Annotated in this window: 85 protein-coding genes and 1 riboswitch (1 of these 86 only partly in view); of the genes, 24 read left to right on the top strand and 61 right to left on the bottom strand. The window is 42.6% G+C overall.

The features are described 5' to 3' along the window. From AKG37_RS17150 to AKG37_RS17120, 7 genes are all read right to left on the bottom strand, one after another. A partial coding sequence (locus AKG37_RS17150; RefSeq protein WP_060699919.1) for an amino acid adenylation domain-containing protein occupies positions 1-7,998 on the bottom strand: 7,998 nt, incomplete at its 3' end. 140 nt (positions 7,999-8,138) lie between these two features. Next, positions 8,139-8,232: riboswitch (cyclic di-GMP riboswitch) on the bottom strand. Between the two features lie 367 nt (positions 8,233-8,599). Continuing rightward, positions 8,600-9,403 (bottom strand): ABC transporter permease, encoded by an 804-nt coding sequence (locus tag AKG37_RS17145; RefSeq protein WP_060699918.1) that lies wholly within the window; start codon positions 9,401-9,403, stop codon positions 8,600-8,602. Further along, positions 9,396-10,265, bottom strand: a complete 870-nt coding sequence (locus AKG37_RS17140; protein WP_060699917.1) for an ABC transporter permease — start codon at positions 10,263-10,265, stop codon at positions 9,396-9,398. Before AKG37_RS17140 ends, AKG37_RS17145 begins: the two co-directional genes overlap by 8 nt. Continuing rightward, the gene (locus AKG37_RS17135; protein WP_060699916.1) at positions 10,265-11,359 is read right to left on the bottom strand and encodes an ABC transporter ATP-binding protein; all 1,095 of its coding nucleotides are present in this window, start codon (positions 11,357-11,359) and stop codon (positions 10,265-10,267) included. Before AKG37_RS17135 ends, AKG37_RS17140 begins: the two co-directional genes overlap by 1 nt. Positions 11,360-11,367: 8 nt before the next feature. Then, positions 11,368-12,453 carry an ABC transporter substrate-binding protein gene (locus AKG37_RS17130; RefSeq protein ID WP_060699915.1) on the bottom strand — a complete coding sequence of 362 codons (1,086 nt, stop codon included), beginning with the start codon at positions 12,451-12,453 and terminating at the stop codon, positions 11,368-11,370. Further along, positions 12,450-14,438: a hydantoinase B/oxoprolinase family protein gene (locus AKG37_RS17125; protein WP_060699914.1), complete on the bottom strand. Its 1,989-nt coding sequence runs from the start codon at positions 14,436-14,438 to the stop codon at positions 12,450-12,452. The genes AKG37_RS17130 and AKG37_RS17125 overlap by 4 nt, the downstream gene beginning before the upstream one ends. Beyond that, positions 14,428-16,497: a hydantoinase/oxoprolinase family protein gene (locus AKG37_RS17120; RefSeq protein ID WP_060699913.1), complete on the bottom strand. Its 2,070-nt coding sequence runs from the start codon at positions 16,495-16,497 to the stop codon at positions 14,428-14,430. Before AKG37_RS17120 ends, AKG37_RS17125 begins: the two co-directional genes overlap by 11 nt. A 367-nt stretch (positions 16,498-16,864) precedes the next feature. Between AKG37_RS17120 and AKG37_RS17110 the strand changes: the two genes are divergently transcribed. The 3 genes from AKG37_RS17110 to comJ all read left to right on the top strand — a co-directional run bounded on the left by AKG37_RS17110 (position 16,865) and on the right by comJ (position 19,625). Continuing rightward, a complete protein-coding gene (locus AKG37_RS17110) occupies positions 16,865-17,293 on the top strand; it encodes a NucA/NucB deoxyribonuclease domain-containing protein (protein ID WP_060699911.1) in 429 nt (142 codons plus the stop codon). 127 nt (positions 17,294-17,420) lie between these two features. Next, complete coding sequence (locus tag AKG37_RS17105) at positions 17,421-19,118, top strand: methyl-accepting chemotaxis protein (RefSeq protein ID WP_060699910.1); 1,698 nt, start codon at positions 17,421-17,423, stop codon at positions 19,116-19,118. Positions 19,119-19,238: 120 nt separating this feature from the next. Next, positions 19,239-19,625 (top strand): competence protein ComJ, encoded by a 387-nt coding sequence (gene comJ, locus AKG37_RS17100; RefSeq protein ID WP_060699909.1) that lies wholly within the window; start codon positions 19,239-19,241, stop codon positions 19,623-19,625. On the opposite strand, the gene AKG37_RS17095 is transcribed toward comJ, so the two are convergent. After that, entirely contained in the window at positions 19,612-20,433 is an 822-nt protein-coding gene (locus tag AKG37_RS17095) for an AAC(3) family N-acetyltransferase (RefSeq protein ID WP_060699908.1), read from the bottom strand. The genes comJ and AKG37_RS17095 overlap by 14 nt on opposite strands. Before the next feature lie 28 nt (positions 20,434-20,461). After that, a complete protein-coding gene (locus AKG37_RS17090) occupies positions 20,462-20,878 on the bottom strand; it encodes an Lrp/AsnC family transcriptional regulator (protein ID WP_060699907.1) in 417 nt (138 codons plus the stop codon). A gap of 120 nt (positions 20,879-20,998) precedes the next feature. Here AKG37_RS17090 and AKG37_RS17085 point away from each other — a divergent pair, with 120 nt between their 5' ends. Then, the gene (locus tag AKG37_RS17085) at positions 20,999-21,763 is read left to right on the top strand and encodes an MBL fold metallo-hydrolase (protein ID WP_060699906.1); all 765 of its coding nucleotides are present in this window, start codon (positions 20,999-21,001) and stop codon (positions 21,761-21,763) included. A gap of 44 nt (positions 21,764-21,807) precedes the next feature. Here AKG37_RS17085 and AKG37_RS17080 read toward each other — a convergent pair whose 3' ends face one another. After that, the gene (locus AKG37_RS17080; RefSeq protein WP_060699905.1) at positions 21,808-22,140 is read right to left on the bottom strand and encodes a YckD family protein; all 333 of its coding nucleotides are present in this window, start codon (positions 22,138-22,140) and stop codon (positions 21,808-21,810) included. Between the two features lie 178 nt (positions 22,141-22,318). On the opposite strand from AKG37_RS17080, the gene AKG37_RS17075 reads away from it, so the two are divergent. Next, positions 22,319-23,191 carry a transporter substrate-binding domain-containing protein gene (locus tag AKG37_RS17075; RefSeq protein ID WP_060699904.1) on the top strand — a complete coding sequence of 291 codons (873 nt, stop codon included), beginning with the start codon at positions 22,319-22,321 and terminating at the stop codon, positions 23,189-23,191. Positions 23,192-23,203: 12 nt separating this feature from the next. After that, the gene (locus AKG37_RS17070) at positions 23,204-23,881 is read left to right on the top strand and encodes an amino acid ABC transporter permease (RefSeq protein ID WP_060699903.1); all 678 of its coding nucleotides are present in this window, start codon (positions 23,204-23,206) and stop codon (positions 23,879-23,881) included. 33 nt (positions 23,882-23,914) lie between these two features. Here AKG37_RS17070 and AKG37_RS17065 read toward each other — a convergent pair whose 3' ends face one another. The 5 genes from AKG37_RS17065 to AKG37_RS17045 form a co-directional block, all read right to left on the bottom strand. Further along, entirely contained in the window at positions 23,915-25,213 is a 1,299-nt protein-coding gene (locus AKG37_RS17065; protein ID WP_060699902.1) for an arsenic transporter, read from the bottom strand. Positions 25,214-25,340: 127 nt separating this feature from the next. Then, positions 25,341-26,579, bottom strand: a complete 1,239-nt coding sequence (locus AKG37_RS17060) for a PucR family transcriptional regulator (RefSeq protein ID WP_060699901.1) — start codon at positions 26,577-26,579, stop codon at positions 25,341-25,343. Between the two features lie 125 nt (positions 26,580-26,704). Continuing rightward, on the bottom strand, positions 26,705-28,252 hold the full coding sequence (pruA, locus tag AKG37_RS17055; protein ID WP_060699900.1) for an L-glutamate gamma-semialdehyde dehydrogenase: 1,548 nt from the start codon (positions 28,250-28,252) through the stop codon (positions 26,705-26,707). A gap of 23 nt (positions 28,253-28,275) precedes the next feature. After that, the gene (locus AKG37_RS17050) at positions 28,276-29,193 is read right to left on the bottom strand and encodes a proline dehydrogenase family protein (RefSeq protein WP_060699899.1); all 918 of its coding nucleotides are present in this window, start codon (positions 29,191-29,193) and stop codon (positions 28,276-28,278) included. Between the two features lie 160 nt (positions 29,194-29,353). Then, a complete protein-coding gene (locus AKG37_RS17045; protein WP_060699931.1) occupies positions 29,354-30,124 on the bottom strand; it encodes a nucleotidyltransferase domain-containing protein in 771 nt (256 codons plus the stop codon). A gap of 92 nt (positions 30,125-30,216) precedes the next feature. On the opposite strand from AKG37_RS17045, the gene AKG37_RS17040 reads away from it, so the two are divergent. Further along, the gene (locus tag AKG37_RS17040) at positions 30,217-30,531 is read left to right on the top strand and encodes a hypothetical protein (protein WP_060699898.1); all 315 of its coding nucleotides are present in this window, start codon (positions 30,217-30,219) and stop codon (positions 30,529-30,531) included. A gap of 35 nt (positions 30,532-30,566) precedes the next feature. On the opposite strand, the gene AKG37_RS17035 is transcribed toward AKG37_RS17040, so the two are convergent. Further along, complete coding sequence (locus AKG37_RS17035; protein ID WP_060699897.1) at positions 30,567-31,523, bottom strand: acetylxylan esterase; 957 nt, start codon at positions 31,521-31,523, stop codon at positions 30,567-30,569. A 248-nt stretch (positions 31,524-31,771) separates the two neighbouring features. Between AKG37_RS17035 and AKG37_RS17030 the strand changes: the two genes are divergently transcribed. Then, positions 31,772-32,557 carry a carbon-nitrogen family hydrolase gene (locus AKG37_RS17030; RefSeq protein WP_060699896.1) on the top strand — a complete coding sequence of 262 codons (786 nt, stop codon included), beginning with the start codon at positions 31,772-31,774 and terminating at the stop codon, positions 32,555-32,557. Between the two features lie 167 nt (positions 32,558-32,724). On the opposite strand, the gene AKG37_RS17025 is transcribed toward AKG37_RS17030, so the two are convergent. Further along, on the bottom strand, positions 32,725-33,642 hold the full coding sequence (locus tag AKG37_RS17025; RefSeq protein WP_060699895.1) for a LysR family transcriptional regulator: 918 nt from the start codon (positions 33,640-33,642) through the stop codon (positions 32,725-32,727). Positions 33,643-33,760: 118 nt separating this feature from the next. Between AKG37_RS17025 and AKG37_RS17020 the strand changes: the two genes are divergently transcribed. Beyond that, complete coding sequence (locus AKG37_RS17020; protein ID WP_060699894.1) at positions 33,761-34,534, top strand: class I SAM-dependent methyltransferase; 774 nt, start codon at positions 33,761-33,763, stop codon at positions 34,532-34,534. Positions 34,535-34,813: 279 nt separating this feature from the next. Here AKG37_RS17020 and AKG37_RS17015 read toward each other — a convergent pair whose 3' ends face one another. Together AKG37_RS17015 and AKG37_RS17010 are read right to left on the bottom strand one after the other, a co-directional pair. Beyond that, entirely contained in the window at positions 34,814-35,371 is a 558-nt protein-coding gene (locus tag AKG37_RS17015; protein WP_060699893.1) for a shikimate kinase, read from the bottom strand. Between the two features lie 85 nt (positions 35,372-35,456). Further along, a complete protein-coding gene (locus AKG37_RS17010) occupies positions 35,457-36,230 on the bottom strand; it encodes an IclR family transcriptional regulator (protein WP_060699892.1) in 774 nt (257 codons plus the stop codon). Positions 36,231-36,378: 148 nt separating this feature from the next. Between AKG37_RS17010 and AKG37_RS17005 the strand changes: the two genes are divergently transcribed. Next, on the top strand, positions 36,379-37,737 hold the full coding sequence (locus AKG37_RS17005; protein ID WP_060699891.1) for a hypothetical protein: 1,359 nt from the start codon (positions 36,379-36,381) through the stop codon (positions 37,735-37,737). Between the two features lie 44 nt (positions 37,738-37,781). Here the strand turns inward: AKG37_RS17005 and AKG37_RS17000 are convergent, their stop codons facing one another. The 9 genes from AKG37_RS17000 to AKG37_RS16960 form a co-directional block, all read right to left on the bottom strand. Next, positions 37,782-39,095 (bottom strand): MFS transporter, encoded by a 1,314-nt coding sequence (locus tag AKG37_RS17000; RefSeq protein ID WP_060699890.1) that lies wholly within the window; start codon positions 39,093-39,095, stop codon positions 37,782-37,784. A gap of 45 nt (positions 39,096-39,140) precedes the next feature. Continuing rightward, positions 39,141-40,343, bottom strand: a complete 1,203-nt coding sequence (locus AKG37_RS16995; protein ID WP_078061040.1) for a CaiB/BaiF CoA transferase family protein — start codon at positions 40,341-40,343, stop codon at positions 39,141-39,143. 118 nt (positions 40,344-40,461) lie between these two features. Continuing rightward, positions 40,462-40,842, bottom strand: coding sequence for a cupin domain-containing protein (locus AKG37_RS16990; RefSeq protein WP_060699889.1), 381 nt, complete (start codon positions 40,840-40,842; stop codon positions 40,462-40,464). 23 nt (positions 40,843-40,865) lie between these two features. Further along, positions 40,866-42,626 carry a thiamine pyrophosphate-binding protein gene (locus AKG37_RS16985; protein WP_060699888.1) on the bottom strand — a complete coding sequence of 587 codons (1,761 nt, stop codon included), beginning with the start codon at positions 42,624-42,626 and terminating at the stop codon, positions 40,866-40,868. 34 nt (positions 42,627-42,660) lie between these two features. Beyond that, complete coding sequence (aroD, locus tag AKG37_RS16980) at positions 42,661-43,437, bottom strand: type I 3-dehydroquinate dehydratase (protein ID WP_060699887.1); 777 nt, start codon at positions 43,435-43,437, stop codon at positions 42,661-42,663. A 9-nt stretch (positions 43,438-43,446) separates the two neighbouring features. Beyond that, on the bottom strand, positions 43,447-44,880 hold the full coding sequence (locus tag AKG37_RS16975; RefSeq protein WP_060699886.1) for an aldehyde dehydrogenase family protein: 1,434 nt from the start codon (positions 44,878-44,880) through the stop codon (positions 43,447-43,449). After that, positions 44,877-45,734: a citryl-CoA lyase gene (locus tag AKG37_RS16970; protein ID WP_078061039.1), complete on the bottom strand. Its 858-nt coding sequence runs from the start codon at positions 45,732-45,734 to the stop codon at positions 44,877-44,879. Before AKG37_RS16970 ends, AKG37_RS16975 begins: the two co-directional genes overlap by 4 nt. 324 nt (positions 45,735-46,058) lie before the next feature. Next, a complete protein-coding gene (gene nadE, locus AKG37_RS16965) occupies positions 46,059-46,880 on the bottom strand; it encodes an ammonia-dependent NAD(+) synthetase (RefSeq protein ID WP_060699885.1) in 822 nt (273 codons plus the stop codon). A gap of 197 nt (positions 46,881-47,077) precedes the next feature. Beyond that, the gene (locus AKG37_RS16960; RefSeq protein WP_060699928.1) at positions 47,078-47,674 is read right to left on the bottom strand and encodes a DUF1989 domain-containing protein; all 597 of its coding nucleotides are present in this window, start codon (positions 47,672-47,674) and stop codon (positions 47,078-47,080) included. 79 nt (positions 47,675-47,753) lie between these two features. Here AKG37_RS16960 and AKG37_RS16955 point away from each other — a divergent pair, with 79 nt between their 5' ends. Then, on the top strand, positions 47,754-49,103 hold the full coding sequence (locus AKG37_RS16955) for an amino acid permease (RefSeq protein WP_060699884.1): 1,350 nt from the start codon (positions 47,754-47,756) through the stop codon (positions 49,101-49,103). Here the strand turns inward: AKG37_RS16955 and AKG37_RS16950 are convergent. The 7 genes from AKG37_RS16950 to AKG37_RS16920 all read right to left on the bottom strand — a co-directional run bounded on the left by AKG37_RS16950 (position 49,098) and on the right by AKG37_RS16920 (position 55,819). Beyond that, complete coding sequence (locus tag AKG37_RS16950; protein ID WP_060699883.1) at positions 49,098-49,856, bottom strand: YqcI/YcgG family protein; 759 nt, start codon at positions 49,854-49,856, stop codon at positions 49,098-49,100. The genes AKG37_RS16955 and AKG37_RS16950 overlap by 6 nt on opposite strands. Positions 49,857-50,042: 186 nt before the next feature. Continuing rightward, on the bottom strand, positions 50,043-50,426 hold the full coding sequence (locus AKG37_RS16945; RefSeq protein ID WP_060699882.1) for a UPF0715 family protein: 384 nt from the start codon (positions 50,424-50,426) through the stop codon (positions 50,043-50,045). A gap of 194 nt (positions 50,427-50,620) precedes the next feature. Then, positions 50,621-51,250 (bottom strand): LysE family translocator, encoded by a 630-nt coding sequence (locus tag AKG37_RS16940; protein WP_060699881.1) that lies wholly within the window; start codon positions 51,248-51,250, stop codon positions 50,621-50,623. Positions 51,251-51,364: 114 nt separating this feature from the next. Further along, positions 51,365-52,555, bottom strand: coding sequence for an MFS transporter (locus AKG37_RS16935; RefSeq protein WP_060699880.1), 1,191 nt, complete (start codon positions 52,553-52,555; stop codon positions 51,365-51,367). A 54-nt stretch (positions 52,556-52,609) separates the two neighbouring features. Next, positions 52,610-53,656 (bottom strand): Gfo/Idh/MocA family protein, encoded by a 1,047-nt coding sequence (locus AKG37_RS16930; protein WP_060699879.1) that lies wholly within the window; start codon positions 53,654-53,656, stop codon positions 52,610-52,612. Then, entirely contained in the window at positions 53,653-54,519 is an 867-nt protein-coding gene (locus AKG37_RS16925; RefSeq protein ID WP_060699878.1) for an HAD-IIB family hydrolase, read from the bottom strand. The genes AKG37_RS16930 and AKG37_RS16925 overlap by 4 nt, the downstream gene beginning before the upstream one ends. Further along, positions 54,494-55,819 carry a DegT/DnrJ/EryC1/StrS family aminotransferase gene (locus tag AKG37_RS16920; protein ID WP_060699877.1) on the bottom strand — a complete coding sequence of 442 codons (1,326 nt, stop codon included), beginning with the start codon at positions 55,817-55,819 and terminating at the stop codon, positions 54,494-54,496. Before AKG37_RS16920 ends, AKG37_RS16925 begins: the two co-directional genes overlap by 26 nt. A 109-nt stretch (positions 55,820-55,928) precedes the next feature. On the opposite strand from AKG37_RS16920, the gene AKG37_RS16915 reads away from it, so the two are divergent. Next, positions 55,929-56,918, top strand: coding sequence for a LacI family DNA-binding transcriptional regulator (locus tag AKG37_RS16915; RefSeq protein ID WP_060699876.1), 990 nt, complete (start codon positions 55,929-55,931; stop codon positions 56,916-56,918). A 50-nt stretch (positions 56,919-56,968) separates the two neighbouring features. On the opposite strand, the gene AKG37_RS16910 is transcribed toward AKG37_RS16915, so the two are convergent. The 3 genes from AKG37_RS16910 to AKG37_RS16900 all read right to left on the bottom strand — a co-directional run bounded on the left by AKG37_RS16910 (position 56,969) and on the right by AKG37_RS16900 (position 61,229). Next, complete coding sequence (locus AKG37_RS16910; protein WP_060699875.1) at positions 56,969-58,591, bottom strand: L-lactate permease; 1,623 nt, start codon at positions 58,589-58,591, stop codon at positions 56,969-56,971. Positions 58,592-58,634: 43 nt separating this feature from the next. After that, on the bottom strand, positions 58,635-59,582 hold the full coding sequence (locus AKG37_RS16905) for an L-lactate dehydrogenase (RefSeq protein ID WP_025092786.1): 948 nt from the start codon (positions 59,580-59,582) through the stop codon (positions 58,635-58,637). Positions 59,583-59,798: 216 nt separating this feature from the next. Beyond that, on the bottom strand, positions 59,799-61,229 hold the full coding sequence (locus tag AKG37_RS16900) for a YfcC family protein (protein WP_060699874.1): 1,431 nt from the start codon (positions 61,227-61,229) through the stop codon (positions 59,799-59,801). 153 nt (positions 61,230-61,382) lie between these two features. Here AKG37_RS16900 and AKG37_RS16895 point away from each other — a divergent pair, with 153 nt between their 5' ends. Beyond that, complete coding sequence (locus tag AKG37_RS16895) at positions 61,383-62,510, top strand: M20 peptidase aminoacylase family protein (protein ID WP_060699873.1); 1,128 nt, start codon at positions 61,383-61,385, stop codon at positions 62,508-62,510. Positions 62,511-62,557: 47 nt separating this feature from the next. On the opposite strand, the gene AKG37_RS16890 is transcribed toward AKG37_RS16895, so the two are convergent. The 15 genes from AKG37_RS16890 to AKG37_RS16820 form a co-directional block, all read right to left on the bottom strand. Next, positions 62,558-63,280, bottom strand: a complete 723-nt coding sequence (locus AKG37_RS16890; RefSeq protein WP_060699872.1) for an SDR family NAD(P)-dependent oxidoreductase — start codon at positions 63,278-63,280, stop codon at positions 62,558-62,560. Between the two features lie 120 nt (positions 63,281-63,400). Next, positions 63,401-64,225, bottom strand: a complete 825-nt coding sequence (locus AKG37_RS16885) for an alpha/beta fold hydrolase (RefSeq protein ID WP_060699871.1) — start codon at positions 64,223-64,225, stop codon at positions 63,401-63,403. Positions 64,226-64,265: 40 nt separating this feature from the next. After that, positions 64,266-65,147 carry a glycine betaine ABC transporter substrate-binding protein gene (locus tag AKG37_RS16880; protein WP_048238162.1) on the bottom strand — a complete coding sequence of 294 codons (882 nt, stop codon included), beginning with the start codon at positions 65,145-65,147 and terminating at the stop codon, positions 64,266-64,268. Then, the gene (gene opuAB / locus AKG37_RS16875) at positions 65,147-65,992 is read right to left on the bottom strand and encodes a glycine/proline betaine ABC transporter permease subunit OpuAB (RefSeq protein WP_060699927.1); all 846 of its coding nucleotides are present in this window, start codon (positions 65,990-65,992) and stop codon (positions 65,147-65,149) included. Before opuAB ends, AKG37_RS16880 begins: the two co-directional genes overlap by 1 nt. A gap of 10 nt (positions 65,993-66,002) precedes the next feature. Continuing rightward, the gene (gene opuAA / locus AKG37_RS16870) at positions 66,003-67,271 is read right to left on the bottom strand and encodes a glycine/proline betaine ABC transporter ATP-binding protein OpuAA (RefSeq protein ID WP_060699870.1); all 1,269 of its coding nucleotides are present in this window, start codon (positions 67,269-67,271) and stop codon (positions 66,003-66,005) included. A 399-nt stretch (positions 67,272-67,670) separates the two neighbouring features. Further along, positions 67,671-68,765: a toxic anion resistance protein gene (locus tag AKG37_RS16865; protein WP_034283225.1), complete on the bottom strand. Its 1,095-nt coding sequence runs from the start codon at positions 68,763-68,765 to the stop codon at positions 67,671-67,673. 14 nt (positions 68,766-68,779) lie between these two features. Continuing rightward, on the bottom strand, positions 68,780-70,396 hold the full coding sequence (locus AKG37_RS16860; protein WP_060699869.1) for a YceG family protein: 1,617 nt from the start codon (positions 70,394-70,396) through the stop codon (positions 68,780-68,782). Between the two features lie 70 nt (positions 70,397-70,466). Next, entirely contained in the window at positions 70,467-71,282 is an 816-nt protein-coding gene (locus AKG37_RS16855) for an HAD family hydrolase (protein WP_060699868.1), read from the bottom strand. After that, the gene (locus AKG37_RS16850; protein ID WP_060699867.1) at positions 71,279-72,388 is read right to left on the bottom strand and encodes a cysteine protease StiP family protein; all 1,110 of its coding nucleotides are present in this window, start codon (positions 72,386-72,388) and stop codon (positions 71,279-71,281) included. The genes AKG37_RS16855 and AKG37_RS16850 overlap by 4 nt, the downstream gene beginning before the upstream one ends. Then, positions 72,381-73,712, bottom strand: coding sequence for a phosphoribosyltransferase family protein (locus tag AKG37_RS16845; RefSeq protein WP_060699866.1), 1,332 nt, complete (start codon positions 73,710-73,712; stop codon positions 72,381-72,383). Before AKG37_RS16845 ends, AKG37_RS16850 begins: the two co-directional genes overlap by 8 nt. Next, positions 73,702-74,889: an HpcH/HpaI aldolase/citrate lyase family protein gene (locus tag AKG37_RS16840; protein WP_060699865.1), complete on the bottom strand. Its 1,188-nt coding sequence runs from the start codon at positions 74,887-74,889 to the stop codon at positions 73,702-73,704. The genes AKG37_RS16845 and AKG37_RS16840 overlap by 11 nt, the downstream gene beginning before the upstream one ends. A 99-nt stretch (positions 74,890-74,988) precedes the next feature. Then, entirely contained in the window at positions 74,989-75,768 is a 780-nt protein-coding gene (locus AKG37_RS16835; protein WP_060699864.1) for a TerC family protein, read from the bottom strand. A gap of 109 nt (positions 75,769-75,877) precedes the next feature. Then, positions 75,878-76,456, bottom strand: a complete 579-nt coding sequence (locus AKG37_RS16830; protein ID WP_034664245.1) for a TerD family protein — start codon at positions 76,454-76,456, stop codon at positions 75,878-75,880. Between the two features lie 39 nt (positions 76,457-76,495). Further along, positions 76,496-77,077, bottom strand: a complete 582-nt coding sequence (locus AKG37_RS16825; RefSeq protein ID WP_039176267.1) for a TerD family protein — start codon at positions 77,075-77,077, stop codon at positions 76,496-76,498. 20 nt (positions 77,078-77,097) lie between these two features. After that, entirely contained in the window at positions 77,098-77,700 is a 603-nt protein-coding gene (locus AKG37_RS16820) for a TerD family protein (RefSeq protein ID WP_048238169.1), read from the bottom strand. 422 nt (positions 77,701-78,122) lie between these two features. Here AKG37_RS16820 and AKG37_RS16815 point away from each other — a divergent pair, with 422 nt between their 5' ends. Then, entirely contained in the window at positions 78,123-79,115 is a 993-nt protein-coding gene (locus AKG37_RS16815) for an LLM class flavin-dependent oxidoreductase (protein ID WP_060699863.1), read from the top strand. A gap of 211 nt (positions 79,116-79,326) precedes the next feature. Further along, positions 79,327-80,367 carry an acyltransferase family protein gene (locus AKG37_RS16810; protein WP_060699862.1) on the top strand — a complete coding sequence of 347 codons (1,041 nt, stop codon included), beginning with the start codon at positions 79,327-79,329 and terminating at the stop codon, positions 80,365-80,367. A 20-nt stretch (positions 80,368-80,387) separates the two neighbouring features. Here AKG37_RS16810 and AKG37_RS16805 read toward each other — a convergent pair whose 3' ends face one another. Then, the gene (locus tag AKG37_RS16805) at positions 80,388-81,167 is read right to left on the bottom strand and encodes a glucose 1-dehydrogenase (RefSeq protein ID WP_060699861.1); all 780 of its coding nucleotides are present in this window, start codon (positions 81,165-81,167) and stop codon (positions 80,388-80,390) included. A 117-nt stretch (positions 81,168-81,284) separates the two neighbouring features. Continuing rightward, positions 81,285-81,713, bottom strand: coding sequence for a cell wall hydrolase (locus tag AKG37_RS16800; RefSeq protein WP_060699860.1), 429 nt, complete (start codon positions 81,711-81,713; stop codon positions 81,285-81,287). A 538-nt stretch (positions 81,714-82,251) separates the two neighbouring features. Here AKG37_RS16800 and AKG37_RS16795 point away from each other — a divergent pair. Continuing rightward, positions 82,252-83,313 (top strand): DUF4352 domain-containing protein, encoded by a 1,062-nt coding sequence (locus AKG37_RS16795; RefSeq protein ID WP_060699859.1) that lies wholly within the window; start codon positions 82,252-82,254, stop codon positions 83,311-83,313. 93 nt (positions 83,314-83,406) lie between these two features. Beyond that, positions 83,407-83,742 carry a hypothetical protein gene (locus AKG37_RS16790; RefSeq protein WP_060699858.1) on the top strand — a complete coding sequence of 112 codons (336 nt, stop codon included), beginning with the start codon at positions 83,407-83,409 and terminating at the stop codon, positions 83,740-83,742. Positions 83,743-83,984: 242 nt separating this feature from the next. Here AKG37_RS16790 and AKG37_RS16785 read toward each other — a convergent pair whose 3' ends face one another. Further along, complete coding sequence (locus tag AKG37_RS16785; protein WP_060699857.1) at positions 83,985-85,160, bottom strand: ABC transporter permease; 1,176 nt, start codon at positions 85,158-85,160, stop codon at positions 83,985-83,987. Next, positions 85,160-85,900 carry an ATP-binding cassette domain-containing protein gene (locus AKG37_RS16780; RefSeq protein ID WP_060699856.1) on the bottom strand — a complete coding sequence of 247 codons (741 nt, stop codon included), beginning with the start codon at positions 85,898-85,900 and terminating at the stop codon, positions 85,160-85,162. The genes AKG37_RS16785 and AKG37_RS16780 overlap by 1 nt, the downstream gene beginning before the upstream one ends. Before the next feature lie 166 nt (positions 85,901-86,066). Here AKG37_RS16780 and AKG37_RS16775 point away from each other — a divergent pair, with 166 nt between their 5' ends. Continuing rightward, complete coding sequence (locus AKG37_RS16775) at positions 86,067-86,768, top strand: LytR/AlgR family response regulator transcription factor (protein ID WP_060699855.1); 702 nt, start codon at positions 86,067-86,069, stop codon at positions 86,766-86,768. A gap of 11 nt (positions 86,769-86,779) precedes the next feature. Next, the gene (locus tag AKG37_RS16770; protein WP_060699854.1) at positions 86,780-87,745 is read left to right on the top strand and encodes a sensor histidine kinase; all 966 of its coding nucleotides are present in this window, start codon (positions 86,780-86,782) and stop codon (positions 87,743-87,745) included. 31 nt (positions 87,746-87,776) lie between these two features. Here the strand turns inward: AKG37_RS16770 and AKG37_RS16765 are convergent, their stop codons facing one another. Continuing rightward, positions 87,777-88,706, bottom strand: coding sequence for an aldo/keto reductase (locus AKG37_RS16765; protein WP_060699853.1), 930 nt, complete (start codon positions 88,704-88,706; stop codon positions 87,777-87,779). A gap of 159 nt (positions 88,707-88,865) precedes the next feature. Here AKG37_RS16765 and AKG37_RS16760 point away from each other — a divergent pair, with 159 nt between their 5' ends. The 4 genes from AKG37_RS16760 (at position 88,866) to AKG37_RS16745 (ending at position 92,572) form a co-directional block, all read left to right on the top strand. Beyond that, a complete protein-coding gene (locus tag AKG37_RS16760; RefSeq protein ID WP_237697827.1) occupies positions 88,866-89,327 on the top strand; it encodes a DUF1453 domain-containing protein in 462 nt (153 codons plus the stop codon). A 22-nt stretch (positions 89,328-89,349) separates the two neighbouring features. After that, positions 89,350-90,564 carry a sensor histidine kinase gene (locus AKG37_RS16755; RefSeq protein ID WP_060699852.1) on the top strand — a complete coding sequence of 405 codons (1,215 nt, stop codon included), beginning with the start codon at positions 89,350-89,352 and terminating at the stop codon, positions 90,562-90,564. After that, positions 90,561-91,217: a response regulator gene (locus AKG37_RS16750; RefSeq protein ID WP_060699851.1), complete on the top strand. Its 657-nt coding sequence runs from the start codon at positions 90,561-90,563 to the stop codon at positions 91,215-91,217. The genes AKG37_RS16755 and AKG37_RS16750 overlap by 4 nt, the downstream gene beginning before the upstream one ends. A 362-nt stretch (positions 91,218-91,579) precedes the next feature. Next, entirely contained in the window at positions 91,580-92,572 is a 993-nt protein-coding gene (locus tag AKG37_RS16745; protein ID WP_338021073.1) for a DUF4352 domain-containing protein, read from the top strand. Between the two features lie 49 nt (positions 92,573-92,621). Here AKG37_RS16745 and AKG37_RS16740 read toward each other — a convergent pair whose 3' ends face one another. The 3 genes from AKG37_RS16740 to AKG37_RS16730 form a co-directional block, all read right to left on the bottom strand. After that, on the bottom strand, positions 92,622-93,707 hold the full coding sequence (locus tag AKG37_RS16740; protein WP_060699850.1) for an SEC-C metal-binding domain-containing protein: 1,086 nt from the start codon (positions 93,705-93,707) through the stop codon (positions 92,622-92,624). Between the two features lie 191 nt (positions 93,708-93,898). Then, positions 93,899-94,837, bottom strand: coding sequence for a response regulator (locus AKG37_RS16735; RefSeq protein ID WP_060699849.1), 939 nt, complete (start codon positions 94,835-94,837; stop codon positions 93,899-93,901). 4 nt (positions 94,838-94,841) lie between these two features. Next, complete coding sequence (locus AKG37_RS16730; RefSeq protein ID WP_060699925.1) at positions 94,842-96,128, bottom strand: ATP-binding protein; 1,287 nt, start codon at positions 96,126-96,128, stop codon at positions 94,842-94,844. 516 nt (positions 96,129-96,644) lie between these two features. On the opposite strand from AKG37_RS16730, the gene AKG37_RS16725 reads away from it, so the two are divergent. Further along, positions 96,645-96,872, top strand: the 5' end (the start) of a protein-coding gene (locus tag AKG37_RS16725; RefSeq protein ID WP_060699848.1) for a glutaminase. It continues 753 nt past the right edge of the window; only the first 228 of its 981 coding nucleotides appear in the window; it begins with the start codon at positions 96,645-96,647; the stop codon falls past the right edge of the window.

Here is a 96,872-nt window from a genome sequence, read left to right as displayed (position 1 = left end):
GTGAGCTTCTCCTTCAAGTGCCTCTTCAATCAACAGGACATGACCTGTGAATGATGATGGTGCAGTCAGCCCTTTCTGCATTAGAAGTACCTCTGCCCCGCAGTCTTCCAGCATGTACGCAATTCGCTGCGCTGGATAGTCCGCATCAATTGGAACGAATGCCGCACCTGCCTTAAGAACACCAAGGACAGCGGCTGTCATGTCAAGGGATGGACGGGCGAGAATGCCAACACGGTCTCCTTGTTTTGTGCCGCTCGCGATGAGTCTTGAAGCGACCGTATTCGCCCGGCAGTTCAGTTCTTCATATGTCCAGCTCGTTCCGCAGAAGGTCGCGGCTTTTTGGTGTGGTGCTTCATGTGCCTTAGCCTCAATTAGTGCATGAACTGTTTGGTCTGATGGCACGTCTAGGACAGCTCCTGACCATTCGCTGATCAGTTTTTGCTGCTGTTGCGGTGACAATAATTGCATTTGATCTAACGATTGATCTGGCGCTGATACCATTTGTTCCAGCAGATGAAGGAAATAACCCTTCCACTTTTCAACCGACGATTTTTGAAAGATAGAACAATTAAAATCAAACACCAGCTCAATGTGATCAGCCAACTCGTTACCGGTTAAGGTCAAATCAAATTTGGCGATGTTCTCTTCGAATGGCTGTGAAACAATGTGAAGCCCTTCCATTGATAAATCACGAATATCCGCATTTTCCATTGAGAACACCACATCAAAAATGGGATGACGGCTTGTGTCTCGAACCGTTTGCACCTGATCGACCAATTCTTCAAACGGGTACAGCTGATGCTCGTTTGCTTCTAACACAAGTTGATGAACATTTGACGCAAATTCAGCAGCTGTCTGATGTCCTGCTGGCTTTGTTCTAAGTGCCAGCGTATTAACAAACATGCCAATCACAGATTGAATATCAGGATGGGTTCTGCCTACAACCGGAGAACCGATGATAATATCCTCTTGTCTTGCTAACTTGCTTAAAAGGATACTGTAGCCAGCAAGCAAGACTGTATACGTCGTACTGTTGAGCGCTCTCACCAGTTCGTCCAATTTGGATTTAAGAGAACCTTCGATCGTAAATGAGACACGGTCTCCTGTGAATGTTTGCACCTTTGGTCTTGGCAGGTCTTCCGGCAGTGCCAGTACAGGCAGTTCCCCTTGTAATTTCTCCAGCCAAAATGCCTCTTCGGCTTCTTTTTGCGCAGCAGATGCCTCACTTTTTGACCAAACTGCATAATCCTTGTATTGAACAGGTAATTCCTCTAGTTTGTCTCCTCGATACAAGGCGGAAAGTTCCTCAATTAAAATGCCAACAGACGCACCATCCGAAATGATATGATGCATATCAATCAATAAATAATGGACATTTACAGAAACAGAAACGAGACCTATTCTAAGTAGAGGCGCTTTTTCTACATCAAATGGACGGATAAAGTCATTCATCAATTCCTGTATGTCTCGGCCGTTCCCTTCGATTTGTTCAATGTCTATAGAAATGTTCGTTTCAATCCGCTGTACAGGTTCACCCTGAACGAAATCAAAGCTCGTTCGAAAAGCCTCATGACGATCGACAAGCTGTTCAATTGCCTGTTCAAATCGTTTTTTATCAAAGGCCCCTTCTAGCTTTAAGGCAGCCGGCATATGATAGCTCCGCTCCGCATCAGTCATTTTCTCTAAAACAAACAATCTTTTCTGAGCAGATGTCACTGGATAATAGGCCGCCTCTTCGGCGATCTCCACTCGCTTGATCTCCGTTTGATCCGTTTGATCAACCGCAAAAGCAAACGCATCTAATGTTGGAAATTCAAATAAAGTTTTCAAGGTAAGCTCTACCTGCATCTCTTCATACAGCCTGTTCAGCATTTTCATGCCGCGCAGTGAATGCCCCCCGCATTCAAAGAAATGATCATGCCTGCCGATTTGCGGCACTTCAAGAACTTCCTCCCAAATTTGCGCCAACAGACGCTCTGATTCTGTTTGAGGCGGAACGTATTCAGTGGACGTCTGCTCACTCAAGTCCGGAGCAGGTAAAGCCCTTCTATCGACCTTCCCGTTATTCGTCAGCGGAAGCTCGTCTAATTGCATGAAGAACACCGGCATCATATACACAGGCAGTTCACGTCCTGCTTGCTCACGTAAATCAGATAATGAGACGGACCCTTCCGCTGTGAAATACGCACACAATGTATCATTCGAAGCCGCAATGACGACAGCTTCCTTAACCTGAGGGTGCTGCAGCAGCTGATGCTCAATTTCTCCAAGCTCGATACGCTGTCCTCGAATTTTCACTTGATGATCAATCCGCCCAATGAATTCAATCTCTCCATTTGACAGCCAGCGTGCGAGATCACCCGTTTTATACATGGTCTCTCCAGGGCGGAAAGGATTTTTGACAAACTTTTCGCTTGTTAGTTCTGGCTGCTTATAATATCCTTTCACAAGTCCATCACCAGCGACACATAGCTCTCCTGCAACACCCGGCGGCTGTACATGGCCAAATTCATCTACAATATAAACAGCCGTTTGACTGACTGGCTTGCCGATTGGAATGGTTAATGCCTGCTTTTCAATGTGATTCACAGGGTAATAAGTGGTGAAAATTGTGCTCTCAGAAGGTCCGTACATATGAACAAGCTTGTCTTTCCCAACCGTTTCAAGTGCGGTTACGACATGAGGCACGGAAGCACGTTCCCCGCCAAACAGCACTTTTCTTACGTTCTTCAGGCTGTCTTTTTTCATATCGATGAGTAAGTGAAAAAGAGCGGTTGTGATCATTAAAATACTGACTTTTTCCGTCTCAATTGCTCCAGAGAGCTCATTCATGTTTAAGATACGGTCCTTAGGCAGGACAATGAGTTTCGCACCGTTCAACAAAGCACCGAACACATCAAACATAAAAGCATCAAATACATAGTTGGAAAGGCTCATTACCGTGTCTTCATGATGAATGGTGAGATAATTCGATTGCTTCACCGTTCTCAAAATGTTCCGGTGTGTCACCATATTTCCTTTAGGTTTACCTGTTGTACCAGATGTATAGGTCAAATTCGCCAAGTCCTCTGGTAAAACACGCACATCTATAGGGCTGTTTGATTGCTGAGCAATTGCTTGATCTTCTGTTTCTATGATGGTTCCCTCAAAAGCAGTGAGCACAGAGCGATGGCGCAGCAATTGATGTGTCAGTAAAAATTGTGCACCGCTGTCTGACAAAAAGTGCTTCACGCGCTCATCAGGGAAATCGGGATCAATTGGTACATAGACACCGCCCGCTTTAAGTACAGACAGAACAGAGAGCACCATCTCATGAGACCGTTCAAAGAACAGGGCCGCTTTCATCCCTTTTTCAAAACCATTTTCCCGTAAATAATGAGCCAGCTGATTCACCCGGTCATCCAGTTCTTGATAAGAAAGAACCACATCCTCACATTGCAATGCAGGCTGATGACCATGCTGCTGCACCTGTGCTTCAAACTGCGTCACAATCGTTTCTTCTGACGGATAAGGCGTAGGTAAAGGATTCCACATATCTAGCTGCGCTTCCGCTTCTTGTTCAGACAGTAATCGATAGGTTTGAATAGCTTCCTGCGGCATTTGGACCATCTGTTCCAGCAGATAAACATAATGCTTGAGCATCTGATCTGCTGTATTTCGCTTAAATAGCGCCGTGCTGTAATCAAGTACGAAGGATAACCCTTGATCTGACTCCATCGCTTGCAGTGTTAAATCAAACTTTGCAATATGGAAATTGGTTTCTTCGACTTCGACCAGCATGTCTCCAATATGTTGAGCTGTTGAATGATCCGGCGCGAGTGTAAAGACGGTATCAAACAATGGATGACGGCTAAAATCTCTTGGCACATTCAGCTTTTCAAGCAGCCGCTCGAATGGATATTGCTGATGCTCAAATGCCTGCATCGTCTTTTCCTTTACTTGCTCGATCAACTGCGACATGGTTCCATTCGAATCTACCTCTGACCGCAAAGCAAGTGTCTGGACAAACATACCGATCATGTCATTCAGATCTGCATGCACACGCCCTGCCGTCGGTGTTCCAACCACGAACTCCCTTTGACCCGTGTATTTCGCAAGCAGCGTATAGTAAGCAGAAAGTAAAACTGTATATAGTGTCGTGTGGTGAGTCGCTGCAAGCTCCTGTAATTGAGCCTTTAACGTTTCATCTATTTCTCTTATGACACGATCACCTGCGAAAGACTGGACAGCTGGACGCTGATGATCGGTCAGCAGCTGTAAAGCAGGAATATCGCCCGAAAATTCTTGCAGCCAGAATGCCTCTTCCTTTTGAAAGTCTTGGTGTTCCTGCCAAACAGCATAATCTTGATACTGAAGCTTCAATGGTGCTTTCACTGATCCCTCGTAAGCATCTGACAGCTCACGCAGCATCAAATCGATCGAAAGACCATCTGAGATGAGATGATGCATATCGAAAAAGAGCAGATGCTCCTGATCATGTAATGACTGCAAACCAATTCGAAGGAGTGGTGCACATTCAAGATCAAAAGGTCTGACAAATTGCTGCATATTTTCTTCCATCGTGCGACCTGTCAGCTGATCAATTTGAAAGGACACTGATGGAGCGATCCGCTGACGAGGAACACCTTTTATCGTATGAAATGAAGCACGCAGCATATCATGACGTGTGATCAGTTTTTCAAAGGCTTCAGTCAGTTTCTCAAGCTGTAGTGTTCCTTTTAACCTCACAACAGCAGGCATATGATAGGCAGTGCTTTGCTCCAATTGACTCACCATATAGACGCGCTGCTGTGGAGGTGACAATGGATAATGATCTGCTGCTGGCGCTTTTGGTATCACCGTTTCAGAAGACTTTTCTGCGTGTGCAATGTAGTCAGCCAAAGCAGCAATTGTCTGCTGTTCAAATAAAACGGACAACGGCACTTCCACTTGAAAGTCTCGCTGAACCTGTGTAAGTACGGTCATCGCTTTAATCGAATGCCCGCCTCGTTCGAAGAAAGAATCATATACCCCGATCTTCTCTTCACCAAGAATGTCTTCCCATAAACGAACGAGCTTCATTTCTACATCGTTTCTAGGCGCAGTATAAACCGCATGAACCACTTTCTCGCCTTTTAATGCAGCAAGTGCAAGGCGGTCAACTTTCCCGCTGACTGTGAGTGGAAATGCATCGAGTTCTTTGAAATACATCGGCATCATGTAATCTGGAAGCTGATGCTTAATGACCGATTGCAGCATGTCAACTGACACATTTTCTTGACGAGCCTGATAGTAAGCACTTAACGCCTTTTCTCCATCCGCTTCATCAACCACTAGCACGACAGCCTTATCAACTCCTTCTACCTGCTCCATCACCGCTTCAATTTCGCCTGTTTCTATGCGGTAACCCCTTATTTTCACTTGATCATCCATTCTGCCCAGATAATCAATCGTCCCATCCGGAAGCCATCTGACTAGATCTCCCGTTCGATACATCCGCTCATGTGGAGAAAACGGGTCTGCCGTGAATACCTTCTCCGTCAACTCAGGCTGATTCACATAGCCTCGTCCAACACCTATCCCGGCAATGCACAATTCTCCTGCAGCCCCGTGCATCTGCAGTTGGTCTTGTTCATTTAAAATATAAATACGGTGATGACCAAGCGGCTTTCCGATCGACACATACCGCTGTTCAGATGATTCTTCCAGCTCACTGAGATTCAGACGATGAACTGCCGCATCTACACATGTCTCAGTTGGACCATATACATTCCACAAAGTAAAATCAGGCTGACTCATATGAACCGCTTCGATGAGAGAGCGTGCTGCTTTCGCAGGCAATGCTTCTCCCCCAATCAACATGTGGGTCAATGACAGCCCGTCCAAATCTGCTGCAAGTAAAAGCTGCACATGAGCAGGTGTTCCATCAGCCGCTTCAATTTGATGTTTTCTGTAATAAGCTGCTAGCTGAACACCATTTCTCGTCGTTTCTCGCGGGATGATATGAAGCGTATGTCCAAATAAAAGGGCAGCAAAGATTTGTTTCACAGATGCATCGAAATGGAATGGTGCAAGAAGCGCCATTTGAAGTTCATCCGTCCCTTGATACATCTCATGATGCAAAGCATGGACCAAATGATGCAGCTGAAGATGCTCAATCATGACACCCTTCGGCTTTCCAGTCGTACCCGATGTATAAATCATGTAAGCCAAATCCTCTGGCACCGTCTGATCTACGAGCTCAGTCATAGAACCTTCATCTAATAAAATTTGCTGCTGCACGATTAATTTTTCTGAGAGGCCTGGGTACATTTGAATGATCGATTCCTCTGTTAACACAATGGAAGCACCTGAATCCTCTACAATAAATTGAATGCGCTCCTCAGGTAATGCCGGATCAATTGGTACATACGCTCCGCCAGCCTTTAATATGCCGAAGACCGCAACCATGGCATCTGCCTTTCGATCCATCAAAACTGCAACAGGCACATCACGCGAAATACCTTTCATTTGTAAAAAACGCGCCAGCTTTTCTGCCTGTTGATGCAGCTCTCCATAAGTAATGGATCCATTTTCTGCTACAACGGCTGTCCGATCTGCATATTTGTTCGCTGTCTCATCAAACAGGTGATGAACTGGTCTTGCTGCTGGCTTTTCAAACGATTCTCCTTCACCTAATTGCAGCAGCTCCTTTTGCTCACCTGCTGAAAGTAAAGGCAGTGTCCCGATCAGCTGATCAGGCTGAGAGACTGCCGCTTCTAGCATGATCAAGAATCGATCAAACATCTTACTCATTTCTTCTTCAGTGAATACATCTGTACGGTAATCCAAATCAATGGTCAATGTATCTGTATCCCAGCGGTCTTTCACATGTATTGAAATATCATTCATTCCGCTCCCGCTAAAAATTGGTTCAGTAATGAAAGACAGATTCTCTTTTTTCTGCCACTGCATGACCTGATATTCTAAAGAAATATCAAAAAGGCGCCCTGTAAATCCTTCTCTTTCTCGCAAATCATTCATGAGCAGATTGTAAGGATACTTTTGGTGACGCAAGATCTTCATTTGATCCGCCATGACCTGTTTCACGAAATCAAGAAACGATTGCGATCCTTGAACAGATGCGCGCATTGGGATCGTGGAAACAAACATCCCAATCATCTTTTTTTCTTTGGCATTCGTCCGGTTTCCCATAAAGGTTCCAAGAACAACATCCTCCATGCCGCTAAAACGATGTAAGTAAATGTAGACAGTGGACATAAACATCGAAAGCATACTGACTTTCTGTTCTTCACAAAAGACACGAAGCTTCTCTTTTAAAGAATGTGGAACATCTCCCGAAAATCGCTCCGCATGTAAACTCATCTCGTAGCCCTTATGGGGTTTTAAAGATGCGAAGTCTGGAATACGAGCAAATTGCTCATTCCAAAAAGCTTGATCTTTTTGAAAACGTTTAGAAGATTCATAGGTTTGCTCACTCATGATGTGCTCAACGAAGGAAATCTCCTCAACTGGCGAAATGTCCACACCTTGCAGCATCTCATGATATAAATCAATAATGCGATTTCCCATTAAAATAATGGAAATACCATCCGCCACAATATGATGTGCTTTACAGAACAGCCAGCACTCTTGATCACTGATTTGAAAGACCGTAAATTCAATCAAAGGGCTATCAATTAACGGCATCGGCTCACGAATTTGCTCGTTCGCCCAAGCTCTTACTTCTTCTTCACTCCAGCCCTTCTCCATGCGAATCGGCTGTTTTTCATATGGTTTGATATATTGAACAGGCTCCTCCTGTTCATGTCGATACACGAGCCTCAAACGAAGAGTGTCAGTTTGGCGAATGTACGCTTGCAGTACATCAACGACCAAAGAAGGGTCCAGACCTGATACTGATCTTAATCTGGCGAATCCACCCAAATTAGAAATACTTGTACCCGGATAAAATCTTTCCGTGTAGAATACTCGCTTTTGCGCATGTGTTAAGGGGTAATATACTGTATTCATTCTCATCCTCCGCCTCTTCTATGTTTTCTCCACCAATTCCACCCTGCACCCTCTATATCAAAAGAACCAAGTCTATTTCATTAAAAATAGACGGAATAACAGAAAAGGAGCCCACCCCGAATAAAACGGAGGGACTCCCATTTTGATTCGGTAGCCTGCCGACCATAGCAAAAAAAGAATCATTTACCTTAGGACATGGCTTTGCGTCTCTATGTTTCCATAGATTTGCCTTTTTCTTCTTTTCTTTTAGATATTTTCTATTTACGTACACTTTATATGAAATAATTGTTTTTTTCACCGAAAAATGGGTGTAAAGATTCATGCGTCTTGCCGAAGGAATCACATGATAATTGACGATATTTACCGAAAATAACTAATAATAGTTGCGTTCAACCGAAAATAATCGACTAAATACCGCAAAAATTTCATGATTTTCCTTAAAATTTGAAAATATGACCGAAAAAGTAGGATAGAGGTCTCCTTTCGTCCCTCACAAACTCTTAAATCTTAAGAACTACATTTCCTGAAAAATTGATTTTTTTACTGTAAAAACAACAAAAAAAGAGCTGCCATTTCAAAATGACAGCTCCTTGTTTCTTCATTATATTTACATCACCTTAGACAGGCCAATCGTTTTCTCAATAATGAGCAGCGCAATGATAGAAATGATAATAAATATGACAGATATCGCATTGACACTCGGATCAAAGGTTTGCTCAATGTAATTAAAGGTCCTGACGGGAATCGTAATGGTTTGAGGAGAGGAAACGAACAAACTGATCGATATTTCTCCAAAGGACGTCACAGCTGAAAACACCCCGCCTGCAATGATTCCTGGCTTAATCAAAGGCAGTGTCACTCGAAAAAATGTGCGAATAGGTCCTGCACCAAGGTTCATTGAAGCTAACTCAAGCCGCGGATCTAAATTCGAAACACTCACGCCTACCGTTCGAACCACATAAGGGAAACCAATGATGACGTGACCAATGACAAGCGCCCACAAAGACCCTGTAAAACCCATAGCCGTAAACAAGTAAAGCATAGCAATTCCTAACACCACCTGAGGAATCATGAGAGGCGACAAAATAAAGGCTTGAACAGCCTCCTTTCCCTTAAAGGAAAGCCTCGCTAAAGCATACGAAGCCATTGTCCCTAAAAGAACCGTGAGAGGCGTCACAATGAATAGCAGAATCACACTGATACGCAGAGATTCCATCCATTCTGGATTGGACACGACCTCATGAAACCAACGAACAGAGAACGAAGTCGGTGGAAATTCAGGAAAGGCATTTGGACTAAAAGCAGAGAGGACGATCACAAGAACTGGTATGGTTAAAAAGAGATACACCAATGATCCAGCAGTCCAAATCAGGAACGAAAGCAAGCGGTCACCTCTTGACTTTTTACGCATGCATCCTCGCCTCCCAACGCTTCAATAAATAGCTTAATAAACTGACCACCACAAGTACACAAACCAACAATGTAAAGGACATTGCTGCGGCAAGAGGCAGATTATACACCTGCATGACCTGCTGATAAATAGACAGTGGCAGCAGCGGCTGCATCCGTCCACCGACTAACAGCGGGGTGATATAGCTTCCTGCTGCCAGTGAAAAGACAATAATCGCGCCAGTCACCATGCCTGGAATGGTCAGTGGTAAGGTGACATGAAAAAAGGTTCGAATACGGCCAGCTCCAAGACTCATAGAAGCCGGTCTTAAATGACGATCCATATCGGTTAAACTTGTTGCGATAGGCAGTACCGCAAATGGCAGCATCACTTGGACATACGCAATAATGACCGCATTCATATTCCACAGCATAGAGAGCGGCTTCTCAATCACATGTAAATCTAGCAGCATGCCATTGATTAGACCATTTTGGGAAAGAAGAACAATCCATGCAAACGTCCGAATCACCACACTCGTCAAAAGCGGCGATACAAGCAGGATATAGAAAAATGCCCGCAGACGCGGATTAGGTGCCTTGACGAGCACATATGCTGCGGGGTATGCCATTAATAAACAAATCACCGTTGTCTGCAAAGCCACCCACACAGTACTTCCAACCGCTTTCACATATGCATCTGTCGTGAACACATGAATATATTGAGAGAAGCTATACGTTTGTAATGTATTCATCATCGAATCGACATCACGAAAACTAAGGACGAACATCATCACAAGCGGAACTAGAAGAAATACAACAAGAAACAAACAAGCTGGCAGCAGCATAAACCAATGAAATCGTTGATTCTTCTTCTTGATTCGCATCACGTATGCACCTTCGAATCTAGGAAAACGATATCTTCAGGCTGCCAATTGATATGAACGGTTTCTCCAACTTCCGGCAGCTCGGGAAATGCTGCATCAGAAGCATGAACAATGATTTCACCTTGATCAAATTCCACAACCAAACGTAATGAATGCCCGATATAACTCACATCTGACAGTACACCTGATACATGGTTTGGCTGAGCTTCCTCCCGCTGAGAAGAGATGCTGATTCTTTCAGGACGCAGCATAAGTAACTGCTTTTCCTTCTTCTCTGGACGTGTCGCAGGAGCCTTCAGCTGAAGATGCTGACCGTTTGAATGAGTTACATGGGGAACCGTAAATGTGGCATCAGCTTCATTGTACACGGCCTCAAATATGTTCACCTGTCCAATAAATTCAGCTACAAATCGATTGCTCGGCTGACGGTATACCTCTAAAGGCGTTCCAATCTGCTGGATTTCCCCCTCTCCTAATATCCCAACCCGATCAGAAAGGCTTAAGGCTTCCTCTTGATCATGTGTGACGAGAATGGTTGTAATCCCGACATTCCTTTGAATATTCCGAAGCTCTGTCTGCATGTTTTTTCTTAGTTTGGCATCTAGGTTGCTGAGCGGTTCATCAAGAAGGAGAACAGCCGGCTGAATGGCCAGCGCTCTTGCAATCGCTACCCGCTGCTGCTGACCACCACTTAATTGGTGGGGCATCCGTTTCGCAAATGCTTCTAATTGAACAAGAGACAAGCTTTCCATCACCTTCTCTTTGATTTCCGCCTTCTTTTTCTTTTGAACCTTTAACCCGTAAGCCACATTATCAAATACAGTCAGATGCGGAAAGAGTGCATAGCTTTGAAAGACCATACCTGTCTTTCTTTGGTATGGCGGTAAAGCAGTCACATCCTGTTCACCAATATAGACAACACCTTTTGTTGGTTCTAAAAAACCGCCAATGATGTTTAATAACGTTGATTTTCCGCAGCCACTAGGGCCAAGAAGGGAGAAAAACTCTCCCTCATTCACCGTAAGACTGACATCGTTAAGCGCAATCTGCTCACCGAAGTGCTGACTGATGTGTTCTAAATGGATTTCACTCATGCGATCACCTATTTTCCTCCGCCTAATACTTCATTCCATCGATTGGTCCAATTGCCGAGCTCTGAGGTGGCTGTTTCATAATCTACCCAAGTCAGCTTGCTGTAATAATTCTCGCCAACTTTCACTTTTCCCTTAATCTTGTCATCGTATTTCACATCGGAATTCGACATGCCATAATAAGATTTTTCCGAGAAAGCCTCCTGAGCTTCTTTTCCACTTAAGTAGTTTAATAGTTTGTACGCCGCTTCTTCATGCTGATTTCCCTTCGTTAATGCCCAGCTCGCAACAGCTGCAACAGCGCCTTCTTTCGGATATGAGAAACCAATATCCATTCCTTCTTCTTCAAGTGCAAATGCTCGCCCATCCCAATATGGAACTGCCGCGACATCGCCGCGTTCTAACAACGTTTGAATCGATCCTGGGTTATCTGGAAAAGCAGCTACATGACCTTTTAATTGCGCGAGACTTTTAAATGCTTTATCAATATCCTTAGGATTTGATTCTGTCCCCCCTTGAGCATGGACAAGTGCAGAGAAAAATTGCAAACCGGCTGAATAAGTTGGAGATGAAATAGCTACTTTCCCTTTCAGCTGACTGCTCCATAGGTCAGTCCAACTGTTTGGTTCTTGCTTCACAAGGTCTTTTCTATAAGCAATTCCTAGCTGCCCCATACTAAAGCCTGCTGCATATTGTTTTCCATCAACAGTGAGCTTCTTTTGGACAGAACGGTAAAGTTTTTTGACATTCGGTGCTTGTTTTTCATCAATAGGCGCAAGAACGTTTGCTGCAATGCCTCTTTGAATCGTATCAGGCTGTAAAATAAGCAAGTCATACGGTGGATTTTTACCATTTGACGCTTTTAATTTCGTAAACCATTCAGAATCTGCACCAGAGACCGTTTGCACTTTAATGCCTGTATCTTTTTCAAACTTTTCGAGGATTGGTTTGATATTCTTTTCCCAATCACCTCCATATACGCCAACGATCACAGTTTGCTGCTCTTTGCCTTGATCCTTTCCATTTCCACCGCAAGCGTTCAAAAGTAGAACCATTGTTAGGATACCTGCAAAAATAGCGATTAATCTTCTTTTCATGATTCATTTCCCCCTTTTTGTCCATTCATTTGATGAAGTGCTTGAATAATATCTTCCTTTGTTAACGGATCATTTCTATGACTGAAATGTTGATGAACTGCATGTTTATAGTGCGTACGTTCATTCGCTGGATAGGAACGCAGCTGCACAGCTAGCTCACTGCTGGCTTCGTCCGTCCACACTTTCTCATAAGCCGCTCTTTGTTCTCCGAAATCCCACACGTCAGTAGATACAGAATGACTAGCCTTTTCACGCACCCTGCTCGTTTGCTCCTCATCCACCTTCCATTCATTTTCGTCTAAATACACTTTCACACCATATTGCTGCAGTGCTCTTTCTTCACTTAATAGACCTGCTTCCACTTCCTGAAGGACTTTTTCTTTCTTTCTAGCAAATGGATTCCCCCATCCTCCTCCACTTGGTGAAACCAATTGGACGATATCGCCTTTTTCAAGGCGCAGAACATCTATTTTTGGCTGGTCTTGTTTTTCACCATTTGCTGTGATCAGCTTGACCTCACCAACTGCACCCGCTCGGCCGCCCATTAATCCCCAAGGCTGAAATTTCATCCGTTCCATTCCTCGTGCTGTCACCATGGATTCAGGCTTCATCATTTCAAATTCCAAACCAATCGCATGTCCGCCTCGATTTTCACCTGCTCCACCTGTGTTCGGCAGAAGCTCATATCGGTGAACATGAATATCAATGTGCTGCTCCAAACTCTCAATTGGGGTATTCTTCAAGAAGCCAGACGAATGATCAATCCCATCCACTCCATCAGTACCATTTTGAGCACCGCCGCCTCCGCCTAACGGTTCGACAACAGACATTTTCCTGCCACCCGTTTGATCATCAGGAACAGAAAGAACAACAATGGCCGATTGACCTGCACCTGCTGCCGGCACTGCTTCAGGCAACAGCTTGCCAATGGCACCTAACACAACATTGTACAGCCTCATCGTAATCGAATGCCGAATCCCGACAGAGGCTGGGTATTCTGGATGCACCAGCGTTCCTTTTGGAGAAATCACTTCAATCGGATACGTAATTCCACCATTAATCGGTATAAAAGGATCTTTACTAATGATGTAATTAATTAACCCTTGATACAAGAAGGAATGCTTCTGACCATTGGTGACAAGGTTAAAGGCTGTTTTTACTTGCGGATCACACTCAGAAAAATCAAGTGTCAGCTGTTTCCCTTTGATCGTTAACTTGATTTTCAGCCGGATAGGCACGTTCGAAATCATATCATCATCTAAATAATCAGCAAATTCACTCGTTCCATCCGGAATGGCTTCAATGACCTTTCCAGCACGATCCTCGGCTTGCTTCAGCAGGTCTATCATTCCTTGTTTCACTTCGTTTTCCCCAAATTTCTCGATCATTTCTTTTAATCGAATATCTGCGGTATTGACTGCGGCAATCATCGCATTGATATCACCATCATTTAAATGACTAGCACGGCTGTTAGCTCTTAATAAAGTACGTACGACCTGATTCTCTTTCCCGCCTTCATAAATTTTCACTGGCGGAATTCTTAATCCTTCTTGATGAACATCTGTTGCTGTCGGTGAAATACTCGAAGGCACAAGTCCACCCACATCACTAACATGAACAAAAGACCAAGCATAGCTTACAATTTCATCATCTACGAAAATCGGTTTAATGATATGGACATCTGGCAAGTGAGTCGCTAAACCGTCTGTTGTATAAGGGTCATTTGTGATGATAATGTCTCCCGGCTGCATCGGTCCGCTTTCTTCAATTGCTTTTTTTAGACTAAGCCCTAAAAAGATCGTCACACCCACTGTCTTCGGATAAACAAAGAAATCTCCAGAAGGCGTGGCTAATGCTGTCGCAAAGTCAGCAGATTCTTTGACGAAGGTCGTAAATGACGTCCGTTCAATGACATGCCCCATACCTGATGCAATCGCATTAAAATAACTGCGCATCATCTCAAGCTTTGCTGGATCAGTTCTCATGTAAAGCCACCCCCTTCGAAATTACTAAGTTACCTGATCTGTCAATGCTGCCTGCCCAGTTTGGTAAAATCAATGTCGTCGTATCATCCTGCTCAATAATGGCAGGCCCATTTACGATAGAACCTACAGACAGAGTATCCCGGTTATAGACTGAAGCTTCGTATTCTTTTTCTTCTATAAAGATTCGTCTATATTCATGTGGTTTCAACGACTGTCCTTTGCTTTCATGAACAGGTGAGAAAGGCAGCGGCGGCGTCTCGCCTATGACTCGAACTCGTAAATGAGTGAACTCAATTTTTGCTTGATCATCCCTATGACCATATTGACGCTGATGCAGTTGATGAAAAGCTTCAATGAGTTGGTGGATATCTTGTTCTTGTTTCAGCCAATCAGCCGATAACGGCAATTCAATCTCAAATGCCTGCCCTTGATAACGTGCGTCTGCTAATAATAGAATGGACGTCTGATTGATATGCTGAATGTTCTGCTGACTGAACCAATCAGTCGCTTTTCGCGATAACTTCTCATAATCTTGTTTTAGTTGGTTAATTGTATAGTCTTGTAAACATATTTTCTTAGACAGCACCGCATCATGAATAAAATCGGCTGTCAAAGCACCTAAAGCACATAATGTGCCTGGACTTGGAGGAACAACCACATTTTTCGCGTGAATTTCTCTCGCAAGGAAATTCGCCACAACCGGTCCTGCTCCGCCAAACGCCAGCAAACTAAAATCTCTAGGATCAAACCCTTGCTGCTCCATGACATTGCTTAATTCTGTGTACATATTGGCTACGGCTACTTGAATCAGCTGGTCAGCTGCCTCTTCAACCGTTTTGTTGAGCTGATCCGCAATTGGCTGAAAAGCCTTTTTCGCCGCAGACAGCTGTAATTGTAAATGTCCTCCGGCAAAACGTTCTTGATTGAGATAGCCGCATATGAGAAACGCATCGGTTAAAGCTGCTTTTTCTCCCTTGCCGTATGAAGCCGGCCCCGGATTTGAACCAACTGATTCCGGCCCTGCTTTTAGTAGACCGCCCTGATCAATCCATGCTACTGAACCTCCCCCTGCTCCTATTGAATACATCGCAACAGATGGAAGAATAATAGGGAATCCTGAAAGCTGATTCGATTGAGCCATTGTAGGCTGTCCATTTTGAATAATTGAGATATCTGCACTCGTCCCCCCGACATCAAAAGTGATCAAATTGGGTTCGCTCGCTGACGCTGCAATTCTTGCCGCACCGATGACACCAGCGGCCGGACCAGAAAAAAGAGTTTTAACAGGCGAGGTTGCCGCACTTTCTGCATCCATTAAACCACCATTTGATTGTGTAATGTATGGAGAAATTGGTACACCTTCTTCTTTCAAACGGCTTTTCAATGTTTGTAAATACTGTTTCACCTTTGGCTGAATGTACAAATTAACCACAGACATCACTGTACGCTCGTATTCTCTCATTTGAGGCCATAATTCAGATGAGGTGAGAACTTCTAACTGCGGATAATGATAATTGATATAGGCTTTTGCCTGTAACTCATGAACTGGATTTTGATAACTATGTAAAAAAGAAATGACAATACCTGCTAGCTTTTTAGATATGACATGCTGAACTGCATCATCTAATTGCTGCAAATGGAGAGGTTTTTTAATCGTACCATCGTGTACCAACCTTTCAGAGATTGGATATACATGCTTACGTGGTATCAATGGTTCTGGCAAACGTGAATTGAAGTCATAAGGAATGGGTAGTCGTAAACGTTGAAGTGACAAAATATCTTGAAAGCCTTCCGTCACAAAAAGGGCTAAATCCGCTCCTTTCCGCTGTAATAAGGTATTAAGACCTATTGTCATTCCATGAACGAGGTATTGGATTTTGGATAAATCAACACCCCTTTTTTTTAGAAGATTTAGCCCATTGATAATTCCTTGAGCTGGGTCATCTGTCACTGTGGGCGTTTTGAGTTCGGTCAGCACCCCTGTTGCTTCATTTATCAGCGATAAATCAGTAAATGTTCCGCCTATATCTATGCCGAGCCGATATGAGACATCCGCCATTTGTACTTCCCTCCAACAATGTATTTAGAATCATATTTTGATAAATTACGACAAATTTTGATATTTGACTCCATATTATTAAAGCACATCGGTTTAGTCAATTTTATTTTTTTAAAATTTCTGTATGTTAAATTCTTGAAATCAGCTCAAAAAGCAGTGATAATACCATTTTGAATGAGAATAATCATTTTATGAACCACAAAATTAAAATTTTTATGAATTTCTATAAAAATGAAAAGCAAGAAATCGTGTAAAATCTGTTTTTCGAATTTTAAAAGACGTTTTTTCAAAACCAGGGGAAATTGGTAAGTAATTCTGCTATACTTCTGTTTACAAAATACGCAAACAAGAAAGAGAGTTAGCATCTATGAAACTTCTTAAAATCATTCTCTTGCTTTTATTGATTGTCATTGGTGTAGCAACAGGCTATGTCAAACTCGAACAAGGGAAACAAGAGACGGCGAATTCAACTTATGACAAAACCATTCACTTTCCATCAGATCGATACCCTGAAACAGCCAAGCATATAGAGGAAGCGATTGATGAAGGTCATTCATCTATTTGTACAATTGACCGTAAACATAGCGACGAGCAGAGAGACCGATCACTGCATGGCGTTCCAACAAAACGCGGATATGATCGGGATGAATGGCCAATGGCGATGTGTAAAGAGGGAGGCACAGGAGCTTCTGTTAAATATGTACGTCCTTCAGATAATAGAGGAGCAGGCTCTTGGGTCAGTCATCAACTATCCGATGATCCTGACGGCACAAGAATTCAATTTATCATCGATTAGCAGCCTTTCCCTTTTCTATCTAAAAAAAGTATCGCGCAACTGTCTGCAGGTATTTCAAACATTTTTTTCATGCCGATAATCCTTAAGGAGGGATATCCTACCTTATACCTAAAGGAGTCAAAAAAGCATGAAGAAAAAGGGGAAACTGAGGCTTGGTGCCAAAATTTTGCTGATTTTTTTAAGTGTTCTCATCATCTTTTCCGCAGTTGTTGGATATGTGGTGAATCGCGAAATGACAGAAAACATCAAGCAAATGGCCACTGAAAAAGCAAAAGGTGATTTAAAACTAGGCTACGCCTATCTAAATGAAAAAGTGGCTGGTTCGTGGCAGATAAAAAAAAACAAGCTATACAAAGGAAATACTCAAATCAATGACCAAGACACATTGGTTGACCAATTAGCCGAATATACCGGTGATACAATCACGATTTTTCAAGGAAATACACGTGTTGCCACGAATGTCATGTTAGATGGGAAACGAGCTGTAGGTACAGAGGTTTCTCCTGAAGTGAAAGCCACTGTTTTAGATAAAGGTGAGAACTATTACGGCACAGCAAATGTTGCTGGGAAAGATTATCAAACGGCTTATATGCCGATTAAAAATGAAGCAGGCGAAACGATTGGTATTTTTTATACCGGCGCCAACCAAAGCATGATTTCACAAATGCTTCAGTCATTCTATATACAATTTGTCATCGTCCTTTTGTTCAGTTTGATTGTTTCAGTTATCATCATTTCTATTTTCACAAAACGGATTCAAACACGCCTCAAGCATTTGGCTTCCGCCATTAAGAGTGCAGGCGAAGGTGATTTAACCAGCAATGTGATGGATACTACCGGCGATGAATTGTCTGATCTGGCTGGCCATTTCAATAAGATGCGGGACAAACTAAATCAAACTATTTTAAATGTCATGAACACGTCTGAATTAGTGGCCACATCCTCTGAGCAGCTGTCTGCGAGCGCAGAAGAAACGAGTGCAGCATCAGAAAAAATCACCCACACAATCCAAGACGTTGCACAATCATCAGAAGAACAGTCGGCTCAAATGACAGCCAATGAGGACACGATCATTCAAGTATCTAACGAGCTGGCAAACATCACTGAAAATGCGGGACAAATGACTTCAAGAAGTCAATTTGCACAAGAAATGGCCCAAAAAGGTGTACAGAATATTGGTGAAATTCAGTTACAAATGACATCTATTTCAAAATCTATTGAAGAAAATGGGACAGCGATTCAAGCATTGGAAACACGTTCAGCTGAAATTGATCACATTTCCAGCGTCATTACAGATATCGCCAGCCAGACAAACCTGCTTGCTCTGAATGCAGCAATTGAAGCAGCCCGGGCAGGTGAGCATGGAAAAGGGTTTGCTGTTGTCGCAGACGAAGTGAGAAAGCTCGCTGAGGAATCTCAAGCATCATCAAACATGATTTCCCATCTTATTTCTGAAATACAAAAAGAGATGACTCATTCAACGAATGCCATCAAACGAGTAAGAGAGGAAGCGGCGCAAGGGGTTATCCTTATTTCTCATACAGAGGAATCATTTCATGATATCCAGCAGTCAATGAGAGAAATGGCAGATGGCATTAAGCATTTATCAAGTGCATCACAAAAAATCGCAGCTTATACAAACGATGCGAAACAGTCTTTTGCCTCTATCACAGAAGGCGTTAAACGAACGAGTGAACATTCACAGCAAGTAGCCGGTTTAACAGAAGAACAATTTGCCGCAATGGAAGAAGTAACAGCTTCATCAGAAGCACTTGCCCATTTGGCAGGAGATTTAAAAGCAATGGTCTCACAATTTCACATCTAGATCCCTCAACAAGTAGCGCAAGACGGCGACAATCGTCTTGCTGCCTAACATTTTCCTCAAGAATCACTCTTTCAACCATTCACGTTCTAATGAAAATCCATGAATAAAGGAGTTTTTTGTATGAACAATTTAAACCAAACCTATTTCCTATCTATCTCCTATCACCAAATCACCGTATACACAGGGAGCGAAACACCACCTGTCATTGATTGGACAGATGATGACATTCTTCAAGGATTCACAACTGGAGATCAAGGTGTTTCCTTTGAAGGGATCAATAATGGAAAGGCGTCCATTATTGTGACATTAAATGGCGATGAGCCCCAAGTCTCAATTGATAGAGCCATAACCGTGCCATTTACACATGCAAGTGATCAAGTTTATATCACAAGTGTCATGGACCAGGTGCTGTCTTTCTCCATTCCAAAGGGAGACTATCAGCTCACCTGCTCTACCTCACAGCAGTCTGATCAAGATGTTTATTATATCAATTTCAAAGCTGTGTAGATGACGACTGATCGTATAGATCAAGCCACTCTTCCGCATAGTCTACCGATTCCTTCACCGGCAATAAATATGAACTGGCAAGGCCGATTTGACCGTGATGATGGGTGCCTCCTGATTTCAGGAAATCAAGACCAATCTGATCAAATAGTTCTTCTCTTGTGATGATATCTTGGTACTCCTTCCATACCCTCCACCCATTTTCTAAAATAGGAGCTCCTCTTGTCATGAGGTCCTGCTGAGGAATCCGGTATTCCGCTAGATGAAAAGCTGTCACGCTTTCAAATGACGTACCAATTAGCAGTACTTGAGCCTGAAGATCATACATGCGGCCAAGAGGCGAATGCTCTCCTAATCCAAAAGAAAGTTCATGGTGTTTCAATATTTCATGTTTCCTTTTCCCCCAAGCTGTAAATGAAAAATGAGGATGATTGCTTCTCGCCACGCCTGGGTATTTCCAAAAGGTTTCCGCTACCTTTCCCATTGCTGTTGGCACCGTGTAAGCTGGATCAAATGCAGGCATTGTATCTTTGATCGACTTCCACCATGAATAAGGAACAGGCGGATCGATCCAATCGGCGGGATCAGAAAGCTCTAACGTTTGTGCCGGCATAATCAGTGTTCCCTCTTCTGTTAAGGTTTCCATCAATGCTTGTATGACGGCTACAGCGCCTCCGTTTACCCAACCGATAGATGATAATGATGAGTGAACACATAAAATCATGCCTTTTTTCACACCAAGTTGAACCAAATCGGCTTGGATTCTTTCCTTTGTCATCGGTTCAGCTTGATTTTCAATTAATTTTTGCATCGTTTCTTTTCCTCCTGCGTCTCTTCCATTACTGATGAATGAGACGTTTAACCGCAATCGACAGTTTGTAATTTGCGTAATTTGTCAGCTCCGTTAAAAACTGATCAAGTTCATCATGACTGGAGAAATGCCCTTCAGCCATATAACAGCCATCACCACTTATTTTGAACAGATTTTTGATTTCTTCCTTTTGATCAAGAAACGTCAGAAGTGGTTCATGATGATAACTGCGGGTATAGAGCTGCAAAAATGTTTGAATGGTTTGCTGTGTCCTCCAATCAATCGATATGGTATAGGCTTCAATTACACCTTCTTCTTCCAGCTTTAACACACGATTTGCCACCGCTTGACCGGTTAAATGAACTTTTTCACCTAGAGCTTTCATGGTCAATCGGCTATTCTTTGATAGTTCTTTTAAAATATTCATATCTGTTTGATCTAGCATTGCATTGGCTCACCTCTTTCAAAAATCAAGCCCTTCTGCCAAAAGACTTTCATGATCCTCTGTCACATAGAACTCTTTTAATATACTGTAAACTTAATCAGAAAAAAAGGATGCCTTTTTATGAAAATCACGCTCATTCGCAATGCTACTTTATACCTTCACTATGGTCAGTCAACTTTCTTAATCGATCCCTTTTTAGCAGCCAAAGGAACATATCCACCGTTCCCCCATACAGCCAATCAACATTTGAACAATCCTATTGTGGATCTTCCTGTAAACATTGATTTAGAGAATATCTTACACCCAGATGCTGTCTTACTCACTCATTTACATGTGGATCACTTTGACGATGAGGCAAAGAAGAAATTAGCTCAGGATCAGCCAATTTATACTCAATCAGAAAAGGATCGAAAAGAAGTTGAAGAAGCTGGCTTTCAGCATGTCACATGCATTGAAGAGGAAATAGACATATGCGGCGTTCATATTAAACGTACAGGCGGACAGCATGGAACAGGAGAAACTGCAAAGCGGATGGGACAGGTCAGCGGTTTTGTTTTCTCTCATCCTGATGAACCGACCCTTTATATTGCAGGTGATACCATTTGGTGTGATGAACCGAAAGAAGTTGTGAATACATGCAAGCCAGATGTCATTGTGGTCAATAGCGGAGCGGCTCAATTTTTAGAAGGCGATCCGATTACAATGACCAAGGAAGAGATTTTAGACATTCACCGTTCTCAGCCAAAAGCTCAAATTGTCGCTTGTCACCTTGAAGCTGTGAATCATTGCTTGTTAACAAGAGCTGATTTAGATGCTTTCATTCAAGAACATCATGCTGATCAAGCCATTTTTGTCCCACAAGATGGGGAAAGTCTCACCTTCTAAAAAATTAACAATAAAAAACCGGCACCTCGTTGCCGGTTTCATCATTATGGGCGATGGTGCTGTGGTTTTTTCAGTAACGGAACAAATCCGTTATTTTTCAGATGATTGTAATGCTCATCCATTCGTTTTGTGATGTGTGTACCTTGTTCCTTTGTTAGCACGCCATACTGTACATATTTCTCAATGACTTCTTTTCGCTTAGAAAGAATTTGCTGTTCTAGGTTTTCAATTTGTTTTTGTTGTTCCGTTGTTAATTTCACTTGATGTGTCACCGGGCGCTTTTCCATTTGCGGTGTTTCTCCATAAGCCGTTCCTATATGGAATCCAAATAACAGCATCATCGACAATATGAGCAGGCCACTTATTTTTTTCTTCATTGGTGTTCCCTCCTTTATTCGCCTTTATTTTGTGTACACTTTCCTTTTTTATACATTATTTCAAAACGCAAATTGCCTATAATATTCTTACTTTTTCACTTTTCTTCTGAAAACGTTGTCCTAACATAAAAAGCGTGCTATGTTTTGTTTTGTATAAAAAATAGAGGAGGATTCTTAAATGAGTCGTTTTTATCATAAAAAACCGATATGGATCATGCTTGTTGTGTCTGCCTTCATCCTTCTGATGTCTGCTTGCAGTCAATCAGGCTCATCCCAATCTGGAGAATCAAAATGGGATCAGATTAAAAAGAAGGGAAAAATCGTGGTGGCTACTTCAGGCACGCTTTATCCAACGTCTTATCATGACACTTCTAACGGCAAGGATCGATTGACGGGCTACGAAGTAGAAGTCGTCAAAGAAGCGTTTAAACGCCTTGATGTGAAAGTAGAATTTAAAGAAATGGGCTATGATGGGATGCTGAGTGCCATTAATTCTGGTCAAGTGGATGCCGCTGCAAACGATATCGACATCACCGATGACAGAAAAGATAAATTTGCCTTTTCAACCCCTTATAAATATTCCTATGGAACGGCGATCGTACGGAAAGATGATTTATCTGGCATTAAGACGTTAAAGGATTTAAAAGGAAAGAAAGCGGCAGGTGCTGCGACAACGATTTATATGGATGTTGCACGCAAGTATGGTGCAAAGGAAGTCATTTATGATAATGCAACAAATGAACAATACTTAAAGGATGTTGCAAATGGCCGTACAGATGTCATTCTAAATGATTATTACTTACAGACACTGGCTCTTGCTGCATTTCCTAAATTAAATATTACGATTCACCCTGACTTGAAATACATGCCGAATGAACAAGGCTTTGTGATGAAGAAAGACAACAAAGAGCTTCAAAAAGAATTGAATGGTGTATTAGCAGGCATGAAAAAAGACGGCACAATGAAAAAGATTTCTGAGAAATTCTTTAATCATGCAGACGTCTCAAAGAAAATTGATGCTGATGTCGAAGATGTCGACATTTCCAAATAAGGAGCCGCAATCGTGGGAGATATTCATTTAGAATATATATTTAATCCTGCACTGGCAAAGGCGTCATTTCCGTTTGTCATGAAAGGCATCTGGCTGACGCTGCTCATTTCCTTTGTGAGCATGTTTTTTGGTACGATTCTTGGCTTTTTTATCGCTCTTGCCAGGATGGCGAATACATGGATACTTTGGCTGCCTGCACGGCTGTATATCTCATTCATGCGAGGCGTGCCCATTCTGGTGATTTTGTTTATTCTTTATTTTGGATTTCCTTATATCGGCATTGAGTTCACAGCGGTCACTGCTGCCATTATTGGATTCAGCTTCAATAGTGCCGCCTATATTGCAGAAATCAACCGAGCAGCCCTTTCCTCTGTTCCAAGTGGACAGGTGGAAGCCGCTAAGTCATTAGGTCTCAGCTATTGGCAGACGATGCGTGGTGTCATTTTGCCTCAATCAGTCCGCATCGCACTGCCACCATTGACCAATGTCATGCTCGATTTAATCAAAGCCTCCTCCCTGGCAGCGATGATTACTGTACCAGAGCTCTTCCAGCAAGCAAAAATAGTGGGCGGACGAGAATTCGATTATATGACCATGTATATTTTGGTCGCACTCATTTACTGGGGCATTTGCAGTGTGGTCTCATTGCTTCAAGACTTTTTAGAAAAACGCTATGCGAAATATTTGTAGCAAAAAAGAGCAGATCTCATTGATCTGCTCTTTTTAATGAATAAGCCATAACCACACATATAACCCGAGTAAAGTGAGGATCAAGGTTGGGATGGTCAGGATGATTCCGGCTTTCATGTAAGCCCCCCAAGAAATATGGACGCCTTTTTTCTTTAGGACATGGAGCCACAGCAATGTCGCCAATGACCCGATCGGCGTCATTTTCGGACCAAGATTGGAGCCGATGACATTGGCATAAATCAGTCCGTCTCTCATGACACCTGCTGTATCGGTATGTCCGATGGCAATCGCATCAATTAAAACGGTAGGCAGATTGTTCATCACAGAGGACAGCACCGCCGCAAGTACACCCATGAACATTGTTCCTGCAAGCAAGCCATGCGATGCCCCTTGTTCGATCCACGCCGCCAATATTTCTGTGAGCCCGACATTCTTTAGACCATATACAACGACGTACATGCCGATCGAGAAAAACACAATGGACCACGGTGCTTCTTTGATCACTCGCTTTGTCGCCACTTGCGGACTTCTTCTCGCCAGCCACAAGAAAGCAAGGGCAATACCTCCTACGATGATGGACACCGGAACACCGATCAGTTCCCCAGCGAAATAACCAACAAGCAGACAGCCGAGCACATACCAAGATAAGCGGAACATGCGGATATCCCGAATAGCTGACGACGGTTCCTTCGCCTGTGACAGATCATAGGTTTTTGGGATGAGTTTTCGGTAAAACACATAAAGAACCAGCATGCTCGCTCCAAGTGACACAAGGTTTGGCACGAACATGTTCGCTGTATATTCTAGAAAACCAATATGAAAATAGTCAGCTGATACGATATTGACTAGGTTACTAATGACAAATGGCAAGGAGGTTGTATCTGCAATAAAGCCGCTTGCCATCACAAAAGGCAGCACCATGCGCTCATCCAGTTTCAACGCTCTCACCACAGATAAGACGATTGGGGTCAAAATCAGTGCCGCTCCATCGTTGGCAAAAAAAGCAGCCACAACAGCGCCGAGCAATGTTAAATAAATAAACATGCGGACACCGTTGCCTCTTGCGGCTTTTGCCATATGCAGTGCAGCCCATTCGAAAAAACCGATCTCATCTAAAATTAATGAAATGATAATAATGCCTATAAAGGCAAAGGTCGCATTCCATACAATTTGCGTCACTTCCCACACATCGCCTAGATGAACGACACCAAAGGCAAGCGCAAGAATGGCGCCTCCACATGCTGACCATCCAATGGTGACACGTCCTGGCTGCCAAATGACAAGGACGAGGGTCATGATGAAAATCAAAATAGCTAAGGTGACTGATCCCAAAGGTGGCCCCCCTTTCACTTTTCTCATAAAATCTTTATCTATCATACAACGAAACACAGCAGTTGTATGCCATTTTCGCATTTCACATGAAAATCCGCAGGTGATTTAAGTGCACCTGCGGATTCCATCATGAAGATTGATCTTTTTTCATCAGCATCAATTCAATAAATAACTCACATCGCTGACTAAAATGACTTAAGTCGATCGAGGTCATATCAAAAATTTGTTTCATTCGGTAGTTTAATGTATTTTGATGAATGAACAACTGCTCTGATGCTGGTTTTAGCTTGCAGTTATTCAATAAGTAGACTTCCAGCGTCCTTAAAAACGAGGTTTGGCTCTCGCGGTCTTTTTCCTTCAAGCGTAACAAATCTGGATTAAAGTCGTTTTTCTTTTTTTGATGGCTGTAAATGGAGTCTAAAAAACGGAAGACGCCTAAATTCTCGTAATCATATGGAATCAATTCTTGTCCTCCGACAATTTTCACTGCCTTCACGACCTCTATCGCTTCAAATCGACTTGTACTCATTTTCATGACATCTCGATACTCTCTTCCCATCCCGATATACAAAGGGGAAGGATGGGCGTGCGTTTTCGATTGCAGATGTGCGATGACATCAGCAGCCGTAGCTTTCGGTGAGTGACGGTCTGAGAGACTCCCTAATATGACGACAATGTCTGCTTGAACCGAATAGACGTGATTCACCTTATCCTCTAGCTGCAAATATGTTCTAATTACATCCTTCACATCTTCTGCCGTCTCACTTTTGTTATCGGCAGCGTGTACGACCATAACGGTAAAGACGGCTGGCAGTGGAATGCTTAAGTTCTCAGCCTCCCATTTCAGCTCTTCTTCTGTATAAAAATGATCATCCATGACCTTTTTGAAAAATTCCTCAATCTTGCCTTCCTTTTTCTCAAGCTGTTTCTTGTTTTTATAAATCACTTTTCCAACTTGAAAGGAAGCTTCATGTAAGAACTGCAGCTCCTCATGAGAGAGGGAGTCCTCGATATCCTGCACCCAAATAAAGCCCACAACCTCTTGTTTATGCTTGGCGCTCACAGCCACCCGCCGATTAAAACCGAGCTCGTCATGACCGCTCACATAAAAAGGCTTTGAATCAGTGTGAAGCCGCTCAATGACCCCTGTTTTCTTTAACCAATCGACCACAGACCCCGGACATTCCTTTGAGAAAATCGTTTGCTGATTCACTGGGTCAAACTGCTGAATGCTGTAAGAATTATAAGCAAGGAGCTGACACTCTGTGCTTTCTAAAATGACTGGTTTCTTTAAATAACCGCTAATAAATGCAATTAATTTATCGACATCAAAAAATGTGTGAAGCTTTTCTAATATCTCTTCCATCCCGATTGCTCCCTGATTAAGTGATACATTTATCATACTTCTTTCCAGTCAGATTTGTATAGAAACAAGTCGTAGACAGGCAAAAAAAGCATGAACCAAACTGCACAGGTCCATGCTTTTCCATATTAAAACATTTCACTAATCGTTTTTGCCTGCATATGCAGTGCTAGGTAATCTGGCCCGCCTGCTTTTGAATCCGTTCCTGACATTTTGAATCCGCCAAATGGATGGTATCCAACGATAGCTCCTGTACAGTTACGGTTAAAGTAAAGGTTCCCCACATGGAACTCCTGCTTCGCACGGTTGATGTGATCACGATTATTGGTAATAACCGCACCCGTTAAACCGTATTCTGTGTTATTGGCTACTTCAAGTGCCTCATCAAAGCTAGAGACTTTCGAGAAGGCCAAGACTGGTCCAAAGATTTCTTCTTGCATCAAGCGGGAAGTTGGCTCAAGATCTGCAAAAATGGTCGGGTGGATGAAGTATCCTTCCGAATCATCACTCGTTCCGCCAGTGACTAAGCGACCTTCCTGTTTGCCAACCTCGATATAATCGGTGATCTTGTCAAAGGACGCTTGATCAATGACAGGTCCCATATAGACATCCGCAGAAAGTGGATTGGCTGTTGTTTTCGTTTCTGTGATTTCCTTCACTCGCTCAACCACTTGGTCATAAAGCTTCTCGTGGACGACAGCCCGAGATCCAGCCGAACATTTCTGACCTGAAAAACCGAAGGCTGATGTGAAAATGGCGTTAGCCGCTAATTCAACATCTGCATCTTCATCCACAACCACTGTATCTTTACCGCCCATTTCAGCAATGACACGCTTTAAATGCTGCTGACCTGGCTGCACTTTTGCTGCGCGTTCAAAGATACGTGTCCCTACTTCTCTTGAACCAGTGAATGTAATCAGGCTTGTTTTCGGATGATCAACTAAATAATCTCCAACCTCTGCCCCGCTTCCTGGTACAAAGTTGACAACACCTTTTGGCAGACCAGCTTGCTCAAGCTCTTCCACAAAACGGGCTGCAATGACAGGCGTCGCACTTGCTGGTTTTAAGACAACCGTATTTCCTGTGACGATCGGAGCTACTGTTGTACCTGCCATGATCGCAAACAAGAAGTTCCACGGTGGAATAACGAGCGTCACGCCAGTTGGTGTGTACACGTATTGATTGCGTTCCCCTTCGCGGCTGTTTACTGGTTTGCCTTTTGCCAGCTCCAGCATTTGACGGGCGTAATACTCTAGGAAGTCGATCGCTTCTGCTGTATCTGCATCTGCTTCATTCCAAGGCTTACCTGCTTCTTTTACAAGAAGAGCTGAATACTCATGCTTTTTACGGCGAATGCTTGCAGCAGCACGGAATATGACACCCGCTCTTTCTTCTGGAGATGTGTAGCGCCATGTTTCGAATGCTTTCGCCGCAGCTTGAACCGCTTGTTCTGCCTCTTCCTTCCCAGCCTTTGATACAGTTCCAACGACTTCATCCTTTTTCGCTGGATTGATTGAAACAATCTGGTCTTTCGTTTCAATTCTTTCTCCATTAATCACGAGTGGATAGGTTTGACCAAGAGATTCTGTTACTTTAGCTAATGCTTGTTCAAACGCTTTTCGGTTTTCTTCCTGGCTAAAATCCGTGAATGGTTCATGCTTGTAAGGTGTTGTCATCTTTGTCACGCTCCCGTTTCAAATTATTTTCTCGTCATCCCTTTTAAAGCAAAGGCAATGTTTGCCGGCCGTTCTGCAAGACGTCTCATGTAATAGCCATACCACTCTCGTCCATACGGGGTATAGACCCTCATTTGATAGCCTTCCTTCACAAGTGCCTGCTGCGTTTCTGATCTCATGCCATACAGCATTTGAAATTCGAACTGACTTGTCTGTATATTGTGTTTTTTCACAATATTTTTCGTGAACTCGATCATTTGATCGTCATGTGTCGCAATGGCTGTATAGTTCCCTGTGAGTAATTGCTTTTCGATCAGCTTTTGATAATTGTGATCGACGTCTTTTTTGTTTGGATACGCCACATCGGCGGATTCCTTATAGGCACCCTTTACAAGTCTTAAAAATGGATGCAGCTCATTTAGGTCATCAAGATCCTTTTCTGTTCTGTACAAATACGCCTGCAAGACCGTACTGACATACTCATATTGAGATTTCATCTCTTTAAAAATGTCCAGCGTTTTTTGACAGCGCTGTTCATCCTCCATATCGATTGTTACCATGATCCGGTGTTTCTCGGCCGTATCTAAAATGCTTTTCATATTGCGATACACAAGGTCATCGTCAATATCCAAGCCAAGTGATGTCATTTTGAGTGACACGTGAGAATTGAGCTTGGCCTCTGCAATCCGCTGAATGGTTTGAATACACTCAATCGTCCGCTCATTTGCAATCTCTGCCTTTGTGACAAACTCACCAAGGTGATCGACTGTCACGGCCATTCCTTGTTCATTTAATCGTTTGATGACAGGGATGGCACTTTCAAAATCCTTCCCTCCGATGATTTTCTTAGATGCAACAGCACTTCCCCAATTACGAGCAATATGGTTCAAGAGACTGCTCTTTGACAAAAACAAGAAGAAATTTCTTGTGACCGACTCCATAAAGGGCACCTCCCACTCTTTGTAAGCTATGTCTTTATTGTAAGGCTCATGAGCTGTCCGCTACAATATTTGAAGATGACAAAAATTCTGACTTTTTTTGTGGTTTTATCACAATAAGAGATAAAAAAGAGCCTGCCTCCTCCGGCTGGCTCTTCCCTGCTTACGCCCACACCTCATCAAGGGTAGACTGCATCAGCTCATTTAATTCTTGCATCAGATGATCTTTCGGCTGATTGTAGCTTTTCACCAATTCTTGAAAACGCGCCAGCTCTTTGTCGATAAATGGATGGACATATGCAAGCCGGTTCTCTAAATCCATCTCTACACCGTCCATTTTGCGTTTGAGCAGCTCATGAATTTCAGCTAAAAGCGGTCCATCCTCCACAAGCTCTTGTAACAATTCATGAAAATCCATCGGTGGAACCGTCCGGTAGCGTTCAATCCACTGACAAGCAAGCAGGGGACGAAGTACATAAAAATACTTCTTGATTCGGACTTGCTCTTCTCGTAAATATTGACTCTCATTCCGCTTCGCCATGTTGAGGTAGTGATACATCAAAGCCGCAGGATAAAAGGCTCGATCCTTTAAGTCTCTTAGCTGTTTTGCCAACGAGAAGGATTCAGCATAGATGATGTCAGAGGACAGCCATTCCATGATGGACGGATTCGATTTATTGAATAAGCGAAGTGCCTTTCTAAGCTCCCAGCCGCTTATATCAAGCATGTCATCAATCGGCCGTTCAATGACATCACGTTGCTCTTCCATCGCCCAATACCATTCTTTCCGAGGAACATATAGAAAACGAACATCATAATCACTATCAGTCGAAGGAAATCCCCATGCCCGGCTGCCTGATTCAACTGCGAGGCAAATCTTGACGTCATACGTTTCTTCGATGATTTTCAGCTCTTCCTTGATTCTCTCTCTCATCATCCATCAACTCTTTCTATAGAATTCTGCATGACTTCTTCATGTTTAGGGAAAATACGAATATGACATATAAGAAAAAGGAGTTGGATCTCATGTCTATATCTCGCATCATGAAATGGATCACCGGGATTTTTGAAGCCTGTCTCGCCATCCCTGTGATTGGAGGTTTATTTATCATCAGTAATGGCTATTCACCGCTCATGGTCATGCTTATTCTGCATATTATCACACTCGTCTTATCGAAGCGAGACCAAGGACCAATGATTGGAAGTATCATCGGAATTGTCACATCATGCCTCGCCTGGATTCCGATACTCGGATTCATCCTTCATATCATCACAGCTCTTGCCCTCATTATCACGGCGTTAGTGCCTGATGAAAAAACAAGACAGAATACGAGTTATTAAAAAAGAGGCCCTCCTAGAGTGGCCTCTTTGTTCTTTTATTTGAGCAAATGCTTTTGTAAGAAGGCGAGCTTCTCTGTTTGAAAAGCCGGGATATATTCGTGTCCAAAATAGCGATACACCTTTAAGTCTTTATCTGTTTCTAAATGATTATATGCCGCAAACACAGTAGATGGCGGGGTTATTTTATCAATCAGACCAATCGCCATCAATGTTGGCTGTTTCACCCATCCAGCTAAATTGATTAAATCAAAATAGCTTAATGTCTCAAATGCCTTTTCCTCCGCTTCAGGATCACTATTTCTCCGAAAGTACGAATTGATTTCTAAATAAGGCTGCTCCAATGCGACATCCACTGCACGCTCGAAGTTTGATAAATAAGGATAATCTGCTGCTACGACCTTCGGAATGTCTGAAAGGGCTGCGGCGGCGATCGCTAATGCACCTCCCTGACTTCCTCCAATCACGCCGATTCGGTGTTCATCTACTTCGGGGAAGGATTGAACCACTTCAAGTGCACGGACGGCATCTAAATAAACACCGCGATAATAATAAGTCTCCTTGGATAAAATACCTTTTGTCATCCATCCCAAAGCGTGACCGCCTGGTGTCACTGACGTATCTTCACTGCCGCCTTGACCGCGGACGAGCATACCAAATGTCGCATAGCCATGCAGCGCCCAGTTGACGATGTCGTGAATGCCGCCATCATAGCTGGCATTATAGCCATGAAAACGAACGAGCGCTGGATGCGGACCTGATTGATCTGGTACCGCGTACCAGCCTTCAATTCGAGAGTGCCCAAAGCTTTGATACGTCAGGCGGTACACCTTGACCCCTTTCACTGGATAGTCATAAGGTTCAAGCGCTGGATCTGCCTCCACTTGACGCAGTTCTTCAAGCGATGCCTTCCAAAAGTCTGAGAAATCAGGACGTGCTGTTTTCTTTGGTTTATATTTTTTTAGATCTTCTAGTGATAAATCGTACAATTGCATATCCCACTATTCCCCTTTGTTTTATTAGTTATATATATCATACCACTCATTTCTTGATTGAGAAAGTCATTTAACAAAACCTTCTGACATTTCTATTGGCAAAGATGATGGAAACCTTTATGATAAAGAAACTGACCATAAAGACTAGATGTTCTCAGACAGAATCATCCTTTACAATATATTCATGAAGATGATCGATCGTTCATGAATTTTCACATGACATATAGCGAAAAAAGGAGGAACCCCCTATGAAAATCGCCCTTATCCAAATGGATGTACAAATTGGAGAACCTGAAGTGAACTTTAAAAAAGCAGAAGCTTTCTTAGAAGAAGCAATTCACGAGCAGCCTGACCTGATCATTTTACCCGAAATGTGGAATACCGGCTACGCCCTTGAACAAGCCGATCAGCTTGCGGATGTAAACGGTGAACGCACAAAACAGCTTTTCTCTTCCTTTGCCCGCAAGCACCAAGTATATCTCATCGCAGGCAGTGTCTTAAATAAGCGGACAGAAGATGAAAACATCACCAACACGATGTATGTCTTTAACCGCCAAGGTGAGCTTCTGTTAGATTATGATAAAATTCACTTGTTCCGTCTAATGGATGAGCACAACTATTTGACCGCTGGTGATCAGCTTGGTTTATTTGACTATAGTGAAGATGTGAAAATTGGTGCGATGATCTGCTATGACCTCCGCTTCCCGCAGCTTTCTAGAACACTTGTGAACAAAGGGGCAAAGATCCTCGTCAATACAGCGCAATGGCCGTCAGCCAGAGTGGATCATTGGCGCAGCCTGCTCATTGCAAGAGCGATTGAGAATCAGTCATTTATGATTGCTGTCAACCGGACTGGCACAAGCAGGGACACAGAATTTCCTGGACACTCCATGGTAATTGATCCACTCGGCCGCATTCTGCTTGAAACAAACGATGACGAAGACATTTATTATGCAGAAATTGATCTTCAGCTAGTAGATGAAGTAAGACAGCAAATTCCAGTGATGACGGATCAGCGTCTGGACTTATATTAAAAATGGAGTGCTGACAAAGGGCTAAATGATCTTGATTTTAGCCCTTTGTCTTCTTTTCAATGTGGAAGGACGAGCACCGAAGCGCAGACCTGACAACAAATGTGAGGGTTTGTCCGCGCACTGAGCAGGGAATTCCCCTGCTTTTTTCTATTTCATCAAACGTTTGTTTAAGTCTTTTCTTGTTTCTGATAAAGGTTCATGAAGGCTTGGGCAGCTTTTGTTAAATACCTTTCTTCCACATATGCAAACACAAGTGTGCGGGTTGGGCATGAATCAATTTGCAAATAAGTGACTTGGTTCCTTTCCTCTTGTGCTACCATTTTCGGCACGACCGTCACCCCTAGTTCGTTTTTGACCAATGCCTGTGCTGTTTGAATATGACTTGTTTCAAAAGCCACTTTTGGCTGAAAACCGTGATGACGGCACAGTTCCGTGACCACTTGCCGAAAACCGTATCCCTCTTTCAGCATAATAAATGGAACCCCTTCGAGAAGGTGAAATGGAACCACTTGATCATGGCGCTCTTTTTGCGCTGCTTGCTCGATGATATCGTTCAATTCCGCAGTTAACCAGGGCATAGCAGATTGCGGGGCTGCCAGAAGGAGTGGCTCTGTCAGCATTTGTTTCGTTTTTAATGATTCATGCTCGACAGGCATAGACAAAACAGCCAAATCCAGTTTTCCAGCCAATAGCAGACTCTCTAGCTTACGGGGTGATTCTTCTATTAATTGAACGTGAACATGAGGATACGTTTGACAGAAAGTTTTTAATAAACCTGGCAAGACATACCCGCCTGTGACGGCTGGCGCTCCGATTTTCAGTTCCTTGCCCACCTCGTACGCAGCTTCTTCCATCTCACGCAGCAAATCGTCTCGTTCCTTCAAAATGTTCTCAGCCCTTTTGATCAAGCGACTTCCTTGAGGTGTGGGCGTGACTTGTCCATACTTTCGAATAAAGAGGGGTGTGTTTAATTCCCCCTCCAACTTCTTAATTTGCTGACTTAAAGAAGGCTGTGCAATGTGAAGTTTTTCTGCTGCTTTTGTAAAACTTTGCTGCCGGTACACTTCAATGACATATTCCATCATACGTATATCCACTTTTATCACCTCATAGCTTTTAACTATTGACGCCATATGTTTTAAGTCTTAGACAAAGAACAAGCCGCATTCTACGATAGAAAGACAACAAAAAGGGGGAAAAGAAATGAATCCATATGCTAAAGCAGAGAACCAATTCTCACAGAATGCCGAGAACTATCGAGATTCACCCATATTTGCTGCCGGAGAAGAGCTAGAATGGATGAAAACCGCAGCAAATGCGAAGGGACAAGAGCATTTACTTGATATTGGCTGCGCTGCAGGACATACCGTTTTTTCCTTTTCAGACGTCATCTCTAAAGGAATCGGTATTGATGTCACACAAAAAATGATCGAGGTTGCTGAAGCACTAGCGGAAGAACGCCAGCTGACCCACATTACTTTTGAGCAGGCAGCAGCAGAAGCATTGCCCTTCCCTGATGAATCATTTGAATTAGTGACGTGCCGATTTGCTGCTCATCACTTTCCAAACCTCCCGGCAGCCATGTCTGAAATCAGCCGTGTCTTAAAGAAAGGCGGCAAATTTCTGCTCGTCGACCATTATGCACCTGAAAACCCTGTACAGGATTCATTTATTAATCATTTAAATAGACTGAGAGACCCTTCCCATGTGCGTGAAAGCTCGTTATCAGAATGGAAAGAGCTCTTCGCTGAAAACCATCTGACTAAAGAAGATATTCGTTACTGGAATCTGCATATTGATTATCAGGACTGGATGATACGCGGACGCACACCAGAAAATGTTCAAAAGGAGATCATTTCCCACCTTCATGCCGCAGACCCTGACACAAAGCAGCTCTTTCAGGTTCAATTCGATACACAGCATCAACCCATTTCCTTCTGTTTAAAAGCTGCACTGATTCAAGGAATCAAGCATTAACGTGATAGAAAAAGTCTACCTTAGTTGGTAGACTTTTTTATTTCGAAATATCAATCTTCACAGTTATTGCTTTTCATGTTCGTGATACGTCCTCCTCACGACAAGGAGTGCTGTATAATGTTTCTATTATATGATAAATCAACTGAGGCATTTTAAGCAATGTACGCAAGATAGAAGCATCGCTGAAGCCAGCCTGAGCAGCATCTTTTCTCTTCTTTTTCATCCGTCATCAAACATGGACGAATAAATAAAAAAAGTCTACCCTAAACGGTAGACTTTTTATTTCGAATATAAATCCCAGCCAAGCTTAAGTGTGTCCACAATATAATTAGCGACTTCCTCAGCCTCTAAATGATCTGTTTCCACTCTTGAGTTATGGAGAGAATAAATTTCCCGGCGTTCTTCAAACAGCTCTTTCATCTCATCGAGCGTCCGGTTGTGAAGAACAGGACGGTTTTCAATTAAGATATCAAGCCGCTGCTTCCAATTCTCCCAAGATAGATCAAGGAAAAGAACTGTACAATGCTTCAAGCAGGAGCGTTTGATTTCTTCCTGTTTAAATGCACCGCCTCCAAGGGAAACGATCTTGAGCTGCGTATGTTCACATAAATCGACGATATAATCCTTTTCAGCCTGCCGGAAGAATGCTTCTCCTTTTTGCTGAAACATCTCTGGAATCGTCATGTTGTATTTTTTTTCAATCTCCTGATCCACATCAATAAAATCTCTATATAGCTTTTTGGCAACCAGCTGCCCAATGGTTGTTTTTCCAACCCCCATAAAGCCAATGAGGACAATATTTCGCTGTCTTACAGGAATTTCTCTATTGATTTTCATGGTCGTGACACGTCCTCCTTACGACAAGGAATGCTACATAATGTTTCTATTATATGATAAATGGGGCAAGAAAAGATAGGTTATCTTAAAAATTGTGTTTAACGACGTAGCCGAGCTGCTCAGAGAGCCTCTGTGCCTGTTCTTTCACTTTTTGCTTCAGCTGAGGAATAACTTCTTCAGTAAAGCGATGGGTTGGACCAGATATGGATAGACAAGCGTTCACTTCCCCATGGATGTTAAAGATGGGTGCCGCCACTGCCGCAGATCCTACCTCCCGTTCATCGATGCTGCAAGAAGTATACGTGTCAAGAATATGTTTACGTTCCTTTTTCCAGTCATCTCCCATCACATGATCAGCCTCAGATGCAAATACTTTTTGTTGAAATTCTTCACTTTGAAATGCCAATAATACCTTTCCACCTGCACCTGCGTATAATGGCAGCTTCTCACCAATCTTGACAAGATGCCGAATCGATTGCAGCCCCTCCGCTTGTTCAATACAAACCCTGCTTGTTGAATCCATTACATACAGGTTGACGGTTTCCTTTGTTTCATCACGAAGTGCGTACATGAGCGGTTTAGCCAGTTCCCTCAACTGAATGGATTTCCCTGCTATGTATCCGAGGAGGTATAGTCTTTGCCCCAATCTGTATTTCATTGTTTCTTGATTCTTTTCCACAAAATGATTCATTTCAAGTGCCTTGAGCAGTCTCGTTGTCGTAGACATTGCTAAATTCATCTCTTTTGAAATATCCGTTAGCGTAAGCTCTTGACGTTCTTCACTAAAACAAGAAAGAATATCTAAAGCGCGCTGAACCGTACGCAGTCCTGATTCTTCTTTTGACTTCTTATCAGCCATGTTCACTTTCTCCTTTTCCCCTGTGATTTCTTATCGACATAAACGATCGATTTTGCTATAATCCATTTTAAATGTTCCACTAAAAGAAAACAAATTCTACTAGACGGAATAAAATCAATTGAAGATGTTTGATGGAGGAGATATTTGAATGTACCTGGTCGTTTTTACACTTCTGATTAGTTTATTTATTGTTCATCAACTATTTCCTGCTCCCGTACTCTCCTACTTTGTTGGTCTGCTGGCCGCTTTCTCGCTCACCATTTCTTTTAAGAAAGCAAGTGGGCTTTATTTGAAAACAGGTGCTGTGTTTCTCATCATTGGTTTGTTCTTATTCTTCTTATCCGGCCAGCCATTGCATACGTTTGTTCTTCACTTTCATTCCATGCTAGGCTTGCTTTCTCTATTTTTCATGCTGCCTTTTATTCATTCTCTCATACATGTTGGACATTTCGATACACAATTAAATAAACTGCTCACACTGCATACAACGAGCACAAATCAGCTTTATCGCAAGAGTTCATTTGTCACTCATATTCTTGGCATGTTTTTAAATATCGCGACGATCCCCTTACTATATACATCGCTCCAACCGTCGCTGGAATCCCTAAAAAAACAGGTGCAGCAACATCTTTATTCACGCAACCTCTTAAGGTCATATGCATTATGTTTAAGCTGGAGTCCTGTTGAAGTGCTGGTTAGCGTCACCATTGATGCAACTAAACTAAAATATTATCAAATTGCACCCATTACTTTTGGTTTAATGGTCGTGGTGCTGGCGGCAGACTGGATGCTTTTTTCTCGTCAAAGCAAACGATTACCAAACATCATTCAGTCAGCAGAAACAAACTCCAACCCTCATCGAATTAAGCGAAAAACGCTCCAGCTCGCTTTCATGCTGTTAAGCTTTATGACAGCCGTCTCACTTGTCGATGCATGGATTGGAAAAGGCTATCTATTTGCTGTTGTGCTGACAATTATTCCATTTGCTCTAGTTTTCTCATCTGTTATCAAAAAAAGAAAACAATATATAGCGGTCTCTGTGCCTCATTGGAAAGAAAGAACCAATCAACTCTCCAACTATATGTGTCTATTTTTAAGTGCCGGCTTCTTTGTCGATATGCTGCTTGCCACAAATAGTATGCAGCCAATTCAAGCATTTATTGTCAGTATATCAGACCATGCCATTTGGGTTTATTGTGTCATTGGGTTATATTTTCTGATCACCGCCCTTTGCGGTTTTCATCCACTCGTCTCGCTTGCTTTATTAGTCAGCATGATGACACCTGTCATTCATGAACTGCCTGCTCTTCCCATTGCTATCATGCTTATCGTTGCTGGCACATCAACTGTCATGTTTAGTCCTTTTAATGTTTCTGTCTCCCTATTAGCAGATTTGATGAAGGTCAACCCTTACCGTATCACGCGTTGGAATATTTGGTTTGCTGGCTTTTATATCAGCATGGGTATCGCATGTGCAACAGTTATCACCGTTATTTTTTATTCATAAAAAAAGAGAACTCGTCTTGATATGAGTTCTCTTTTGCTTTCCCGCTACGGTTTTAATTGAATACGTTCAATTTTACCTACGATGAAAATGTACGACAATGCCCCGCCTAATGCGACTAAACTGACGAATAAAATTCCCCCGTTGTAAGAGCCCGTCGCCGACACGATGAATCCGATAATCAGCGGAGTGATGATCCCAGCTAAATTAGCAAAAAAGTTAAATACGCCGCCAGCCAGCCCAACCATTTCCTTCGGTGCTACCTCAGACAGCATCGTCCAAGAGATATTAGACAGTCCTTGGGCAAATGATGCGATGGATAAAATGGTCAGCACAAGCGGGATATTCGTTGTAAAGTTCGCTAAAACAATGGTACTTGTCAAAAGCAAACCAACCACTACCGGCAGCTTTCTCGCTACATTCACGGATACACCCTTTTTGAGCAGCCAATCAGACACATATCCTCCAAACAATACCCCAAAGAATGCAGCAATATAAGGAAGAGATGCAGCAAAACCTACCTTGAGAAACGCCATATTTTTCGCCTCTGCTAAATAGGTCGGAAACCATGTTAAAAAGAAAAATAGTGTAGACGCAACAGAGAATTGGCCAATATAGAGCCCGATCAATTTACGATATTTTAGAAGGGCGGCAAAGTCTGCCCATTTCAGCTTCTCCTGTGAGGCTACTGACAGCCCTTCGCCTTGCCGGATTAATTCTAACTCATTTTTATTTACCTTCGGATGCTCTTTCGGTTCGTGATAAAACTTGTACCAAAAGAAAGCAAATATGATACCGAGCGCACCTGCCGTAATAAAGACGGTTCTCCAATCGAAAGTCGTCATGATCCAGAAAAGAAGAGGTGTCGCAAATGCAAGACCCACATATTCTCCAGCAGTATACACACCTGTTGCAAAAGCCCGTTCCCGCCTCGGAAACCATGTGGTCACAATGCGGTTATTCGCAGGAAATGCGGGAGATTCTGTAATCCCAATAAACAAACGACAGCCGAATAAAAAGGCAAAGCTATTCGCAAACGCCTGTAGGCCTGTAAAAATAGACCAGGTAATGAGTGATATCCCATACGTTACCTTTGAGCCAAATTTATCGAGAATAAAACCGCCTGGTATTTGCATCGCTGTATATGTCCAGCTAAATGCTGAAAAAATAAGACCTAATAAGGCAGGATTTAATTGCAATGAAGATTGAATAGCAGGTGCAACAATGGATACACTGGCTCGATCAATATAATTAATAGCGGTAATAAAAAACAACAGAATCAATATGCCAAAACGAGCTTTCGTTGGTTTCACATAAGCGGGCCGCAGTTCATTCCCCTTCAGTTCTGAATGCACTTTCATAACCATCCTCCTTTGTTTCCGCAGCGCGCGGTTCGGTTGAGCGCCTTAAATGACCCCTTTTTCTTCTAACTGCTTGCACTCTTCTTCTGTGAAGCCAAGCATATTTGTTAAAATCTCATAATTATGTTCGCCTAAATCAGGTGCAATGTGACGGATACTTCCGGGTGTTTTTTCAAACTTCGGAATGATCCCAGGCACCTTTACTTTTCCAAGACGAGGGTGATGCACTTCGACGATATTCTCTCGTGCTTGAAATTGCGGATGCTCAAAAATATCTTGAATACTTAAGATTGGGCTGACAGGAACGCCATGAGTATCTAGAATTTCTAATACATCATCCCTTGTTTTCGACGCAATCCATTGAGAGACGATCGCATCCATCTCTTTGTTATGCTTCAGCCTAGATGCATTGACCGCAAATTTTTCATCCTCAAGTAAATCTAATCGATTCATCGCCTCTGCCAATCGGTTGAAGGTCGAATCTGTACTCGTCACAAGAACCAAATAATGTCCATCCTTCGTCTCATAAGTGCCAGCAGGGCTTGAATGACCACTTAGCCCCGGTGAGCGCTCGCGCACCTTCCCAAGCTTGTCATATTCTGCAACCAAAAATTCTAACATACGAAACACAGATTCATAGAGGCCCAAATCCACCATTTGTCCAGTTCCTTCAGGATGTGTATCCCTGTAATACATCGCAGTCACAGTAGCAAACGCCACATAGATGCCAGCAATATAATCTGTCAAAGAAAAAGAAGGGCTGACTGGATGCCGGTCTGGAAACCCTTGAAGATATGTAAAGCCGCTAAACGCCGTTGCAGGTGTTCCAAATCCAGCCTTGTCCTTAAACGGGCCCGTTTGTCCATAACCCGATACACGAATCATAATTAAACGAGGGTTGATTTCCTTTAATACATCGTACCCCACGCCCCATTTTTCGAGCGTTCCAGGGCGGAAATTCTCAATTAACACATCGACCTGACCTGCAAGCTTTTTAAAAATGTCTTTTGCTTCTTCTTTGTGCAGATCCAGTGTAAGGGATTTCTTATTCCGTGAGAGACCTGACCATCTAAGTGGTTCACCATCTGCAAAAGGGCCAACATGCCGCAGCGTATCGCCTTTACCAGGTATCTCGACTTTGATGACCTCTGCACCAAAATCCCCTAGAAGCACCGCGCCATAGGGTGCAGCGATCATTGTAGAGACGTCTAATATTTTCATTCCTTCGAGCGGTGTATTCATATTCATTACTTGACTCCCTTTCATTCAAGTGATGAAGGGCTAAAACACTTTCGATCTTAGCCCTTTTCATCTTTCTAATTGACCCATAAAGCCCTGATGATTGAGGGCTTACCGGTGCAGGTTTTTAATCCTTTGGAAGCTGCCCTTGCGGTGTGTAGAGCCAAATGAGCCATAAAGGTTCATCTCCTGTATTGACATGCTGATGCGGAACACCGTCTGGAATGAACATGAAATCATTTTGCTTAAAGGACTGCCTTTCTCCTTCACAAATGACTTCGCCAGACCCTTTAATCACAAAATCAAACTCCTCTGAGCCCGGGTGATTGTGCACTGAACTTGCTTCTCCCGGTTCAAAAATGGTGAGACCCGCCATCATATGCTCTGATCCAACCGTATCTGGTGTAATGGTTTGAAATACTTTTCGAATCATTTGCTCCTCTGGACGATCTAAGCCTAACCATAATGGGTTCCCATCTTGAAACGGATTCAATACTTTAATTTTCATTGTTAATTCCTCCCTCGTTTTGTTTAATTCACGCTGACATGTGAGCGCTTTGTATTTGGTGAATAAATATCATTAATATTCCAATGTCCATCCGTAGGAACAGGATCATTTTTCATTGCTACATCAATCACGCAAGGCTCCTGAGAGGCAATGGCTTCAGCTAAAGCTTCTTTGAATTCAGAAGCAGAGGTGATTTTAATTCCCTTCATTCCATAACCTCTCGCAATGGCAGCAAAATCAGGAGAATAGCTTTCTCCACCTTTTCTAAAAACAGTACCGTATGTCGTCTCATAGTGCGCCATTTGCAAGCCAGCTATTGTTCCAAACGCACTGTTATTCATGACAATCCACACAACAGGAATGTTTTCTTCAACGGCTGTTGCAAGAACGGAAGGGTTTTGACCAAATCCACCGTCCCCAACAAGTGACACAACAACACGGTCAGGCTGAGCAATCTTTGCCCCAAGTGCGGCAGGGGCTCCAAATCCCATCGTCGCAAAACCACCTGGCGTTAAAATGGTCCCTGGAGTCAACACAGGAAATTGCTGCCCTACCCCATTTTTGTTCCAGCCAACATCAGTCGTAATAAAAGCATCTGGCGGCAATACTTCCCGCACTTCCTGCAAAATACGCTGCGGCTTCATTGGGAAGGATTCATCTTGAATATTCGTCAAATTGCTCGCCTGGAATTCTTTACGATAGGCTGCAATTTCCTTTTTCAATTCAGGTCGATCCAGCCCTTCTGACAGTCTTTCTCTCGCCACTCGATTAAGTACAGTCAAGGCTTGCTTAAGATCGGCTACTGCTCCAATTTCAACAGGATAGTTACGGCCAATTTCATTCGGATCAATGTCAATATGAATGAGCTTGGTTGATGGGAAGCGGAACGTATATTCTGATTCCCACGAACTCGCATCAGCTTCAGCAAAACGGGTGCCTAAAGCCAATATATAGTCCGCATCTTTACATTGATCATTGATAAATTTCGTCCCCCAAAACCCTGTCATTCCAAGGGTCATTGGGTGATCATCTGGCATGGCTCCTTTTCCCATCAAAGAATGGGCAACAGGGATACTGAGATGATCAGTGAATGCCTTTAATTCTTCAGCTGCATCAGCTAGTAAAATGCCTCCCCCTACATATAAGAGCGGTCTTTCTGCCTGCAGCAATCGATCTAATATCCGATTGGCCGTTTGATCATCAATTGAAGGTTTTTCAATGGTCTGTGTATGATGGTTGATTTGTTCAAATAGTGACACATCAAGGTCTTTTGAGAACACATCCATTGGAACAGAAATAAGCACCGGGCCAGGACGGCCGCTTTCAGCTAACTGAAATGCTTTTGATAAAATCTCTGGAAACAATTCTGGTATATCGACTCGCCATGCTCTTTTCACAAAAGGCCGATAAATTTCGTATTGAGAGGCATCGGAATGAAGATTGATCTCTTGATGTGGGTGCTTTCCGTAGTAATGACTTGGGACATCTCCTGCAATGACAACCATTGGAATGGAATCAAGTGCTGCATTCGCTACCCCTGTTGCCGCATTGGTGAGTCCAGGACCTAGATGACTGAGAACAACAGCCGTCTGTTTCTTAGCTCTCGCATAACCATCTGCTGCATGTGCCGCTATCTGTTCATGTCTGACATTTACAAATTGAATCGAGCTTTTTTCAAGCGCTGATAAAAAAGCAATATTTGTATGACCGCAGAGACCGAAAATATGCTCGACTCCCCGATTTTCTAAATACTGAATAACCTGTGTAGAAATATTCTTCTTCATGTTTCTCTCCTCTCACGGTGCAGCTATAAACCTGCTACTCACTTATTCTTTGAAACACAATAGATAGAACGCTGTTCAAATCCTGTATTGCCACTTGCCCGGGAGCTGAGCTTTCTTTCCCTACAGCAAAGGTCATGACAGATCCAAAAAGTCCACCAACCATTCTTGTAAAAGCCCCATATTCCCCCATTGCCATCGAAATAACGGGAATCGACAGATGCTTTTTCGCATGACTGGTCGCCGAAAGCAGTGTTAATGCATCATCATAGGAATGCGGCATCACTGCGATCTTTGCAATGTCGGCACCGACTGATTTTGCATTGACAAATAGCTGCACGAGTCGATCCACCCCAGGAGTACGATGGAAATCGTGATATGACACTATCAAGGTGACCGCATTTCTTTTAGCCGCTTGACTGACTTGCTGTATATGTGTCACATCCTGCATCAATTCATAATCAACCGCGTCCACAAGCTGAGTGGAGCAAAGCTCGACAAGCAAAGAAACCTTCTCAGCTTCTGAGAGTGATATACTTTCGCCGCCCTCCTTTTCAGAGCGAATGGTGAATAAAAATGGTATGCCCTTTGCCTTTTCTACCATTCTCTTAAGGGTGTCTATGACTTGTTCCTTGTCATGAAGGTGTTGAAAAAAATCCGCCCGCCACTCGATCACATCAGGCTTCTTCTCAGTTAACACCTCGATCTCATGTAACAATTCTTCCTTTGTTTGTCCGATGAGCGGGGTACAAATCATTGGTTGACTGCCTGTCTGCACGCTTTTTACCTTTTGCTGAAATGCCTTCACATCCATACGCCCCTTTCATAGGCCATTTGGAAGCACAACCATTTTGGTTTCGGTCATCTCCTCGATGGCGAAACGCGGACCTTCTCTTCCAAGACCACTTCGCTTAATCCCACCATAAGGCCAATGATCCAGTCTAAAATTCGACGTCCCATTGATGACGACACCGCCAGTTTCAAGTTCTTTTGCTGCGTGCAACGCAACATCCAGCTGATTTGTAAAGATTCCTGCCTGCAAACCATATCGACTATCATTTGCTTCTTTGATTGCCTCCTCCAGCTCCTCATAAGGGAGGACGCTGACAACTGGGCCGAACACTTCCTCACAGACAACCTTTGCCTGTTTCGGGGGATTTAGCAAAATAGCTGGTGTGATGCTCGCTCCATTTCTTTTCCCCCCGTATAAAAGCTGTGCACCCATACTCTCTGCCTCTTGTATCCATGCTTCAACACGCTGCGCGGCCTGGACATCGACCATGCAACCGATATCACTCTCACTGGACAGCGGATCTCCAACGACAAGCTGCTCTACTTTTTGTTTTAACACCTCAGTAAACGACGCCATGATTTGCTGGTGGACATAAATTCTTTGAACAGAAATACAGCTTTGACCGGAATTACTAAAACCTGTCTTAGCACATAGAGATGCGGCTTGTTCAATATCTGCATCGTGATGAACTATCGTCGCTCCATTCCCTCCGAGTTCGAGCAGGACTTTTTTTAATCCCGCAGAGGTTGTAATATGTTCTCCTCCGGCAGCCCCTCCGGTAAAAGAGATAAGATTCGTTCTTTCATCAGTGACTAACTGTTTCCCAGCGTCGACTCCACCAATCACAAGCTGCAGACTTGCCTCAGGAAACCCTGCTTCGAGCAGGAGTTTGACAAACGCTGTGGCAACAGCTGATGTTTGCGGTGCGGGTTTCAAAATAATGACATTCCCTCCAGCAAAAGCTGGACCGACTTTATGACAAATTAAGTTGAGCGGTGCATTAAAAGGAGTAATCGCCAGCACAACACCGACTGGTACTTTAAATGTCATCGCCATTGCTCCTTGTCCACGCGATGATACATTGCCAGGAATGGTCTCACCTATTAATCGATTCGCTTCTTCCGCTGACTGCGCCAGCGTCTCGATTGATCGCTCGACTTCATCTCTTGTATTTTTAAGCGGTTTGCCTAATTCTAACGAAATCAGTTTTGCAAAATGGTCTTTTTGTTCTTCAAGCAAGTTGGCTGCTTTTTTTAGAAGCTTTGAGCGTTCGATTGCCGATATTCCCGCTATTTGTTTTTTAGCTTGCTGTGCAATAGAAAGTGCCTGTTCTATGTCTTCTGATGATGCGAGATAAGATGTACCGATTTTCTTTCCTGAATAAGGATTGATAATATCTGTTGTAACATGATCGGTATCCAGCCACTCGCCATTTATATATGACAACGCTTTCAAACTACTCAAATTTTCTCTCCCTCCTTCAAGTGCCGCGTTCCATGTCCTGCATAACGCACCAATCTTTCTTCATTCGGACAAGGTCCCTTCACGAGGGCTCCCTTTGTGAGCTCCTCGTATGCATGCGCCACGATACCCATTCCTCTAGATAAGGAAAAAATACCTTTTGCTGCTTCTGCTGGAATGTTTAATTCACATTGGATTGCAGCAGATACACCATCTATATTCATCGTGATTTTTTTCCCTTTCAGGTGTTCAAGCTCATGTCTAATCGCTTCAGCTAACCGTAAATATGTCCCGCTGATTAGACCTTGCTGGACATATGTGTGACTCAGCTCATATAAACGTCTCACCCTCGGATCATCATCATGAAGCTGATGGCCGATTCCCGGAATTTTTTCCTTGCGAGATAACCATGTTTGACACACTTGCTTTGCCGCAAATTGTACATCCTTTTGATCATCGTAGATCGCTTTGGCTTCGTATAACATACGCATGGCCTTCTCTCCGGCTCCGCCATGAATATCACCTAATAGATTCACCCCTGTTGCAACAGAGGAATTAAACGAAATGCCACAAGTCACCGCCATTCTGGCTGCTGCAATTGATGGCGCTCTTGGTCCATGGTCTGCTCCTGCAACAAGAACACTTTCAAAAAGAGCTGCTTTTGAATCATCCAATAATTCACCAACAAGCAGTAAATAAAGCATTTGTGGATACGACAATTCACCAATTAGTTCTTCAATCGGATACCCTCGAAGTTCAATTGAATTTTTTTCAATATGACTAATCTCAGTTTCCCACCAAGCGCCTCCCTCTTTGTAAATTTCCAGTGCACTTCGATTTTTCATTGTGTGAATCATTCCTTTAGCTTCTTATTTGGAGGTGAATGACCTCCTTATTCCATCCAGTGGAATCTAATTTCACTTTTCGGAATGTGACTTTATTGTAAGCGCATTCTTTTTCTTCGTCAATCATTTTTTCTGAAAATACTGTTAATAGCATCGAATTTAAGTGAATCGAACTAATTATTATTGCTTTTTTCAATCAAATAAAGCTGTATTTAGTCAAATCGACTTGAGTAGATCGTTCTACTAGTTTAATGAACCATGTTTGGTTCATTCTGTCAAATTCAACTGAAATTCGACATAAAAAAAACCTCTCCAGAAAATGGAGAGGTCTCTTTTTTATTTCCACCAGTCATCAAACATGGAAGCTGGCACTTGGCGTTTATGCTCTGATTGAACAAAGCGTTTCTCAATCGCTTCTGCGGCTTCATCTGAAACTGGTTTGCCTTCTAAGTAATCATCAATTTCATTGTACGTAATGCCCAGTTCTGTTTCATCTGTTTGCTGAGGTTTGTCGTCCAGCAGATCGGCTGTTGGTTTCTTTAAATACAGGCGCTCCGGGGCTTCTAGCGCTTCTAACAGCGCTCGACCTTGGCGTTTTGTCAGACCTGTGAGTGGAAGAACATCTGCGCCGCCATCACCATACTTCGTGAAGAAGCCAGTTACTGCTTCAGCTGCATGATCTGTACCGATCACAAGCAATCCTTCCTCGCCGCCAACAGCATATTGCGCGATCATTCTCATGCGTGCTTTGACATTCCCTTTATTAAAGTCAGACAATGGGCCGCCTGTTTCCTTTTGATATTGATCACTGAAAGCCGTCACGGCAGGTGCAATATCATATTTCCACGACTTGTCTGGCTGAATAAATGATAAAGCGAGCTGTGCATCATCTTCATCCTGCTGCACACCGTGCGGGAGGCGCACTGCAATAAAAACAGCATCCTCTTTTCCTTCTTGACGAAGCTCACTTACAGCAAGCTGAGCAAGACGGCCAGCAAGCGTTGAATCCTGTCCGCCGCTAATACCGAGGACGAAACCTTTTGCACCCGTCTTTTTTAAATAATCCTTTAGAAATTTAACCCGTTTTTCAATCTCCTGCTTTGGGTCAATTGAGGGCTGCACATGCAACTCTTGGCTGATCTTTTTCTGCAAACTCATATCCTTTTCCTCCTAAGCATCCTCTACATGAAGAGAACAGGTTTTACTCTCAATTCATTGATTTGACAACGTTTTTTGAATCTTCATTATACCATGTTTCATCAAGAACATTTTGTTAGACGTTCCCCTATTTTATCAATGATCAAACATTCACAAGCGAAAAAGACCACGTCTTGAGGGACTGGCCCTTTTCTTTTTTAATCGATTTCTACCCGTATGGATGTACAGCTTGATCCATTACACTTCCCAATATCAGCAGGGCATGCGGACACCGCCACAATGAGGTCCATTTCAGCCCGCAGGCGAATGTAATCACCGGGGAGAGATTTAGGCAGCTCCACAGACAGCTTTCCTTTTTCATCTATGACTGTATTCATAAAGGCATTAAAAGGATAGTACATATCCTCCTTTGGAATCCCAAATGGCTCAAAGGCTTTCCGCAAATTATCGTAACATGTATGCATGACCTCTAAGTGGGTCCTTCCGTATAAGAGCTGATACATTTCTTGCCGGCAGGCAGGCATGTATAAATCATGACATTCTACTGTATCTTCAATAACCGTAAACATCGGTTTATATAAATTAGAATAGAGCTTATCGCCTTTTTTCACTTTGGACGAGAACAAACTGTCCATTGTCGCGCCCTGGTCAAATTTTTCATAAAAGTCCTTTTCATGATAGGCCATCACATCTGCTACTTGCTGGCCTTCGACATCAACCACCCGCATACATTGACCTTTTCCTAAACGAAAGCCGAGTCTGCCCTTTGGTAAAATGACATATTCTCCGTTCATCACATGCACTCCTTTCCATGACAGTATGCCCAAAATGCCCCCTTGATCATGTATAAAAAAAAGCGGCGGTTACAAGCTAATGTCATTGAAATCGAAAGGTGTTGCACTTGCATTGAAAGAAGAACAATCTTTATCTTGGTGGCAGCTTTCTCTCATCGGAGTCGGCTGTACAATTGGCACTGGTTTCTTCCTAGGTTCCAGCATCGCCATTACAAAGTCTGGGTATTCCGTCTGCATTTCCTTTTTGCTTGCTGCAGCCGGAACCTATCTCGTCTTTAAACATTTGGCTGCGATGACAGCCGATAACCCTGATAAAGGATCGTTTTGCTCTTATGCTCGTAAAGCATATGGACGCTGGGCTGGGTTTAGCAATGGCTGGGTGTATTGGTTTGCAGAAATGCTGATTACGGGAAGTCAGTTAACAGCCATATCTCTCTTTACCCGCCACTGGTTCCCATCCATTCCGCTCTGGGTGTTTTCTGCGATCTATTCAGCTCTTGCCCTGCTCGTGATTATCATAGGGCTTTCTTCTTTTCAAAAGACAGAAAATGTCCTTGCGGTACTGAAGACAGCGGCGATTTTTCTGTTTATGATTTTAGCGGTGCTTGTGTTATTTGGCATTCTGACAGAACATAAACCGACCCTGCATCTGCCAAACAAAGACCATGAATGGATGCCGCTCGGACCGCTTGGTCTTTGGAATGGATTGATTTACGCGTTTTATGCATTTGGGGGAATTGAAGTCATGGGGCTGATGGCGGTTCATTTAAAGGACCCAAAGGATGCAGCAAAGGCTGGACGTGTCATGCTGATCATTCTAGCGGTCATCTATATCGTTTCGATCGGACTTGCTCTATTGCTTGTCCCAGTGACAGCCTTTAATGAGAACAGCAGTCCCTTTATTACATCATTAGAGCCGTTTCATTTATCAATCTTTCTTCATATCTTTAATGGCATTTTCATTATTGCCGGCTTTTCGACATTGGTTGCCTCTCTCTATGCAGTCACAACACTGCTCGGCACAATGTCGGAGCATCAAGATGCACCTGCTTGCTTTAAACAAAAAGACCCATCTCATGTCAGATGGTCTTCAATTATTTTAACCGCTGCTGGCTTAGTTGTTTCAATTTTACTTGCGCTCTTTTTGTCCAAACACATCTATGAGCACCTCACAACTGCAGCAGGTCTTACCCTTCTGTACACATGGGTATTCATCCTTTTCTCAAGTAAAAAACTATCCAAGCCATCCACTCGCCAAACGTGCGAAATGATTCTTGCGCTGCTCTTAATTGGAGCCGCCGTTTCAGGCACATTAACAGAGGCAAGCGGACGACCTGGCTTTTTTATCAGCCTTGGGATCATTGCAGTGATAGCCATTATGGTGCTATTCATGAGAAAAAAGTGGAAACAGGATCAGACCGCATCATAATTTCATCATGTTTTTTAAAGCAGTAAATGGACATTTGGCGGAGGCTGGTTTCTCCGCCTCATCATCTGAGAGAAAGTATTGCTTCCATTCATGATTGGCCGGATCACCGTACCATTTTAATGATGGATGAACACTGACTTCATCATATGCTTTGAGCCGTTTGCGAACGAGCTGACTCATTTTTTGACCAAACTTGGTCGAACCATTCAGTTTCTCAAACACCCATCTAGGCTGAAACGCCATCATAACATAAGGAAAGTGACGGCTTTTTCTCAGCTTATGAGCCGGTGTGGAACATAAAATAAAATACGCTTCACCATGAAAGCAATACTCCCACTCATGATGATGAGGATCCACCGGAACATCCTCAGGCCATGGTACTTCATCTTTCTGATGCAGCCGTTGAAGCAGCGACCAAAACTGCTGTTCAAACTCTTCAAGCGAACTTTCCTTTAAGTCCTGCGGCGTTTCAAAAAAACAGATAAACGAAGCATATTGACCGGTTTCTTTCGCACAGCTTTTATATTCTCTAAGCAGCTGTGCTAATTCATCAACCGCTTTCTCTTCCCTCGGGTCTCCAACAAACCCATAACGTAAATGATCGAGAAAAAATCCTTGTCTTCCGGGTACACAAGGGAATGTATCTGCCTCATCTCCTACCATCTCTCCAAATTGTGTAAAAGCATCCTGCTTCCAATCTTCTAGTGATCGTAGATTTTGATCAAGGCAACTTTTTGCATACAGCTGGGCCATTTCCTTCCACCTCGTTTTAACGTCTTCCCCACAGCCTATGAGGTGAAAAGAGCTGTGGTGACTGTCCTGAAACGACTTTCCTAACGCATGATAACGTGAGGGTTTTCGTTCAAACTGAGCAGGTATTTGTTTGTATGATCAGACTAGTGTCTTCCGCTTCTTTTAATAGTGCGCCTTTTGTCATTCCTATGGTCGGTTCTTCATCAAAAAGACGGAATCCAACACCCAATAAATAAGGGCTGCGCAGAAGCTAAACAAATAGACTTTATAGCTTATGAACACAACAAGTCCATAATCAATCCATAAAGCCAGCGCCGAACAAACCAGCCATGCCGCAATAAAATAAACCAATAAGTCACGGCTTCGAAATCTCTTAGGATGCCTGTGTAAAACAAGCTGAATCGGTGCAGCAAAAATAACATAAGCAATCAAAATCAAAACACTGGTCATCTCCACATAACTAAAGCCCACTTCAGACGGCATAAATAAAAGGGTATAAACGAATGTTGTTGTGATAACTGATAAAATCAGCATACACGCATAGTTGAATACTGGCAGAAACATACGCATAACAGAAGCTCCTTCAATCCATTTTATATCTCACCATTATTGAAGAATGTTCAAAGTCTGTCAATCCTTACAAAAAAGAAGGCTAAAATGAAATTCATTTTAGCCTTCTTTCTTCTTACAGCGTGATAGAAAACCTTTGCAGTCTAGGAAGGACGAGCATCGGAGTGCAGACCGACAAAGAATGCGGGGTTATTCTATCCAATCAACGCCATAATCCCTTGATACCCAAAATAAGCACCGAACCCAAGTAATGATAGACCCGCAAGAACAGATAATCCATGTAAAACTCGCTCACTTAAATAACGCCTAAACGAACTAGCAAGCAGCGCCATACTGAAATCCCAAATCAGCATGCCGATAAAAATAGCCATACTGTACAAGAGCATTTGGGAAGCACCATACTTTTCAATTGTATTGGCTAAGATGCTGCCAAAGATGCCAAGCCAAAACAAAATACTGAGCGGATTAGAAAGGGAAATGAAAAACCCTGTTATGAAAGAATGACCAATGGATGCATTTCCTCCATCCTTTTTTGGACTCTCCTGTAAATTGATTTTACGCAGGCTCTCAATACCGGTATAGGTCAGAACGAAAAAGCCGAACAGCCACAAAAAAGTTTTTACAAGAGGTGCAGTCAAAAGCTGGGCGACACCAAAGTAGATGAGGAGCATATAGACAATATCCGCAGCCATAGCCCCCACACCAAAAATCCACGCATGCCAAAATCCACTTTTAATCCCTCTGTCGATTTGGGCTGCATTGACTGGCCCAACAGGCGCTGACAGTGACAACCCTAAAAAGATATAACCAAAAAACACCGCCACATAGACGTCCTCCTTTTGATGCTGACTTGTACATGTTATTCAAACATTCTGCGTTTTAGTACAAGTCCTTTGTCAGCATTTTAGGAGGAATAGAAAAGCCGCCGGATCATCTGCTTACCGATCTGCTTTCAGCCCCGGCTGCTGCGCGTGTACCGTTTCTTTTTTCTTAGAACGATTCATTTGAATCGCAGCTGCAAACAGAAGAACAGCTAAGAAGGCGAAAACAAAGACGGCACTTGCCGCTCCTGCCCATTCAAGACTAAATCCAATCAAAAAGGACAAGCAGGCTCCGCCTAAACTCGCAGCTGCAATAAAGTAACTCGTTGCCTCATCGATGGCATTTTCAATCATCAAAGCGGATGCAGTCAGTGCGATTGGGAACATGCCAGCTGCGCAAAGGCCGATGAAAAAGATGAGAATCAGCTGCGCGGCGATGTGGGTTGTCATAGCGAATATCACAAGCAGCAGAATCATGAGAGCTGCGCTCAGCTTTAAAAAACGCAGCGGATGCAGCCGATCAGCTTTCCTTGCAATCAACGTTCTGCCGATGACGATCGCTGTCCAGAAAGTAGAGACCGCAAAAAGGCCCCAATTCTCTCCCCCTTTTTCCAGCATGATCGACGGCAAAAAGTTCGCAAAGTTCGTTTCAATCCCTGCATAGAAAAAAGCAAAGCAAATCATGAGCACCACGATGATTCGATTGTTTCGATCAACAAGTAAGGACGGCTTCCTCATCTCTCCTTTAGAAGGAGCATCCATATGCCCATGAGGCAATTTGTTCATAAAAACAAGCCAAAGCATGAGGAAAAATGTCAGCGCACCAACCTGAAACAAAAACACATACTGCCATGTCTGTTCTGTGACCGTCAGCAGGATCACTAAAGGAAATAACAGTGCCCCTAATCCAAAAAAGACCTCCATGATACTAATTCGTTTTGCACTGTTAGCCATCGAAATGACATACGCCCCAGCTGTTGTCTCAAGACTGCCTGCACCGCTACCAAGAAAAAAACCTGCCAGTACAAGCGTTGTCCAGCCCGGCATCAAAAGCCCGAGCAACAGTGAGCCGATCATCAGCAAGAGACCCATGGTCAGCACAGCACCGTAGCCTTTTTTTCTCACAAGAATGGGGGATAAAAGAACACCTGTCAAAAAACCAATAAACTGAAAAAAAATTAAAGATGATAATTCCCCGGGGCCCTTATCATAACTCGACAGCAAATAAGGCGTTAAGCTGCCAAAAAACACATGAATGGTCCCAATAAAAAAATAAAAGACACAGCCAAAATAAAACACCTTTTTCATCTTTTCACTTCCTCTAAAAAGGAGCGGAGTCATCACATCCTCCGCTCCACCTCTTTAATATGCTCGGGCAGACAAGACTGCCTCTTCCCTCTCAAAGCATGTATTCAGCGCAGCCTGCGCGCGATACCCATCTTCAAAATCAGCGACCTTCATATGAGTTGGGTATGGATCTGTATTCACCCAATGCATCAGCTGATCACGAAATGTATCGGACCACCCATAAAATTCATTTGGCGGATCGGTCAGCAAGGTTTGCGGCATTTGGTGACGCTCCACACACAATCCATCACTAATCTCATATTCGTTTTTCATGTTCGTATGGTATTTGAATACCTTGTCATGACCAACGACTTCTACACTAAATCCGCATTCTTCAGGCTGCGTGCTTTTGGATGTCACCAAATGAAAGAATACTTGATTCTCCATCTGTCCGAAAATTTCAGTATGATCATCCACCTGAACCTTTTTCTCTTCTTTTTCCTTTACATGTGTCAGCATCTTGGTGTTAAGTGATTCTTTCTTCATTTCACTGCCAAATAAGTACCACAGCATATCGATTAAATGAATGCCAAGATCCCCTAGTGCACCGCTCGTACGCAGACTTTCGCCGCTGTCTCTCCATGAAAATGTCTTTCTTCTAAGGGCACTGTTCTTCTTAAAATGAGTTCTGACGGTTAATATGCGGCCTAATTCACCGTTAGCAATCAAGTTTTTCAAGATATTCACAAAGGATAAATAACGATAGTTGAAGCCCATACTGGCTTGAACCTGGAACTGTTTGGCTGTCTCCACCATTTCCTTCGCTTCCTTCAGCGACACAGCCATTGGTTTTTCACATAAAATCGGCTGCCCTGCTCTTAGCGACTGAAGGGCATGGTCCTTGTGACAAAAATTAGGGGAGGCAATGATCAACCCGTCAGATGCATCTGCTAGTGTTTCGATACTTGAATACACACGTCCGCCGTATTGTTTAATGAATCCCTGTGCGACTGACTCGTGCAAATCATAGACACCGGATAATTCTGCACCTTTGATCGTTGATAATGCTCTTGCATGTGCTTTTGCAATATTCCCTGCTCCAACAATTCCAATTTTCTTCATGAATGTGCCCCCTCATGTTTATAAATCACTGTTTTCAATGTTTCATAGATTCCTTTTGCATACCCATAATGACAAATTTGGTGATGGTGCCGCTTGGCTTCGGCAGTCGCATTTTGGACAAGGAAACCGTGCGTGACGGATTGAAGCATCCGCAAATCGTTCCCGCTATCACCAAAGGCAAAGCCCTGATCTTTCGATAGATCATATTGGTTCAGCATAAAGTGGACAATTTCATCCTTCCCTGTTCCGACTGGTAAAAAATCAACATCATAGCAATCCGCAGGATCCCCTGCAAGCGGGTTGCATTTGTTGATATTGACCGCCACCCCGCGTTCTTTGGCAAGTGTTTGAATAAATGATAGATGATGAAGATCTGTCCGCTCATCCTGCTCCTGATAATAGAAATTCTTCTTATACCCTGAGCTGCCCAGCTGCGTTTGAGGTCTAAGCGTAATCCCTTTTTCACGGACCGTTTCCAGGATGTCTTCAATTTTTTCATCTGAAAAACCCTGAGCATCGAGCCGCTTCATCCACTCCTCATCTGGCTGTCCAAAAAGAGCATCTGACGTATACACAATCTCTGTTCCTAAGTTGGACGCAATGAAATGCGGGAATTGATGAAAACCACCTTTCTCCATTTTGCTCGTGACGGAATCGAGACTGCTTCCCGTCACCCAGCCCAGCAAGAGCTGTCCTGCTTCGTTCCTTTCTGCTACAAAAGCTTCCAGCCGCTTAACATCCTCTCTCTGATCCTCTGTCATTTCATGAGAATAATAGGTTTCATCAAAATCACAGAAGACGATCCACTGCGGATTCTTCGGCTGATTCAGCAGTTTTTTATTGAACGGAAGACTTGATAACATGATGAACCCCCTCGATGACCTTCTCCTGATCTTGCAGCGGCATGCCTGGATAAAGCGGCAAGTGAAGCAATTGCTGCGCTGCTTTTTCCGTGTGTGGAAGTGTCGTTTGTTTATACTTTTGAGAAACAAGATTTGTTTGATGCTGATGCGAAAGTATCGGGTAATACACATCTGTCTCTATGCCCATTTCCAGTAATTTCGCTGCCAGCTCATCCCGGTCGCCCTTCAGCACTCTGATCGGAAATAGGTGCCATACATGATCATCCGTCAACTTCGGAAGCTTCATGTATCCTTCATCCTCAAGCGTTTGCAGCTGGTCAATGTAGCGCTTTGCTAAGTAAAAACGTTTAAAGTTTTGCAATCCTAAATACTTCATCCGTTCGAGTCCGATTGCCGCCTGTAAATTATCAATCTTGGAATTAAAGCCGTAGTCACTGCGTTTGACATTTTTCTTTCCTGGTTCAAAGCCGTGATAGCTGATCTCCATGCATTTTTCCGCCAGGGCTTCATCATTTGTGGCAATGGCTCCTGCCTTTCCGCAGACGCCAAGATTTTTATATGGATTAAAGCTGAGAACAAGTCCATCTCCGTAAGCGCCAAGACCGCTGCTGCCAATTGCCTGACAGCCATCTTCAATGATTTTCAATCCATGCTGTTTCGCAATCGCTGAAATGGCCTTCATATCTGCTTGCTTCCCGTATAAATGAACTGGAAGAATGCATACCGTTTGATCTGTGATATGCTTCTCTATTTCAGTAGGTGCGAGGCAGTAGGTTTCTGGGTCAATATCGGCATAAACTGGAACAGCCCCAATGGCAAGCACTGCATTTTCTGTTGCCGCAAAGCTGTTGGCAGGCAGAATAACCTCGTCTCCTGGGCGGACACCTGCTGATATGAGACTGATCATGAGGGCATCTGTTCCACTTGATGTCGCAATGACATATTTTTTCCCTAAGTACTCAGCAAGCGTCTTTTCAAACGCCGGAATATATGGCCCTGAAGTAAAACGGCCAGAGCTTAATACTTCCTTCAGCACCTGCATAATATCATCGATTTCATCCTCTGAAATCAGTTTATCAACTGGCAGGAACGGTATCTTTTTTTCCTTATTTTGTTTATAATGGAAGAGAATTTTTTCCAAACCTGCGCGCTCAATATCTTGCTCAAGGAACGTCACCAGTTTTTCATTTGCTAGATGTTCTTCAACTGAATCAGCCTTTACTTGAACACCTTGATTGATCATATCCAGCAAAGGGAGATAATCCTTGCTTTTACCTGATATCTTCGTCAATATTTGCATTCCATTCCCTCCAATTAATCAATTCCTTTTGTTAATATTTAACTTGTTTCACATTGTAAATGATGTTATCGATTTCAGAACAATAACTTTGTGTAAAGGATTTGTTAATATGTGTACAATTTATGAAATTGCAAAACGCTGCGGGGTTTCAACCACCACCGTTTCCAGAGTGCTAAACCATCACCCATATGTGTCAGAAGAAAAGCGGCAGCACATTTTACAGGTGATGAAAGAGATGGAATATACACCGAGTTCAGCGGCTCGCACCCTACGATCACATCGGACAAAAACCATTGCTGTGTCTGTTCCTGCAGTGGATCATCCTTTTTTTGCACAATTGATTAAAGGTATTTCAAAGGAAGCCCTGGATCAAGGATATAAAGCCATCGTGCTCCAGACGTTTTATCAGGAAGCAGTAGAGCTTGAAGGGCTTCAATTATTAAAAAGAAAAGAAGTAGATGGTGTCATATTGGGGGCATTAGAAAATCAGTGGGAAAAGATTGAGCCATTTTTAACAAACGGCCCCATTGTCATGGCGAATGAATATCATCAAACAGCAAACATCCCGATTATTGGATACGATGAACGGGAAGCGGCCTATAAAGCAGTCGACTACTTGATTCAGTCGGGGCGAACATCGATTGGATTTTGCTTTGATACTGAAAGCAGTGAAGCTCAAAAACAACGGAAACAAGGCTACCTTGATGCACTGTCTGCTCACGGCTTGCCGCTCTATGACGATTGGCTGTTCGGAGAGGCCTTTACCATTGAAGACGGCTTTCGTTTAATGGATATCATCCATCACATGAAGGATGCGCCAGATGCCATTTTCACCGGTAATGACCAAGTCGCAGCAGGGCTTATTAAACGGGCCATTTCATATGGCTATCAAATCCCTGAGGATCTAGCGGTCATCGGCTATGATAACCAAGACATTTGTGAAGTGACGGCTCCAACGATTACCACGATCGACATTCCCATCGTGGAGCTTGGCCAGCGGTCTGTACAGCAAATGATCGCGCTCTTACAAGATCAAAAACCACTACAGCGTGACCATATTCAGCTGCCCACCCGGCTCGTGACAAGAGAATCTACATAAACAAAAAAGACTGAGAGTGATCTCAGTCTTTTTTAACTCTATCTATGAACCTATATAAATTGAGCAAGAATGAATGTCCATATACACACAATACCGAGCAAGATGAAGCTGTACTTCACGGTCTTTTGGAAAAGCTCAGATTCTTTCCCTGTTTCCCCAACAGCTGCTGTAGCGATAGCAATTGATTGTGGAGAAATTAATTTCGCCATCACACCGCCGGTTGTATTTGCCCCAATTAACAAGCCTGCTTGTGAGCCGATTTGAGAAGCAGTGACGGCTTGAAGGTTACCGAATAAGGCATTGTTACTCACGACAGAGCCCGTAATAAACACGCCGATCCAGCCAAGTACTGGGCTGACAAGCGGGAACAAGTCGCCGGTTTTGGCAAGTGCTAGTCCAATAGCAGAACTTAGTCCAGCAAAGTTCGCCAGGTTGGCGAAGCCCATGACAAAACAAATGGTTAGAACAGGTATCCAAAGCTCTTTCACCGCTGCTTTTAAGCAGGCAGCACCCTCTGTTAATGTAATATGTCTGCTAAGAAGCCCTGTCAGCATGACCGCAATCAGAATGGCAGTACCCGTTGCACTAATCACATCAATTTTAAAGATCGCGTCAATGGGTGTTTCTGTTTGTGCAATTGGTGGTAATTTCACAATTTGCTGATGTAAAAATGGCATTTTCACTAAAATGGTCGTCCAGTTAAGCGGTCCTCCTACAGCAAACAATGCTTTAAATGCTGGCAGACTCCATACCGTAATCACAGCCGTTAAAATATAGAACGGAGACCATGCCTTCAGCACTTCAACGCCGGTATACGTTTGTTTCTTTTCAATAGCTGGCGCTCCTTCTTCACGATAAATGTGTTTCGGCTGCCATTTCCGAAGAAATAAAGCCAAAATTCCCATACTTGCTAAGGCAGAAATAATATTGGCAAGCTCAGGGCCCATTGTCACCATTGTGACAGCTTGCAAAATGGCATAGCTTCCACTCACAACAAGCAAGGCCGGCAGAGTTTCTTTGATCCCTTTGAATCCATCTACAATCAGAATGAGGAGAAACGGAATACAGAATGAAATAAACGGGATCGTATACACAAGGGTTTGAGATAACGCAAGCGGCGTCATATTGCCCATTTGCGCCCCTGTAATCACTGGGATGCCCACAGCACCAAATGCGCCAGACGCAGCATTGGCAATTAAGCAGAGCATCGCAGCTTTCAGAGGTTTAAACCCAAGCTCTGTTAAGAGAGCGGCACTAATCGCAATCGGTACACCAAACCCAGCGGCTCCCTCTAAAAATGCGTTAAAACTAAAACCAATTAATAAGAGCTGAAGACGTTGATCTTGAGAGATTCCTGCAATACTAGAACGAATGACATCGAACTTACCAGATTTCACTGCAATTTTATAGAGCCATACCGCCATGATGACGATATATCCAATTGGCCACAGTCCATTAGATATACCGAGCAGCACAGCAGATAATGCCTTTTCAACTGGCATATGAAAGAAGAAAACAGCTATTACAAAGCTGACAATTAAGGTAAAACAAGCGGCTAAAACACCTTTTAATTTAAATACAGTTAAGGCAAGTAGAAAAAACAAGATTGGAAGCATTGCCACCAATGCACTGACGAACTCAATACCAAACGGATCATATATTTGCTGCCACATAGGGATTCATCCTTTTCTGCTCAGATAGGTTGCTTTTTATTGATTAAAAATGAGGAGCCAAAATCTCTTTTAACACATTCACACTGTGTGCGAATTTTTCTTTCTCTGTGTCGTTTAGTGCAAGCTCCATCACTTCTGTTGCACCATTTCGATTCACAAGGGCAGGTACACCAATATAGACATCTTCTGCTCCGTACTCTCCATCTAAGTACGTGCTGACAGTCAAAATGCTGTTTTCATTGTGCAGGATGGCTCTTGTAATGCGGGCTAAACTCATCGCTACACCGTAGTAAGTTGCTCCTTTTTTCTCAATGATTTGATAAGCGGCATGACGGACATTTTCCATGATTTCATCTAGGTCTTCTTGTTTGTATTGATCATTTCTCTTCATTAACTCTGTAATCGGTACACTTCCAATATTCGCGTGACTCCAAACAGCAAGCTCTGTATCCCCATGCTCTCCAATAATGTACGCATGCACGTTATGTGCTGCTGCTTCAAAATACTCACTCAGCATGTATCTAAATCTTGCTGTATCAAGTGTTGTACCACTGCCAATCACTCGTTCTTTTGGAAGTCCACTGAATTTCCAAGTCGCATATGTCAAAATATCAACTGGGTTTGTGGCAACTAAGAAAATGCCATCAAATCCACTTTTCATCACGTTTTCTACAATGCCTTTAAATATATTTAAATTTTTCTCAACAAGGTCAAGTCTTGTTTCACCTGGCTTTTGGTTTGCACCAGCACAGATACAGACGATATCTGCATCCTTACAATCCTCATAATCTCCATACCATGTATTCACAGGATGCGGGGCAAATGCTTTTCCGTGGTTTAAATCCATCACGTCACCCATTGCTTTGTCTTGATTCAAATCGATGACGACCAATTCATCTGTGATTGCTTGATTTATTAATGTAAAGGCATAACTACTGCCGACGAAACCTGCTCCAATAAGTGCTACTTTGTTGACTTTTTCGTTTGTCATTTATCTCATCCTCCTGAGTAAAACTAGGTTGGTTTTTGTTTGTGAAGTATTTCACATACATATTGTGCAATACTTCACAAACTTTTGCAAGGGGGTTGCTCAAAAAAAATATGTAGCCAATTTGTGAACAGACTTATTGTGCTTCTAAGTGCTGACTCCATACATATTTCCACAAGAAAAAAGCTGCCAAACGCTCTTCGGCAGCTTCATACATCTTTAATAAGGTCCCCAGTTGATCATGACCCCGATACAGATAAACACAAGACCGATGACAAACCAAATGAGCGCAAGCGGCACCATAAATCGCAGCCACTTCACATAAGGAATACCACTTGCAGCAAGCACTGCCATCAGCACACCCGAAGTCGGATTGATGCAGTTGACTACACCTTCGCCCAGCATCACCGCTTCTACAGCTACCTGTCTCGTAATACCCATTAAATCAGCCAGCGGTGCAAGAATTGGAATAAAGACAACGGCTTCTCCTGATCCAGATGAAATCAAAAAGTGAAGAAGCGCACTCGCTATATACATCCCGATCGCACCAGCAATTGGACTAAACCCTGTCAGCATACTCGCCAAGCCGTTGACCACTGTATCAAGGAGCTTGCCGTTTTCTAAAATGACCGAAATGCAGCGTGCCATCCCAACAATGAGTGCGCCGTATACAAGACTTTGACAGCCGACAATAAACGTTTTCGCAATGTCATTGGCAGCTAATCCGCCGAGCAGTCCAGCAGCAATGGCCATAAAAATGAACACACCCGCCATTTCCTTATCGGTCCAGCCAAGCTGAAGTGCGCCATATAAGAAGCCTCCAAGTGACAATCCGCACACCGCTAAAATCAGTTTATGTCTGCCGGTAAATGCGGGCTTGTCCACAGATTCTGCATCGGCTCCGCCAAGCCCCTTAGCAGGAAACCATTGATCGCCAAGAATGCTTCCCTTTTCTTTATTCTTCAGACGTCTTGTATATAAATAGATGTACACGATACTAGAAATAAGAAAACAAAGATAAATGATGACACGTAGGCCAATGCCAGAAAAAATCGGCAGCTCTGCTATCGTTTGTGATAAACCTAATGGAGATGGAGATAAAATCGTTGCGTTAAACCCAGCATAACAGCCGATGTAAATAACCGCCGCTCCTGCCACAGCATCCCATTTCAAGGATCGCGCCACAATGATGCCGATTGGAATAAACCCAATGACAGAGTTCACGACAATTCCGGTCGTTCCAAGCACTGAAAATAATCCCCCAACAATACAAATAAACAATAATTGCTTCGTTTGAAACCGGCTGATGACATGATGAATCATCCCGTTAATGGCACCTGTCTTCTCCAAAATAGCAATGGTTCCGCCAGTAAATAGAATAAGAAATATAATAGAAGCAGACCCCACCATTCCTTCTTGAATGGCTGTAAAAAAGCCAACCGCACTCACTGGTGATTGATCAATGCGGTGATAACTGCCAGGAACAGCTGTTGTGATCTCGCCTGATGTTTTTCGGTCAAACTCACCCGCTGGTACAAAGTACGTTGCAATCGTACAAATAAGTGCAATGATAAATAAAAGAACATACGCATCCGGCATTTGAAGTTTTCGTTTTTGTTTCTCTGGTGCTGATACTGTCGCTGTTTTCATGTGTCAAAACCCCTTTGTCCCGATCGGAATTTCACTTAATTTTCTGAATAATCAAATGATGTGTTATATTATAAACACTGTTGATATTTAAGATCAATATTATTTCACTAAAATAAGATTATGGCAGATTATCTGCCAGCAAGGAGGCTTCTCATGACAACTTTGACAAACGAAATGAAACAAACTGTGACAGACATCTTTGAACACCTGCACGCCCACCCAGAAATCAGCTGGGAAGAAACAAAAACGACGGCTTATATTGAAGATATATTGAAAAAATTGGGCTGCAGCACTCGAACATTTGACGACTGTACAGGAGTGATCGGTGAAATTGGAGAAGGCGCACCAGTGGTCGCTGTGAGAGCCGATATTGATGCACTTTGGCAAGAAGTAGATGGTGAATTTCAAGCCAATCATTCATGCGGTCACGATGCGCACATGACAATGGCTCTCGGCACCTTCATGGCATTAAAGGAAAAAGAACGCCCGAACGGTACGATTCGATTCATTTTTCAGCCAGCTGAAGAAAGAGGCGGCGGTGCGCTTAAAATGATTGAAAAAGGTGTACTGGCAGATGTTGATTACTTATATGGCGTACATGTACGTCCAATTCAAGAAACATTAAACGGACGCTGTGCTCCTGCGATTTTGCACGGATCAAGTAATCATTACGTTGGCACAATTATTGGAGAGGAAGCGCACGGAGCACGCCCGCACCTTGGGGTCAACGTAATAGAAGTAGCTTCAACCCTCGTGCAGAGACTCGCTCATATCCATGTCGATCCAAGAGTTGCGCATTCTGTGAAAATGACCAATCTACATGCTGGCGGGGGCAGCTCAAACATCATTCCGGGCAAAGCGTCTTTTACATTAGATGTCCGGGCGCAAACAAACGAAGTGATGGATGAATTAGAAAAAGAAATTGAAAGAGCCGTTCATTCTGTAGCAGATGCCTTTGGCGCTTCCATTACACTTTCAACAGATCATCGCCTGCCTGCCGCAACTTTAAATGAAGAAGCCGTTCAGATCATGTCTTCTGCGATTGAACAGGTTTTAGGCAAAGAGCAGCTTGACCCTCCGATCGTCACGACAGGCGGAGAGGACTTTCATTTTTATGCAGCGAAGGTTCCGCATATTAAATCCACCATGCTAGGTTTAGGCTGTGATTTAAAGCCAGGTCTTCATCATCCGCATATGACCTTCGACCGCTCTTCCATCTTTACCGGCATTGAGATCCTAACTGAGGCTGTTTATCAAACCCTTCAGCAGCATTCATCGTAAATTGAAAAAGCCACCCGCCTTTATTCAAGCGGGTGGTCTGTTTGATGTTACGCATTCAAATCTGTTATGGCTGGAACGTTGATTTCTTTCACGCAAGAGACCCTCGATAAATGAATGACACATCTCGCAAGCTCCACAATATCCTGTACAGGAATTCTCGTTTCATCATATAGCGTGATGGCTTTTTCAGCTCCCTCTTCATATGGGACCTCCGCCGCCAGTTCTCCTGGATTGATACAGGTGACAGATATTTTATCTTTTCTCACATGCTCTCTCAACGCATTCACAATTCCGCGCAGACCAAATTTAGATGCCACAAAGGATACCTGCGGCAAGTTTGTATGATCGAGTCCTGCTGTTGATCCAATCACAATGATTTTTCCATTCTCCGATTTCCTTACATGCGGAAGCAGTGCCTGGATGTACGTAATGGTTGAGGTGATGTTCACATTGATTAAATGTGCAATATCCTCTGGCTGATCGTGATCAAAAGAATAGTCGTCTTCAAAGCCTCGTTTTTCCCATAAACCGACGTTATAAATGAGTACATCAATTGTCTTATTCTCCAATGCTTCAAGCATATAGGGGATATGGGATTGGCTTGATAAATCGATTTTCAGCCAAATTCTATGTACGCCATCATCTATGTTCAAACTGCTTGGTTCGCTTCGAGACACAATCCATACTGTATCACCACTTGAAGGAAGCCCCTTCACAAAAGCATCTCCTAAGCCTTGACTTGCACCGAATATGATATAGTTTTTACTCATAGCTCCTCCTTCTATGACTGACAAGCTTTCAGTCAGACAAGCTCATCTGTAAGCGTTTTATACCTATATCATACAAGTTCTAAGAGACAGCCGCCCCTTTTATGCCTGTATTCGGCACGGTCACCTGATTTCCTTTAATTCCACTGGTAGTGCACGTGCCTCTATAAAGCTTTTGATCATTTCTGTGAAAAGTTCTTTCTTTTCAAAAGTAAATGTATGTCCAATATTAGGCACAGTGAATCCAACTGCTTGTGGATGTGCATCCGTGATTTTTTTCGCTGACCGCTGCATGATGCCTTTTTCTTTTTCTCCCACTGTGACAAGAATGCGTGCCTTTGCTTGCCCAAACGTGTCTGGGAGCTTGTAATGGAGGTTTTCTTGAAACATCGTAAGAAGGATATTCTTTTGCAGATGTTTCGATTCAGCCGCATAATGGTGCAGGACATGGCGTGGAAGCTCCATCTTTTCGGCTTGGAGCTGGATAAACCAATCTTTCTTTAATAACGGATATGTCAGTGGTAAGAGGGGTCGTACCATAAAATAGAGCCAAGGCAACGGCAGTACAAGGGCGCTATTGATGATGGCTATATCTATAATGTCCGGTTCTCTAGATAACACATCAACGGCAATCTGCGCACCTAAAGAAAATCCAATGAGTATCACTTTACGATCATGCGCCTGTTCCTTGATCCATGAGATGATTTCTCTGGCGCATTCACTCATTGAAAATGACTTTTCCTTTGATCTTGTTCCATGACCAATAAGATCAGGGGCAAAGCAATCATATGTGTTCTTAAAAATTTCCACCTGCTCCTGCCACATCCAGCTGCTTACTCCTCCGCCATGCAGGAAAATCATGATTGGCTTATCCATCGTCGACAACTTGTCCACCATCCTTATATATAAGAAAAAAGCAGCCGCTTTTTGAGCAGACTGCTTTTTCAATATGCTCCCTTCTATTATAAGGGAACGATCATCATATTGGCTATTTTTTCAAATCCTCGATAGAGTTTACGTTCTTCATATATTTCGGAACAACTAGACCCATTCGAAGACCTTTCATACTTGTACCAAGGTCATCATATTTCCCTTTAAACTTCGCTGCATACGTTTTATGCGTATTTGGGAGCCAAGCAGATAATGATGCATCCGCACTTCCGGTTGCAATTGCTGTCCACATTGGACCTGCTTCCACCTGAGTCAAAGTGACTTTAAACCCGAGTTCACGCAATACCTCTGCTGCGACATTGGTACTTGCAATCTCGCTATCCCATGCAACGTAGGCAAGATTGACTTTGTCTCCATTCGACTTTTTCACGCCTTTTGTCCATTTCGCTACTTGGTCTTTATGTTTTTTCACATATTTGATGGCAGCATCCTTTGGTTTAACACCATCTTGGATATCAATCATGACCTCGCCCATGTCATCTTGAGACCATTTAAACTGACTAAGCATTTTCGCTGCTTCCGGCTGATCCTTTGCAAATCCTTTACGTGAAATCGTATGAATTTCTTCTGCTTCACCGTAAGATTTTTTTGGATCATCTAAATATTTCAAATCATAGCGGGAAAACATCCAGTGTGGATTCCAACCAGTGATGATGATTGGCTTTTTACGGTCGTAAGATTTTTTGAGCGTTGCAGTCATGGCTGCACTTGATGCAGACACAACCGTCCAGTCCTCTAAACCGTAATCCTTTTTCGCTTGATCTGTCAGTGCCATAATCCCTGAACCCGGATCAATTCCGATAATGGTTTTATTCACCTGCTGGGCTGCACTCGCATTTGAATCTGTCTGCGCGCCGCAAGCGGCTAGTAAAAAGACAAGCAGGGCGGTCATCCCAATGTAGAGAGACTTTTTCCACATTAAGCATTCCCCCTGGTTTTTTTCGTTTTAATGTTTTGTGTAATACGGTCAAGTGTAATTGCCACAATAACAATGGCAATACCTGCTTCAAAACCAATTCCTGTTTTCAGCTGCGTTACCGCACTGTATACTTCCGAACCAAGTCCTGGTGCACCTACCATCGCCGCAATAACGACCATTGATAGAGCAAGCATGATACTTTGGTTAATACCAGCTAGGATGGTTTTTGTTGCAAGTGGAAGCTGAACTTTGAATAAACGCTGGAATGTCGTTGAACCAAATGCTTCAGTTGCTTCAATTAAATCAGCTGGAACTTGTTTAATCCCTAGAATGGTCATACGAATCGTTGGCGGCATGGAGAAAATGACCGATGCCACAACCCCAGGAACAACTCCAATGTTAAAGAAGAAGATCGCTGGTAATAGATAAACGAATGCAGGCATTGTCTGCATTAAATCTAAAATTGGTGTCACAATTTTACGCACAGTTTCCTTCTGTGATGCCCAAATACCGATCGGAACCCCGATCACAATGGAAATAACCACAGCAGTCAGAACAAGCGCAAGAGTTTGAAGCATTGGATGCCAGTAGCCTAAATAGTCAATCAGTAAGAATCCAATAAGTGTGAAAAGAGCAACTCCTCTTGTACTGATCCACCAAGCAATGCCGGCAAAGATAAGGGTTAAAATAATGGATGGAACCACGCCAAGTGCTGCCACAATCCCATTTACTGTGCCTGCTAAGCCATTTGTGATGCCATCAAAGAAACCACCAAACGCTAATGTTAACCAGTCAACAAAATGATCGATATAATCCGCGAACGGAATTCTAGGTAAATCACTCATACTAAACATTTTATTCTACCTCCTGTGCAGAAGGCTCTTGTGTTTTAATTTCCTCAAGCTTGTTAGAAGACATGTTGATATACTCATCATTACCTGATAACGCACCAATTAATGCACCTCTGACCACAATACCCTTCATTCTGTTTTTCTCATCAACAACCGCAATTGGAATGTTTGCTGCATCAGACACCGCATCAAAGATTTCTGTCAAATACGTAGATTCCAATACAGTCGTGAATTCTTTATCGAGAACAGTTTCAAGCGACGCTCCCGTTTCTGCTGCTTTTTTCGCTGCTTGAGCAGAAATAACACCTAATAAATGCTTTTTCTTATCTACTGCATAGATAGACGAAATCCCAAGGTTTTTCATAAGCGTAAGCGCAACACGTGCTCCTTTGTCGATCTGAACTGTTTCTGCACGTTTCATAATATGACCAGCGGTTAATACTTTAGAAAGGTCAACATCTTCAACGAAACGTTCAACATATTCATTCGATGGATTCATTAGAATTTCTTCTGGTGTTCCAATTTGAACGATATTTCCGTCCTTCATGAGCACAATGCGGTCACCAATACGAAGCGCCTCATCTAGATCATGGGTAATGAAAATGATCGTTTTTCCTACAGATGTATGAAGCTCAAGCAATTCATCTTGCATATCCTTACGAATTAATGGATCGAGCGCGCTGAATGCTTCATCCATTAATAAAATGTCAGGGTCATTTGCTAACGCACGTGCCAAGCCAACACGCTGCTGCATCCCACCACTTAATTGATTTGGGTATTGCTCTTCAAAGCCTTCAAGTCCAACAAGCTTTAAAGATTCAAGCGCTTTTGATCTGCGCTCTTCTTTATCTACACCTTGCAATTCAAGACCGTACTCTGTGTTCTCAAGAATTGTACGGTGCGGGAACAATGCGAAGTTTTGGAAGACCATGCTGATCTTTTTCCGTCTCACTTCACGCAATTGATCCTTTGACATATTTGTTATCATATCCCCATCAATATATATTTCACCGGAGGTTGGTTCGATTAACCTATTTAGCATCCGCACAAGTGTGGATTTTCCGCTCCCTGATAGCCCCATGATGACAAATATCTCGCCGTCATATACATCAAAATTCGCTCGATTGACACCAACTGTTGCGCCGGTCTCTTTTAGGATCTCTCTTTTTGTTTTCCCGTTTTCAAGCATTTGAGATGCTTTTTTAGCATTTTTACCGAAAATTTTAGATACATTATTTATCTTGATTTTGATATTTCTCTCTTCAGAATTCATATTTTCCCTCCAAATTAGCATCTTAATAACCGTAACATAAGCGTTATGATGCGAACAATCTTTAGAATTCGCTTATTTCCCCACAATATGTATGAATTCCATATAGAGGTCTGGTCATTAGAGTTTATACGCCGTATTACTCGTAAATCCTATAGAATGCTTCATAAACTACATATTTTACGGGGTATTTCCTCTCACCAGACAATATTTTACTGCAAATTCCTAATTGTGCTAAAAAATAAGTCGAATCCTCGTCATAGCGGATTTCTTGAATCATGGGTGAACCATTCCCCTGAACTGGATTTACCCGAAAATGGTCACATAAAAACCTTTTTTCTCAAATTTTAATGAAATTCATAAAAAACTGCCTGCAACTTTAGTTACAGACAGCTTGTTTTTTTAGGACTCTAAAGCAGCCCGCTTAATATTATCTTGAAGCTCTAGCATACGTTTTGTTCCATCTTCGCGTAATCGCTTGTTTTCTTCTTCAATCTGTTTCGTCTCTTTCATCCCTTGTACAATCGTATTAAAGGAAGATTCGATCGTTTCAATGTCGATGCTTGGACGGCCAGATAACTTAGCAATCTCCACACTTTGACTTGAAATGTTTTCAGCATTTCGTTTCAACATTTCATTTGTTCTTCTATCCAGCTCACTCATGGAGTCAGCCACAAGCTTTTGTCTCTTCGCTGTAACAGCTTGAATGATTCCATTTTTGAAAATTGGAATGGTGATAATAAAGGCAGAGTTGATCTTACCAATTAATTTCGTATTACCACGCTGCAGCAAACGGATTTGCGGTGCTGTTTGAAGCGCCACCATTCGTGCCATATCAAGGTCATATACACGCTCTTCAAGCGCTTGAATGCCATTACGAAGCGTATCGAGCTCCATTTGCGCCAGCTGGTTTCCACTAGCCGCTTTTTCTTCATATGAAGGGACCAACTGTTTTAATTCTTCGATTTTCATTTGACCGGCTACGACATACTTTTCAAGCTCCATATAGTATTGAATGTTATGCTCGTACATTTCTTCAAGCGTCACAGTCGATTTCGTCATTTCGTCTTTATATTTACTGATTTCCACATTGATTTTTTCAATTTCTGCACCGAGTGTTTGATATTTACTGAAAATCTTTTCAATCATGCTGCCGCCGCGCTTAAAGATTTTTGACAGCAAACCACCCTTCGGTTCGTCAAAATCATTTTTATCAAAGCGATCCATAATCTTCCCAAGCTGCGTCAGCATCGTTCCTGAGTCAGTGACGCTTGTTGAACGCATCATCGAAAGAATACGATCAGAGAACTTAGAGATTTCAACAGCCGGCTGTTTTCCGTATTCAAGCAGCTCCAGCTGATTTTTCGCATCGATCTGTCTCGCAATATTTTGCACTTCTGGTTCATTTCGAAGCTGAACGCGAATATCGTCTGCCTTCTCAATGGTGATTTCCTCTTTATCAATTGAAATGATGTCATTTCCGTTTGTATTTGTCATAAGCTTTGATCTCCTTATCGATTTTTAATGGATTGAAATAACTTTCTGACGATGGACGGCTCTTTAAACTCCTGGTTCATGACCATCTCATCAAGCCAATGGGTATCAAATAATTGGTCATCGATATAACGCTCGATACACTGATAGCCCGCCGGATGATATACGAAGAGATCCACACCCATTTCATTTAGGAAAATCAGGGCGGCCGCATCAGAACGAGTCAGCTCCCCGTTATATTCCGTATGGTATAAAATCACTTTCGGCACGGTTTGTGCATAATCAAAGGTTTGAATCAATTCAATGAGATCCTGGCTCAAATGCAGAACCTGCTTGAATAAATAAATGCGGACATCTAATTCGGTCTCGTTGCCTTCTTTTAATAGCTTTGGATGCTGGCAGATTCGAGAGATCGCCTCTGCTATCGCACGCTGCGCTCCCTCATATAGATGAGAAAACTGCCACACATTGCTTTTCATTAATAATTCAGGGTCAATTTCTCCACGAGAAGAAAGTGCATGCTGATAATGAAATTGATAATTCGAAGTCACTTCTTTCGTAAAAGGAAAATGGCGAATGGTCTTCGTCTCTTTCCCCTCCATTAACGTGTGGATACGATCCCAGTATTCACGCTTGTCTCTTGTGACCCCCATCATTTTCGCAAAAAGATTCGGAATCTGTATCGTGTCCCGGTCTGCTTTGAAATTTGGGCGGATAAAGGATCGTTCCTTTGCAATTAAAAACAGCTCATCATACGTTGTCTTCAGCGTAATGGAATGAGGAGTATGATCTCTGAATTGCCACGGCTTATACAGCATTGAATCTTCCGTGTGAAGCACCTCTTCAAGCTCTCTTGTCGAGCGGTACGCCACCGTTGATTTCCTCTCTGGCTTTTCAGTAGGGAACGGCTCAAGTTTTGAATTTCCCGGGTACTGATCAATAAAAGTCAGCTTTTCTTCTGGATCCAATTCGCGGAACGCATCCTGGCCTTCTGGATGAAATAGCACAACATCACAGCCAATCAGCATGACGTAGTAAAGAAAATAAAGCTGACTTTTATTCGCCTCTCCATACCAAATGACAGCCGGCATTTTTTCTTCTATCTGGACTTCCTTCAGCCATGGACCTAGATGATTATTTGAAAACTTCACGACATCCAGCAGAACCCTGCGGAAATCAGGATGCTGAAATCCCCCCTCATGCAGCTGCTTGAAATGCTCAAACACCTTGATCAATGAAAGGCGGATATGACGGTTCATCACAGGGTTTGGATGGCGGACAATCAGCTGTTCGCCATCTAAAAAAGCCACAAAGCGATTCACGGACAAGCCCTTTTCTTCTTGGTTAATCAAATGAATGCGCTGCAACGCTTGAAAATGCTCCGGCTCAATATGACGATTGAGCGTTTCACTTAAAATATGCACGCCTTCTGTTTCATATAATTCATGTAAATAAATAAAATAATCGGTTGCATCATGCGGAGTTCCAAGGACCCGGGCGGCGAGACGCGGCAAGGACAACGTATGCTCATCCTTTACATAGCCGTCTCTTTCAGGGAGCGGCTTGTTCAGCACGTTTTTCCAGGCTTCCTGCTCCGCCCGTGTATGGGTGACATTGATTTCTTTATAACTCACGCCGCTCCTTCCTTTCTCCTATATTTTCTCGAAAGCTACTACTATCATATCATTCAGTCTTCTACTTCTGCTATCGAATCGAAGGCTTTTTTGCGTTAGTCATTGCCTTGATGACACATGCGGTCATTTCGTCTGCTGCTGCCATGCCAGATGCTGCTGTCGGCTCAAGTGATGGGTCAAAGTCGAGCACTTCTCCATGCCTTGGAGCAAAGCCGATGTCTGCCTGACGAATGAGCCCTGCATCTAACAGTGAATCGCCTGCACCATACACGTATTTAAGCTGCAGCCGTTCCTTTAGAAAAGCAACAGCATCCCACTTATTGAGCGGCTGTGGAATAAAATAAAGCTTTCGTCCCTGAAGAGAAACCTGCCAGCCTCTTTCCTCGCCCCACAGCTTCAATTCAGCAAGCGGAATGTGAGATAGATACTCCTCTTTCATAATCAAATAAAGAAATCTTCCCTCTGCTGTCCGGGTACGCTTCACCCATGCTGCAACTGGAAGCTCGGAGATAGCCCTTAGCATCTCTCTCACAGGCATACATTCTCTAAGTCTCTCATCAACAATCGCCTGCCAATCCTCAAGCGGCTTGCCGTGATGAAGGATACAGCCCCCATTTGTTGTGACAGCATACTCCGGTTTGAGCGCTTGTTGAAAGAAAGTGATTCGTTCATACTGTGCGGTCGTTCTGGTTGTCACTGGAATAAACCAGCCTAATTGATGAATCGTCTGCAAGGATTTTTTCGTTTCAACAGACATATAGGAAAGCGGCCGTTCGTCCAGCACTTCAACTAAATCATACTCTCCTTCATACGCATACTGCTCAAGCACTCGATGTGAGTAAATCAGAGTCCGGTCTAAATCACTGGCAAATGCGCATGTCTTCATGACGTTTGCTCCAGCGGGCGAATGAGGCCGCAGCATGTGTAGGACATATTGGCATATTCAATGACCGGAACACCTCTGTCCTCTGCCAAAAGCAAAATATGCTTCAGCTTCTCCTGAGATCCAGGCTGAATGAGAATTTTCCAAGGGATTCTTCTCAGCAGTACCCGGGTTGTCTCACCAACACCCGGCTTAATCAAATGGGTATTTTCAATTTGAAATTCCTGACCGATCGCTTCAATGGACGCCATTCCCCGCCAATCTGCCGGCGTCCCCTGTGTGATGATGGTTTCTGCTTTCTCTTGTACATTTGGCTTAAGGCGAGAAAAGGCTTCTTCAATCGTATCCACATACAAATTGGACACATCCTCATCAAGCAATTCTTCGTAATACTTGGCCCCATGGAAATCATCGGCATTGATCCAGCGGTTGTTTAGTACCGTACGACTGACAAGTCCAGATACCGTCGAATTCAAGCAGGCACTTGGAATGAGAAAATCCTCTCTCGTTCCATATACATGTGTACAATAGCCAGGGTCAGCCAGTACAGCCAGCTCACTCGAAAGACGCACGCCATATTTTTTTTCAAAATCAATCACAGCTTTTTCGAGCTCTTTCGAAATCGCACCTTTTCCAGTCCATCCATCAATAAAGACAATCTCAAAGCCCGGATGTTCTTTCAGCATATAATGCAGTGCATTCTCGTCTATTCCGCGGTCGCGAATAATAGAGATGCTGTAATGAGGCAGATCAAGACCATACGTCTTTCGAATATATCGTTTGATGAGTACGCCAATTGGTGTTCCCGCACGAGCCAAGCTGCAAAGCACGGTTTGGAAGCCTCGCTTTTTCACAATCTGTTCTGCTACAACAGCTACTGCTTCTGCTACCTTTTCCTTACTTTCTTCAAAAGATTGATAGAATAAAGTCATATAAGATGCCGTTGGTTTATATTCGATAGGCAGCATTTCTGAATAATGCGCACCACTCTGAATTGAACGCTCCCGCTCCTCTGTACTTTTCTCCATCTCAATAGATGATAAATCTTTGAGTAAGAAGGTTACATCCTGCTCTGGATAGCTCCCCATTTTTGTATACACATTAGCCATTCACCTTCACCTCGTCTGATAAAGTCACAATATGCACATGCTTCACATGCCGATCGGCAAATAAATGAATAAGCGGAAGTAAAGACTTCTGAGAGACCTTTTTCTCAAAAAAGAGAAATACATCATCATATTCACCTTTTGATATGTTGTACACGTAGTGCTGAATTCGGGCATCCTCTGGATTCCTAAAAGTAAACCCATTTTGGACAGCATATCCAGCCTTTTCAACTGGATGAATTGGGCTTCTCGTCGTTGAATGAAAGAGAACGCCTTCTCCCATATGTGCAGCTAGTCTCATCGGCACATACATCAGCTCACCTGTTCCTAAACAGAGTGTCTGTTTTCCTTTGCGTTCCTGCCTTAGCTTCCGTCCAGCCTCAGCAGCTGCTTGGTTGATCGCTTCCGTATCTGCTGCGTTTAACCCAAAACGCCCGGTTTCCTGTGTATACGGCGAATGACCAGCTGAATTTTCTGCATGAGAAAGTGAATATGGCATTTGCTTAAAGAAAGATTGAAGGGAATGAAAGGAGAGACTTGGTTGATTCTCTTGCTCCGCAATCTCATATGAATATGTTGGTTCATCCAGCGTTTTACCCCGAAAGACCATCTGCCCTTTTAATAAAGACAGTGAAGTGATATGAATACCAAGCTCCTTTTCAAGCTGACACATAGCTTCCTCGTGCTCCTCTGTCCGCCAGTCCAAAATGGAAAGAATGGTATAAGAATGCCGCGGGTACTTTGCATGAAGGTCACGAATGATATTGATATTTGTACGGCCTGTCGTAACTTCATCATCTACTAACACGATGGGGCGGTCTGTGCGAAGTAATGCTTCGTCTGCATAACAAAGCTGATCCGTTGCATGCGAATGTTCTTCTTCAAATACCAATGATGGGTCAATATCCAGCAGCTGTTCCCGTGTTGTATGAATGTAAGATGCACCTTCTATCACATCATACACACCATGACCAAGGGCTGTAGCCGTTTCTGCAAAGCCGATGACGACAGGCGCTTTGCCAGCTGAAAGTTTCTCTTTCTTGAGCGTTTCATAGGCTTTTGTTAACACCGCATGATCATCCGTCTTGAGTGCCTCTACGATCAGGTTTTGGTGCGCGGCCGCCTTGCCCGTTTGCTCTTTGGCATACGCCATAGCTAGAAGACCAGAGACAAGGAGAGGCTTGACTGGATGAACGGGAATGTGTTTTCCAAGCACTTTACTAACGAATAAAAAGGCTCTTTTTTTGTTCACCCTTGCCGCCATTTCAAAAAGATGCTCTTTTTCCAGCTGGAGCGCACCTTCTTTGAGGTCAAGCTCAACCTCCATATGTTCCAAGATGTTCAGTGTATGCCGCTTCTGATTCTGTGAGTATGTCGATATAGCTTCTATTTTCATGAAACACCCCGTAAATGTCTGACTTAATTAAAATGTGCTCTGCCCATCTGTAATGAGGCTTCGTTTCATTCATTTTATTAGAGAAGGCACTCTTCATCACGCCAACTGTGCCGTCTGCATGTTCTAAAATACTCAATGCATCCATGTACTCTTCCTTTGTCACAACGTACATGCTTTGAACTGGCTTGAGATGTGTTGGATGAATCACTGTCTTTCCGTGTATGCCGTTGGCTACATCGAGCCTTGTCTCCTTGAGCAATCCTTGTACGTCGTCTAATTCAGATATGGACAGCTCGCTACCCTTAGAGAGCGCACGGATAAATGGTTTTTGTTCCTTTCGTGCAGGCCCAAAATGTTCCCATACTGCACCTGATACAACAAAGGAACGGCCAAAATAATTAATAATATCTGTGATTAAGTCAGCAATTAATCTGATTTCATAAATGGTGGTGTCGCGGTCACGACGAATGCCATATAAGCCGCAAAGATCCGTTGCCCCAATACGAATATTCAAAATATATTCTTCAGCATTTAGCATGATCTGCTTTAACTCGGACAACACCGTATATCTTGTTTCTTTTTCTAACAAATCGGGTGTTTCCAAAATAGGCATCCCGTAAAGCCTTGTCTTCGTTTGTGCTGACGCCTGTTTCAAGCTGTCCAAATAATCTTTTGCATTATGAACAGAACACTTCGGAAATACAAAACCCGTCAGCAAATGAAGCGATGAACCAAGCAAATCTGTCATTTTGAGCACCTGCTTCGGCGAACGAACCCGAATAAATAAAAGGGGTAATTGTTCAGCCCTTTCAGGCGTATTTGTTAATTTCTCCGTGAGCTTGGACAATTGTGCCACTAGATTCTGTTCAGCCTTGTCCACTTCTTGATCACCGATGGCATCCTCTAAACAAAATACAACAGAGCAAAGCGCTTCATATTTCTGCGACAGCAGCATATCTGCTATATCCTGTCTTGTCGCAGGCATATACAAAGTAGCACCTAATGCATGCGCAAGTACATGCCTTGGCGTCACCAAATGCATCGCCCCCGGCCGCTTAAAAAAAATATCGTGCTGCCTCGCCTCTGATAAAAACTGAAAATACCGCATGCTGTGCCACCTCCTGTTGTTTAGAGAAAATCTCACAAATGACTTGATGATTCAAAAAAGGATGGAGCCGCTAATCAACTCCATTCCTTTTTGATCGTCCTATTCTTCTTTTGAAGCCGCAGCTTCGTTTGTCAGTTCTTGATGCTTTTTCTTGTTGATTTTATGAACAATAAACGTTCCAATAAATGCGAGAATAATAATCGCAAAGAATACGAGATGCGGAATTTCAATGTGAGCAGCACTTAAACCCATTTTGATGGCAATGATCCCAATAAGGATAAACGCTGTATTCTCAAGCTCTGGTATACGATCAATGAGAACAAGGAATAATTGTGCCACTGTACGCATCATGAGAATTCCAAGCATTCCGCCTAATAGAAGAATCCATACTTCTTCAGATACAGCGAATGCCGCAAGAATACTGTCGACCGAGAAGGCAAGATCCATAATTTCAACAGAAATAACAGTTGCCCAAAACACACCAAAGACTCGAATCAACCAGCCCTCTTTTTTCAATTCCTTCGCTTCGTCATCGCCGTCACCTAACCAGAAGTGCTTAATGACTAGCCATGCTAAATATGCAGCTCCGAGAACCTTAATCCACCAGAACTTAATAAGCAGCATCCCTACGCCAATGAATAGAAAACGGAAGAAATAAGCACCAATTAATCCGTAGGTTAATGCTTTTTTACGCTGCTTTTCTGGTAAATGTTTTACCATCACAGCTAATACAAGTGCGTTATCTGCTGATAACAATCCTTCAAGCACAACAAGAGTCCCAATAAGCCCCCAAGAGACAGGGTTTGTTAATACCTCTGCCCACATATGCCAATCAAAAAACGAGGCATACGTATCCAACATATGTTTCAAAATGTCCAACTGGTTTTCCTCCTATAAGTGTAGAAGCATCAGCAGGCTTTCGCCTGCTGCTATTCTTGAGCGCCGCTCGTTTTTGACAACGTCTCTTGAATTAATTTGTTTCTCTTAATTACACTTCTAACCCATAATTTTGACAAAGAGCTGCAAGGCCGCCAGAGAATCCGCTTCCGATCGCGTTAAACTTCCAATCACTACCGTGTCGGTACAATTCACATACCACAACAGCTGTTTCAATTGAGAAGTCTTCCCCTAAATCAAAACGAATCAATTCTTCCCCGCCCTCTTCATTTACAACACGAACAAATGCATTCGAGACTTGTCCAAAATTCTGGCTGCGCGTCTCTGCATCATGGATCGTAACTGTAATTCCGATACGATCAATGTTAGCAGGAATTTTTGAGAAATCAACGAGAATTTGCTCGTCATCTCCATCTCCTTCACCCGTGCGGTTATCACCTGTATGAGTGACACTGCCGCTCGGATGCTGAAGGTTATTATAGAACACAAAATCTGTATCTTGCTGACAACGATTGTTTGCATCCACCAAGAAAGCCGAAGCGTCCAAATCAAATTCGGCTCCGCCAGAATATTTATTCGTATCCCACCCAAGACCGATCATCACTTTCGTCAGCCCTGGATTGGTTTTTGTTAAATCGACACGTTGTCCTTTTGAAAGCTGAATCGCCATATTCATATCTCTCCTGTCTTTGAAAATAGGAAAAGATCGTTATCCGATATCTAATCCGAAGTCCGTTGCAATACGTGCAAGGCCGCCTTGATAGCCTGATCCGACAGCTGAGAATTTCCATTCCCCGCCATGACGGTATAGTTCACCTACAATAATAGCTGTCTCGATTGAGAAATCCTCTGCCAAATCGTAGCGAATGAGTTCTTCATTTGATGCCGCATTTAAAATACGTACATATGCGTTCGACACTTGTCCGAAATTTTGACTGCGTGCTTCTGCATCATGAATCGTAATGACAAATGAAATCTTCTCAATACTTGCTGGTACAGCTGCAAGGTCAACATTGACCTGCTCGTCATCTCCGTCCCCTTCACCAGTGCGGTTATCGCCTGTATGTACGACACTTCCGCCTCCGCCAGTTGTTTGATTGTAAAAGACAAAGTCAGATGGAGAGCTTGCTTTACCTGCTGCATCTAAAAGGAATACACTTGCGTCTAGATCAAAGTCATGTCCGCCGTCATATTTATTGACGTCCCAGCCAAGACCGACGACTACTTTTGTTAGACCCGGATTCGTTTTTGTTAAATCAATTTTTTGACCTTTCGCTAAAGAAATTCCCACTAGGAACCTCTCCCTTCTGTTTAAATGTAGTTTCTCGTAATATCGGCAAGCTTCGCATCATTTGTACCATTTCCAAGCGCCGCAAACTTCCACTCATTCTCATGACGATAAAGTTCTCCGACGATTAATGATGTCTTTCCTGCATAATCATCTTTCAAATTATATTTCACTAATTCTTGATTGTTTGAACGATCAACGATGCGAATGTAAGCATTTTGAATCATACCAAAGTGCTGGTTTCTTCTAAGAGCATCATAAATATTCACGACAAACACCAATTTATTCACATTTCCTGGTACCTTGCTCAGGTTGACGAGGACTTGTTCATCATCTCCGTCTCCTTCACCAGTCAGGTTGTCACCTGTATGCTCGACACTGCCGCATTTGCTTTTCAGGTTGCCAAAATAAATCAAATCTTTATTTTCCGTAAACTTATCATTTTTCAGCATGAGTACAGAAGCATCACAATCAACATCAGCGCCGCCTCCGCCGCCAAACAGCTTTCCTAAAAAACCGCCGCCTTGTGATACAGGGTCCCAGCCAAGTCCAACAAGAATATTCGTTAGCCCTGCTTTTCCTTTTGTTAAATCAATACGTTGACCTTTTTCTAATGTAATCGCCAAATCAATCACTCCTCCAGCATAATAAAAATCTATTTATTAAGCGATGGACCCTAATAAAATCATCATACATGAAAATTCGACAAAATTCATGAAATGACATTGGAGCCTCTTACTTTTTTTCTATTTACTAGTATATACGATCTATGTTCATGATAGGTTTCAAACACTTCATATTTTTTTAATGAAATATGCATGTTAAAAATGGTTCATGTCATAAATGAAGTGTTTCATGTGGAACATTGTCGAATGTCCCGGTAAACAACTCTTGCTGATCAATAGCATATTCATGTTGTTTCATATGTTGATATAGAAAAGATAAAAGCATCAGAGAAAAGGATCAACCCTTTCGTTTCCTTCCATCCATGGATTTCTTTATACTTGAAATAACGAATATTCAACGTGTTGATGAAAGGATGTTGATGATGCCATCACTTCATATATTAGATCAAGTCGCCATTCCTAAAGGTCAGACAGCGCAGGAAACATTGATTCACACAACGCAGCTGGCTCAGCTGGCTGAAACGCTTGGGTATGAGCGTTATTGGTTTGCTGAACACCACAGTACAAGAGGGCTCGCTAGTACAGCGCCTGAAATCTTAATGGCTCATATTGCGGCTCATACATCGACCTTGCGTACCGGGTCTGGCGGCATTTTACTTCCTCAGTACAGCCCTTTTAAAATAGCAGAGGTCACACGGCAGCTTGAAGCCCTTTATCCTGGACGGATTGAGATCGGTGTCGGCAAATCTCCAGGCGGGATTGAAAGGACAAGACTCGCTTTGACGGACGGTGCAAAAAAAGACCTGTCTCAATTTGACCGCCAGCTGAAGGATCTTCTATTTTACTTATCAGACAGTCTGCCTTCTGGTCATCCGCATGCAGGCGTGAAAGCGGCTCCGCTTGTTGATTCTCATCCGCCAGTTTGGCTGCTTGGGCTGGGAGAAAATAGTGCCATGCAGGCGGCAGAGCTTGGGATCAACTATATTTTCGGCCACTTTATCCATCCTGCACGCGGCAAGCAAGCATTTGAGACGTATCGATCACATTTTTCTCCATCTGTCTTTTCTAAACGGCCACAATCTATGTTTGCCGTCTTTGTCATCTGCGGTGAAACAGATGAAGAGGCCGACCGAATTGCCAGCAGTACAGATTTATGGCTGCTGCGCGTTGAGAAAGGATTGGATAGCCGCGTTCCTTCTATAGAAGAAGCAAGTGTCTATCACTACACCGCACAGGAAAAGGAAAAAGTACTGCAAAACCGCCAGCGAATGATTGTCGGCTCGAAAGAAACGGTGAAAGAGCAATTACAGACCTTGATGGACCGCTATCAAACGGATGACATCATGATTCTGAACAATTCCTTTGATCCGATCGAAAAACAACGCTCCTACAAGCGAATAGCAGAATTATTTTGAAGCCAGCTTTCTAGGCTTCTTTTTTACATTGTCATAAAAAATGGGAAATGTAACATAGAGATGTCAAAATCCTTCCGACTGTCATCTGATCGCAAATGTGTCTTCTAATCGTTAGAGAACTGTAAACGCATGAGGGGTGTACCTTTTATATAGTAGTGGTACATATTCAATGAACGGTTTACGACGCTGAGAAAGAAGGAGATGACAGGACATGAAAAAGAGACTCGATTGGGTAGATGCAGCTAAAGGAATCGGCATTCTGCTCGTGGTCATGGCGCATGTGCCCATTCCAGATTCAATCAAGCAATTCATTTACTCTTTTCATATGCCGCTTTTCTTTTTACTATCAGGCATGATGTTTCGATCATCCTCACAACCTGCTCTCTCATTTATTCAGAAAAAAGCTAAAAGCTTACTCTTGCCCTATCTCTATTTTTCCATTATTACGTATGTATTTTGGTTCTCCGTTACTCGCTTTTTCACATTCAAGGGACAAACGGATATTGACCCTTTCGTTCCGTTTACAGGTATTTTTATCTCCAATGCCGATGAAGCAAGACTTGCACATAACCCGGCGATTTGGTTTTTAACAACGCTCTTTATAGTAGAAATTTTATTTTTCTTTATGCACCGTCTGACAAAAGGAAAACCTGCTGCCGTGATCTTGTTGACTGTTCTTTGCGGAGGTGCTGGTTATGTCTCTACCTTGCTTTTAAATCAAAGTCTTCCTTGGAATGCCAATGTTGCTTTGACGGCAGTTGTGTTTTATTCGATTGGATTTTTGGCAAAGCAATGGTTTGTGGAATTAAAAACAGATCCAACCCTACTTTTATGTACAGGTCTGTTTGTGCTGACGGCTTACATGCAGAGCTTTAATTCTCGGATTGATATGCGAATCAACGACTATGGTGATCTCTTTATTTTCTATATATGTGCACTGCTCGGTTCAGCTGCCGTGATTTATTTAAGCTTTAAATTGAAGGCATCCCCTATTTTGACGTATCTAGGCAGAAATTCTATTGTCATTCTTGTCCTGCAGTTTGCCGGCATTGATATCATGAAAGCATTTGTTTTTTATGGACTTGGCATCAACATTGCTGATACAGCGCAGCTCTCTTGGACACTCTTTTACACGATCGGCACATTGCTGCTCATGGTGCCATGTATCTCCTTCCTGAGCAAGTACCCGATGCTGCTCGGCAAATCAGCCAAAACTGCACACCGCTACGAACAAAAAACATCCGCCGGCTGATCAGGCGGATGTTTTTTATATTAATCATTGATTTGAGAAGGATAAAGTGTCATTCCGCCATCCACAAATAAGGTGGTGCCTGTGATATACGACGCTTCCTTAGAAACGAGGAATGCAGCAGCGGACCCAATCTCCTTCGGTTCACCAAAGGCTCTCATCGGAATTTTCTCAAGCTGCTTTTGTTTTTTCTGTTCATCCTGCAAATCATCATTCGATTCGGTTGCCATGGTACCTGGTGCAATGGCATTGATCCGAATACCTGCTTCGGCATAATCAAGAGCTAGCGTCTTCGTCATCATATTCATTCCGCCTTTTGAAGTAGAATAATGAACATTGAATGGACGAGGGATCTCCTGATGAACACTGGAGATATTTAAAATCGATCCTTTGATGTCATGCTCCAGCATATAGGCAATTGCAGCCTTTGCACCTAAAAATGCGCCTGTCATATTCACATCAATGACTTTTTGCCATTGCTCCACCGTCATCTCATGCGGCATTGCTTCTTCGCCGTTAAATCCTGAATTATTCACAAACACATCGACTGTACCGAAATGCTCCAATGCTGTATCCATGATCGCTTGGATTCCTTCCTCTTTGGAGACATCAGCGTGTACTTTCACTGCCCTACCTCCGTGCTGTTGAATGGCTTGTACCGTTTCTTCAGCGCCATCTTCATCACCTTTATAGTTCACAATCACATTCATTTTCTCTTGTCCAAATCGCAATGCGATCGCTTGTCCAATTCCTTTTGAAGAGCCTGTGACAATGGCTGTTTTTCCTTTTAAATCTTGATACATCTTCATTTCCTCCAATCACGCGACATCTTGTTGATACACAATGGTTACCCATTTTGAAAAAAAGAAAAACACAACCCTCTGCATTTATACATGAAGAGGATTGTGCTGTTCATCAAGTTAAAAAGTGTTATAGACATTTTCACATGTTTCAGCAGTTGGCTGATAAAAGCAATGTGACTTATACCTTGCCACAAACGGCTGATTGTACCAAGTCGGCGGACAATCGCCAGGCGGTTTAAAATACCAAAGGCTGAATTTTGCCGGCCAAAATCGTTCCCCGTTAATATTCCTTCGCGCAAGTGTTTTTTCAGTTTCTCGTGCTCGTTGATAAAAATACCCATGCGTGACCGCTTCGAATGCATGCTCCTGATAAATCATTTGTGGAATCGTACGCAGCCCTTTAAAGTCCGAGCAGTTGGCACGTAAACGATTGATGCCCACATTTCCTACGAGCAGCATCCCTTGCTTCCCTTCACCTTCTGCCTCCGCTCTCAGCAGTCTGGCCATTAAATCAATATCAGAGCTTGTCGCTCTTACCACTGCCATACATCCACCTCCAGTTCGTTTCTCTTTTATTTTATGTGGTGTTTCTGTGTAGATGACTGCCATTTTGACATGAAAAAGCACGTTCAGTGTCGACAGCCTGTCTAAATACCTCAATATTTTGCTGGACATGTGTCTCTCTGCCAACAACACACAAACCGAGTGACCATACACATAACAGGAAAAAATATTCATTACTATAGACTCATTTACAAGTCATAAAAATCCTTCTAATAGCGCCATCATCTTCAAAAACAGTCATTTGAACCTATTCATTAATCCGACTCAAAACCTTAAAATATAAAATGTTGAGTTTTTACAGGAGATATCAAACAATAAAATACACATTTCTCCTCTCAACCTAGTGTCATTTTTACTATTTGAAGCTAGTCAATCTTTGAAACGCACTGAAGTATTGACAGTACTTTCGCTTCATTCTACAGTAAAAAACATACAGTATTTTTCTTTTTGTGCAAAAAGAATGATATGAACTACAGCTTTTCAATGAAATTCACCATAAACCCGAGGAGGAAAACAAGCCATGTTTAAAAAGAAATTATCCCTGTTTCTTCTGATCTTGTGTGTAACTGTTGTCGCTGCTGCTTGTAGTGGTGGTAAAGACAAAACGGCTGCGAAAGAAAACGATACCAAAAAATCTCTTGATGCAGCAGAGGTAAAGGTAGAAAGTGCTGAGTACACATTACCACCTCAATACGATACATCTGTACAGGATGATCAGTATGTATTAAAAGTGAACGTATCTGTAAAAAATATCAGCAAAGAGCCTCTCAATGTTGATAAGAGTAACTTTACGCTTTACCAAGATGATGCACAGGTATCTACGATCTCTCCAGATGACTACAACGAAGTATTATCTTCTAGCTCTCTAAATGCAGACAAAGTATCAAAAGGCGGTCTTTTCTATGTTGTTGACAAAGACAAAGACTATCAGCTTGTTTACACAGAGCCAGGCAGTGGATCGAAAAAAGATGACAAAACACTAGAGTTCGATATTAAAGGAAAAGACTTAATGAAAAAGGCAGATACGCTTCAAGCATCTGCAAAAGCCCTTTCTTCTTATATTGATGTCATGATTTTTGGTAAGAAGAACGACGATTTCGAAAAACTAACAGGTGATAACAAATCAACTGTTGTGAACGAATTTGATAAATCATTCAAACAAGGCTACATCACTTCATCAGGTATTTCTTCTAGCTCAGCGAAAGACGAAAACCTTGATAAGCTGCTAAAAGCTGTGAAAGAAACATTAGCTGAAAAATCAAAAGTTTCAACAAAAACAAAATCAATCAGCGGTGATAAAGCGGTCGTGACTGTGACCCTTACACCAATTGATGCAAGCCCGCTTGTTGATCGTTTAAAAGAGAAAGCGACTGAATTCTACAGCAAAAACCGTACAGCGTCTTATGATGATGCACAGAAATATTTACTCTCAATCTACCCAGAAGAGTTTAAAAAATTAGGACCATCATCTTCTGAAGAAACAGTAGAAGTCAACATGAAGAAAAATGATATCGACCAATGGAAACTTGATTTGAACGATTACAAAACAAGCTCATTAGTTGAGAAATTCATCAAGAACTAAAGAAAAACCCCCGATTTCGGGGGTTTTTTAATATGATGAGAACAAGCTTATTGTGGCGTATATCAACATTTCTTATTTTAAGGGTGGGAGTCAATGCTAAAGTCTAATCAAAACATCACCTACACGGGTGATGAAATGTTAGAGGTATTAAAAGAAATGAATTTGATTCTTTTGTCTTTGCATTACATGGGTTCTTATTATGGTGAAAAATTTCATCAGTATGGTGAGGAAGCATATAGAAGAGAATATGAAACAGAAACCACACGATTTATAGATGAGTGGGATGTCACCCAAAGACTCGCTAAAGTACGAAAGATACTATCTTCGAAATTTGATAGTACTTTAGGAATTGACGATATGGATGACATTGAAAGAGCATTGGAAGACATCAAGTACTGGACAAAGCCCAATGACAAGCCAAATCCATAGACTTTTGATTTACTAGCAAACGAGTTCACAAGCAGGGGAATCTCTTTATACGGAATTCCCCTTTTTAGCTTCATATTCTTTAATTATCTCAATTGGATCGACCGCATTTTCCTCTTGTATGTATTCTTCTACATAAGGAGTTGTTAATTTCTCAAACCTTTGCTCCTTATCTACTAAAGCAACATAGACATCCTCCGAATATAAAAAACTTGTAGAATATATCTACAAGTTTTTTCCTTTCTTTATTTCGCAAGCATCCACTTTTCTTTCATAAACAAGCTTCTCACGATGACAAACAGGATAACGACTGCCAACGCTGAGGAACCGAGTGTCAGAGTGACAGCCACCGGATCGATGATTCCAAACATCAATTGCTTACAAAGCGCATGAATATTAAGGAATGGGACAGCAAAGTAATACGTATCTAGCTGCGTAGCACCTGCTCTCATGGTAAAGAACATTGGAAGCACACCTAGTGTAATGATCATGGACATGTACGACTGTGCCTCTTTGACTGAGCCCGAAATGACGCTGAGCAGCAATTCAATCATGGATACCATGAAGGAGAAGATGATTAACGCCGCAAACATGACGCCGATAATGCTCCACATTTGATCACCAAAGTTTAGAGCCTGCTTCAGTTTTTCTGTAAAGAGCAGCGTAGATAGAAGCAGCATACCAATCGCTACAATCCCACTTAAAATACCGAACATGGAGACAGCAAGCCATTTTCCGATGAGGATCTGGAGTCTGCTGGCAGGTGTCAGAAATAGGGCTTCAATGGATTTTCGGTCCTTTTCACCTGCTACAATATCAAGCGCTGCTGGCAATGCTCCTGAGATGACCGAGGTTACCAAAATCATCGGAAGAAGAATAGACAACAGCATAGAGGTCACCCCGTTTTCCCCTTCATCACCTTCTTCTACATCAACAGACTGCACCTCAAACGGATGAATAACGGATGTGTCGATTTGATCAGCTGCTAAACGCTTCTCGACCACTTGGTTTTGATACTGCTCCAGCAATGATTGCAGCATTTGGACCGTTATCACTGAATCATCGTCTGTCGTATAGCCATGAATTTTAATCGCAAATGATTTGTGATGCTGAAGCATGTCTCCTGCCTCTTTCGGCATTTCCAGGTAAGCATTCGCCTCCCCATCTTTGACGGCTTGCTTCGGATCATCAAATGTTTCAAGATTGATGTTTTTGACCTCTTTGACCATTTGATTCATGTCGGCAGGAAGCTGTTCATTGACCGCGACCGTATAGGATGTATCCCCTGGATCTGCAATCATGCTTTCATAAAAGAACACCAGTCCAAGCATGGTTAAAAGAGGAACCAGTACTGTTAACAGCAATGTTTTTCGATCCCTTAGCGCATCTGTCATTTCTTTCAAAAAGATGGTTTTCCACATTATGAAATCCCCCTAGCGAGCTTCGACATAAAGATATAGTTCAAGTCTTCACTTTGTTCCTGCGCATATAATTCTGGAAGTGTCCCTTTGTAAACAAGCTCTCCTTGATGAATCATCATGACACTGTCACAGAGCTGACTGACTTCTTCCATGATGTGGCTTGAAAAGAGGATCGTTTTATTTTGCTGCTTGAGCTGATGAATAAAATCTCTGAAAATATTACTCGACGTGATATCAAGGCCGGTTGTCGGCTCATCAAATAAGATAATATCAGGATCATGGATTAAGGTTCTGGCAATCGCCACCTTTTGTTTCATCCCTCTTGAGAATCCTTTCACCTTTCGATCCAAATACTGTCTCATCCCAAAGCGCTTTGCCAAATCCTCTATTCTTGCTTTGATTTCATGCTGATCTAACCCATATAATTTGCCAAAATATTCAAGGTTTTCTCTTGCCGTTAAGCGGTCGTAAAGCCCCGTCTCACCGCCAAACAAGACACCAATTCGTTTTTTCACTTCTGTTGCTTCTTTCACTGTATCAAAGCCGGCGACAGTGACCGTTCCGTGTGTAGGCTCTAATAATGTGGCAACAGCGCGCAATAATGTGGTTTTTCCTGCACCATTTTCTCCTAGGATGCCAACCACTTCCCCTTCCTTCACGGAGAACGTCATGTGCTTCATCGCTTTCACGACTTTTTTCTTATCTTTAAACCAGCAGCTGCAATCGCTGAGAGTAATCATTTGGTCCGCCCCTTTCAACTTTACTTTCTAAGTCTATGATAGAAAAAATAACGCTCGCCTGATATAAAAATGTCGCGAAACGTCCTTTTTCTGTCTTGAAATGATCTATTTCAAAAAAACAAATGGTAAAATAGACAAATAATAAGAAGAGTCATAGGTGATTTTTATGATAAAAGTAGGTCTCGTCGATGATTACCGAGTAGATTTAGAAAAGCTGCACGCCATTGTAGGCAGAATGGAGGCTGTGGACATTGTTTTTGTCACGCAGTCAGCAGAGGATGCATACGAAAAGGTCAAACAAGGAGATATTGATTTATTGTTCGCAGACATTGAAATGCCTGGAATGTCCGGCTATGAATTAGCAGACCTCATTCACTCTCACGCACTAAATGTCGATGTTGTCTTTGTAACAGGAAACAGCGGATATGCGGTCCATGCGTTTGATTTGAATGTACATGATTATATTATGAAGCCCTACCAAGCCGATCGAATTGCCAAATCCTTAGAGCGCTATATGTCCACCAAGCAGGAGAAAAGCATTCATGGCCGGCTTCTCATTAAGCAGCAGTCAGATATTCATGTGCTGCAAAAGAAGGATGTCATTTTTGTTGAGCGAACGGGCCGGTCAACCACTATCGTCACAACAACAGGAGAAATCCAGACATATCAAACATTAAACGAGTTAAAGGGCGATTTGGCTGAAAAAGATTTTATCCGCTCTCATCGATCGTTTATCATCAATATTCATTACATTAAGAATTTCTCGGCGTATGCTAAAAATTCGTTTATCGTGTCTTTTGAAGGGACGGATAAAAAAGCCATGATGACTAAGCAGCAATTAGAATTCTTTAAGAAATACTATTTTTAAGGAGAACGAACGTGAACGCTTTATATCTTGGATTTCGCATTTATGCCCTCATATGGCTAGGTCTTGCGTTTCATGCAGTTACTGAAGCTTTTCTGCCGCTATCATCCATGGTGTTGTGGCTTCTTACCTGTTGTGTGATGAGTGTTTATACATTCTTCATATACAAAAGGTGTTTGCCTCATACGAATGGTTATGTGATATTAGGTGCTTGTATACTCATCACCTGCGCAGGCCTTTCTCTTTTTCTCACTCAAGAGAATGGGCTAAGCTATGCTTTGGCTTTCATCATCATGATGACAGCAGATATCCTCTCCTTGAAGATGATACAGACAGAGAGACAGTTAAATGGACGGCTTCAAGAACTCATAAACGCAGAATCAAGAACCAACGAATTACTTCTTGAGCTGCGCAGTAAACATCATGAAACAGCCAGACATTTAAATGCCTTTTCCGCGTCTAATGACGAGCATGAGATCAAGGATTTGATTCAGCAATACGTCAAGCATTTCCCATGGATGAAAGGAGAAAATGCTTATTTGGCCTCCACCCTCCACTCCTTTTTCCAGCGGGCTGAAAAGGAGGGCATCGCCCTTTCACTAGATCTTCAAGCACCGTTTTCATCGCTTCCCTATTCAAAAGCAGATCAGGTTAGTTTTACTGGCAACCTGCTTGATAATGCGTTAGATGCAGCGATTGAAGCGAAGCAAGCCGGAAAAGAGGGCAGCATCTCGGTTACGACCTCTATTCGAAGCGGGCTATTTTTAATCCACTGTGAAAACAGCACAAAGGGAATGGAAAAACACGTGCTAGATCATTTGTTCAAAACCTTTGGCCGCTCAACAAAGGGCGGCGATCATCAAGGCATGGGGACGTATATCATTCATCAGCTTGTTGAAAAAGCAGACGGAACACTTGATTTCACTTATCGTTCTCCAAATTTGCGAATCGTCATTAAGATCCCTCTCACAATGTCATAAAAAAAGGTGCAGCTATGCACCTTTTTTTCTATTAAGAGAAGATCTTGTCGATTTGATTGATTTCCTCTTCTGTTAATTGAACATCGTTTGTTTTGAGGTTTTGCAAGACTTGGTCTGCTCGTTTTGCACCTGGAATAATAGCATCGATGCCGTCCTGCGCTAAGAGCCATGCCAGTGCGACGTGTGCCGTTTCTGCATTTTTTGATTGAGCAATGGCCTTCAGCTTGTCTACTTTTTCGAGATTTGAAAGGAATGCATCTCCTTGGAAAAGCGGGTCCTTTGCTCGAATATCATCAAATGTCGCATCCTTTGTAAATTTCCCAGTCAACAAGCCTGATGCCAATGGGAAGTAAGGAATAAAGGAGATACCATGCTCAACGCAGTATGGAAGAAGATCCTGCTCTGCCTGACGTTTCAGTAGAGAATACTCCGACTGAAGCACATCTAAGTAACCATCTCGGTTAAAGGCTTGAAGCTGTTCAAAGTCAAGGTTTGATGCACCAATGGCCTTGATTTTCCCTTCGTCCTTCAATTCCTTTAATGTGCCTGCTACTTCTTCCAGCGGTGTGCGCCCATCCGGGAAGTGCATATAGTACAAATCAATATAATCTGTTTGCAATCGCTTCAGGCTATTTTCGACCTGCTCTCTTAAGAAATCACGACTGTTATCCAGTTCAATTTGCCCGTTCACTTCTTTATGAGCCCCTTTTGTCGCAAGGACAAGCTTTTCTCTGCCGCCTCTTTTGGCAATGATCTCACCGATCAATTCCTCTGAACGGCCCAGCCCATAAATAAAAGCAGAATCTAAGAAATTGACACCGTGATCAAGAGCTGTCACTACAAGCTCCCGCCCAGCATCCTCACTTAGATTCGGGAATAAATTATGCCCACCTACCGCATTTGTACCAAGCCCTATCGGATTCACCTGTAAATCAGTTCGTCCAAGCGTTACCTTTTTCAAAAGCTCATCTCCCTTATCTGCTTAATCATCCTTATTTTCCCACGAATCATTTCCAACATTCAAGTATTCCGCTCTTTGAAAATCAACCTGCAGGTGGACGCCGCGAAAATAGAAGATGCGTATGATGAAGATAGACTAAAACGAAAGGGAGATTTTTTTATGACCATTCAAATTGTGATCATTATGATGATACTACTGCTGAGAACAGGCAAGGAAAAAGAAATTCGCCCCATCAGGCTTCTCATAGGGCCGCTCATTTTATTAGGCGTTCTTTCTTATTCCATCACTCAGCATATTCAAATGACAGCTCTGAGCTTTCTTGCGATAACTGTCTTTGCAATCATTGGTTTTGCAATCGGGCTGTGGCGAGGTAAACTATACAAAGTAACATTTGATCAACATTCGGGACGTATTACAGCCGCCAGTTCACTCTATGGAACACTTTTTTTCATCGGTATCATCCTTCTTCGGATGGCCATAGGTTCAATTGTGAAGGATGGTGGTCATTCCCTGATCATTTTCGCAAATGGTCTGACATTCCTACCAATCGGCAGTATGATCGGATTTCGTTTTATTCTTTTAAAAAGATATATGGATCTCAAGGCATCTGCTGCTATTTAACTGACAGACAGGAGTTTTTCACATGAACCTTCAGCAGACACTCAAACTGTTGGGTCAAATGAGGCGTAAATTCGTATTAGGCCTTGTGTTGACCTATATGTATATTCAAATGTATGAACCCCTTTCAATAGGCGGATTGGTGTTTCGCACCTTCGTCTATTTGGTGTTTCTCCTTTGTCTTTTTAGAAAAAATAAACTGTCACCTAAAAAACAATTTTTCATGCTCTTCTCGATGTGGATGCTGACACATCTATTATGGATGGTGACAAGTCAGATTCAAGACAGTATTGGGCTTACCTTTTTTATGATCGGCTTTATCGCTTTTCGTTTTTCAGAGGCGCATCACCCCTATCTTTTTGCAATCATCTTTATCACCAGCGGGGTCAGCTATTATGTAAATGATTTTCCTTTGAATATGGTGATCACTCTTCCGTTATTCCAGCTGCTTGTGTATACACTTGTCTTGATCTCTAGAATGCGGCGGCGTGAACAGGAATTAAAGGAAGTTCACTTCGAGGAACTTCAAAAGGTTCACCATGAATTATCAGAAGCCCATGAACGATTGAAAGAGGCGCATTTAGAACTTGAACAAGCGACCGTTCAATCACTCCAATTTGCAGTGTTAGAGGAGCGAAGCAGAATTGCGCGTGATCTGCATGACAGCATCGGACATCAATTAACCTCAATGATTGTTCAGCTGCAATCTTTGCCCTACCGTTTAAAGCAAGAAAAGCCAGAGCAGATGACGCAAACGTTTCAAGAGCTGATCAATATTTCTAAAAACTGTCTCACCGAGGTACGTTCAGTGGTTCATCATATGGCGTCAGATGATGCAGGTCTCGGACTTGCCGGACTTCGCAGTCTCATCAAACAAGGAGAGACATCGGGAGGGCTTGACATTCACTTTCATACAGAGCAGCTCACGTATAAAAAATGGCCGCTCGCAGTATCTGAACTGCTATATCGCATTTTACAAGAAGCCATCACCAATACAATTCGCCATGCAAAGGCGACCGCGATGACCATTACACTATCTAACCATCAGCAGGAGCTGATCATGAACATTGAAGACAATGGATATGTGAGCAGTGAGAAAGACATTTCATATGGCTTTGGACTTTCAGGCATGAAGGCAAGGTGTGACGCAGCAGGCGGTTTCCTCAAGACCTCCATACGCGAGCCGCACGGCTTTTGTATCCATGTTCAAATTCCTATCAAGGAGGACTCCAAAACATGACAACCCCTATTAAGATTGGCATTATCGATGATCAGCCCCTTATCCGCCAAGGATTTCGTTATATTGCAAGCGCTCAAGAGGATATTGACGTTATATGGGAGGCATCAGATGGTCAGGAGGCAGTGGAGCTTTGCTTGATCAACAAACCAGACGTACTGCTGATGGATGTGCAAATGCCTGGCATGGATGGCATCACGGCAACAGAGCGCATTTTAAGCATGCACCCAGACGTAAAGGTTGTGATTCTCACGACCTTTGATACGGAAGAATACGTCTTTGACGGGATTCGTGCAGGGGCAGTCGGTTATTTGCTAAAGGATACATTGCCTGAGGAATTAATTGAAGCCATCCGTACCGCCTTTGCTGGTGAATCTGTATTCCGCACAGCAGCTTCTGAGCACATGATGGAAAAAGCTCTTCAGCAGGCAAATGAAACACACCACACTCATCTGCTTCATGAATCATTCACAGAACGTGAGCGCGATGTCTTACAGCAAATGGCCTACGGCTTAAAGAATGAAGACATTGCTGATCAATTATTTATTAGCAAAAGTACGGTCAAAACGCATGTGCACCGTATTTTACAAAAGCTCAACGCACAAGATCGCACACAGGCTGTCGTCTTCGCCATCCGCCATCGCCTCGTGAAATAAAAACTACCTTCATTTCAAGATTTTTACACAAAAAACATTTAAAAGCTATGATAAATTGATGAATTAATCCTTATTAACTAGTAAATTTTTCTTATTAAATTCCTTTTTTTAAAGGTAAATGTGTAAAAAACGATCGAAGATAGGGACTAAAACCTATTCCTCATCATGAATGAATTTCGATAGAATGAATAGTGCAAATCGTCATTAGGAGATTTTCCCCTTTAACATCCGAATATACCATTCTATCTGTTTCTTTTTTCATAGTCAGATAGCGGGAAGGAAATGACGAAAGAAAAGCAAAGGAGCATCAACTGTGAATCTCAAAAAAATAAGTGCACTCCTCATGATTTCATTCGTGATGAATCATCTCTGCAGCCTGCCAGAGCTCAGCCAAATCAACGGGCGCTGATCAAAAGTCTACAAAAACAGTAGAAGTAAAAGTCAATAGCTACGAATATACGTTACCTGAAGACTCAACAACTACTCTGCGAGATAATGAATTGGTGCTTAAAGTCAACCTGACGATCACAAACAAAGGTGACAAAGCCCTTTCATTATATAACTCTGACTTCGCCCTTTATCAGGACGATGCCAAAGTATCAGATTTAAAATTCTACGGCAGTAAAGACCGCCTTAACCTCGGTTCATTGAACAAAGGCAAGTCACTATCAGGTGCTCTTTATTTCCTAGTAGACAAAGGGAAAAAATATCAGTTCGTGTATCAGGACAGTATCAAGAAAAACAGCGATTCTATCGAAATCAGCTTAGATGGAAACAAAATACTCGATTCAGCGAAAAAGCTGGATAACCCAGCAAAAGCGTTATCCGCTTATACCGATGTGATTGTTTTTGACAAAAAGAACGAGCAATTCGCAGATTTAACGGGTGACAACCAATCGGATGTCGTCAATAAATACCACGAAATGTTTGTAAAAGACTTCAAAAGAAGTGCAGGAATATACGGAAATGAAGTGAGTGACCGTGATATTCTGTCGATGTACAAACGCATGCAAAACACCATGAAGGATAAAGCCAAAGTAGAAACAAGTGTGAAAACCATCTCTGATGACGAGGCGAAGGTTGTCGCTCAAGTTACAGGCATTGATGCCTCTAACTTAAAAGACAAGCTAGATAAGCAAAGAGACGAGTTTTACAACGGGAAAATCCGCTCTAAAGAAGAATTGTATAAAAAAAGCTTAAACATGTACGCATCTGAATTCGAAAAGCTTCCTCCAGTCTCCAGCCCAGCTGAATATGAAGTGAAAATGAAACGTAATGGGGATGGTCAATGGAAAATAGACCTCAACGATTATAATACAGAGCAGTACATGGGCGGTTTTATTAAAACGAGATAATGAAAACAAAAAAGACGCTGGCCTCTAAAGGTGCCGCGTCTTTTTTATGTTATACAGTCGCTTCTTGCTCTTCTTTCACCGCTTGTTCAATATCTTTAAAACGGCTCGATACAGTAGAAGCACTAATGCCATACTTTTTCGCTACTTGCGCTTGAGAAAGCGGGGCATCACTTGCAAGTGAATGAATATAATATTCGATTCCTGCAGCAAATGACGCTGCTTTACGGATTACCGGTGATTTCTGATCACAGTAGGCTTTCCAAACAGTTAATGCACCATCTGTCAGGCTTTGGTCACCGTGTTCCTTCATTCCATCTTCAATCAGCTTAGCTGTTTCCAACTGAACGTCACTTGCCCAGTCCATCTGATCTGCTGATAGACCTGTATCGCCTTCTGTTTGTGCCGTTGTTTCTGATTCTTCTACTTCTTGCTTCGCAAACATACACTTCAACACATCAGGGAATGATTCTCTCATAAATGTGCTGCGCGCCCCTCCATTTGCTTCAAATGCGTCCACTAGCTGGCGCACCTGAAGAAGAAGAGTATCTGTAAACTCTTTCGCAAACATCGTATATTGAATGAAAAACTCTGCTTTTTCTTCAAATTGAACCGGAAAACCAAGTACGAGACTTCCCTTCTCTGGCAGTACCGTTTGATCTGGCTTTACATCCACTTCGACCTTTTCAGCTGTTACCATATTCTCAAAGTAAAGAGACTCGTCCGTTTTTTCATTTAATAAAAGCAAAGATGGTTCCATGCCTGTCCAAGATTGGACCACTTGTCTTGTTTTCGGACGGGTAATATCTTCTGCTTTTTTTGTCAGGAATTCTTGGAAAATGGTTTCTTTCTGATCCGTTAATGGACGGAAGAAGATGCCCCATACACTCAAATGAAAGACTGAGATTTGTTGCGTTTCTTTATCCATATCCGCAAGGAAAGAAAACTCATTAATGAATTGATTAATCGCTCTCTGATGCTTAGAGAAAGCATAATTCATTAAATCCTTTTGAACTTGTACAGCTTCCTTAAACACAAGCTCAGACGTTTGTTCTCCGCCTGACTTTTGACCACAGCAATGTTTATATTTTTTTCCGCTTCCGCATGGGCAGAGCGCATTTCGTTTAATTTTTCCCAAAATAAAACCTCCGACATTCTAGTCTAACCTCACTATTTTAACAAACGATTGCACAGGAGGGTTTTATTTTCAAGAAAAAAGAAAAATCAGAATGATCAGTCAAATGACAAAGGCATCTGAAGAGCACGACAAATCATAGGAAAGACAGTCTTTCTCTGTTTATTTTCTCCAATCATTCCAACAGATTTTCCTCAGCTCATTCCATCGAATAACTGCTTTGCTTCAAAATAAAAGATTTGAACGAATTTCTTCGTATTGACTCTGCCTGTCGATCCTGCAGATGAAGATGTCTTCTGCATTTCTTTCATTCTTTGGCTGACATCGGTAAAATCAAAAAACTTCGATGCATAGTGCTCAAACTTAGGATTTGAGAAATCTGTTAATCCTAGTGATGCAAAATGATTCAAGGAATGATGAATAGCTCGTCTAATCCGCTGCTCTGCCGCTTTCACTTCCCGCATCACTTCTACATCGGCTGCACCATGGCCAAGCTTTCTTTCTGCTGTTTTGATAAACAGCTGCTTTAGCGGCGGGAAATTGATCTCGTGAGAATTGGCTGACTGTGTTTCATGTAAATAGATCAGTATCTCCAGTAAGTCCTTTGAGCCGCTCTCACCGACAATTCCTAGTTCGGATAAGAGGAATTCCCCAGCCTCTTTCATTGATCTCCTCTTCGCCCCAGCGCCGGCATCTTGAGACGTCACAGGCTCTAATGGCAGCACATGACGAAGGGAAGCCTGAATATCGTAAATTGATTTCTCCAGCTTGATACGCTCCATAACTTTTCGAATCACACTGACGATCTCAATTCGATTGACGGGCTTATGAATATAATATTCAATCCCTAGTTCATAGGCTTCTGCCATCATCTCTTTCGCCTCTACCTGGGAAATCATAATGACCTTGCCTTTGAATTCAGGGTGAATATGGCGAATGGTTTGAATGCCATCTCTAGCAGGCATTAAAAGATCAATTAAAAGGATGTCTACTTTCTTTAGGTTCAATGAATGAGCCTCTAATCCAACTCCGTCACCCGCTTCATCCACGACCTCTCCTAAATCCTCATCCTCAATAATTTGGCCTAAAATCGAGCGTATTGCACGATCATCATCTGCAATGAAAAATCGCATACACTCACCCTCTCTGTATTAAATTTTGTATAGGAAGGATAAGCAGAAAAGCTGTTCCTTTCGTTTCTTTTTGTTCGATTTTAATTTGACCGCCAAGCTCTTGAACCAGCTCTCTCACATAAGATAAGCCAATCCCAGTAGATGGTGTTCCATATGCGTCAAATTTGGAAGTATAGCCTGGATCAAATACAATTTCTCTCATTTTTTCAGGAATCCCCGGCCCATCATCTTCAATCCGAATGTCTATTTTATCATGACTTCCTTTCAATACGAGTGAGATCATTCCAGTATCTTGTATTGCTTCAACCGCATTTGCCATTAAATTATTAATCAGCGATAAGAAAATGAACACATGATAATCATGCAAATGAATGCCTCTTATATCAGATGTAAACGTGATGTTTTTTCCAAGAGATAGAGCATACTTCTCTTGAATGCGAATCACAATTTGAACGAGCTCTTCCGCCTTCATATAGTCCTGCATATTTTCCTTTGAAATCAGCTTTGACAGCCCAGCATAAATACGTTGATTATCCTTTTTCACTTCATGGATTTCTCCTGCAAGCTTTAACAACTCCTGGCTTACCTTCTTACCTGCTTCGTGTTCATGCAGCAGTCGATAAAGCCGGTAGGATTCTTGTGTAATATGCTCTGTATGTTTTAACGTTTTCTTTAAGTGAACCGTTTCTTCATATAAATTTGAAATGACCATCATCATATGCTCATTTTGTTTCATAATCTGCTTCTCTCTGGATTGTGCCTCATACAGCTTCATCATATTAAAAAAACTGATCACCACAAAGCTGTGAGCAAACGCAATGAGGAACATATCACTCAACTTTGACAGAGTCATCGTTGTATCAAACACTAAAAATTGTACAAACAGCTCGACAAAATCAGCCACTAATTCGATCATAAGACCGATGATCCCAATGAAAATTGAGCGCTGTTTAAAGCGTCCCGTACGGACGGCAAAAAACAGGAAAGCATAAGTAAAATAGAAAAAGAAACTTGGGAATTGCTGATACAATGATGTCATCAAATCAGCATTCTGCTGAATCAGATCTAAACCAACTCGAAAAAGCACAATGGCTGCGCCTGTTAAAAACCCCGGCAATAGCGGTCTAGATGTTCTTAAAAGTAATAAACAAAAGAAAAACGCAGGTGCGCCAAAGCTGATACGAAACGTCTCATTCACAGGATAAAACTTCAGTTCTCCTGCGAGCGGCACAATGACCATCATAAAAATTAAAATGAATGCGTCTTTTTTAACAAGCTGATTTAAACTCAAATGACTGACATCCCTTCCCCTGTTTGCATAGCCACAGTATACAAGGAGACTCTTTTCTCGACAATGTGCAAAAAAATAATTTTCACGACTCCTTTTACCCCCAAAATCCTTTTTCATGACTATTCTCCGAGCCAGCACGGTGACCTTTCAGCTATTCAGCATTTTAGACATTGACTACAATAATAGGAATTGTTTAGACAATGTTCGACAGACTGATTTTTATTTGTAAGTTTTTCTGTAGATTTACGTCAGATTGTGTAGTTTCCAAGATAAATTAAATGAACAATTTTAGTGAAACTATATGTAAGCGTTTTCTGAATATTCGCTAAAAACCCTTTTTGTTTTTCCGCCGACAATGCCTTCATTTGACCATAAATTTAGGTGTAAAGGAGTGGTGCAAGCAGCGCATGACAAGTTCCTTGAAGATGTGTAACATGTTTTCGTGCCTATTTGATCGCATTTTTTGTCATCCGCCAATTCAATAGGGTACTTTTGATTTTTGATTGGAGGAATCGTATGAAAACAGAAATTTCCAATAATACACAACACGCATGCCAGTCTTCTGTTGATCAATGGGCAGAAGAAATACGTCCGTATTACAAAAACGGGCAGAATGCTGGCTATATTCCAGCACTCGGAAAAGTGAATTCCTCTCAACTTGGTATCAGCGTCATTGGCCCAGATGGATCATCTGTACGATATGGTGATTGGGACGTTCCCTTTACCCTGCAAAGTATCTCAAAA

It is taken from the genome of Bacillus australimaris (assembly GCF_001307105.1).
In the GTDB taxonomy this organism is placed as follows: domain Bacteria; phylum Bacillota; class Bacilli; order Bacillales; family Bacillaceae; genus Bacillus; species Bacillus australimaris.
Note: the sequence above shows the minus strand (reverse complement) of the source record. Positions and strands in the feature narration are given on the sequence as shown.

Bases quoted from the DNA above. Each gene is read 5' to 3' on its own strand.
- AKG37_RS16755 (WP_060699852.1), top strand. From the start codon at position 89,350: ATGAACCTTCAGCAGACACTCAAACTGTTGGGTCAAATGAGGCGTAAA.
- AKG37_RS16985 (WP_060699888.1), bottom strand. From the start codon at position 42,626: ATGAAGAAGAATATTTCTACACAGGTTATTCAGTATTTAGAAAATCGG.
- aroD (WP_060699887.1), bottom strand. From the start codon at position 43,437: ATGGATGTGAAGGCATTTCAGCAAAAGGTAAAAAGCGTGCAGACAGGC.
- AKG37_RS16735 (WP_060699849.1), bottom strand. From the start codon at position 94,837: ATGCGATTTTTCATTGCAGATGATGATCGTGCAATACGCTCGATTTTA.
- AKG37_RS16880 (WP_048238162.1), bottom strand. From the start codon at position 65,147: ATGTGGAAAAAGTCTCTCTACATTGGGATGACCGCCCTGCTTGTCTTT.
- AKG37_RS17120 (WP_060699913.1), bottom strand. From the start codon at position 16,497: ATGGCGGATGTCTCATATCGGCTCGGCATAGATATAGGCGGAACATTT.
- AKG37_RS16830 (WP_034664245.1), bottom strand. From the start codon at position 76,456: ATGGCGATTCAGCTTTCAAAAGGACAACGTGTCGATTTAACAAAAACC.
- AKG37_RS17110 (WP_060699911.1), top strand. From the start codon at position 16,865: ATGAAACTTCTTAAAATCATTCTCTTGCTTTTATTGATTGTCATTGGT.
- AKG37_RS16935 (WP_060699880.1), bottom strand. From the start codon at position 52,555: ATGAAAAAGGTGTTTTATTTTGGCTGTGTCTTTTATTTTTTTATTGGG.
- AKG37_RS16900 (WP_060699874.1), bottom strand. From the start codon at position 61,229: ATGAAAACAGCGACAGTATCAGCACCAGAGAAACAAAAACGAAAACTT.
- AKG37_RS17020 (WP_060699894.1), top strand. From the start codon at position 33,761: ATGAATCCATATGCTAAAGCAGAGAACCAATTCTCACAGAATGCCGAG.
- AKG37_RS16750 (WP_060699851.1), top strand. From the start codon at position 90,561: ATGACAACCCCTATTAAGATTGGCATTATCGATGATCAGCCCCTTATC.
- AKG37_RS16960 (WP_060699928.1), bottom strand. From the start codon at position 47,674: ATGAACGGAGAATATGTCATTTTACCAAAGGGCAGACTCGGCTTTCGT.
- AKG37_RS16780 (WP_060699856.1), bottom strand. From the start codon at position 85,900: ATGATTACTCTCAGCGATTGCAGCTGCTGGTTTAAAGATAAGAAAAAA.
- AKG37_RS16800 (WP_060699860.1), bottom strand. From the start codon at position 81,713: ATGGCAGTGGTAAGAGCGACAAGCTCTGATATTGATTTAATGGCCAGA.
- AKG37_RS16920 (WP_060699877.1), bottom strand. From the start codon at position 55,819: ATGCAAATATTGACGAAGATATCAGGTAAAAGCAAGGATTATCTCCCT.
- AKG37_RS17015 (WP_060699893.1), bottom strand. From the start codon at position 35,371: ATGAAAATCAATAGAGAAATTCCTGTAAGACAGCGAAATATTGTCCTC.
- AKG37_RS17075 (WP_060699904.1), top strand. From the start codon at position 22,319: ATGAGTCGTTTTTATCATAAAAAACCGATATGGATCATGCTTGTTGTG.
- AKG37_RS17060 (WP_060699901.1), bottom strand. From the start codon at position 26,579: ATGGAAGAGATATTAGAAAAGCTTCACACATTTTTTGATGTCGATAAA.
- AKG37_RS16945 (WP_060699882.1), bottom strand. From the start codon at position 50,426: ATGCGTATGTTTCTGCCAGTATTCAACTATGCGTGTATGCTGATTTTA.
- AKG37_RS16845 (WP_060699866.1), bottom strand. From the start codon at position 73,712: ATGGAGGTTGAGCTTGACCTCAAAGAAGGTGCGCTCCAGCTGGAAAAA.
- opuAA (WP_060699870.1), bottom strand. From the start codon at position 67,271: ATGAATTCTGAAGAGAGAAATATCAAAATCAAGATAAATAATGTATCT.
- AKG37_RS17050 (WP_060699899.1), bottom strand. From the start codon at position 29,193: ATGGAGTCGGTCACAAGAAATTTCTTCTTGTTTTTGTCAAAGAGCAGT.
- AKG37_RS17025 (WP_060699895.1), bottom strand. From the start codon at position 33,642: ATGATGGAATATGTCATTGAAGTGTACCGGCAGCAAAGTTTTACAAAA.
- AKG37_RS16795 (WP_060699859.1), top strand. From the start codon at position 82,252: ATGTTTAAAAAGAAATTATCCCTGTTTCTTCTGATCTTGTGTGTAACT.
- AKG37_RS16840 (WP_060699865.1), bottom strand. From the start codon at position 74,889: ATGCGGTATTTTCAGTTTTTATCAGAGGCGAGGCAGCACGATATTTTT.
- AKG37_RS17030 (WP_060699896.1), top strand. From the start codon at position 31,772: ATGAAAATCGCCCTTATCCAAATGGATGTACAAATTGGAGAACCTGAA.
- pruA (WP_060699900.1), bottom strand. From the start codon at position 28,252: ATGACAACACCTTACAAGCATGAACCATTCACGGATTTTAGCCAGGAA.
- AKG37_RS16760 (WP_237697827.1), top strand. From the start codon at position 88,866: ATGACCATTCAAATTGTGATCATTATGATGATACTACTGCTGAGAACA.
- AKG37_RS16785 (WP_060699857.1), bottom strand. From the start codon at position 85,160: ATGTGGAAAACCATCTTTTTGAAAGAAATGACAGATGCGCTAAGGGAT.
- AKG37_RS16905 (WP_025092786.1), bottom strand. From the start codon at position 59,582: ATGACAAACGAAAAAGTCAACAAAGTAGCACTTATTGGAGCAGGTTTC.
- AKG37_RS16810 (WP_060699862.1), top strand. From the start codon at position 79,327: ATGAAAAAGAGACTCGATTGGGTAGATGCAGCTAAAGGAATCGGCATT.
- AKG37_RS16950 (WP_060699883.1), bottom strand. From the start codon at position 49,856: ATGGCCCAGCTGTATGCAAAAAGTTGCCTTGATCAAAATCTACGATCA.
- AKG37_RS17045 (WP_060699931.1), bottom strand. From the start codon at position 30,124: ATGAGAGAGAGAATCAAGGAAGAGCTGAAAATCATCGAAGAAACGTAT.
- AKG37_RS16990 (WP_060699889.1), bottom strand. From the start codon at position 40,842: ATGAAAATTAAAGTATTGAATCCGTTTCAAGATGGGAACCCATTATGG.
- AKG37_RS17010 (WP_060699892.1), bottom strand. From the start codon at position 36,230: ATGGCTGATAAGAAGTCAAAAGAAGAATCAGGACTGCGTACGGTTCAG.
- AKG37_RS17095 (WP_060699908.1), bottom strand. From the start codon at position 20,433: ATGCAAAAATTAATTGAAAATCAAGCTGAACCGATGACAAAGGAAAGA.
- AKG37_RS16855 (WP_060699868.1), bottom strand. From the start codon at position 71,282: ATGAAGACATGCGCATTTGCCAGTGATTTAGACCGGACTCTGATTTAC.
- AKG37_RS16775 (WP_060699855.1), top strand. From the start codon at position 86,067: ATGATAAAAGTAGGTCTCGTCGATGATTACCGAGTAGATTTAGAAAAG.
- AKG37_RS17040 (WP_060699898.1), top strand. From the start codon at position 30,217: ATGTCTATATCTCGCATCATGAAATGGATCACCGGGATTTTTGAAGCC.
- AKG37_RS17145 (WP_060699918.1), bottom strand. From the start codon at position 9,403: ATGCGTAAAAAGTCAAGAGGTGACCGCTTGCTTTCGTTCCTGATTTGG.
- AKG37_RS16865 (WP_034283225.1), bottom strand. From the start codon at position 68,765: ATGACAAATACAAACGGAAATGACATCATTTCAATTGATAAAGAGGAA.
- AKG37_RS17035 (WP_060699897.1), bottom strand. From the start codon at position 31,523: ATGCAATTGTACGATTTATCACTAGAAGATCTAAAAAAATATAAACCA.
- AKG37_RS16915 (WP_060699876.1), top strand. From the start codon at position 55,929: ATGTGTACAATTTATGAAATTGCAAAACGCTGCGGGGTTTCAACCACC.
- AKG37_RS17140 (WP_060699917.1), bottom strand. From the start codon at position 10,265: ATGCGAATCAAGAAGAAGAATCAACGATTTCATTGGTTTATGCTGCTG.
- AKG37_RS17005 (WP_060699891.1), top strand. From the start codon at position 36,379: ATGTACCTGGTCGTTTTTACACTTCTGATTAGTTTATTTATTGTTCAT.
- AKG37_RS16890 (WP_060699872.1), bottom strand. From the start codon at position 63,280: ATGAGTAAAAACTATATCATATTCGGTGCAAGTCAAGGCTTAGGAGAT.
- AKG37_RS16805 (WP_060699861.1), bottom strand. From the start codon at position 81,167: ATGTATCAAGATTTAAAAGGAAAAACAGCCATTGTCACAGGCTCTTCA.
- nadE (WP_060699885.1), bottom strand. From the start codon at position 46,880: ATGAGTTTGCAGAAAAAGATCAGCCAAGAGTTGCATGTGCAGCCCTCA.
- AKG37_RS16790 (WP_060699858.1), top strand. From the start codon at position 83,407: ATGCTAAAGTCTAATCAAAACATCACCTACACGGGTGATGAAATGTTA.
- AKG37_RS17080 (WP_060699905.1), bottom strand. From the start codon at position 22,140: ATGAAGAAAAAAATAAGTGGCCTGCTCATATTGTCGATGATGCTGTTA.
- AKG37_RS16995 (WP_078061040.1), bottom strand. From the start codon at position 40,343: ATGAATATGAATACACCGCTCGAAGGAATGAAAATATTAGACGTCTCT.
- comJ (WP_060699909.1), top strand. From the start codon at position 19,239: ATGAACAATTTAAACCAAACCTATTTCCTATCTATCTCCTATCACCAA.
- AKG37_RS17135 (WP_060699916.1), bottom strand. From the start codon at position 11,359: ATGAGTGAAATCCATTTAGAACACATCAGTCAGCACTTCGGTGAGCAG.
- AKG37_RS16815 (WP_060699863.1), top strand. From the start codon at position 78,123: ATGCCATCACTTCATATATTAGATCAAGTCGCCATTCCTAAAGGTCAG.
- AKG37_RS16970 (WP_078061039.1), bottom strand. From the start codon at position 45,734: ATGATTCACACAATGAAAAATCGAAGTGCACTGGAAATTTACAAAGAG.
- AKG37_RS16895 (WP_060699873.1), top strand. From the start codon at position 61,383: ATGACAACTTTGACAAACGAAATGAAACAAACTGTGACAGACATCTTT.
- AKG37_RS16925 (WP_060699878.1), bottom strand. From the start codon at position 54,519: ATGTTATCAAGTCTTCCGTTCAATAAAAAACTGCTGAATCAGCCGAAG.
- AKG37_RS17130 (WP_060699915.1), bottom strand. From the start codon at position 12,453: ATGAAAAGAAGATTAATCGCTATTTTTGCAGGTATCCTAACAATGGTT.
- opuAB (WP_060699927.1), bottom strand. From the start codon at position 65,992: ATGAGTGATTTACCTAGAATTCCGTTCGCGGATTATATCGATCATTTT.
- AKG37_RS16955 (WP_060699884.1), top strand. From the start codon at position 47,754: ATGTCATTGAAATCGAAAGGTGTTGCACTTGCATTGAAAGAAGAACAA.
- AKG37_RS16930 (WP_060699879.1), bottom strand. From the start codon at position 53,656: ATGAAGAAAATTGGAATTGTTGGAGCAGGGAATATTGCAAAAGCACAT.
- AKG37_RS17125 (WP_060699914.1), bottom strand. From the start codon at position 14,438: ATGAGAACTGATCCAGCAAAGCTTGAGATGATGCGCAGTTATTTTAAT.
- AKG37_RS17000 (WP_060699890.1), bottom strand. From the start codon at position 39,095: ATGAAAGTGCATTCAGAACTGAAGGGGAATGAACTGCGGCCCGCTTAT.
- AKG37_RS17105 (WP_060699910.1), top strand. From the start codon at position 17,421: ATGAAGAAAAAGGGGAAACTGAGGCTTGGTGCCAAAATTTTGCTGATT.
- AKG37_RS16910 (WP_060699875.1), bottom strand. From the start codon at position 58,591: ATGTGGCAGCAAATATATGATCCGTTTGGTATTGAGTTCGTCAGTGCA.
- AKG37_RS16850 (WP_060699867.1), bottom strand. From the start codon at position 72,388: ATGGCTAATGTGTATACAAAAATGGGGAGCTATCCAGAGCAGGATGTA.
- AKG37_RS17090 (WP_060699907.1), bottom strand. From the start codon at position 20,878: ATGCTAGATCAAACAGATATGAATATTTTAAAAGAACTATCAAAGAAT.
- AKG37_RS17085 (WP_060699906.1), top strand. From the start codon at position 20,999: ATGAAAATCACGCTCATTCGCAATGCTACTTTATACCTTCACTATGGT.